The sequence below is a fragment of the Streptococcus sp. Marseille-P7375 genome, from assembly GCF_902460365.1.
GTDB classification, from domain to species: domain Bacteria; phylum Bacillota; class Bacilli; order Lactobacillales; family Streptococcaceae; genus Streptococcus; species Streptococcus cristatus_I.
The window spans coordinates 1-86,934 of the sequence record NZ_CABPTR010000006.1; the positions used below are offsets into that span (position 1 = coordinate 1).

The window sequence follows — 86,934 nt, forward strand, 5'->3', positions numbered from 1 at the left end:
AACGATCGTACCGGTTCGATTCCGGTCCTCGGCATAGCGGATATGCGACAGGGCACCCTTAGCTCAACTGGATAGAGTACCTGACTACGAATCAGGCGGTTAGAGGTTCGACTCCTCTAGGGTGCATAAGAAAGCTTTGACTTTTTTATGTGTTTTTGTTATAATTGATTATCGTGATATAGAGCACCCTTAGCTCAACTGGATAGAGTACCTGACTACGAATCAGGCGGTTAGAGGTTCGACTCCTCTAGGGTGCATGAAGGGAAACGAGGTCCTATGACTCCGTTTTTACTTATGATCGGGAAGTAGCTCAGCTTGGTAGAGTACTTGGTTTGGGACCAAGGTGTCGCAGGTTCGAATCCTGTCTTCCCGATATCTGGCGGTGTAGCTCAGCTGGCTAGAGCGTCCGGTTCATACCCGGGAGGTCGGGGGTTCGATCCCCTTCGCCGCTATAACGATCTTGTTGGACCTTTAGCTCAGCTGGTTAGAGCTCTCGGCTCATAACCGAGTGGTCGTAGGTTCAAGTCCTACAAGGTCCATAATGAATATCTTGGAGGATTACCCAAGTCCGGCTGAAGGGAACGGTCTTGAAAACCGTCAGGCGTGTAAAAGCGTGCGTGGGTTCGAATCCCACATCCTCCTTAGATTAGAATATCGCGGGATGGAGCAGCTAGGTAGCTCGTCGGGCTCATAACCCGAAGGTCGTAGGTTCAAATCCTGCTCCCGCAATTTGGCTCGGTAGCTCAGTTGGTAGAGCAATGGATTGAAGCTCCATGTGTCGGCGGTTCGATTCCGTCTCGCGCCATACCATTATCTAATATGCGGGTGTAGTTTAGTGGTAAAACTACAGCCTTCCAAGCTGTTGTCGCGAGTTCGATTCTCGTCACCCGCTTTGAACAGAAGTTCATACCAAGTTTTTATAACTTGGGCGCGTAGCTCAGGTGGTTAGAGCGCACGCCTGATAAGCGTGAGGTCGGTGGTTCGAGTCCACTCGTGCCCATTAAATAATGGAGAATTACTCAAGAGGCTGAAGAGGACGGTTTGCTAAATCGTTAGGTCGGGTAACCGGCGCGGGGGTTCGAATCCCCCATTCTCCGTAAATAAGGGAGTTTAGCATCTGCTATCTCCTTTTCTTGTTTTATAATGTTTTTTAATGTTTGTTTAAACTTTTTTTGGTACGCTGTGCTGGTCTGATTAGATCAAGACTTATATAATCAGATTTTTTAGGGATTTACTGATTTCGGGGATTGGAATGAATAAATTAAAGATGTCTAAATTTTTGATTTCTATTTTGCTATTGGGAATTGTTATGATAAGCTTGATGCTTTCCCCACTTTCACCATGGATTGTTTCTGTGACTGGTGATTTTTTGTCCAGTGTTGATCGAGTAGTTGCTATTCCTTTTAACTATTTTGCTAAGGAAAAGAAAAAGGTTACTCAGTTAATAGAGACCTATCAAGAAAATGAGACACTAAAAGGAACAATTTACAATCTTGAAGAGAAGGCAAATAATTCTGATACCTTAAAATTGGAGAATGAGCAGTTGCGTTCTCTCTTAGAGTTAAGTAATAATGATCAAAGTGCTGTCAAGATTGCTGCAGAGGTTATTTCTCGCTCTCCATCTACTTGGAAGAATGAATTAACTCTTGATAAGGGGCAGTCAAGCGATGTGTCAACCTCTATGCTGGCTATTTCTAACGGTGGTTTGATCGGAGCGGTTAGCAGTGTTTCCGACTCTTCAAGTGTTGTTAGTCTGCTTACAAATGAAAAGAATGATAGTTCTATTGCAATTAAAATTCAGACACAAACTGGTTTTGCCTATGGCATCATTGTTGGTTTTGACACTGAAAAGTCAGCTTTTATCGTCAGCCAGCTAAATACGGTGGATGGCATTGAAGAAGGGGCAACTGTGACGACAAGTGGTCTCGGCTCTTATAATGCTGAGAATGTCTTGGTTGGTCAGGTTTTATCAATATCAGCTGGCAAGGACCAATTAAACAAAGAAGTTTTGGTGAAGCCTGCTGCGGATTTGTCTGATATTCAAGCGGTTCTGTTGGTGAGAAATTAGTATGAAAATTCTAAGAGGAACTTTTTTTACAGCTTTGTTTCTATTTCTGATCTTCTTCATTGATGGTCAATTATCAAGAAGTCTTGTAGATCTTTTTGCTGAGAAGTGGCATCCGGCAAGTCATATTTTATTGTTCTTTACGGTTTTCTTATTTTTAAACTTTTCAAAGGAATATATTTTTTTCCTCTTCTTTACTCTAGGTCTTTTTTACGATGTTTATTATCTACATGTGATTGGGCTTTTCACCTTCATCTTGCCTCTACTGACAGTTGTCATCTATCATTTTCTTTCTGTATTTTTGCTAAATCGTTGGACCCGCGTTTTGGCCATTATTACGATTGTTTTCTTTTTTGAAATGATCAGCTTTGTTTCTGCATCATTCTTGCACCTAGCGAGCTTTACATTCCCTGATTTTATTATCTATGCTTTGGTGCCAACTTTAGTATTTAATGCCTTTCTTTTTCTATTGTTACAGCCTTTGTTTGAAAAAGTCTATTTATGATGATTTAGAAATAGAAATGTAACGAATGCGTAATATATAGCCAGAATTTTTTTGATATACTATATAATGTCTTAGTAAGAAGGAGTGTTAATATTTTTATGAAGAAAAAGCTACTTACATCAGTTTTATTGAGTGCGGTGATCCTTTCTCAAGGTGCTGCGCTAGTAAATGTTAAAGCTGATAGTACAGATGATAAAATTGCAGCTCAAAATAGTAAAATTGATAGTTTAACCAATCAACAAAAAGCGGCACAAGCACAAGTTGATGAAATTCAAAAACAAGTTTCAGCTATTCAAAAGCAACAAGAAGTGCTTCAAGCAGAAAATGAAAAATTGAATGCTGAATCTGCGAAACTTACTGCTGAAATTGAAGAGTTATCAAAGAATATTGTTGCTCGTAATGAGTCTCTTGCAAACCAAGCGCGTAGTGCTCAAACCAGTGGTACAGCAACAAGCTATATCAACACAATCATCAACTCTGCTTCAATCACTGAAGCTATCTCTCGTGTAGCAGCAATGAGCGAAATCGTTTCAGCTAACAACAAAATGCTGGAACAACAAAAAGAAGATAAAGAAAAAATTGCTGAAAAACAAGTTGCTAACAATGAAGCTATCAATACAGTCATTGCAAACCAACAAAAACTTGCAGACGACGCTCAAACGTTGACAACTAAGCAGGCTGAACTCAAGGTTGCTCAACTGAACCTTGCAGCTGAAAAAGCAACTGCTGAAAATGAGAAAAATAGTCTCTTAGAGCAAAAAGCAGCAGCTGAAAAAGCGGCAGCTGAGGCAGCAGCGGCAGAAGCAGCATATAAGAACCAGCAACAAGCTCAACAACAAGCGATCCTTGCTTCAGGAAATACAAGCTTCGCAGCACAAGTTCAAGCTGTAAATAATACAGGTGGAACTCCTGTAGCAGAAGCAGCAGTTGCTACATCAGGAGTTGTTGCAACTCCATCATATAGCCTTTCAGCATCAACTTATCCTGTAGGTCAATGTACTTGGGGTGCTAAGACTTTGGCACCATGGGCTGGAGACTACTGGGGTAATGGTGGCCAATGGGCAGCTAGTGCAGCAGCAGCAGGCTTCCGTACAGGATCACAACCACAAGTTGGAGCAATCGCATGTTGGAACGATGGTGGCTACGGACACGTTGCAGTTGTAACAGCAGTTCAATCTGCTAACAACATTCAAGTATCAGAAGCAAACTATGCTGGTAACCAATCACTAGGTAATCACCGTGGATGGTTTGACCCAACAAATGCACAAGGATACGTAACATACATCTATCCAAACTAATGAAATATGAAGGAGGCTGGGACAAAAGTCCTAGCCTCTCAATTTTCTTTGGATTGTCGAGCAAAACGCAGTAGTTGAGTGGACTCTACTACACTGATTTCATCAGCTTTTACAGCCCTACTCAACTGTGCGGAGGTGGGACGACGAAATCGAATTCTAACGAATTACCGATTTCTGTCCCACTCTCCCTTTTATTTTTTATTGAAAAATTGCTGGAAAAGCGTTACAATGGTAGGTAGGAAAAATGTAATTGGTTACAATAAAAGACGATTTAGAATCTGGAGGGAATCATGTCTTTTTCTGATTTAAAGCTCTTTGCTCTTTCTTCTAATCAAGAATTAGCGCAGCGTGTTGCAAAGGAGATTGGGATGCCGCTTGGGAAGTCAACGGTTCGTCAATTTTCTGACGGGGAAATTCAAGTAAACATCGAAGAATCGATCCGTGGTAAGCACGTTTTTATCTTGCAGTCAACTAGCTCACCTGTCAATGACAATCTAATGGAAATTTTGATCATGGTGGATGCCTTGAAGCGGGCTAGTGCGGAGTCTATCAACGTAGTGATGCCTTACTATGGCTATGCTAGACAAGATCGAAAAGCTCGTGCTCGTGAGCCAATTACATCTAAATTAGTGGCTAACCTAATGGAGATTGCTGGGGTAGATCGCCTATTGACCATTGATTTGCATGCTGCTCAAATTCAAGGTTTCTTTGACATTCCTGTCGACCATTTGATGGGAGCTCCTTTGATTGCTGATTATTTTGAGCGTCGGGGCATGGTTGGTAGCGACTATGTGGTTGTCAGCCCAGACCACGGTGGTGTCAGCCGCGCTCGTAAGTTGGCTGAATTTCTCAAGACTTCAATTGCGATTATCGACAAACGTCGCAGCGTTGATAAGATGAATACCAGTGAAGTCATGAATATCATTGGTAAGGTGGAAGGTAAGACCTGTATTCTGATAGATGATATGATTGATACGGCGGGAACTATTTGTCATGCGGCAGACGCTTTGGCAGAGTCAGGTGCTGTGGAAGTCTATGCGAGCTGTACTCACCCAGTCTTGTCAGGACCAGCTATGGAAAATATCCAAAGATCCGCTATCAAAAAACTTGTGGTTTTAGATACCATCTATCTTTCAGAGGACAGATTAATCGATAAGATTGAGCAGATTTCTATCGCTCATCTCTTGGCAGAAGCCATCGTTCGGATCCATGAAAAACGTCCACTTTCCCCCCTTTTTGAAGTAGCAAAAAAGGCTTAAAAGTGCCTTGATCAAGATTTTTTTTAGGAAAAGACTTGACAATTTAAAGAATATTTCATATACTATACATAGTAACGATAGTTACCAAATAAAAAATGTTTTTTATATAAAAAAGGAGAAAACAAATGAAAAAAGTTGTACTTTCTAGCGTAGTAGCTCTTTCATTGTTCGCAGTAGCAGCACCAGTATTTGCACAAGGTGAAAATGCTGAGTCATCAAACCAATTGATCCAAAAGAAATATAGCTCATGGCGCGATTCAGCTGATGAAGCAAATACTCAAGTAGCTGCTCACGAAGCTGAAATCAATGCTGAAGCTGAAAAAGATGCAGCAGTTGTAGCTGCTAAGGCTGCTCTTGAACAATACGGTTCAGGTCATGAGTATGGCAAATATGCAGAAAAAGTTGAAGAAGCTCGTACAGAAGCTCGTAACACTGTTCGTAACAAATATGTTGCTCAACTTCAAGATAAATACACTGCAGCAGCTAAATCTCAAGGTAACTACTACAATGAAACTGGCGTAGAAGCTAACCGTACAAATGAACAACGTATCGCTGATGATAAAGCAGCTCAAGGTCAAGCAGGCCAAAACGGTCAAGCTGGTGAAAATGGAAAAGCTGGTGAAAACGGTCAAAAACCTGCATCAGTAGCAGAAGCTAAAGCTTCAGAAGCTAAAGCTGCTAAAGCTGCTAACGGTGCTAAAGCTGGTCAAAAAGCAGCTGGTAAAGCTCTTCCAAAAACATCTGCAGTTAAATAATTTGTTTTAAACAATTGTACTAACGCAATTTATATCACTGGACCTCTGGTTCAGTGATATTTTTTAGAAGGATTTTATAGGATTTTTATCTATGAGAAGAAGAAGACAAAAACGACAGCAGAAAAATTGGAAGATTTTTGGTGGTTTAGGAGCTTTATTTGTTGCTATTTTAGCAGGGATTTTTCTCCTCCAACAGGCAAACTCTTCAAATTCTGCTGCTAAATCATCCACTAGTCAGGTAGGTAAGGTAACTTATACACCAAGTAAGGAAGAAAAGGAATATCTGACTAATCGTTTTAATGGATTGAAAGCGATCAATCCTGAAACGGTGGCCTATGTCTATGCTCCTGGTACAGAATTAGACGAGCCAGTTGTACAGACCGGTGATAACTCAACTTACTTGGATAAGACCTTTGAAGGTGGAAATGAGCCTTATCTGGGTACTGTTTTCATGGACACTGAAAACAAAAAAGACTTTAGTGACCGTTTGACTTGGCTCTTTGGGCATGCTCGTGGAAGTCAGGTTGGTGATCACCGCATGTTTAATGATGTGAACTATTATGATAAACAGGAATACTTAGATAAGCATAAGTATGTTGTCATTGAAACACCAGAGCGTAAGCTTTACTATCAGGTAATGGGCTTGGTGATCGTTCCAGAAGAGACTGCTTTTTATCGGATTAAGTTTGATGATGATAAGGATTTTGAAACTCAGCTCAAGAATATCTATGAAGCTGCTCGTACCAAAGATTCAAAAATTAAGATTAAGGCTAGTGATAAGTACGTTGTGCTGTCAACTTGTCGTGAAGAGGATGAGACGATTCGTTCTAACCTCTATCTACGTCAAATCCCAGACTCTGAACTGCAAGATTTCCTAGCCAAGCATGGGAATGAGCTTACTTATAAAGCAACTCGTGAATAAAAATCAGGATTTTTCCTGATTTTTTTGTTGCTTAGTGGCTCATATGAGATTGAATTGGAGTAAATACTTGACAAACGCTATATGTATATATATACTAGAGTAGTATGGATTTTCCATAAAATTAATTCTAAATAAAGGAGATAAAACATGAAAAAAGTTTTATTGCTTAGTGTATTAGGCCTTTCTGCAGTTGCTAGTGTAGCTTATGCAGCAACTGGTACGCCTGCTATTCCAGGAGTTACAGCACCTGCTACATCAGCTGTGACAAAAGTGAATGAAAACGGGAACCACAATAACCGCTTTGGTTACGGAGTTTCACCAAAGAATAAGACGTACGGATATAGCTTCTCAGGTGCAGCGACTTACCCAGTAGCTCCAGCAGCAGGAACAGCAGATGGTAAGCCTTTGAATGACGGAACTCGTAAGTTTGGTCATAACAGTCGTTTTGGAGCAGCATTTGAAGCTCGTTATACTACTAGCTCAGCTACACCAGCAGCTCCATCAACACCTGCTACTCCAGCTACACCAGCGGCTCCATCAACGCCTGCTACTCCATCAACACCAGCAGCTCCATCAACACCAGCAGCTTCAGCGGCTCTACCTGCTATTACAGTTAAAAAGCCAGTTGGAGCTCCAGCAGCAGCAGACCTTCCTTCACAAGCGAACGTTACAGGAACTACAAATGCACGTTTTGGTGCTGCAGCCCAAGAAGATCGTGATAATAATAAAGTAGCTTATGATGCAGTTTACCAAGCAGGAACATATCCAGTAGCTCCAGCAGCAGGAACAAAAGATGGTAAGCCTTTGAATGATGCAGAACGTGAGTTTGGTCATAATACTCGTTTTGGTGCTGCAGGACAAGGTAGCGATATTAAAGCAGCTACAACATTTGAAAACACAAACTATTCAGCTGTAGTAAATGGTAACTAATTTAGTTTTAGTAACATTTATATTAAAAAATCAGGAATTTTCCTGATTTTTTGTTTTTCTTTCTATAAATCAGATGGATTTTTGCGCAGGTGCTGCATTTATAGTATAATAGTTCTATTAGATTATCGGAGGCGGCTATGGATTTGACTAAGAAGTTTAACAAGAATTTAGATAAAATTGAAGTGTCTCTGATTCGTCAGTTTGACCAGTCTATTTCTACGATTCCAGGTGTTTTGCGGCTGACCTTGGGGGAGCCGGACTTTCCGACACCGGATCATATCAAGGAGGCGGCCAAGGCAGCTATTGATGCCAACCAAAGCCACTATACAGGAATGAGCGGGCTTTTGGAGCTGCGGCAGGCTGCGGCTGATTTTGTCAAGGAGAAGTACCATCTGAACTATCGTCCAGAAGATGAAGTCTTAGTCACTATTGGGGCAACTGAGGCCCTGTCTGCGACTCTGACGGCTATTTTGGAAGAGGGAGACAAAGTCTTGCTACCAGCACCAGCCTATCCAGGTTATGAGCCGATTGTGAATTTGGTCGGGGCGGAGATTGTCGAGATTGATACGACAGAAAACGACTTCGTTTTGACTCCTGAAATGCTTGAGCAGGCTATCTTGGCGCAAGGAGACAAGCTCAAGGCAGTTATTCTCAACTATCCGGCCAATCCGACTGGTGTGACTTATTCGCGAGAGCAGATCGAGGCTTTGGCAGCAGTATTGAGCAAGTATGAAGTTTTTGTCGTCTGCGATGAGGTTTATTCTGAGTTAACTTATACAGAGCAGGGGCACGTTTCTCTGGCAGAATATTTGCCTGAGCAGACCATCGTCATCAATGGCTTATCCAAGTCTCATGCTATGACGGGCTGGCGACTAGGTTTTATCTTTGCTCCTGCTGTTTTTACCGCTCAATTGATCAAGAGCCATCAGTATCTGGTGACGGCAGCCAATACCATGGCTCAATATGCAGCTATTGAGGCTTTGACGGCTGGTAAGGATGATGCCCAACTCATGAAGGCGGAATACATCCAGCGGCGGGATTACATTATCGAACAGATGACGGAGCTGGGTTATCAGATTATCAAGCCAGACGGTGCTTTCTATATTTTTGCTAAGATTCCAGCAGGCTACAATCAAGATTCTTTTGCTTTTTTGCAGGATTTTGCTGAGAAGAAGGCTGTGGCCTTTATTCCAGGGGCGGCTTTCGGCCAGTATGGAGAAGGCTATATCCGCCTGTCTTATGCAGCTAGTATGGAAACCATCAAGGAAGCTCTGAAACGTCTCAAGGAGTACATGGAAGGCCATGCTTAGACCGTTAACGAGCAAGAGTTTGATTCTCTATAATCGGAATTTCCGGGAAGATGATAAGCTGGTCAAGATCTTTACGGAACAGGCTGGCAAGCGAATGTTTTTCGTGAAACATGCTGGAAAATCTAAGCTGGCACCAGTCATCCAGCCTCTGACGGCGGCAGAACTCTTGATGAAAATCAATGACGACGGACTCAGCTATATCGAAGATTACCAAGCTGTGGAAAGTTACGGGCAAATCAAGGGTGATCTCTTTGTCATGGCTTATGCCAGCTACGTGGCAGCCCTAGCAGATGCTAGTATTCAGGACAATCAGCCAGATCCGGCTCTCTTTGCCTTCCTGCAAAAGACACTGGATTTGATGAATCAAGGGCTGGATTATGAGGTTTTGACCAATATCTTTGAAATTCAGATTTTATCTCGCTTTGGCGTTTCTCTGAATTTCCATGACTGTGTTTTTTGCCATCGGACAGGTCTGCCTTTTGATTTTTCCTTTCAATATGGCGGGGTGCTCTGTCCAGAGCATTATCATAAGGATGCTCATCGCAGTCATCTTAATCCCAATATTCCTTTTTTGCTCAATCAGTTTCAGGCGGTTCAGTTTAGTGAGCTGGAGACGATTTCGCTCAAGCCGGAAATCAAGCGACAGATCAGGGACTTTATAGATCAAGTTTATGATGAATACGTGGGTATTCATCTCAAATCAAAGAAATTTATCGACTCTCTGGGCGACTGGGGCAGTATTTTACAAGACAAACATGAGGAAGAACAGCATGAAAAAAATAGCTATTGATGCCATGGGCGGAGACAATGCCCCTCAGGCTTTGGTCGAAGGTGCTAATCAGGCTCTGAGAGACTTCTCGGATATTGAGATTGTTCTCTATGGGGATGAAGCCAAGATTAAACCTCTGTTGACAGCGACAGAGCGTGTCAGCATCGTTCATACGGATGAAAAGATTGACTCGGATGATGAGCCGACCAAAGCTATTCGCAAGAAGAAGCAGGCCAGCATGGTTCTGGCAGCCAAGGCAGTCAAGAATGGAGAAGCAGATGCGGTTCTGTCTGCCGGTAATACAGGAGCGCTTTTGGCGGCGGGCTTCTTTATCGTCGGACGGATCAAAAATATTGACCGACCGGGTCTTTTATCCACTTTACCGACTGTGGATGGTCGCGGTTTTGATATGCTGGATCTGGGGGCAAATGCTGAAAATACCCCTCATCATCTGCATCAATATGCTATCCTAGGTTCTTTTTATGCGGAAAATGTTCGTGGCATTAAGCAGCCACGAGTTGGTTTGCTCAATAATGGCACTGAGGCCAGCAAGGGAGATCCTCTGCGTAAGGAAACCTATGCATTGCTGGCAGCGGATGACAAGCTGAACTTTATCGGCAATGTAGAGGCGCGTGACCTTATGGATGGAGTGGCAGATGTTGTCGTAGCAGATGGCTTTACGGGTAATGCAGTGCTCAAGTCTATCGAAGGAACTGCTATTAGCATCCTAGGCCAGCTTAAAAAGGCTGTGCTAGGCGGTGGTTTCAAGGCTAAGCTAGGGGCTTTATTGCTCAAAGACAGCCTACAGGAAATGCGCAAGAGTCTGGACTATTCCAGTGCCGGTGGGGCCGTTCTCTTTGGTCTTAAGGCGCCAGTGGTCAAGACGCATGGTTCAAGTGATGCCAAGGCTGTTTATAGCACCATTCGTCAGATCCGAACCATGCTGGAGACAGATGTTGTCGGAAAATCTGTGGTGGAATTTTCAAAAGAGGTGGAGACAGAATGAATCAAGAACAAATTTTTCAAAAAGTAACAGAAATTATCCAAGAACGTCAAGGAAAGGACTTTGTTGTCCAGCCAACTTTGGGCTTAAAAGATGATTTAGGCGCTGACTCTGTTGACTTAATGGAATTCATCCTGACTTTAGAGGATGAGTTTGCGATTGAAATTTCAGATGAGGATGTTGATCGCTTTGAAAATGTCGCAGATATTGTTGCCTATTTGGAAAAGAAACTAGCGAAGTAAGAAATCGACTTTGATTTGAATAGAGAAAAACCTTGGTTTACAAAACCAAGGTTTTTTTAGTGGATTTATTTTGGATAGATATAGCTAACAGCTCCTTGACCGGCGGCGTAAGGATTGAACCAGCCACGGAAGTTGCCAATGTATTGTTTGCCCGCATAGTTGGATTCTTTGATTTGGATGCGGGTATTGGATTCGACATGGGTGACAACACCGACATGCCCATAACCGCCATCGGTCCAGCAAATGATGGCTCCGACTTGTGGGGTGCTTCCTGTTCGGAAACCAGCTGCGCGTGCGCTAGCTGCCCATTGGCCACCGTTGCCCCAGTAAGGACCAGCCCAAGGAGCCAGTACTTTTGCTCCCCAAGTACACTGGCCATGAGGATAAGAGGAGGCTCCAGCATAATCAGGGGTGTAGAGGGTTGGCTCAGGCGTAGTTGGTTTATCAACCTGATAGCTGGTGCCTGTAAGTCCAGTCATCTGTCCATTGAGATTACGGTAAACATGGGTATGGAAGAGTCCATTTCCAGCATGCTGTTGCGTATTGATGGTAAATTTATACAGGCCATTGCCCACTTTGTTAGCAGTGTACCATTTGATGTCATCCTGGCCATTGGCCTCTGACCAAGTTGGTAGAGAAATGGTTCCTGGTCCGAAAGCATCGGAAACGGTCACTTCGTAATTGTAGGTAGAGATTTTATTGACAGAAACCTTGGCTTTGATATTTTCAGCGGAGAGGGTGACGCTGTCTGTCGCATAGTTATGCTCGCTACCATCTTTGTACTTAATGTAGATATGATTGGTGTAGCTTCCAGATAAGGCTTGGTGGTTACGGATATTGAATTGTGCAGTAAAAGTCCCATCTCCATTATTACTTGCCTCATACCACTTGATATTACTTTGATTCTGGGTACTCCAAATAGGGACACGGACGGATTGAATTGCCTTAGATGCGGCAGTTTCAGTGACTTTTACAGTGTAGGTTCCCTCTTCCTGATTGATGTTTTCAACAGAGAAAAGCGGTTTTTGGTCTTTTTGAGAAGGTATTTTTCCAGCATCTATTGTAGCAGTCGCTCCTGCTAAACATGTAAAGGCTGGATTGACATAGCTTTCGCCATAGAGATGGATATGGTAGGTTCCGGTATCGTAATTGTGCTTCTTCAGCTCGACTCTGACGCTATAACTGCCATCAGGATTTTTCCTTGCTTGATACCATTGTAAATCATCTTGTCCCTTATTTTCAGACCAGGTTGGGACAGTGATCTTATACATGGATTCAGGAAGATTTTTGATAAGGATTTCCATAATGCCAGGTTCAGGGAAGCTTGTCTGAATGGTCGGATTAGGTTTTTCTAGATGGAAAGTAGTGCCCGATTGGTAAATCATTTTGCCATTTTTATTTTCATAAGTATCTACGAAATATTTTCCATAACCTTTGTGTTTAGAAAAGTTAAATTCAGTACTCTCTTGCCCAGCTTCATACCAATTAAGATCATCGCCACCATTTTCATCAGACCAAACTGCATGGACAATTTTTGAGTTCCTTTGGTCTTTATTTCGCGTAAAATTGATGCGGCCGGTTTGTCCAGATGTTGTGACGCTTGTCTTGCTAGCAGGCTTATTAACAGTGAAGGTAGTGCCATTCAAGCCAATCATTTTTCCATTTATCTTGATATAAGTATGAACATGGAAGGTGCCATAGCCAGCGTGCTGCCGGAGGTCAATGGCTGTGCTGGATGTCTGAGGCGTGGTGTACCATTTCAAATCATCCTGCCCGTTTTCGTCGGACCAGACTGCGTGGGAAATGGTATAGGGAACCTGAGCCTTGGAGCGGGCATAATGAATCTGCGCCGTATCTCCAGTGACATTGACGGTTACATTGCTGGCACGATCAGTGGGGCCTAGGACTTTATTTCCAGCTTCAGTCGATGTAACAGCTTGAGCTGTGGAATGACTGGCAAATAGCCCAAGGACTGCTCCGGATAATAAAAACAGCTTCTGATATTTTTTCATAAATCTCCTTTGAATAAGTAATTTGGATGATTCCATTTAGATTATTCGGGAAAAAATATAAAAAAAAGAAAAATTTTAAAAGATGTTGAAACTTGAATTTCTAATTTATTTTAGTTTTATGAAATTTTTGATATTTGAAATAAAAGTAATGAAATAGTCAAAATACAAAAAATAATATAGGTAGATTTTATTTGTCAGAGATGGATATCCCTAACAAAAATAGATTATTTCTCTTCTTTTCCTACTTAGAATAGAATAAAACGAACGATTATGATATAATTTAGATGAATGATTCGTAAAAATGGCAATGGTTTTTACGTGATGTGTTGGCTTGGTGCGTAAGCACCTATGATGATGGATGTTGAGGTATCTTAGCTATGAAGCTTTTAGTTGTTGGTTCGGGCGGTCGTGAGCATGCGATTTCCAAGAAGTTGTTGGAGTCTCAGGGTGTGGAGCAGGTCTTTGTCGCACCTGGAAATGATGGCATGACCTTGGATGGGCTAGACTTGGTGAATATTGGAATTTCCGAACATTCTAAACTAATTGAATTTGCCAAGGAGAATGATGTTGCTTGGTCTTTTATTGGCCCGGATGATGCCCTGGCAGCTGGAATTGTGGATGATTTTAACCAAGCTGGACTCAAGGCTTTCGGCCCATCTCGTTTAGCTGCGGAGCTGGAATGGTCCAAGGATTTTGCTAAGGAAATCATGGTTAAATACGGCGTTCCGACAGCAGCCTATGGCACATTTTCCGACTTTGAGGAAGCCAAATCCTACATAGAAAAGCAAGGGGCGCCTATCGTAGTAAAGGCGGACGGCCTAGCTCTAGGCAAGGGCGTGGTCGTAGCAGAGACCGTAGAGCAGGCAGTCGAGGCAGCTCATGAGATGCTCTTGGACAATAAATTTGGTGATTCAGGTGCGCGCGTGGTTATCGAGGAGTTTCTGGACGGCGAGGAGTTCTCCCTCTTTGCCTTTGTCAATGGCGACAAGTTTTACATCATGCCGACGGCTCAGGATCACAAGCGTGCCTATGATGGTGACAAGGGTCCCAATACAGGTGGGATGGGTGCTTATGCGCCAGTTCCACACTTGCCACAGAGCGTGGTTGACACAGCGGTTGACACGATTGTCAAGCCAGTCCTTGAGGGGATGATTAAAGAAGGTCGCCCTTATTTGGGCGTGCTCTACGCGGGCTTGATTCTGACAGCAGACGGGCCTAAGGTCATCGAGTTCAACGCTCGCTTTGGCGACCCAGAGACCCAGATTATCCTGCCTCGCCTAACGTCTGATTTTGCGCAAAATATCACGGACATCCTTGATGGCAAGGAGCCGAGCATTACTTGGACAGACAAGGGTGTGACTCTGGGCGTGGTTGTCGCATCTAATGGCTATCCGCTAGATTATGACAAGGGTGTCGAGTTGCCAGCCAAGACAGAAGGCGATATCATCACCTACTATGCCGGGGCTAAGTTTGCGGAAAATAGCAGAGCACTGCTGTCAAATGGCGGACGTGTCTATATGCTCGTCACCACAGCAGATACCGTCAAAGAAGCCCAAAACACTATCTACCAAGAACTTGCCCAACAAAAAACAGAAGATCTCTTTTACCGAACCGATATCGGAAGCAAGGCTATTCGATAAAGGTATAAGAAAAAGCGACGAAGTCGCCAAGTACGATAATGGTCGTTTGATTTGCGAGCGTTAGCGAGCTAATATAGAATAATCACCGCCGTTGTGAAAGAACGATTGGATGATAAGCTAATCGTTCAGGGAAATCGGAAGACCCTGGGCTTCCGATTTAGGCATGAGACACCTTTGGTGGCTGCTGTCGTCCCTCACAACCTAAGGTGATTGTTGAAAGGAAAGAAAAGAAAAATCATGACTAAACCAATTATTTCCATCATCATGGGATCCAAATCCGACTGGGCCACCATGCAAAAAACAGTCCAAGTCTTAGACCGCTTTGGTGTAGCCTATGAAAAGAAAGTCGTCTCTGCCCACCGTACACCTGATCTCATGTTCAAGCATGCCGAAGAAGCCCGCAGTCGCGGCATCAAGGTCATCATTGCAGGTGCAGGTGGTGCCGCCCATTTGCCAGGAATGGTAGCGGCTAAAACCACCCTGCCTGTCATCGGCGTACCGGTCAAATCACGTGCTCTCAGCGGTCTGGACTCCCTTTACTCTATCGTGCAGATGCCGGGTGGCGTGCCTGTGGCAACTATGGCCATTGGTGAAGCGGGAGCGACCAACGCTGCTCTGACTGCCCTTCGGATTTTGGCCATTGAAGACCAAGACCTAGCAGCAGCGCTAGCGGATTTTGCTGAAGAACAAGGAAAAATCGCTGAGGAGTCTAGCAATGAGCTCATCTAAAACAATCGGAATCATCGGTGGCGGCCAGCTGGGGCAGATGATGGCCATTTCTGCTATCTACATGGGGCACAAGGTCATCGCGCTTGATCCTGCTGCGGATTGCCCAGCCTCTCGCGTAGCGGAAATCATTGTGGCACCTTATAACGATGTGGACGCCCTCCGTCAGTTGGCAGACCGTTGCGATGTCCTCACCTATGAGTTTGAGAATGTCGATGCTGACGGTTTGGATGCTGTTATCAAAGAAGGTCAGCTTCCTCAAGGAACCGACCTGCTCCGCATTTCTCAAAATCGGATCTTTGAAAAGGACTTTCTCGCAAACAAGGCCCAAGTCACCGTGGCACCCTACAAGGTCGTGACTTCTAGCCAAGACTTGGCAGATATCGACCTATCGAAAAACTATGTTCTCAAGACTGCGACAGGTGGATACGATGGCCATGGACAAAAGGTCATTCTCTCGGAAGCAGACTTGGAAGAAGCCTGTGCACTAGCCAACTCAGCAGCCTGTGTTTTGGAAGAATTCGTCAACTTTGACCTTGAGATTTCTGTCATCGTATCAGGAAATGGCAAGGACGTGACGGTTTTCCCAGTTCAGGAAAATATCCACCGCAACAACATTCTTTCGAAAACCATTGTGCCTGCTCGCATTTCAGAAAGTATAGCAGATAAGGCAAAAGCCATGGCAGTGCGAATTGCTGAACAACTTAACCTGTCTGGAACGCTGTGTGTGGAAATGTTTGCGACGGCTGATGATATCATCGTCAATGAGATTGCCCCACGGCCACACAACTCTGGCCACTACTCTATCGAAGCCTGCGACTTCTCGCAGTTTGATACCCATATTCTGGGTGTTCTCGGAGCACCATTGCCAGCTATCCACCTGCATACGCCAGCCATCATGCTCAATGTTCTCGGCCAGCATGTCGAAGCAGCTGAGAAATATGTGACAGAAAATCCAAGCGCCCACCTCCACATGTATGGTAAAATAGAAGCGAAGCACAACCGCAAGATGGGGCATGTGACTTTGTTTAGTGATGTGCCGGATAGTGTGGTTGAGTTTGGGGAGGGGATTGATTTTTGAAATGACAGAAGAATTTGATGAATTGCTAGATGATGAAATAACGACCGTAACACTGACTTATACGGACGATTTGATTGTTCCAGAGATTGCGGATAGAGAGGGGATTCATATTTTAGAGAGAGCTGGCAATCAGCTAGTCTTAGAATATTCTTGTTCCGTGGAGGAAGTTAAGGATTATCTGAGTAGTTACGGCCTGCCTAGACATCCTGAGAGAATTTCATTTGAATTTTCTATACATGAAGACTTAGAAAATGATAATCTTTAAAGCTAAATGGAGACCAGTTTATGATTCAAATCATCGTTAATGCTTTTGTTGAAAAGGATAAGACTGGAGCTGTTGTAGAAGTCTTGTTTGCTAGTAGCAATCACGAAAAAGTGAAAGCCAAATATCAGGAATTAAAGATTCAATATCCAGACAATTATCTGGCTATCTATGATTTGCCATTGGATACAGATCTGAGTAGCTTGCCGCACTATCCGTCGGTGGCGATAAGCAAGGAGGAGTTTGATTAGCCTATGAAAACTATCGGTCTGATTGGTGGTATGAGTTGGGAGAGTACCACATCTTACTACCAAATCATCAACGAAACCATCAAAAAAGAGATGGGTGGTCTGCATTCTGCTAAAATTCTGCTTTACAGTGTTGATTTTGCAGAGATTGAGCATTATCAAGCAGTCGGGGACTGGGAGAAAAGCGGTCAACTGTTGGCAGATGTTGCTCAGCGCTTAGAGCAAGCTGGTGCGGCTTTCATCGTTATTTGTACCAACACCATGCACAAGGTTGCTCCGCAGATACAAGAGCAGATTACGATTCCAATCTTGCATATTGCACAAGCAACTGCGCAGGCCTTGTTGACTGACGGCATTCAAAAAGTCGGCCTCCTGGGGACCAAGTACACCATGACTCAAGATTTTTACAAGGAGAAATTAATAGAGTCTGGTTTAGAAGTGCTGATTCCAGACCAAGCTGGCATTACAGAGGTCAATCGGATCATTTATGACGAACTCTGTCTAGGAGATATCAAAGAAAGCTCAAAGCAGGCTTATCTTACTGTTATAGATGATTTGAAAGAAGCTGGCGCTGAAGCTGTTATCTTGGGTTGTACCGAGATTGGTCTCCTCGTCAAGCAATCCGACACTGACTTGCCTCTCTACGACACAACGGTAATCCATGCAGAGAAAGCCGCGGAGTGGGCGGTGAATAAATGATTACAGAAGACAAGCACAACCGTAAGGTAGGTCATGTAACTTTGTTTAGTGATGTGCCGGATGAGGTTGAGGAGTTTGGGAATTGAAACAGTTCTTATTTGGATGTTATTATATCTCATCTTAATAGTCCTGTTTTCTTTAGTAAAGAGATTGACCTAAAAGTTGAGTAATTACTATTATAAGGAATAGATTTTGAATGGAAAATAATTCTTTAGATTTTAGATTGATAAATAATTTGTTGTTACCATCGATTAACTATGTATCTAAAAAAGATTTGAAAAAAAAAGATTTTTTAAGCATTTTATACGGAATTCTTTTTTTAATATTTACATGCATACTTGTAGTTGTAGTTTATCAGCAGTTAAAACCGTTTATTTTACAGACGGCAGTATCATTTGCTAATTTATACTTTATAACAGATGCAATATTTTCAGGGAAGAAAGAGTTTCTACAATATGTACCATCAACTCAGAATGTACATTTTGTCATATTATCTTCTGAAATAATTTTTGATAAGTTATCTTTACTTTTTAAAATGTTATTTCCTATGATATTATCGTTGGTTACAATGTTAATTTTTAAGAAACAAAATTTTTTGTCGAGAGTAATTATTATAATCTTAACAATTCTAATTTATACCCTAATCTTTGAAGTTTATTTTCAAGCAACGTTAATTATTATTTTATTTGGTATTTTAATTATTTTTCATCCTATTGGAGATGGTAAATATTATACTGTTGTGCAATATTTTAATTATCTTGAAGAAATTCTTTATAATTGGCGGAGGAATCGTAAAAAAAATAAAAAGAGTGGAAAGAAAATCATATTTTTAATTATTCTTTCCATAACTATGAGCTATTGTCTGTTTAAATTATTTCCAGTTTTAGGGGTAGGTTTTCCTTTACTTCTAACTTTATTAGTAGTATTTATTATATGGGTCTATACTGGAAGTGCTGGCAAAGAAAGTAAATTATTAAAAAAAATATTTATTTATATTATATTTTTTGGATTTACTTTAATTGGGAATTTAGAAATTGGTTCTGATGTTTTAAAAGTACCAGTATTATTTATTACTTTATTCTTTGCATTAGATCGGATTATTGCATTGTCAAAAGAAATGAAGGAAATAATTATTGAAAAAAGTATATTGTATTACTATGAATATGAAAATATAGAAAAATTACTTTTAATAAAAGAACTAATAAATATTGAGATTCTGCATGAAGTAGATGTGTCTGAATTGGAGTTGGCAAAACAAATAGCTATTAGAATTAAATTGGGTATCTACCAAGAAGTGCTAAAGTTATCAGATATTTATATAAAAAGAGAGTTTAAAAACTATCGTCACTTTGTAGAAGGAAATATTTTTTTACTAACTTTTGATGAAACAACTTTAGATGATGCGGTATCTTTGGAATCTTTAAAAGAAAGCCTTTTCGATATACTTAAATTAGAAGAACAAAATATTCTTTTGCCAGAGTTATATGAAATATACGCAAAAGTATTATTTAAATTAGAGCAATTTGATGATGCTATAGTTTACTTTGAGGAAAATATAATGTATATAAGCGAAGAATCGAGATTAATGTATATTAAAGCATGTGAACAAGTTGGAAATATAAAACAAGCTGAATATATACGTCGAAATTATTAATGATAGAATCAAGGAGAAAAATCATGATCAACCGTTACTCTCGCCCTGAGATGGCGAACATTTGGACTGAGGAAAATAAGTACAAGGCTTGGCTGGAGGTAGAGATTCTAGCTGATGAGGCCTGGGCTGAGCTGGGTGAGATTCCCAAGGAAGATGTGGCCTTGATTCGCGAAAAGGCTGGCTTTGACATTGATCGCATCTTGGAGATTGAGCAGGAGACGCGCCACGATGTGGTGGCTTTCACGCGGGCGGTTTCTGAGACGCTGGGCGAGGAGCGCAAGTGGGTGCACTATGGCCTGACCTCGACCGACGTGGTGGATACGGCCTACGGCTACCTCTACAAGCAGGCCAATGACATCATCCGTGAGGATCTGCGTCGCTTCACTGACATCATTGCGGAGCGGGCGCGGGAGCACAAGTTCACCATCATGATGGGACGGACCCACGGGGTGCATGCGGAGCCTACGACTTTCGGCCTTAAGCTCGCGACTTGGTACAGCGAAATGAAGCGCAATATTGAACGTTTCGAGATTGCGGCGGCGGGTGTGGAAGCTGGGAAAATTTCTGGTGCGGTTGGGAACTTTGCCAACATTCCGCCATTTGTGGAAAGTTATGTCTGTGAGAAATTAGGTATCCGTCCGCAGGAAATTTCGACTCAAGTATTGCCACGTGATCTCCATGCTGAATACTTCTCTGCTTTGGCCTTGATTGCGACATCTATAGAGCGCATGGCGACCGAGATTCGTGGTCTGCAAAAGTCTGAGCAGCGTGAGGTGGAAGAATTCTTTGCCAAGGGGCAAAAAGGATCTTCAGCTATGCCTCACAAGCGCAATCCAATCGGCTCTGAAAATATGACTGGTCTGGCGCGGGTCATTCGCGGTCACATGGTGACAGCCTTTGAGAATGTCTCTCTCTGGCATGAGCGCGACATTTCCCACTCATCAGCTGAGCGGATTATCGCACCGGACACGACCATTCTTATCGACTATATGCTCAACCGCTTTGGCAATATCGTCAAGAACTTGACTGTCTTCCCAGAAAATATGAAGCGCAACATGAACTCCACCTTTGGTCTTATCTTCAGCCAGCGGGCTATGTTGACCTTGATTGAAAAAGGCATGACGCGGGAGCAGGCTTATGACTTGGTGCAGCCAAAGACCGCCCAGTCCTGGGACAATCAAGTAGACTTCAAGCCTCTGCTCGAAGCAGATCCAGAAGTCACTTCCCGTCTGACTCAGGAAGAGATTGATGAAATCTTCAACCCAGTTTACTACACCAAGCGCGTGGATGAAATCTTCAAGCGCGTGGGCTTAGATTAAATATAGAAATAGGCGCTTCTTACGAAGTGCCTATTTGCTTGTTCTTAAATTTGACTGGCCAGCTGTCCGATTTTCTTGAGCATTTCTTGGCGTTGTTGGTCTGTTTTGCGTTCTACTCCGTTGAGCTCTGTCAGTTTGACGGGAGAAATACCGCAAAGTTTCAAGATTTGGTTTTTAAGTACCTTGCCGTAGTCTTGGACAAAAGGCAGGGCAAAACCTGGTGTATTATGGCTGACGATAATCCAGCCGGATTTCCCTTGCAGGTGGCCTTGGAGTCCAATTTTCTTATAAGAGTAGGCAAAGTCAGCCGCAAAGACGCGGTCGATAAAGCCTTTGAGAATAGCCGGCATACCGCTCCACCAGATAGGGAAAATGAAAATCAGGTGGTCTGCCCAAGTAATCAAATCCCGATATTTTGCCATTTCAGGGTCTTTATGCAGGTCACGGCGTCTATGCTCTTGGTCAAAGCGCAAGATTGGATCAAAATTTTCAGCATACAAGTCCAAGGTTTTCACTTCGTGCTTTTTAGAAAGATTGCTTTGAACTTCTTTGAGAATAGCAGCATTGAAGCCAGTTGGACTGGGGTAGGTGTAAATAATCAAGGTTTTCATGATCGTTCTCCTTTGATATAAATGTCAAGCATGTGCTCGATCGTGCTTTGGATGGCTTGAGGATCCAGGTCTTGTCCGATAGGACTGTTGGTCAGAACGGCCAGACCTGTGATAAAGCTCCAAAAGTGAAAAAGGCTTTCTGCTTCGCTATTGCTAAAATTTTCCTCCTTGCGAAGCTTTAAAACAAGCTCCTTAAATTTATCAAATCCAGGCAGGTCAGACTCCAAGAGAATGGTGTCCTGCGTCACTTTCATATATTTAAAAGGAAATTTGATAAAGAGAGCTTCGAAAAAATGAGGATAGGTCTTGGCAAAAATAATGAAATTAAGACCAAGCTGGGTCAGCTGCTCACGCGCAGAAGCTGTCGTATCAATCTTTTCATTGATTTCCTGATTGAGAAACAGCGAAAGCTGGGTCAAAACCACCTTGAGGTAGCCTTCCTTACTCTCAAAATGGCGGTAAGGGCTGCCGTGAGTTACACCGCAGGCCTTGGCAACGGTCCTAAGCGAAAGCTGTTCAATTCCGTGTTTTCCGATTTCTTCAATCCCCGTTTGAATGAGCTGTTCTTTCAGCTGGGCTGTATTGCGTTTCATTCATTTTCTCCTAAATTATACACTGTCTACTTTTTCTTGCCAACTAATTTGATGCTTTCTTCTATTCTAGGATGTGGCAGAATTTGCTTTCGGTAAGATAAAATGTTAAAATAATATTGAAATGATAGCGCTTTCTTTTAGGGCGAATTGCTCATCGTAAAGAAACGCTGAGAAACGGAGGACACCTATGAAGAAAATTATCAACGATCCAACAGCGGTTGTGGACGAGATGCTGGACGGCTTGGCCTATATTCACAGCGATTTGGTTTATCGGGTGGAGGGCTTCGATATCATTGCCCGCAAGAGTGAGAAGACAGGCAAGGTCGGCTTGATTTCTGGCGGTGGCAGTGGTCATGAGCCTTCCCATGCTGGCTTTGTCGGTGAGGGCATGCTGTCGGCCGCTATCTGCGGAGCGGTCTTTACTTCACCAACACCTGACCAGGTCTTGCAGGCTATCAAGGAAGCAGATGAGGGTGCTGGGGTCTTCATGGTGATTAAGAATTATTCCGGTGACATCATGAACTTTGAAATGGCTCAGGAAATGGCTGAGATGGAAGGGATTGAGGTGGCTAGTGTCGTCGTAGATGACGATATCGCAGTGGAAGACAGCCTCTATACGCAAGGTCGCCGCGGAGTGGCTGGTACGATTCTTGTCCATAAGATTCTAGGGGATGCGGCGCGTGCAGGCAAATCTCTGACTGAAATCAAGGTGCTAGCTGATGAGCTGGTCAAAAATATCCACACAGTCGGCTTGGCTCTGAGCGGGGCAACCGTACCGGAAGTCGGCAAGCCTGGTTTTGTTTTGGCTGATGATGAAATAGAGTTCGGCATTGGCATCCATGGTGAGCCTGGCTATCGCAAGGAAAAGATGCAGCCGTCTAAGGACTTAGCTAAGGAATTGGTCGAGAAGCTCAGTCAGTCTGTTGAGCTCAAATCTGGTAAGAAGATCGGTATTCTCATCAATGGTATGGGTGCAACACCGCTCATGGAGCAGTATGTCTTTGCGGCCGATGTAGCAAATCTCCTGGCAGATGCTGGAGTCGAAGTTGTCTATAAAAAGCTGGGTAATTACATGACTTCTATTGATATGGCGGGGATTTCTCTGACCTTTATCCAGCTAGACCGGCCAGACTGGCTGACAGCTCTCAACAGTCTTGTCACGACAGCCGCTTGGTAAGGAGGTGCTTATGGACGCAGCAAGAGCAAAAAAATGGATGCAGTTGTTCAACGAAAAGATCCAGAGTCAGAAAGACTATCTGTCTGACCTTGATACCCCCATCGGCGATGGTGATCATGGCGCCAATATGGCTAGGGGAATGGCAGCAGCAGTAGAGAATCTAGCTGCTAAGGACTTTGCTAGTGCGGCTGAGGTTTTTCAGGCTGTTTCTATGCAGCTGATTAGCAAGGTCGGCGGTGCTTCAGGCCCTCTATATGGCTCAGCTTTCATGGGCATGGCCAAAGCTGAAAAAGACGGCAAAGACTTGCTAGAAGTCATCCAAGCTGGGCTGGACATGATTCAGAAGCGGGGCAAGGCTGTGCCTGGTGAGAAAACCATGGTGGATGTCTGGTCGGGGATTCCTGTTTCTCTGCAGTCTGGAGACTTGACGCGTGAAAAGATTGGTTCTCTAGTGGAAGCGACCAAAGATCTGAAAGCGACCAAGGGGCGGGCTTCCTATGTCGGTGAGCGCTCTATCGGCCATATCGATCCTGGTTCGGCTTCATCTGGTCTCCTCTTTGAGGCTCTTCTAGAAACGGAGGCAGGCTGATGGCAGATACTGGCATTCTTATCGTTTCCCATTCCAAAAATCTGGCCCAAGGCTTGTTTGATCTCATCTCGCAGGTGGCGGCAGATGTGGCCATCAGCTATGTGGGCGGGTTGGACGACGGTAGTATCGGGACGAGCTTTGAAGGTATTCAGGCGGCTTTAGATGCCACTGACAAGGACACTATTTTGTCCTTTTTCGATCTGGGCTCAGCTCGCATGAATCTCGAAATGGTCGCAGACTTTTCTGACAAGGAAATCATTATCAATAATGTTCCTTTGGTAGAGGGAGCCTATACGGCTGCTGCTCTTCTTCAGGCCGGGGCAGATTTGTCTAATGTTTTGCTTCAGGTTCGTGAATTAGAAATAAAGAAATAGCAGGTTTTCTAAAGACTTGATAAACGATTTCATTTGAAAAATAAAGAACATTTTATATCAAAAAACTGGGATTGAATCCCAGCTTTTTTGCTTTATCATTATACCAATTTCAGGGGAATAGCCAGTGTTTCTTATTTTTTCTTCCTTAGGATAATTGAAAAACAGGACAAATTAATAGGCCCTGTTTACTTTTTGACACAATTCACTTTTTAATGAACAAAAGTTCTTAGAATGTCTTGCAAATTGGTATAGATAGGTTTATAATAAAGATAGGTTAGTTGGTCAGGAAATGAAAAACGACAGCTCATGAGAACCATCGTTTTTCAGATTAATGATCGCGACTAGAAGAAATAAATTTGATTTTGAAGAAATCGCCACGCTTGTAGGTTTCGCTGTACTCTAGGATTTGTCCGGTATTTTCCAGTTTTGTGATCTTGACTTGATGCACAGTTGGGAAGTTTGGATCGATTTCTAAGGTCTTGGCAATGTCTTTTGGCGTTGGAAAGACGATTTCGTTGATTTCTTCGAAATACTCATCATTCATGTGGATGTGATAATCCGTCTTGAAGCGATTGTAGATCGAGCTGTAGTAGTCTAGATCTGGATAGTTTGGATTGATGTACTGTTCAGGAATGTAGGTTTGGTGATAAATATAGACTTTATCGCCGGTCCTTCTGATACGGTCAATCTTGTAGTAGAACTGGGACGGTGTTAGTTCTAGTTTTTCCAAGATTCTCAATTCATTTCCACGTTCGATGGACAGAACAGTCACCTTATCCTTTTGGATAGGGAAAGTTTCGATATCAGAGAATTCCACACGCTTGTGTTTTCTTGCGCGTGAAACAAAGGTTCCCTTTCCTTGCTGACGGATGATGTAGCCATCATTCGCAAGTTCGTTCAAAGCGCGGACAACGGTGATGGAACTGACGTTAAACATCTTGATTAACTCAGCTTCTGTGTAGAATCTATCACCGTTTTCAAAGTTACCAGAAATGATTTGTTGTTTCAAGTCATCTTTGATTTGTTGATATTTAGGAATAGCCATTGTGCTCACCTCTCTTTTTTTATCCCTCTCTATATTGATTTTAACATATTTTTTAAAAAAATGTTGACATTTATGCAAAAGTTTATTATATTAATATTATCAAGAAATGAAAGCGTTTTAAATCTAGGAGGAATAGGGAGATGAAGAGATTTGAAATAGGCTCTTCTTTCTACTTGGATGGTCAGGAGTTTAAGATTTTATCAGGAGCGATTCACTATTTTCGGATTCAGCCGGAAGACTGGTATCACTCGCTCTATAATCTTAAAGCTCTCGGCTTCAATACAGTTGAGACCTATGTTCCTTGGAACATGCACGAGCCAAAGAAGGGCCAGTTTGACTTTCAAGGGATTTTAGATATTGAGAAGTTTCTTCAGATTGCTCAAGATTTAGGTTTATATGCCATCGTTCGTCCTTCGCCCTTTATCTGTGCGGAGTGGGAATTTGGCGGCATGCCAGCCTGGCTCTTGACTGAGGATATGAGAATCCGTTCTTCTGATGTTCCTTATCTTCAGGCTGTTGCAGACTACTATGATGAGTTGCTTCCTCGCTTGGTTCCAAGGCTCTTGGACAATGGTGGGAATATCCTCATGATGCAAGTGGAAAATGAATATGGCTCTTACGGGGAGGATAAAGACTACCTGAGAGCGATTCGGCAGATGATGTTGGATCGAGGTGTTGATTGCCCGCTCTTTACATCGGATGGTCCTTGGCGGGCGACGCTGAGAGCCGGCACGCTGATTGAGGAAGATTTATTTGTTACAGGAAATTTCGGCTCTAAAGCAGACTATAATTTTGCCCAGATGCAGGAATTCTTTGATGAGTATGGCAAAAAATGGCCGCTCATGTGTATGGAGTTTTGGGATGGTTGGTTCAATCGTTGGAAAGAGCCAATTATCAAAAGGGATCCTGAGGAATTGGCTCAAGCTGTCCATGAGGTTCTGAAACAAGGCTCTATCAACCTCTATATGTTTCATGGCGGCACAAACTTTGGCTTCATGAATGGCTGCTCGGCCAGAGGTGTGACGGATTTACCACAGGTGACCTCGTATGATTATGATGCCCTACTCGATGAACAGGGAAATCCAACTCCGAAATATTTTGAAGTGCAAAAAATGATGGAGACCTACTATCCTGAGTACCCACAAATGAAACCGCTTACAAAAGAATCTTTTGAACTGAGAGATATTGCTCTGAGTGAGAAGGTGAGTTTGTTTGAGACATTAGCTGATTTGGCTCAACCAGTGGAGAGTCTCTATCCTATCAAAATGGAGGATTTGGGGCAGAGCTATGGTTACTTGCTTTATCGTACCAAAGCCAGCTGGGATGCGGATGAGGAAAAAATTCGGGTGATTGATGGGCGAGACCGAATGCAGCTTTTTGTGGACGGCAAGCTTATGGCAACCCAGTATCAAGCAGAGATTGGTCAAGATATCTTTGTTGCTGGGGAAAAGAAAGCCACCCACCGTATTGACATCCTGATGGAAAACATGGGGCGGGTCAATTATGGGCATAAGTTCTTGGCAGATACCCAGCGAAAAGGGATTCACACTGGTGTTTGCAAGGATTTGCACTTCTTGCTGAATTGGCAGCAGTATCCACTTTCTTTTGAAAACACAGAAAACATTAATTTTTCAAAAGGATGGCAGCCAGAGCAACCAGCTTTCTACGCTTTTGACTTTGAAATGAAAGCGCTTAAAGATACTTATTTAGACTTGTCCGGTTTTGGAAAGGGTCTTGCCTTCGTAAATGGCGTCAACATCGGCCGTTTCTGGAATGTCGGACCAACCTTATCGCTTTATATTCCGCATAGCCTTCTGAAAGAAGGACATAACCGAATCATCATTTTTGAAACGGAAGGGGAATATGAAGAATCCATTAACTTAGTTAACCAACCTACATTTAAAACAATAAAGGGGGAAAATTTATGACAATAGTAGGTGCACGTATCGATGGACGTTTGATCCATGGACAGGTAGCCAATCTCTGGACTACCAAGCTCAACATTTCACGCATTATGGTGATTGACGATGAGGTGGCTGAAAATGCTATCGAAAAGAGCGGACTTAAACTGGCAACGCCGCCAGGAGTGAAGCTCAGCATTTTGCCAATCGCTAAAGCAGCAGAAAACATCTTGGCTGGTAAGTATGACTCACAACGACTCTTTATCGTCGCTCGCAAACCAGACCGTTTCCTTCGTTTGGTAGAGGCTGGTGTTCCACTGGAAACACTGAACGTCGGAAATATGTCTCAGTCAGACGAAACTCGTCCCATCACTCGCTCTATCAATGTGGTTGATGCGGATGTGGAAGCTTTCCACAAGCTGCATGAAAAAGGGGTGAAGCTGACAGCTCAGATGGTTCCAAATGATCCGGTCGCGGATTTTATGAATTTGTTAAAATAAGGAAAAATTTTTAGGAGGTCATTGTCATGATACAATGGTGGCAAATTTTACTACTCACTCTGTACTCAGCTTATCAAATCTGTGATGAGTTGACGATCGTTTCTTCAGCAGGTTCACCTGTATTTGCTGGATTTATCACAGGTCTCATCATGGGAGATTTACCTACAGGTTTATTGATTGGTGCCAACCTTCAATTGGTGGTACTCGGTGTTGGTACCTTCGGTGGTGCTTCTCGTATTGACGCTACTTCTGGTGCGGTTCTTGCGACTGCTTTCTCAGTAGCTCAAGGGATCAAACCTGAACTTGCGATTTCTACAATTGCCGTTCCAGTAGCTGCTCTCTTGACTTACTTCGATATTCTTGGTCGTATGACTACAACTTACTTCGCTCACCGTGTAGATGCTGCGATTGAACGCTTTGACTACAAAGGCATCGAACGCAACTATCTCCTTGGTGCTCTTCCTTGGATGGCATCTCGTGCCCTCCCAGTCTTCTTTGCCCTTGCCTTTGGTGGAGCTTTCGTAGAAACTGTTGTTACAGGTATCTCTAATGTACAATGGTTGGCAAACGGTCTGAAACTTGCAGGTCAAATGCTTCCAGGTCTTGGATTTGCAATCTTGCTTCGTTATCTTCCAGTTAAACGCAACCTTCACTACTTGGCACTTGGATTTGGCTTGACAGCTATGTTGACAGTGCTTTACAGTAATGTTCAAAGCCTTGGTGCTGCAGTGTCTAGCATTGTTGGTTCTGAAGTGTTCTCTAAACTTCCAAAAGAACAAGCTATTACTTTTGTTAACAACTTCAAGAGTGTATCTATGATTGGTATCGCCATCATTGGTGTCTTCCTTGCAGTACAACACTTCAAAAACAGCCAACGTACAGTCGTAGCTGCTCCAGTAACTGAATCAGAAAGCGGGGAAATTGAAGATGACGAATTCTAATTACAAACTAACAAAAGAAGATTTTAAACAGATTAACAAACGTAGCTTGTTTACCTTCCAATTGGGTTGGAACTATGAGCGTATGCAGGCTTCTGGTTACCTTTACATGATTTTGCCACAATTGCGCAAAATGTATGGAGACGGTACACCTGAACTGAAAGAAATGATGAAATTGCATACGCAATTCTTCAATACTTCACCATTCTTCCACACTATTATCACTGGTTTTGACCTTGCTTTGGAAGAAAAAGATGGTGTGAAATCAAAAGATGCGGTCAATGGTATCAAGACGGGTCTCATGGGGCCATTCGCTCCTCTTGGAGACTCAATCTTTGGATCATTGGTACCAGCTATTATGGGTTCAATCGCAGCAACTTTGGCTGTTGCAGGAAACCCAGCCGGTATCTTCCTATGGATCGCTGTTGCAGTTGCTTACGATATTTTCCGTTGGAAACAATTGGAATTTGCCTACAAAGAAGGGGTTAACCTCATCAACAATATGCAAAGTACTTTGACAGCTTTGATTGATGCTGCATCTGTACTTGGTGTCTTCATGGTTGGTGCCTTGATTGCCAGCATGATTGGTGTTGAAGTTTCTTGGGCTCCACACATCGGGGACAAAGCAATTGAAATTCAAGATATGCTTAACCTCATCTTCCCACGCTTGGTACCAGCTATCATCACAGGTGTAATCTTCTGGTTGCTTGGACGTAAGGGTATGAACTCTACAAAAGCTATCTTGCTCATCATTCTTGCAGCGATTGCGTTCTCAGCGTTTGGTCACTTCTTCTTTGGAATGGCATAATGGTGTAAATGATGAGCAAACAATTAATTTTGATTAGTCATGGTCGCTTTTGTGAAGAGTTGAAAACAACCACTGAGATGATTATGGGACCTCAAGCGGATATTCATGCCGTTGCCTTGTTACCAGAGGAGGGACCAGATGATTTTACAGCCAAGTTCTTAGACACAGTCAAGGATTTTGATGACTATATTGTCTTTGCAGATCTTTTGGGAGGCACACCATGTAATGTAGTCAGCCGCCTTATTTTAGAAGGTAAGGATATTGACTTGTACGCCGGTATGAATCTGCCGATGGTAATTGAGTTTCTCAATGCTTCTCTGACAGGAGCTGATGTTGACTATCCGAAAAATGCAGTCGAAAATATCGTTAAAGTCAATGATATTTTAGCAGGCTTATCAGATGATGAGGATGAGTAGGACTGTTTTGTAAGGAAAAAAGAAATGAAGGGGAGTGGGGAATTTTCCCATTCCCTCTTTTAAAGGCAAATAACTAATATATCGATGTTTATTTTTGAAAGGACTACCATGCTAGATTATTCAAAAGAGAAACTGGTTGAATTGGGCGCGGAAATCACCACGCGTGAAATCTACCAACAGCCAAATGTTTGGCAGACAGCTTTTAATCATTACAAGGCTCAAGCTGACCAAATCGCTGCTTTTCTAAAGGGTATTGAAGAAAAGCATGATTATATAAAAGTTATCTTTACAGGTGCGGGAACTTCGGCTTATGTGGGCGATACGCTATTGCCATATTTCAGAAAGCTTTATAATGAGCGCCAATGGAATTTTAATTCGGTTGCGACGACTGATATTGTGGCGGGTCCTGAGGTGCATCTGCATAAGGAAATTCCAACGGTTCTCGTTTCTTTTGCCCGCAGTGGTAATTCGCCAGAAAGTGTTGCGACAGTGGACTTGGCCAAGCAGTTGGTTGATGAGCTTTATCAAGTGACTATCACCTGCGCTGCAGAGGGGAAATTGGCTCAGCAGGCTCATGGCGATGAGCGGAATCTCCTCTTATTGCAACCAGCTCCATCAAATGATGCTGGCTTTGCCATGACTTCTAGCTTCACCTCTATGATGTTGACAGCTCTCTTGGTTTTTGACCCAGCAGATTTGGCTCAAAAAGAAGCAAGAGTAGCTGAGTTGATTGCCTTGAGTCAAAAGGTTTTGGCAGATGTAGCTGACGTTCAGGCTTTGACAGAATTAGACTTTAACCGGGTCATTTATCTCGGAGCAGGGCCATTCTTTGGTCTAGCGCACGAAGCACAGCTGAAAATTTTGGAGTTGACCGCTGGGAAAGTTGCGACCATGTATGAAAGCCCAGTTGGCTTCCGCCATGGACCAAAATCTCTGATTAACGAAGAGACGCTTGTGCTGGTATTTGGCTCAAGGGATGCATACATCAAACGTTACGACTTGGATTTGGTGCGTGAAGTGGCAGGAGATCAGATTGCTCGCAAGGTGGTTTTCTTTACAGAGCGCAGAGAAGACTTGGAAAATGTTGAGCAAGTGGTTCTTGAAAGTGATATCTTGGAAGATAGCTATCGAGCCTTCCCTTACATCGTCTATGCTCAGCTCTTCTCTCTCTTGACTTCTTTGAAAGTGAAAAATCGACCAGATACACCGTCTCCGACAGGTACGGTCAATCGAGTCGTTCAAGGGGTTATTATCCACCCTTTCCAGCAGTAGAAAGCTAAATATGGAAAAGTCAAACATTAGTCATGGGAACGCTAGTTATTAAAAAGACTTTCAGATCAAAAGGATGGCCTTCCATCCTTGTCCCCTGACTAAGTCAAGAAAGAGAGTGGGACAGAAATCGGTCATTCGTTAGAATTCGATTTCATCGTCCCACCTCCGCACAGTTGAGTAGGGCTGTAAAAGCTGATGAAGTCAGCATAGTAGAGCCCACTCAACCACTGCGTCTTGCTCGACAATCCAAAGACAATTGAGAGACTAGGACTTTTGTCCCAGACTCGAGATAGAGGGAGATTGTATGAAATCTTATCAAGAATCTATTTTTGCTACTTTTAAAGGACAGGATGTCTTAACCTATACCTTTGAAAATGGGCTAGGTTATCGCTTCAAGGTCATGAACTATGGCGCAACGATTTTAGAATATCGGACGCCAGATAAAAATGGTGATTTTGCCAATATCATTCTAGGCTTTGAGCGTTTTGAGGATTATGTTGGCAATAGTCCCAAGTATGGAGCCAGCGTGGGACCAGTTGCGGGGCGGATTGCGAATGCTAGCTTTGAGCTGAATGGGCAGTCCTACCAGCTGGAAGTCAATAATGGTCAGAATTGTAACCACAGTGGTTCTACTGGCTGGGACAGTGTGATTTTTCAGACAGAGGAAGTCACAAACGAGGGCGTCACATTTTACACAGAGCGACCAGATGGGACGGGCGGTTTTCCTGGAAATTTGAAAATCTGGATTTCCTATTCCTTATCGGAAAAAGGGGAGATTGAGATTTCCTATCAAGTCCAGACAGATCAGGATAGTCTGGTTAATCCGACCAACCACAGCTATTTCAATCTGTCAGGTAATTTTAGTCAGCCGATTGATCAGCATGTCCTCCAGCTGCATACCAAAGGGGTGTATCCGATTGCTCCTGACGGTGTGCCAGAAAAAGAAGTGGATGCAGATCGTGGCTTTGTCAAAGGCCTACAAACAGGTCTGGCGCTGAAAGAAATTTTTGCTGATCCAGATGAGCAGATTCGGCTCGTGTCAGGGCTGGATCATCCATTTGCTCTGGATAAAGAGCAGGAAGAGGCAAGTTGCCTTTATGATGCGGCATCAGGTCGCTACCTGACTTTCCGTACAGATGCTCCTTGTGTCGTGACTTATTCGGCAAATTTTGTAGATGAGTCAGTTATCATCAATGGACAGCCAATGATTCAGCATAATGGTATAGCGATGGAAGCACAGGCCTTGCCTGATGCGATTCATAGTGACTTGAAAGATCAGGTCATTCTCAAGGCAGGAAGCCTCTTTACCAGCACCACCGTTTATTTTGCAGGTGTGAAATAAATACTAAACTTGCTTCATTTGAAGTGTATCTTACATGGCGATACTAGCCTCAGATACAAGAAAACGGCAGAATCCCCCTCTGCCGTTTTTACTATTTATTTTATTGGTTGTCTAAGTCTTGTGGTTGGAAGAATTGATTGTAACGTTCTTCGTCTTCTTGGTTATCACGGATAACTTTTGCAAGAGTGAATGAAGAAGAAATCAGTCCGACAGAACCCATGAGATAGTATCCTTTAACCATCAAAGGCTCTTTCAAGGTATAGAGGCCGACGAGAACAAGTGTCACAAAGAAGGCGAATGAGCCCCAAGCCATAAACATAAAGGCTGGTGTATTCCGATAAGTTTTCTTTTTAAGGTTGTTCATATCTAAAATCTCCTTTTCGATTTTTTTCATTGTATCATGAGTTCCTGAGGCAGTCAATGAAATAGCGGCTATTTTAATCAGACTGAACAATTCATATTAGTTTGTATCATCTTACTAAGATATCTAAAAGTATTTTATTTTTAAAAAATATTTTTTCTTTAAGCAAATTTTAAGATAAGGACGTTATACTAATACCATCAAATGAAGACCTCCTAACTTTATTTGATAGAAATCCTAAAACTTTTTCATAATAATCTCCCATAAGAGCCACCAAATTCGGTGGCTTTTTTTGTATTCAGAAGCGGGTCGGATTGCTTCCTCTGCCCTATTTTTTGCTATAATAGTCCTATGAGTAGAATTTTAGATAATGAATTAATGGGGGATGAGGAACTGGTAGAACGTACCCTCCGTCCTCAGTATTTACGAGAATATATCGGTCAGGACAAGGTCAAGGATCAGCTGAAGATTTTTATCAAAGCGGCTAAATTGCGGGATGAGGCATTGGACCATACTTTGCTTTTTGGTCCTCCAGGTCTGGGAAAGACGACCATGGCCTTTGTCATCGCCAACGAACTCGGTGTGAATATCAAGCAGACTTCTGGTCCGGTCATTGAAAAGGCTGGTGATTTGGTGGCCATTCTCAATGATTTGGAACCAGGTGATGTCCTCTTTATCGATGAGATTCACCGTTTGCCTATGGCAGTGGAGGAAGTGCTGTATAGCGCCATGGAGGACTTTTACATTGACATTATGATTGGGACTGGTGAAACCAGTCGCAGCGTCCATCTGGAATTGCCACCTTTCACGTTAATTGGGGCGACTACTCGGGCGGGCATGCTGTCCAATCCTCTGCGGGCTCGCTTTGGGATTACTGGTCACATGGAGTATTATGAAGCCAGCGATCTGACCGAAATCGTCGAGCGGACGGCAGAGATTTTTGAGATGGATATTACCCACGAGGCTGCTCGGGAGCTGGCTCTGCGTAGCCGAGGAACGCCGCGAATTGCCAATCGTCTGCTCAAGCGGGTGCGGGACTACGCGCAGATTATGGGCAATGGCTTGATTGATGATAAGATAACCGACCAGGCTCTCTCCATGCTGGATGTGGACCAGGAAGGGCTGGACTATGTGGATCAGAAAATCCTACGAACCATGATTGAAGTTTATGGTGGTGGTCCAGTCGGACTGGGGACACTTTCAGTCAATATTGCTGAGGAGCGCGAAACAGTAGAGGACATGTATGAGCCTTACCTGATTCAGAAAGGTTTTGTCATGCGGACACGGACTGGGCGCGTGGCTACAAGGAAAGCCTATGAGCATCTAGGATATGAGTATATGAAGGAATGATGACCGATCAAGAGATTTTAGAGAGGCTGAGTCAGGATCAGGATATCCGAGCGATTTTGGAGATGATCCGCAGTCTAGAATTGAAAGATTCTTGGCTGGCTGCGGGTAGTGTCAGAAATTTTATCTGGAATATCTTGGCTGGCAAGCCGGGCTTTGATGCCGAAACGGATGTGGATGTTATATTCTTTGATCAAACTGTGTCTTATGAGGAAACTTTGCAGATGGAGATGGAGTTGAGAAAAGCTTTTCCCGCTTATTCTTGGGAGCTGAAAAATCAAGTTTATATGCACATTCATAGTCCCAACACCCAGCCCTATACTAGCTCGAAAGATGCCATGAGCAAGTATCCTGAGTGCTGCACGGCTATCGGTCTGCGATTGCTGGAAGATGATCAGCTAGAGCTCTTTGCTCCCTATGGTTTGGCAGATATTCGGGCATTTCAGGTTCGACCAACACCACATTTTTTGGCGGATGCGGAGCGGAAGAAGCTTTATATGGAAAGAATCCGCAAGAAAAATTGGCAGACTAAATGGCCACAATTAAGTTTTGAAACTCTTTCTGAAGAAAAGTAAAGTTTAATCTGGTGCAAGCTAGATTGAGTGGGCCACCGCCTCAATGATCTGCACTTTTATGTAAGTCGGTATAATTAGCGGTTTTTCAGAGCCCGCTTCCGCTGTCACAGAATAATCAAGAAAGCTCCGCAGTTTTCTTTTTATTCTGGTATAATAGATCTATGAAGAAAATTGTATTTGTTTGTTTAGGAAATATCTGCCGCAGTCCGATGGCAGAGTTTGTTATGAAAAGTCTGACCGATGACCTACATATTGAGAGTCGTGCGACGTCTAGCTGGGAGCATGGAAACCCTATACATCAGGGGACTCAGGCTATTTTTAAGAAACATGCGATTTCTTATGACAAAGGAAAGACTTCTCAGCAGATTTCAGCGCAAGATTTTGCAGAATTTGATTATATCATCGGCATGGATGAAGCCAATATTCGAGATTTGAAGAAAATGGCGCCAGCGGATTTTCAGAATAAAATCTACCAGTTTGCTGATCTTGGCGTGCCAGATCCTTGGTACACGGGCGATTTCGATGAAACTTATGACCTGATTTTGGCTGGTTGCCACAAGTGGCTAGAACGCTTAAATGGATGAAAAATGGATAAAATAAAAGAATTTTACGATAAATATAAAATCTATCTGACCCGTCAGAATCTAGAAATTTTAGCTGTGACTGTGATTGCCTTGTCAGCAATTTTAGTGTTTACCTCTAATATCCCTAGTAAGGGTGCGCTAACGCTGGATCAAGGTAAGATAAAATATGAAGGCAGTCTAGTTCATGGAAAAATGAACGGCGAAGGTACCCTGACTTTTAAAAATGGGGATAGCTATAAAGGGCATTTCAAAAATGGTACTTTTGATGGTAAGGGTACTTTTACATCGAAGGATGGTTGGAAATATGAAGGTGAATTTGCCAACGGTCAAGCCAATGGTAAAGGAAAACTGACGACAGAAAGTAATGTCGTCTATGAAGGAACGTTCAAGCAAGGAATTTATCAAAATGCGCATTAGATGGTTTTCACTGGTTCGGATTACTGGACTGGTCTTGGTGTTACTCTATCATTACTTTCAGGGAGTTTTTCCTGGAGGTTTTATTGGAGTGGACATCTTTTTCACTTTTTCAGGATTTTTGATTACTTCATTATTGATTGATGAGTTTACAAGAAGTCGGACGATTGATATTATGGGCTTTCTGAAACGGCGCTTTTATCGTATCGTTCCTCCGCTCGTTTTTATGATTTTGGTCATCATGCCCTTTACTTTATTGATCCGTCGGGACTTTGTAGCAGGTATCGGGACGCAGATTGCAGCTGCGCTTGGTTTTGTGACTAATTTTTATGAAATGATGTCGGGCGGTAGTTATGAAAGCCAGTTTGTGCCGCATTTGCTGATTCACACTTGGAGTTTGGCACTGGAAGTGCATTACTATATCCTCTGGGGCTTGGCTGCTTGGGGCATCAGTAAGATTAGCAAGTCAGTTGCTCAGTATCGGGGCCTGATTTCTCTGACTTCAATTGCTCTGTTTCTGTTCAGTTTCTTGGCTATGTTTATCGGAGCCTTTTTCAGCAAGAATTACTCCAATATTTATTTCTCAAGTTTGACCCATGTCTTTCCTTTCTTTGCTGGGACAGTGCTAGCGACTTTTTCTGGAGTCGGAAATGTAGGCGTTCAGATGAAGAAACTGGAAGAAAAGGTAGAAATCAAGCAAGTCTTGATCGCTCTAGCTGGCAGTTTTGTTCTTCTTCTTTTGCTCAGCTTTATTTTGAAATTTGACAGCTTGTGGACTTATTTATTTGGTTTCTTGATTTCAACACTTCTGGCTTGTGTCATGATAGCAGCAACCCGCATCTTGCACGATAAATTGCCAAATATTAAGGAGCCTAGTCCTCTCAACTTTATTGCAGATACTAGCTATGGTGTTTACCTCTTCCATTGGCCTTTCTATATTATTTTTACTCAGTTGATGAGCAATGGTTGGGCTGTGCTTTTGACTACAATCTTGAGTTTTGGTTTCGCAGCTCTTTCCTTCTATATTTTAGAGCCGACTTTAGCTGGACGGAAGCCTCGGATTTTTGGCAAGGAGTTGAATGTGAGTTCCATCACCAAGCCGATTTTCTACAGTTTCATTCCGCTGACATTTATCTTGCTTATTATCACCATCACAGCTCCGTCTGTTGGTGCCTTTGAGGAAAGCCTGATTGTCAATTCTTTGAACCAAGCCGATACGAAAATGCAGACAACCCGTAAGCACGCAGACCAAAAAACTGCGACAAATTATAACGTGGCAGAGGGAACGACTGTTATTGGTGATTCGGTCACTTTGCGCTCCGCTGAATGGATCCAAGAGGCTATACCTGACGCTCAAGTCGATGCAGTGGTTAGTCGTAATTTAGTGTCTGGTCTGGAATTTTTCAAGAACGATATTGCTAATCAAACACTGCTTCAAAACGTCGTCTTGGCATTGGGAACCAATCCAGTTGACAATTATGAAGAATTGTTGGATCAGTATATAGAGCTCTTGCCAAAAGGCCATCGCTTGATTTTAGTCACGCCATATGATGGCCGGACAGCCAATGATCCAAGTAGTATTCCTGTTAAGATGCGACAATACGAACTTGAACTTGCTAAGAAATACGATTTTGTATATGTAGCAGACTGGTATCAGGTAGCGATTAATAATCCGCAGATTTGGATTGGAACAGACTATGTCCATTATGGGGCAGATTCAGAGTCTATGGCAGAGGGAGGTAAACTCTACTCTAACATGATAAAAGAGGCTTTAGCTGCCGCTTCAAGTGGCAGTGTTAAGCCATAAAACTAGCTCGGTTATTTAGCCGAGCTAGTTTTATAACAAAAAAGAAAGCGCTAACACATTTTTAAAGAAAAGTATGTGAAATTTTTGAGAATAAATAGAGACTTTAGTAAAAAAGCTTGAAGTATCAGTGCTTAAAAAATAATCCATAAAAAGTTTGTGAACTTTTGTTGAAAGTGTTTACAAATTTGTAGGAATAGAGTATAATTATATTGTGAAATAATTAACAAAGGTTAAAATCTTCATTTGACCTTTTGGCAGAAACCATTGGAGGACTATAATGGCTGATAAGAAGAAAACTGTTGAACAAGAAGATAAAGTGCTAGCGGCAGAAAAACATGTTGATGAGCTTGTGCAAAAAGGTCTCCTAGCTCTTGAAGAAATGAGAAAACTAAATCAAGAGCAAGTAGATTACATCGTAGCAAAAGCTTCAGTTGCAGCTCTTGATGCACACGGGATCCTTGCTCAACATGCGGTTGAAGAAACTGGCCGTGGTGTATTTGAAGACAAGGCAACGAAAAACCTCTTTGCCTGTGAACACGTTGTCAACAACATGCGTGGTGTGAAGACTGTTGGTGTTATCGAAGATGATCCTGTTACTGGATTGACAAAGATTGCTGAGCCTGTCGGGGTTATCTGTGGTATCACTCCAACAACTAACCCAACATCAACAGCAATTTTCAAAGCATTGATTGCCTTGAAGACACGTAACCCAATCGTTTTTGCCTTCCACCCATCTGCTCAAGAATCATCTGCTCACGCAGCGCAAATTGTTCGTGACGCAGCAATCGCAGCTGGCGCACCTGAAAACTGTGTGCAATGGATCACTCAGCCATCTATGGAAGCAACAGCAGCTTTGATGAACCATGATGGTATTGCAACAATCCTTGCAACTGGTGGTAATGCCATGGTTAAGGCTGCCTACTCTTGCGGAAAACCAGCTCTTGGGGTTGGTGCCGGAAACGTACCAGCTTACATCGAAAAATCTGCTGACCTTCGCCAAGCAGCTCATGATATCGTGATGTCTAAATCATTTGACAATGGTATGGTCTGCGCATCTGAGCAAGCAGTGATCATTGACAAGGAGGTCTATGACGAATTTGTAGAAGAATTCAAGTCATACCACACTTATTTTGTAAACAAAAAAGAAAAAGCCCTTCTTGAAGAATTCTGCTTTGGTGTGAAAGCCAACAGCAAGAACTGTGCTGGTGCTAAACTGAATGCAAACATCGTTGGAAAACCAGCTGCATGGATTGCAGAACAAGCAGGCTTTAAAGTACCAGAAGGTACAAACATCTTGGCTGCAGAATGTGCTGAAGTAGGTCCAAATGAGCCATTGACTCGTGAAAAATTGTCACCAGTTATCGCTGTCTTGAAAGCTGAAGATAGAGAAGACGGTCTTAAAAAAGCTCGTCAAATGGTTGAATTTAACGGGCTTGGTCACTCAGCAGCTATCCATACAAAAGATGAAGAATTGGCTAAACGCTTTGGTACTGAAATCAAAGCGATGCGGATCATCTGGAACTCTCCATCTACTTTCGGTGGTATCGGGGACGTATATAATGCCTTCATTCCATCCTTGACACTTGGATGTGGTTCATACGGACGTAACTCAGTTGGTGATAACGTGAGCGCTATTAACCTTCTAAACATCAAGAAAGTAGGGAAACGTAGAAATAATATGCAATGGTTTAAAGTTCCTTCAAAAATTTACTTCGAGCGCAACTCTATCCAATACCTTCAAACATGTGAAGATATTGAACGCGTTATGATCGTTACGGACAAATCTATCGAAAAACTTGGCTTTGTTCAACGTGTGATCGATCAATTGAACGCACGTAGCAACCGTGTAACGATCCAAGTCTTTTCAGATGTTGAACCAGATCCAGACATCACAACTGTAGAACGTGGTGCTGAAGTGATGAAAGCATTTGAACCAGATACAATCATTGCTCTTGGTGGTGGTTCTCCAATGGACGCGGCGAAAGTAATGTGGCTCTTCTACGAGCAACCAGAAATCGACTTCCGTGACTTGGTTCAAAAATTCATGGATATCCGTAAACGTGCCTTCCGCTTCCCATCACTTGGTAAGAAAGCGAAATACATCGGTATTCCAACGACTTCAGGTACAGGTTCAGAAGTAACACCATTTGCCGTTATCTCTGATAAGAAAAACAACCGCAAATACCCATTGGCTGACTACTCATTGACACCAACTATTGCGATTGTTGACCCTGCTTTGGTTGAGTCAGTGCCAGACTTCATCGCTGCTGATACAGGTATGGACGTCTTGACTCACGCGACTGAAGCCTATACTTCAAACTTTGCTAACGACTACACAGACGGTATTGCGCTTCAAACCATCAAGCTTGTCTTTGAATGGTTGGAAAAATCTGTTAAGACAGCTGACCCAGAAGCACGTGAAAAAATGCATAATGCGTCTACAATGGCTGGTATGGCCTTCGCCAATGCCTTCCTTGGTATGAGCCACTCAATGGCCCACAAGATCGGTGGTGTTCACCATACTGTTCACGGACGTACAAACGCAATCTTACTACCATACGTTATCCGTTACAACGGTACTCGTCCATCTAAGACCACTACATGGCCGAAGTACAACTACTGGAAAGCTGATGAGAAATTCCAAGACATCGCGAAAATGCTTGGCTTGCCTCACTCAACTCCAGAAGAAGCAGTTGAAGCATACGCTAAAGCTGTTTATGAACTTGGTGTTGCAGTAGGTATCAAGATGAACTTCAAAGACCAAGGAATCGATGAAAAAGCTTGGAAAGATAGCTTGCATGAAATTGCATTGCTTGCTTATGAAGACCAATGTTCACCTGCAAACCCACGCTTACCAATGGTAGCTGACATGGAAGAAATCATGGCAGATGCATACTATGGTTATGCAGAACGTCCAGGACGTCGTAAATAATGTAGAATCAATCCCTCATTAAGTGGGGGATTTTTCTTTCTTTAAAATGTATGAAATAGACGACTTTTTAAAAAACTAGGGAAAAGATAGACCAGAAAGCTTTTTTGAAACTAGTTTCAAAAAGAAAAAGAATCACAGCAAAAACAGAAATTAAATTCTTAATATTGCAAAGGATTGAAAAAGGAAAGGTGCTGTGCTATTATTTTGTAAGGGTTTACAAAAAAACAATATTGTTGGAGGATAAGATGCGCAATCCAGATTTATTAGCAGAAGCAAAAGATTATAGAGGCAGAGATGAAGTTCCAGCAGATTTTGATGCTTTTTGGGATCGTCAGATTAGCAGTTTGAGTGGCTTGCCGGACTATCAGCTGATTGAAAAAGACTTTCAAATCGCTGGGGTGACCTGCTATGAGCTAGTTTTTGAGGGGACGAATCAAGGGCGAACCTATGCTCGTATAGTCCTTCCCAAATCGAGTAAAAAAGTTCCGATTATCTTTCATTTCCACGGTTATATGGGGCGTGGCTGGGATTGGTCCGATATGCTAGCGTATACGGTTGCTGGCTATGGTGTTGTATCTATGGATGTACGCGGCCAGTCAGGCTATTCCTTGGATGGAGGGGCGCCTGTAAGGGGCAATACGGTCAAGGGTCAGATTATCCGTGGGGCAGTGGATGGACCAGAGCGTCTCTTTTATAAAGATGTCTATCTAGATATTTACAGCTTGGTTGAGATTGTGGCGAGTTTGGACCTTGTGGACGAGGATCATCTATCCAGTTACGGTGCTTCTCAGGGCGGAGCCTTGGCTTTGGTGGCAGCGGCTCTCAATCCGCGCATTAAGCAGACAGTGGCTATCTATCCTTTCTTGTCAGATTTCCGGCGGGTGCTGGAGATTGGCAATACCAGCGAGGCCTATGATGAGCTCTTTCGTTATTTTAAGTTCCACGATCCTTTCCACGAAACGGAGGATGAGATTATCCAGACCTTGTCCTATATCGATGTGAAAAATATGGCTCACCGCATTCAAGGGAGCGTGCGGATGATAACCGGACTGGCTGACGATGTTTGCTATCCGATTACCCAGTTTGCGATTTACAACCGGCTGGAGTGTACTAAGGAGCACCATCTCATGCCAGAGTACGAGCATGAAGCCATGAATGTCTATGTCAATGATAAAGTTTTCAACTGGCTTTGCGGCTCAAAGATTAACCATCCTTCTTTGTTGGAAGCTTTTAAAGACTGGTAAAAATAGACAGTACTAAGAAAGAAACTAAGCCTGAGATTAGAATAATCTCAGGCTTTTTATGATAAATATTCAAAAATCTATAGTAACTTTTTTGTAGAAACACTTCTAATCCTGAAAGTAGTTTCAGCTTTTAAGAAAGGAAGTCGGTTTTTAGAAACTAAAATCTAAATCTCAAAATATATTGAAAGCGCTTTATTTTTTGTATATAATGACATTATAAAAAGAACGGAGAAAACATAGAAAAAGGAGAGATTATTTATGTCACAGATTAGCAAAGATCAATTAATTGCAAAAATCAAAGATGGCATTATCGTTTCCTGTCAAGCTCTGCCTCATGAGCCCCTCTATACGGAGGCTGGCGGTGTCATTCCTCTCTTGGTCAAGGCGGCTGAAGAGGGCGGGGCAGTTGGTATTCGAGCCAACAGCGTGCGAGACATCAAGGAGATTAAGGAAGTAACCAAGCTCCCGATTATCGGGATTATCAAACGGGACTATCCACCACAGGAGCCTTTTATCACTGCGACCATGCGGGAAGTGGATGAGCTGGCTGCCCTTGATATCGAGGTCATCGCTCTGGACTGCACCCAGCGGGAACGCTATGATGGTTTGAAGGTTGAGGACTTTATCCGCCAAGTCAAGGAGAAATATCCGCAGCAACTGCTGATGGCTGACATCAGTACCTTTGAGGAAGGCGTGGCAGCTGTAGCAGCTGGCGTTGACTTTGTCGGTACGACCTTATCAGGCTACACTTCCTACAGTCCTAAGGTAGACGGACCAGATTTTGAACTGGTCAAGAAGCTCTGTGATGCGGGGGTAGATGTGATTGCTGAGGGCAAGATTCATTATCCAGATCAGGCTAAGCAAATCCATGATTTGGGTGTCCGCGGTATTGTAGTAGGCGGAGCTATTACTCGACCAAAGGAAATCACCGAGCGTTTCGTTGCAGCAGTAAAATAAAGTGAGGTAAAGCAATGACGACCTTAAAGTTAAATAAGCTCTACAAAAAATATCCTAATAGTGATTTCTACTCTGTAGAAAATTTCGACTTGCAAATCAAAGACAAAGAATTTATCGTCTTTGTTGGCCCTTCTGGATGTGGGAAATCCACAACGCTTCGTATGATTGCGGGACTGGAGGACATCACTGAGGGCGAGCTCTATATCGATGAGACACTAGTCAATGATATTGCTCCCAAGGATCGTGATATTGCCATGGTTTTCCAGAACTATGCCCTCTATCCACACATGACAGTCTATGACAACATGGCGTTTGGATTGAAACTGCGCAAGTACAGCAAGGAAGATATTGACAAACGGGTGCAAGAAGCAGCTGAAATCCTTGGTTTGAAAGAGTTTCTAGACCGCAAACCAGCGGACTTGTCTGGTGGTCAACGTCAACGGGTAGCTATGGGACGGGCCATCGTCCGAGATGCCAAGGTTTTCCTGATGGATGAACCTTTGTCAAACTTGGATGCGAAACTGCGGGTGTCCATGCGTGCTGAGATTGCCAAAATCCACCGCCGTATCGGAGCAACAACCATCTACGTTACCCACGACCAAACCGAGGCAATGACCTTGGCCGACCGCATTGTTATCATGTCAGCGACGAAAAATGAAGCGGGCACGGGAACTATCGGTCGTATCGAGCAAGTCGGAACTCCGCAAGAGCTTTACAATGAACCAGCGAATAAGTTTGTTGCAGGCTTTATCGGCAGTCCAGCTATGAACTTCTTTGAAGTGATGGTATCTGGTCATCAACTGACTGATGGTGATCAACTCAATCTTACCCTGACAGGTGGTCAAGAGAAGCTTTTGACAGAAAAAGGCTACCAAGGTAAGAAAGTTATTTTGGGTATCCGGCCAGAGGATATCTCAGCCGACTTGATTGTAGAGGATACTTTCCCTGGCGATGTGGTTGAGGCAGAAGTTGTCGTGTCAGAGTTGCTGGGTAGTGACTCAGTGCTCTACTGTAAGGTGGGCAGTCAAGAGTTTTCAGCCAAGGTAGATGCTTCTAATTATCTGGAGCCAGGTTCGAAGCTTCGCTTCACCTTCAAACTACCTAAGAGTCATCTGTTTGATAGTGAGACTCAAAAACGAATTACTTTGTAAAACAACCTAAAATGAACTGACTGACTTTATTTTAGGATAAAAGAAAAGTCACAGATAAGGAGTGATTGTACTTTTAAAAGTTTAGGATTTTAATCAAATATAGGTGGACGCTTGTCCAGAGGAATAACACAGGAAAAACGAGGCTGGGGCGCCTAATGAAAGAGGTCCGTCCCACTCTCCAATAGGCAGGTAAAAGCTGTTTAGGTCAGCTTGGAATCTTAATTTTAAAGGAGAAAAACAAATGAAAATGAAGAAATTGCTTTGTTCATTGGTAGCGGGAGCCGCAGTTCTTACGTTAGCAGCTTGTAGCGGTGGTGGTAGCTCAAATAAAGCAGCTAGCTCTGGTGATAAATCTGGTAAGACAGAGATTACTTGGTGGGCATTCCCTGTCTTCACTCAAGAAAATGCCAATGACGGTGTGGGAACTTATGAAAAATCCATCATTGAAGCATTTGAAAAAGCAAATCCAGACATTCATGTCAACTTGGAAACAATCGACTTCAAGTCAGGTCCAGAAAAAATTACGACAGCTATCGAAGCTGGAACAGCGCCAGACGTGCTCTTCGATGCACCAGGCCGGATTATTCAATACGGTAAAAACGGTAAGTTGGCAGACTTGAACGACCTCTTCACAGATGATTTCGTCAAAGATGTTAACAACGATAACATTATCCAAGCCAGCAAGGCTGGAGACAAAGCTTATATGTATCCAATCAGCTCTGCTCCATTCTACATGGCAATGAATAAGAAAATGTTGGAAGATGCTGGTGTCCTCAACCTAGTTAAAGAAGGCTGGACAACAGATGACTTTGAAAAAGTTTTGAAAGCGCTTAAAGATAAAGGTTATACACCTGGCTCTCTCTTCAGTAACGGTCAAGGCGGAGACCAAGGAACTCGTGCCTTCATCGCTAACCTCTACGGTGGATCTGTTACAGACGAAAAAGTAACTAAATATACAACTGATGATCCGAAATTTGTCAAAGGTCTTGAAAAAGCAGTGAGCTGGATCAACAATGGCCTCATGATGAACGGTTCTCAATACGATGGCGGAGCAGATATCCAAAACTTCGCTAACGGTCAAACTTCTTATACTGTTCTTTGGGCACCAGCACAAAATGGTATCCAAGCTAAATTGTTGGAAGCAAGTAAAGTAGAAGTAGTTGAAGTACCATTCCCATCAGACTCAGGTAAACCAGCCCTTGAATACCTTGTAAATGGTTTTGCAGTCTTTAACAACAAAGACGACAAGAAAGTAGAAGCAGCTAAGAAATTTGTGAAATTCATCGCTGATGACAAAGAATGGGGACCTAAGAACGTTGTTCGTACAGGTGCTTTCCCAGTTCGTACATCATTTGGTAAACTCTATGATGACAAGCGTATGGAAACAATCAGTGGCTGGACTAAATACTACTCACCATACTACAACACCATTGATGGATTTGCAGAAATGAGAACACTCTGGTTCCCAATGTTGCAATCTGTATCTAATGGAGATGAAAAAGTTGAACCTGCTTTGAAGACATTTACTGAAAAAGCAAACGAAACGATTACTAAAAAATAAGCAAGTTTAAAATCCGCCCCTTTTTCTGTTGTCAGTCTCTAAAAATAGAAAAAGGGGTATTTTGTTAGAAAATCTTGAAAGAGGGGTACCTCATTGTGAAAGTCAATAAAATCAGAATGAAAGAAACCCTAATATCATATGCGTTTTTAGCTCCAATTCTTATATTCTTTACAGTATTTGTTTTGGCGCCTATGATAATGGGATTTATCACTAGTTTCTTTAATTATACAATGACCTCATTTACATTCGTTGGGTTTGATAACTACATTCGGATGTTCAATGATCCAGTTTTTGTCAAGTCACTCATTAATACAGTCATTATTGTAATCGGCTCTGTGCCGGTAGTTGTGCTCTTCTCTTTGTTTGTAGCTTCACAAACCTATGAGATGAATGCTGTTTCTCGCTCTTTCTACCGTTTCGTCTTCTTCCTACCGGTTGTTACAGGTAGTGTTGCCGTGACAGTCGTGTGGAAGTGGATCTACGATCCCTTGTCTGGTATTTTGAACTTTGTTTTGAAATCTGGACATATCATCAACCAAAACATTTCTTGGTTGGGAGACAAACAGTGGGCCTTGGCTGCTATCATTGTTATTTTGCTGACAACATCTGTCGGTCAGCCGATCATTCTCTATATCGCAGCTATGGGAAATATCGATAATTCTCTAGTGGAGGCTGCACGTGTGGATGGGGCAACAGAGATGCAAGTCTTTTGGAAAATCAAATGGCCGAGTCTTTTACCAACGACACTTTATATCGCTATTATCACCACTATTAACTCATTCCAATGTTTCGCCTTGATTCAGCTGTTGACATCAGGTGGACCAAACTACTCAACTAGTACGCTTATGTACTATCTATATGAAAAAGCCTTCAAGCTATCTGAATATGGCTATGCAAACACCATGGGAGTCTTTCTGGCGATTATGATTGCGATTATCAGTTTCGCTCAGTTCAAGATTCTCGGTAACGATGTGGAATATTAAAGAAAGGAGCAGGAATATGAAACCAAAAAAATTTAATTCATTTAAAGTGTTCTCATCTGTTATTTTAGCACTTTTGACCGTGCTCTTTGTCTTTCCATTCTACTGGATTCTGACTGGAGCTTTTAAATCTCAGCCGGATACAATTATGATTCCGCCTCAATGGTGGCCACAAAACCCGACAACAGAGAACTTCCAGCAATTAGCCGTTCAAAACCCAGCTTTACAATGGATGTGGAACAGTGTCTTTATTTCGCTAGCGACCATGTTCTTGGTTTGTGCGACGTCATCTTTAGCTGGTTACGTTTTGGCTAAGAAACGCTTTTATGGGCAACGGATTCTCTTTGCTATCTTTATCGCGGCTATGGCCTTGCCTAAGCAGGTTGTCCTAGTACCTCTAGTGCGGATTGTCAATTTCATGGGAATCCACGATACCCTTTGGGCGGTCATTTTACCTTTAGTTGGCTGGCCTTTTGAGGTCTTCCTCATGAAGCAGTTTAGTGAAAATATCCCGACAGAGCTTCTGGAATCAGCTAAGATTGACGGTTGTGGTGAAATTCGAACCTTCTGGAGTGTAGCTTTTCCTATCGTCAAACCCGGCTTTGCTGCACTGGCTATCTTCACCTTTATCAATACTTGGAATGACTATTTCATGCAGCTCGTAATGTTGACCTCGCGGAACAATCTGACGATTTCGTTAGGTGTTGCGACCATGCAGGCTGAGATGGCAACCAACTACGGTCTGATTATGGCCGGTGCTGCTTTGGCGGCGGTGCCAATCGTAGCAGTCTTCCTTATCTTCCAAAAATCCTTTACCCAAGGGATTACTATGGGAGCTGTCAAAGGATAAGGCGCTCAATAGAGGAAATAAAACTATGATTTTTGATGATTTAAAAAATGTGACTCGTTACAAGGGCCTTCATCCGAACCTGGATAAAGCGATTGATTATCTCTATGAGCACCGCAAAGACAGCTTTGACTTGGGACGCTATGAAGTGGATGGAGATAAGGTCTTTCTCTTGGTTCAGGATAATGCGCTCAATCAAGAGGCCAATGATCAATTTGAATATCATAAAAAATATGCAGATTTTCATCTGCTAGTAGCAGGGCATGAGTATTCTGCCTATGGTAGCCAGATAGTCGATGAGGCAGTGGCTTTTGATGAAGAGGCGGATATCGGCTTTGTTCATTGTCAAAATCGTTATCCTCTCTTGTTGGGTTACCATAATTTTGCAATTTTCTTTCCAGGAGAAGCTCATCAGCCGAATGGCTATGCGGGTCTGGAAGAAAATGTCAGAAAGTATCTTTTTAAAGTTTTAATAGACTAGCCCTAGGTGAGCGAGATTTTTGAGTGCGCCAGGCTAGCAGAGAAAGGAGAGACTTATGTCAGATAAGGGAACAGGACTCATCAGAGCTATATTTGATACGGATAATTTTTTCATGCAAATCTGTGAGAAAATCCTAGATTTGATGACGGTCAATCTTCTCTTTCTCTTGTCTTGCCTGCCTTTGGTGACCATTGGGATTGCCAAGATCAGCCTCTATCAAACACTTTTTGAAATCAAGGGAAACCGTCGGGTAAAAGTAATCAGAACTTACACTCGAATCTTTCGAGAAAATTGGAAGCAAGGACTCAAACTGGGCTTGCTGGAATTGGCTTTAGTCGGTATCAGTCTCTTTGACCTCCTGCTTTTTCGGACGCAGGAAGCTCTGCCTTTCCAAGTTTTAAAGGCGGTTTGTTTTGGAATTATTATTTTTACAATCCTGCTTTCTCTTTGCGTTTATCCCTTGGCTGGTAAGTTTCTCATGTCTTTTAGAGACCTTTTACAGACTAGCCTAGTGATTGTAAGTCTGAATTTTCCTTGGTTCTTTGTTATGATGGCGGTTATAGCCGCGTTCCTTGTCATTATCTATAGTTCAGGCTTTGTGTTGCTGTTAGGATTTTCCCTCTTTGCCTTTATCGGCTTTGCAGGTCTGGCTTTTTTGCAGCTTCCTATTTTGGAAAAAATCTTCGCTAAATATAGCAGTCTATAATCTACAATTAGTACATTTGGAGAAAATTTGAAAATGAAAGATTTAAAGAAATATCACGGTGTCATCCCAGCTTTTTATGCTTGTTATGACGAGGAGGGTGAAATCAGCCCGGAGCGAACTCGCGCTTTGGTGGAGTATTTCATCGACAAGGGCGTGCAAGGTCTCTATGTCAACGGCTCGTCAGGCGAATGTATCTACCAGAGCGTGGCCGACAGAAAAGTAATTTTGGAAGAAGTAATGAAAGTTGCTAAGGGCAAACTGACCATCATTGCTCACGTAGCCTGCAACAATACTAAGGACAGTATCGAGTTGGCAAAACATGCGGAAGCTCTAGGAGTTGATGCCATTGCGGCTATTCCGCCGATTTATTTCCGTCTGCCAGAATATTCTGTCGCTCAGTACTGGAATGATATCAGTGCGGCTGCCCCACATACTGATTTTGTGATTTATAATATTCCGCAATTGGCTGGCGCAGCCCTGACTCCGAGTCTTTATAAGGAAATGCTGAAGAATGAGCGCGTGATTGGGGTGAAAAATTCCTCCATGCCAGTTCAGGACATCCAGACATTTGCAGCACTTGGTGGCAGTAACCATTTGGTCTTTAACGGTCCAGATGAGCAATTCTTAGGTGGCCGTCTTATGGGTGCTGCAGCCGGTATCGGTGGTACATACGGAGCTATGCCAGAGCTCTTCCTCAAACTCAATCAACTGATTGCTGACAAGGAATTGGAAAGAGCCAAAGAGCTGCAGTTTGCCATTAACGACATTATCGGTAAGCTAACTAGTGCTCACGGCAATATGTATGCTGTTATCAAAGAAGTGCTCAAGCTCAACGAAGGGTTGACTATCGGCTCTGTCCGTGCTCCTCTGACACCAGTCGTAGAAGCAGACCGTCCAGTCGTAGAAGCAGCAGCGGCCTTGATCTGTGAGACCAAGGAGCGCTTCCTCTAAAAAGAAAGAAGGATGCTTATGGGAAATTATGTTACGATTGACATTGGCGGTACCAATATCAAATACGGCCTGATAGACGACCAAGAAACGCTAGTAGAAGCCCATGAAATACCTACGGAAGCCCATAAGGGTGGTCCAGAGATTATGCGTAAGGTTCAAAAGATAGTTGCTGATTATGTGCAGGCTGGTTCGATTGAGGGGATTTGTATCTCCTCAGCTGGCATGGTCGATCCAGACAAGGGAGAAATATTTTACGCTGGTCCTCAGATTCCTAACTATGCTGGGACGCAATTTAAGAAGGTCTTGGAGGAGGAATTTTCCATTCCTTGCGAGATTGAGAATGACGTCAACTGTGCCGGTCTGGCTGAGGTCATGTCTGGCCACGGTAAGGGAGCAAAAATTGCTGTCTGTCTAACGATTGGGACAGGGATTGGTGGCTGTCTAGTAGCAGATGGGCAAGTTTTTCACGGCTTTAGCAACTCAGCCTGCGAAGTAGGCTATTTACACCTGCCGGACGGGGCTTTTCAGGATGTAGCTTCTACCACAGCCTTGGTCCAATATGTCGCTGACTTGCACGGAGAAGATTCCTCTCTCTGGAATGGTCGAAGAATTTTCAAAGAAGCGACCGAGGGCAATACCATCTGTATCAAAGGAATTGACCGCATGGTAGGCTATCTGGGGCAGGGCATTGCCAATATTTGCTATGTTGTCAATCCGGAAATCGTCATCTTGGGCGGTGGTATTATGGGACAAGAGGCTATCCTCCGACCACGTATCCAAGCAGCTCTCAAGGATGCTCTGGTGCCCAGCATAGCTGAGAAGACTAAACTAGCCTTTGCCTATCACCAAAATACGGCAGGCATGTTCGGAGCCTACTACCACTTTAAAAATAAACATCAGTAATCCAAGCAAACCTGGGGAGTGACCTCAGGTTTCTTGCTTTTAGACAAACTGCTTCTGTAGACGGCTAGACGATATTTTAGAAGGAATTGAAATGACAGGAAAAATTCGGTGGATAGAGCTAAATTTTCAAAAAATTTAACTTTGCTCACTTGTCTTTAGGAGTAGATTTAAAAGTTTTTCAAAACTTTTAAGAAGTAGCAGTCCCTCGAGGTTGAGCAATTAGTAAGCTCATCAAGAGGTTAAAAATAAGGCCAGGATTTGTGTCCTAGCCTTTTATTGATGTCTACGGTAATAGCCGTTAAGTTTGTGATTTTCCCAGTAACTATTGAAGATTTTTTCCTTTCTCTCTCGGTCGATTTCTAGGAAAAAGGCATAAAGTATGTCAATCATCAGCAGCATTGGGAACTGAGCTGAGATTCGTTGGATGAACTGAGGTTTACTTTGCATTGCAACTGGGATGATTTCTGAAAAGTCTTCTTTAATCAAATCAGGCTGGCCAGTGATTAACACGGTCTTGGCTCCCATGCCCTTAGCATCAATCAGGCTGTCAATAATGGACGGGGTTTGACCTGAAAGAGAAAAGCCGATAACTAGGCAGTTTTTGTCTAAAATGCTCGTTGTCCAAGCAAAGCCATCCGCATCTGTCAGAGCTTCACAAATGACCCCTAAGCGCATGAAGCGCAGTTTCATATCGCGAGCGACGAGCCCCGAGCTTCCCGTGCCAAAAAAATAGACACGATCCGCTTTTTCAATCAGCTGGGCTACACGCTCCAATCTTTTTTCGTCAATCAAGTCCTCGGTTTGTTGCCGAATTTGAATATAGTTGCGTAGCACCTGGCGGGACGAATCATTTTTCAGATTTGTATGCTCCGTTTTGCTGATTTTCAGCTGTTGGAGATATTGGAAGTTGAACTCCCGATAGCCCTTAAAGCCACATTTTTTTGCAAAACGGGTCAAGGCCGCCTGTGAGATGTGTAAAGTTTGGGCTACTTCGAGGGAGGACAGATCCCCTTCTATATCGGTCGGATTCAAAAAATAGTCGGCAATCCGCTTTTCGACATCGGTCATAATGTCGTAACAGCTTTCGATGATGGCCAAGATATTTTGTTGGTGTCTCATGATGGGTCACTTTCTTTGGTCAAAATAATAAAACATAATTTCATTATAACATAGTTTAGAGGGAATAAAGCGTTTACAAAATCAATAATTGTCATATCTGGCTTTCCATTAAAGTATGAGTAGACTGTAATCTCAACATTTACAGATATTATGACCGCCTTTTTCTGAAGAGGTATTTCCTAAAGTTTGCGTCGAATGAAAGAAAAAGTGATATAATTTACACAAGTAATGTTCCAAGTTTGGATCTGAAGCAAGGGAGATAGGAGTTATTGCTACTTACAGCTTCCAATTCTTATTTTGGAGATCAGTAAAGCTAGATTGTGAGGTTTTTTATGCGAATCAATGAACTAGGCCAGCCTATTGGAGAGGCTCTGTCGGACTTTAAACCGGGGGATCTGCCCAAGATGGAGCGAATAGAAGGTCAGTATGTTGTCATTGAGCGGTTGTCCAAAGACAAGCATGGAGCAGATTTATACGACGTATATGGTCCGGATTCACCCGCTGACATGTGGACCTATCTCTTTCAAAATGCTGCTCAGAGTCAGGAGGAGTGGGATAGTTTGCTAGATCGGATGCTGGCAGCACAGGACCGTTTTCACTATGCCATTGTGGACAAGGAGAGCAACAAGGCGCTGGGGACTTTCGCATTAATGAGAATTGACCGAGGCAATCGTGTGATTGAAGTAGGCGCTGTGACCTATTCGCCCAAACTGAAGCGCAGCAGACTAGCTACTGAAGCCCAGTACTTACTGGCACGCTATGTCTTTGAAGAGCTGGAGTATCGCCGCTATGAATGGAAATGTGACTCCCTCAATCAGCCTTCAAGACGGGCAGCAGAGAGACTTGGTTTCATCTATGAAGGCAGGTTTCGTCAGGCGGTCGTCTATAAGGGGCGTAACCGAGACACGGACTGGCTCTCCATGATTGACAGCGATTGGCCTGCCGTTAAGGGTCGTCTAGAAAAATGGCTAAGCCCAGACAATTTCGACGAAAAGGGCCAGCAAATAAAAGCCTTGTCTAAGTTTTAACATTTGATTGAGTTGAAATCATAGGATTTCGACTCTTTTTACTTTTTAATTTTGATGAAAATGGAGAATTTTCTGATAAATTTTGATATAATAAAACGAACTACAGATAAAGGATGAGAGAGAATGACCTTAGTTTATCAATCAACACGCGACGAAAAGAATAGAGTAACAGCCAGCCAGGCGATTCTGCAAGGTTTGGCGACAGACGGCGGGCTCTTTACGCCCATTACCTATCCGCAGGTCGATTTGGACTTTGCCAAGCTCAAAGACGCTTCTTATCAGGAAGTAGCCAAGCTTGTTTTGTCTGCATTTTTGGATGATTTTTCTGAAGCAGAGCTGGACCACTGTATCAACCATGCCTACGACAGCAAGTTTGATGATGCAGCGATTGCTCCCTTGGTCAAACTGGATGGTCAGTACAATCTAGAGCTTTTCCACGGAGCGACCATTGCCTTCAAGGATATGGCTTTGTCTATCCTGCCTCACTTGATGACAACCGCAGCTAAAAAGCACGGCTTGGAAAACAAAATTGTCATTTTGACGGCGACTTCTGGCGACACAGGCAAGGCGGCTATGGCAGGTTTTGCGGACGTTCCGGGGACTGAGATTATCGTCTTTTATCCCAAAGACGGTGTCAGCAAGATCCAAGAGCTGCAAATGACGACGCAGACAGGTGCCAATACGCATGTGGTTGCTATTGATGGCAACTTTGACGATGCCCAGACTAATGTTAAGCACATGTTCAATGACACAGACCTACGAGCTCGTCTCTTGGAGCATAAACTGCAATTTTCATCCGCCAACTCCATGAATATCGGCCGTTTGGTGCCACAGATTGTTTATTATGTCTATGCTTACGCTCAGTTGGTGAAGACTGGGGAAATCGCAGCAGGCGACAAGGCCAATTTTACCGTTCCGACAGGTAATTTTGGGAATATCTTGGCGGCCTACTATGCCAAGCAAATCGGTCTGCCAGTTGGCAAGCTGATCTGCGCATCAAATGAGAACAATGTCCTGACTGACTTTTTCAAGACCCAGGTGTATGACAAGAAGCGGAGCTTTAAGGTGACGACTAGCCCGTCCATGGATATTTTGGTTTCATCTAACTTGGAGCGTTTGATTTTCCATCTGTCTGGTAACAGCGCTGAGAAAACGGCTGCCCTGATGGCGGCTCTGAATGAGCATGGACAGTATGAACTGACGGACTTTGACGCTGAGATTTTAGAGCTCTTTGCGGCTGACTATGCGACGGAAGAAGAAACAGCAGCTGAAATCAAGCGGGTCTATCAGTCCTCTGACTATATCGAAGACCCTCATACAGCCGTTGCATCTGCTGTCTATCAAAAATATCTGGCAGAGACAGGGGATCAGCGCAAGACTGTTATCGCGTCTACCGCTAGTCCTTATAAATTCCCAGTCGTGGCCGTTGAGGCTGTGACTGGTCAGACAGGACTTAGTGACTTTGAGGCTTTGGACCAACTGCACGAACTTTCTGGTGTAGCCCTGCCACCAGCTGTGGACGGCTTAGAAACAGCACCAGTTCGCCACAAAACGACGGTCGCTGCCGACCAAATGCAGGCAGCAGTCGAAGATTATTTGGGTTTGTAAAAATTGCTTAAAAGACTTAAAATCAGCTGGATATCCGGCTGATTTTTTAATATCGTGGAGCTTTCAATCTTTTTACAGTCCAAGAACTTGGAAATCTCTAAGATAGTTCTCTTATTTACAAAAGAAGTTCTCATTTTATTTATGCTATACTAGAGTCATAAAGTTAGGAAACTTCGCTTGTAGTAAGCGGGTGGTTTTAACTGCATAGCTATTTAATTTGAAGATGAAATTGATTGACATTGGAATCAATTCATTGATTCTGCCTATTATAATGGCCTGTATGAGCTTTATTAAGCAAGCTCGATTCCTTGTGGATATTGCAAAGGAATCGATCGGTATTTCTAGAAAGGATTTGTTATGAACGAAATTATCGTCAATGAAAGCATTGAAATGGTCGATAAATTTTTAAGTTTGGTCACGATTGATTTGGCCGACGATCTTGACAGACAGTTGGCAGCAGCCTATATTTTTGGGATGTTAAATGGAAAGGCACAAAAGGATTCCATTAGTCCAGAAAATGTCCAAGCCCTGATGATTCGAATCGGTATTGAAAAGCTTCAGTATACTCCCGAGCTAGCCTTTGAAATGACACAGTTTGTCATCAATGCGACGGATAAGGAATTTCACCCAACGGTTAATGCGATTATCCACAGAGGTCTAGAAGGCTACTTCCTATATTCCGACAGTCAATTTGGCGCTCTTTCAGATGATTTTAAGGACATTGTTCAAGTAGTGAAAAGTTAATGTTATAGGGTAGGGCATTCGATTTTATAATCGGACTTATTTCGTCAGTTTTCAAACCGGAGGATAACATGGTGGTCTATTGTGGTTTGGCAAACGCTTATCCATAGATTTTATGGTATACTGGGATTGTAGAGCCAGCAAATTTGGTGAAAACTTGGCATAAATATCACCAAGCTATCATGCTTTTCGTGAGAGTTTCCGAAATGGTCTATCGAATCTGGGCGATAACTTTGCCTATGCTAATGCTCACTTTAGTGACGATTTCAGCCGAAGCGGTGCCCGTGTCTACAACATGGCTGCTGATACAGGTAGAGGAGCTCGTAAGGTAATGACAGAGTTCGGAAAAGAAACAAGCGAACATTTGGCCAAGCATAGCGATGATGTAGCTCGAGGTGTTAAGGAAACGGCAGAACAAGCTGGCAATAAAGCTCGTCAAGAGTTCAGCAAGGAAGCTAGTGAGCAGTTAGCTAAACATAGCGATGATGTGGCGAGAGGTTTGGAAGCAGTTAGTGGTGACGCAGGACGAGAAATAAAACCACGAAAACTTACAAGAAAAGAGAAGAAACTTTATAAACGTCCCTCTGGTTATCGAAAGGGTATGCGAGATCAGGTCTGGGAAATTGCTAAAAATGATGATGGTGTTGTTTTGGATCCACTTACAAACAAAGTTATAGATAAAAGTGAAGCTTGGGATATGGGATATAAACCAGGATATGAGTTTTGGAAGCATCAACAAAGTGTTGCTGAGAGAGGGATTTCAAGAAAACAATTTTTAGATGAATATCATAATGTAGATCATTTTAGGCCAGAGTTACCAATTTCTAACCGTTCTCATAAAGGCGAAATTGGTTCTAATCTATATTATGGACAGTAATAAAATAGTTTTTATTGTAGTAAATTTAAGGAGGAGAATCAAATGAAATACGATAAAGTTAAAATTGCACAGGAAATTGCAAGGGCTGTAGGGGGAGTTCCTCAAGCCTATACATTTAGAAATCACGATAACAAATTAGATTTATTCATTGGAGAGAATCGTCCGGATGATTATTTAACAACTGCAGCAACAATTGGCTTATCAGAATATACAATTTATCGTCGAATAAATGATAAGCCTTTAAGAGTTGAAATCATTGGAGCAGCTGATGCGGAGTTGGAATATTTTCCAAATATTATAGCAGACTGTGGCTTTAATATTGTGAGGGGAGAGTACAGCATCTCTCCAGGTGCAGTCTATCCAAATATTATTAGAAATTACTATCCTAATGCGAAAGTAAATCATATATTTTTCACTCAGCCTTTCTTGTGGGATTTAGAATCTTTTGATTTTGATGAAGAGTATGTTACGTGGTTACAAGCGATCCCTATTACAGAAGCTGAGTTTCAGTTTTTAGAAAAGCATGGCGCCGAATTAGGACCACAGAAGTTAGAGGAATTATTTGAAGAGCACCAGATAGATGTTTATGATTTTATGAGGCCTTCTGTAGTGTAATAAATTTTTTATCTTCGTTCAGGAGCAGAGACCTTCCTGTTTTTAAACTCATAAACATCAGTTGTGAGTTCGACCTCGCTCTCGGTTGACATGCGACCATGGAAATTGGATAAAAGACTGCCTCAATGGTGGTCTTTTTGATTTTCCAAACGTTGGTACATATGGTTTGTGGTATACTAGGATTATAATGAAACATGCTAGAATCTAAACTGGAGGATAAAATGGAAAAACAAATGAATGAGAAAATGATTGAAATTGTGCATCAAGCCAGTGATATGATTTCGGTTGAGTGGGATGATCTTTATATCCATTTTGAAGTGGATAGAACTTTGAGTGGAGAAATTTATTTCTTCTTTAAATACAAAGGAAAGTACCATTATTTCTTTTATATTCCTCAAGAATTTGGTGTATCTAAATCAGAATTTTTTGATGAATATCGTTTACTATTTAAAAAAGCTCAGGAATTAAAAAAAGTATTTATGGATCATGAATTGAGCGATTGGTCAGCGGGGTTGATTCATTTGGATGAAAATAACAAGTTATCAGTAGATTTTGATTATGCCCCATGGCTTGAAAGCGACTTTGGGCCAAGTGCTAGAACTTCTTTTTTCCAATATAAATACTTGGGCAAGCAACCTGACAACGAAAAAGAACTTGAGCAGTTCAAGGCTATGGAAGCCTTCCAGCAGGAACATAATGAAAAATAGTTATATCTAAGACGTTGGAAACGATCTAGTCCAGTAGTAGGCGAGGTAAGTGATTGTGATGTTAAATAATTTGAAATGTTTTGGTAGACTTTCTAATTTTGAGGTAAGTGAACTGGAACAAAGGTTAGACTTGAAGTTTCCATCAGATTATAAAGAATTTTTATCTCTTTCAAATGGTGGTCATGTAGAGAATGAATATATGGTTATTCAGGCACCTAGCTTGACAGATGAGCTAGTCATTAATTTCTTTCTGGGAAAAAATGAGGATAAGAATGTTGATTTAGTTTCCTGGAATCATGACTTTAATGGTGAACTTCCATCGTCTACTTATATTTTTGCAGTTGAATATGGTGGAGGTATGTTTATTCATATTTTGGAAGGAGCGGATAGAGGTATTTATTTTTGGGACAGTAATTTTGGTCTTCCAGAAACATCTGATGAAGAGAATGTATTTTTCTTGGCAAATACCTTCTCAGATTTTTTAGCAATGATAAAAGTTGAAAAGAAATAAGTTCAGCGCCACCCTCGAGGTGGCCTTCTTATTAGCAGAGGAAGTTCTCATTTTATTTATGTTATACTAGAATCATATAATTAGTAAAGGTCATTTTAAGTTTTGAAGAAGTGAGCTTGAAAGGTGCCCTCGGGCTCTCAGCGAATATCAATATAAAAGTAAGCAGACCAGATTAGTGAGGAAATTCAATGGTTACATTTTCAAAGATAGATAAACAATTAAAAAAAGAACTAGAACAGTTCAGGGAAATGGAAGCCTTCCAGAAGGAACATAATAGACAGTAGTTTGATTGGATTAGGAATTTTTGTGGATGACGAGTTATAAAAAAATCATGAACATTGCTCTGCCAGCTATGACGGAGAACTTTTTGCAGATGCTCATGGGCATGGTCGACAGCTATCTGGTGGCCAGTCTGGGGCTGATTGCGATCTCTGGTGTCTCGGTGGCCGGCAATATCATTACGATTTATCAGGCAATTTTTATCGCGCTGGGGGCTGCTGTTTCCAGTCTCATCTCCAAGACTCTGGCTCAGGGAGACAAGGAGCGTCTAGCCTATCACACAGCTGAAGCTATCAAGCTGACGCTGCTTCTGAGCCTTCTATTGGGGCTGATTTCTCTGATCTTTGGCAGGCAGATGCTGGATCTGCTGGGGACGGAAAAAGCGGTGGCTGAAGCAGGCGGTCTGTATCTGGCTCTGGTTGGTGGGACTATTGTCCTGCTAGGCTTGATGACTTCCTTTGGAGCTCTGGTGCGGGTCACGCGCAATCCTAGATTCCCCATGTATGTCAGTCTTCTGACTAATGTCCTCAATGCCCTCTTTTCCGGTCTGGGGATTTACGTCTTTCGGCTTGGTATTGTCGGTGTAGCGTTGGGGACGGTGCTGGCTCGTTTGGTCGGTGTGCTGATTCTCTGGCGGGAGCTGGATTTGTCCACGATTCGCTGGAGCTGGGGCCTAGATGGCGAGCTCTTGCGCCTGTCTCTGCCGGCTGCTGGAGAGCGGCTCATGATGCGGGCGGGCGATGTAGTGATCATCGCCATTGTGGTCGTCTTTGGGACGGATGCAGTAGCGGGGAATGCCATCGGTGAAGTCCTGACTCAGTTTAACTACATGCCGGCCTTTGGGGTCGCGACAGCAACAGTCATGCTAGTAGCCCATGCGGTTGGCGAGGGAGATATGCAAGCGGTCGGTCTGATTCGTCAGCGGGCCTTCTGGCTGTCTTTTGCTTGCATGCTGCCCTTGGCTCTAGGGATTTTCGCTCTTGGTCGACCGCTGACCTTACTCTATACGGACAATAGCGGAGCGATCACAGCCAGTCTTTCGGTCATCCTCTTCTCCCTGCTGGGAACTCCCATGGCAGTGGGAACCGTGATTTACACAGCGGTTTGGCAAGGGCTGGGCAATGCCAGACTGCCCTTTTATGCTACGACTATTGGCATGTGGCTGATTCGCATCGTCTCAGGATATTTACTAGGTGTGACCTTTGGCTTGGGTCTGCCGGGAGTCTGGGCTGGGACTCTCTTGGACAATGGCTTCCGCTGGCTATTTTTAAAGGTTTTATACGACAGAAAAATGAGGGAAATCACATGACAACAGCGTTTATTTGGGATTTGGATGGCACCTTGTTGGACTCCTACGATGCTATTTTGGCAGGAATTGAGGAAACCTATGCTCACTATGATCTGGACTTTGACAGGGCAAGTATTCACAGCTATATCCTAAAGCACTCTGTCCAGAAGCTCTTGGAAAAAGTAGCGTCTGAGAAAGGCCTAGACGCTGCCGAGATGAATGCCTTCCGTGGAGCAAGCCTAAAGGAGAAAAATGCTCAGATCCATCTGATGGAGGGAGCAGCGGAGATACTGGCTTGGGCTGAGGAGCAGGGCATTGCCCAGTTTGTCTATACCCACAAGGGACTCAATGCCCATCAAATCTTGCAAGACTTGGGCATTCATGCCTATTTTACAGAAATCATCACAACGGCCAATGGCTTTGAGCGCAAGCCCAACCCAGAAGGTGTCGACTATCTGCTCGCGAAATATGGCCTGGATAAGCAGAAAACCTTCTATATCGGCGACCGGACGCTGGATGTGGATGTCGCCGTCAACAGTGGCATCCAGAGCATTAACTTCTGTGACTACCGACCAGAAATCAATCAGAAAATAGAGAAGTTGGTGGGTATAAAGCAATTATTTACAAGATAAAAAGCAGACCAGAACTGATCTACTGTCAGTCTAGCCTGCTTTTTCTTTTACATATGCTCAATGTGAAGTTCTAGCAAGAACTCAAGAGCCTCGGGAGTACAGTTCTTTTTTTCAATAGGGAAACCGACAATTGGTCCCAACATGATATAAAAATCTTCCTTAGTATGAAAAACTTTGACGATGTCATCATAGCTATAAAGAAACTCTCCTCGTTTGCTTTTCACAGAGAATTTATCTTTCTCAAATATAAGAGTTTGCTCCATATCCTTCCAGTAAGGAGTTTTTTGATAGGCTTTCTTTATCTGAAAGTCCATGCCAAAGTATATTGCTGAGAATGTAATCAAAGATGCAAATAGCACGGTAAACACAGAAAATCGCTTCAGGTTGTCAGGTAGGAAGATAAGATAGAGAGATAGAATTCCTATCAAAATGAACATATTCAGCAAAAATCTTTTCCCGCGTAAGAAAACAGACCAAGCAAATCGTTGATACACTTCCTCAGTCACAAGGGTTGGAATGGTTATTGGGAACATGCTTCACCTCCTAGTTTTTATTATTATACCATAGAAGAGAGATAAGATATAGCTGGCTCTTACTAGGCGATACGAGGCAAGGCAAGTTTCTTTTATAGGAGGCGGGTGATTTTTTCGTTTTTATCTAAAACCAGCACATCTGGCATGCTTAGGCTGCGCCAGAAGTTATAATCAATTCTGGAGTCAAATGCGCTCAGCAAGATGCAAATCAGATTGCCGTGGGAACTGATGATAATTTCTTCGTTTTGATGTTTGCTTTCTAGCTCGTGAAGAAGAGCTAAGCCACGCTGTTGAGCTTGCTGATTGGATTCACCATCAACAAGTGAAAATGTTGGCTGTGACCAAAGTTGCATGAGACATTTTTCAAAGTCTTGGTCGGCAATCGCTTGGCTGCTTAACTTTCGCTCTATTAGTCGTTTGTCGGTTTGAATAGCGAGTTTTAGACTTTGAGCTAAAGTCTCAACCGTTTGGATGGCTCTTCGATAGGGGCTGGAATAAATGGCGGTAATAGGTTTGTCTGCTAAAAATTCAAGCTGTGCCAAGGATTCTTGTCCCTCGTCTGATAATGGTCGGTTGATTTCATCAGGTGTATAGTTAGAATGCGCATGACGGATAAAATAGTAGGTATTGTTCATAAGACGATTATAGCAAAATTTAAATCTCAATTCATTTTCTACCTATTTTCCACGCCACCTTTTCTGTCTTTGTCCGCCTTTCGTGTTATAATAAATCTATGGAAAAAAAGAACAAGTTATTATTAATCGACGGTTCGTCCGTTGCTTTTCGCGCTTTTTTTGCGCTTTATAATCAAATCGACCGTTTCAAGAGTCCATCGGGTTTGCACACCAATGCCATTTATGGCTTCCACCTCATGCTCAATCATCTCTTGGAGCGCGTGCAGCCGACTCATGTCCTAGTCGCTTTTGATGCTGGAAAGACGACCTTCCGGACCGAGATGTATGCTGACTATAAGGCAGGTCGGGCCAAGACGCCGGATGAATTTCGTGAGCAGCTGCCCTTTATCCGAGAAATGCTGGACTACTTAGGTATCCGCTACTATGACTTGGCTCAGTACGAGGCAGATGACATCATCGGGACTTTGGACAAGATGGCTGAAAAAACAGCAGTGCCTTACGATGTGACCATTGTCAGCGGCGATAAAGACTTGATTCAGCTGACGGATGAAAATACCGTGGTGGAGATCTCCAAGAAAGGCGTGGCTGAGTTTGAGGAATTTACCCCAGCCTACCTCATGGAAAAGATGGGCATCACGCCAGAGCAGTTCATTGACCTCAAGGCACTGATGGGCGATCAGTCGGACAATATCCCCGGCGTGACAAAGATCGGTGAGAAGACGGGCCTCAAGCTCCTCTTGGAGTACGGCTCTTTGGAAAATCTCTATGAAAATATTGACCAGCTCAAGGCTTCCAAGATGAAGGAAAATCTGATCAATGACAAGGACAAGGCCTTCTTATCAAAGACCCTAGCTACCATTAATACTCAGGCGCCGATTGAAATCGGGCTGGATGATTTGGTTTACAAGGGTCCGCAGATAGAGGCTCTGAGTAAGTTCTATGACGAGATGGGCTTCAAGCAGCTCAAGGCTCAGCTAGGAGCGGCTCAGGAGCCGGTAGAAGTCAAACCAATTGAATTTACCAAAGTGACTGAGGTGACAGTGGATATGCTGGCACCCGAGCAGTTCTTCTATTTTGAAATCTTGGGTGACAACTACCACAAGGAAGAGATTGTCGGTCTTGCCTGGGGCGATAGCCGTCAGATTTACGTCGGCACTAGCGATTTACTACAGCAACCTCTCTTTCAGAAGTTTTTGACAAAAACAGCTCTGAAAACCTACGACCTCAAGCGGACCAAGGTACTGCTCAGTCATTACGGCATTGAACTGCCAGCAGCATCCTTTGATGCGCGCTTAGCCAAGTATCTACTTTCGACGGTCGAGGATAATGAGCTGGCGACCATTGCTCGCCTTTACGGCCAAACAATTCTGTTGACTGATGATGAGGTTTATGGCAAGGGGGCCAAGCGTGCTCTGCCGGAGCAAGAGCAGCTCTTTGAGCATCTAGCTCGTAAAATCCAAGTGTTGCTGGAAACAGAAGAGCCAATGCAAGAACAGCTTCGCGCCCACGATCAGCTGGATTTGTTGCTTGAAATGGAGCAACCGCTGGCCTTTGTCCTAGCCAAGATGGAGATTGCGGGGATCAAGGTTGAGCGGGAAACCCTGCAGGGCATGCAGGCAGAAAATGAAAAGACGCTGGAAAGTCTGACTCAGGAGATTTATGACCTGGCTGGTCAGGAGTTTAATATTAACTCACCGAAACAGCTGGGAACCATTCTCTTTGAGGATATGGGGTTGCCGCTGGAGTACACCAAAAAGACCAAGACAGGCTACTCGACAGCGGTTGACGTGCTGGAGCGTTTAGCACCGATTGCACCGATTGTGTCTAAGATTCTGGAATACCGTCAAATCAGCAAGCTCCAGTCCACTTATATCATCGGACTGCAGGAGGCGATTGCGGCTGACGGCAAGATTCACACTCGCTATGTTCAGGATTTGACTCAGACGGGCCGCTTGTCTTCGGTTGACCCGAACTTACAGAATATCCCCGTTCGTTTGGAGCAGGGGCGCCTCATTCGCAAGGCTTTTGTACCGGAGTGGGCAGACAGCGTGCTACTCAGCTCGGATTATTCCCAGATTGAGCTGAGGGTGCTGGCTCACATTTCGCAGGATGAGCATTTGATTACTGCTTTTCAGCATGGAGAAGATATTCACACGGCCACAGCCATGCGGGTCTTTGGTATTGAAAAGGCAGAGGATGTGACGCCTAATGACCGCCGCAATGCCAAGGCTGTCAACTTCGGAGTAGTCTATGGCATTTCCGACTTCGGACTGGCCAATAATTTGGGTATTTCCCGCAAGGCTGCCAAGGACTACATTGAGACTTATTTTGAGCGTTTCCCAGGTATCAAGAATTATATGGAAACCATTGTCCGCGAAGCGCGTGATAAGGGCTATGTAGAGACTATTTACCATCGTCGTCGCTCCTTGCCAGACATCAATTCCCGCAACTTTAACATCCGAAATTTTGCGGAGCGCACAGCCATTAACAGCCCGATCCAAGGATCGGCCGCAGACATTCTCAAAGTCGCTATGATTAATCTGGATCGAGCTCTGACAGAGAAGAATTTCAAGTCTCGCATGCTCTTGCAGGTGCACGATGAAATCGTGCTGGAAGTGCCAAATGACGAGCTAACAGCCGTCCGCCAGTTAGTCAAAGAAACCATGGAAGCTGCGATTGAGCTGGCCGTTCCACTAGTGGCTGATGAAAATGCTGGCCAAACTTGGTACGAGGCGAAATAAAACAAGATACAAAGAGCGTCAAAACCGACTGAAAATTAGGATCCGGACGAAGGAGCCATGCTCCTAGAACGGATTATCTATTTTCCAAGGTTTTAGCTCGTGTTCAATTTAAGATATCAAGGGCGTAAAACACAAAGTGAAAATAGAAAGCTGACACAGCATTCAAGGAATGCGAGGGAAATCACCTTTTTTGTACCGCATTTAGCTGATATATCATTGTAAAAAAGTTAAAAATTATTTATAAAACAGGAGGAGCATTATGACTTACCATTTTCAAAATCCCAGTGACGGCGTTGTCAAGCGCTATCTAGAAACCAGCAAGGTGATTGCCGTTGTCGGTCTATCAGACCGTGAGGAAACGACCAGTAACCGTGTGTCCAAGGAAATGCAAGCGCGGGGCTATCGGATTATCCCAGTCAATCCGCGAGCAGCGGGCAGTCAGATTTTTGGTGAAACAGTTTATGCCAGTCTCAAAGACATTCCTTTCCCAGTGGATATTGTCGATGTTTACCGTCGTAGCGAGTTTTTGCCAGATGTGGCGCGTGATTTTCTGGAAGCAGATGCCAAGATTTTCTGGGCTCAGTTGGGCTTGGAAAATGAAGAAGCTGAGCAGATTTTGCGGGCAGCTGGTCGCGAAGATATCGTTATGGATCGCTGCATCAAACGCGAGCATACCCGCTTGATTCTAGGCGAATAAGATGACCAAGTTAGTTATCATTCGTGGTAATTCTGGCTCTGGCAAGTCGAGTTTGGCTAAGAAACTGCAGGCATACTATGGTCGAGGGACTCTTTTGATTGCGCAGGACACAGTTAGACGGGACATGCTCAAGGAAAAAGTCGAGCCGGGAAATTTGTCTATTGACCTGACAGAGACATTGGCACGCTTCGGCTACGAACATGATTTGCTGGTCTTGGTAGAAGGTTTCTATGAGACAGATATTTATGGGCACATGCTAGAGCGTTTGCGGAATTTATTTGGTTCTCAGACTCTAGCCTATTACTATGATTTGACTTTTGAAGAAACCGTTCGCCGTCATCAGACCAGAGCAAAGCAGGAGGAATTTGCCCCAGCTGATATGAGACGCTGGTGGAAATATCGAGATTTCTTAGGCTGGGAAGAGGAATCATTCTTTAGAGACGAAGATTCCTTGGAGGCAGCCTTTGAGCGGATCGTTCAGGATTTAGAGAAAATTTGAAACGAAGCACAGGAGGAGGAACTCCTGTGCTTTTGCATTAAAAAAGTATTTCATAAATTGCAGATAAATTTTGAGAAAAATATCACACAAAATGTTGACAAAATTATTTCATAGGATTACAATTAGATTACAAAATATTTCTTTTGTTACAAAGTAAAAGCTTTAAAGAATATATTTTGGTGGGGTAAGATGTCCCCTATGCAAGCCAACATCCCTACTATCGTGTAGCAAATTAATGATAAACCGACAAGGAGATTCCATTATGAAACGTAGTAAATTTATTCTATTGACAGCCACTGCCTTGTGCTCTGCTTTCCTGCTCGCCGCCTGTAGCTCTAAGCCTTCTACGGAGCCTAGTAGTTCTACCTCCCAGAGCTCTAAGATTAGCAGTTCTAGTAAGTCTTCTACCAAACCATCAGCTAAGCAAAGTTCTGCTTCTAACTCCGTGACATCCTCTTCAACTCCTCAGACTTCTAGCGACCAGGGTATTTCCAGTCAAGCTGAGAAGCCCGTGGAAAACAAGACTTCAGCAGATTCGAACACTCCAACAACTCCGGCTAATCCAGTGGCCCCTGTAGCTTCAGGAATAGATGCCAATGCTCTAGCAAATGGTGATTTCTCTAGCATTGCTGGTACTTGGCAAGACGATTTGGGCAACCAATTAGTCTTTGATGCAAATGGTTTGGTGTCCCATACTTACAGAGGAAATGAGTCAAGCGACTGCACTTTGACAAATAGTCAAGTGCATGAAGGTAGGTTCGGAGCGTTTTTGGGTTATAAATCAGGGAATGACGGGGCTTCCTTTACAGCAATCCCTAAAGGAGCTCCGCTTCCTGATACAGGAAATGAAAATCCCAAAGAACGTATTTTAGTGGGGCAAGATCTCACTTACGCATCTCAACATCCCTACTATCGTGTAGCGAATTGATGTGTTGAATGATGAGAATCGTGGTGCAAGTGGCTTTCCGAGGTGCTCGCCATGCTGACAATATAAAAACAAGGAACAGAATTAATTGCTGTTCCTTTTTCTCTGTTTTATAGGGAAGTTTCCTCGCAGGGCTCTTTTGGATTATTTTTTATAAAATGGCTCTATCTTCTCAAAAAATTGGTACAATAAAAGAAAGCGTTTTAATCGAATGATGAGGTAGTAACGATGAAAATATCTTTAGAAGAAATTCAAAGAGTTGCCAACCAAGGCCCTTTCTATCCAGACTGGGACTCTCTTGCGACCTATCAAGTTCCCCACTGGTTCAAAAGGGCTAAGTTTGGGATTTTTATCCACTGGGGACTTTACAGCCTTCCTGCCTTTGGGAGCGAGTGGTATTCTCGAAATATGTATATCCAGGGTACGGCAGAATTTGACCACCATATCAAAACTTACGGGCCTCACAAAGATTTCGGCTACAAGGATTTTATCCCACTCTTTACTGCCGAAAATTTTCATGCAGATGAATGGCTACGCCTCTTTAAAGAAGCGGGAGCCCAATATATTTTTCCAGTGGCAGAGCATCACGACGGCTTCCAGCTTTATGCCAGTCAGCTCTCTCCTTTTAATAGTGTGGAAATGGGGCCAAAACGTGATATCTTGGGGGAATTGAGTCAGGCAGCTCAAAGAGAGCAAGTTCATTTTTGTACTTCCTCCCATCGGGCAGAGCATCACTTTTTCTTTTCGCATGGGAAGGAGTTTGCCAGTGACATTGCCAGCGAAGTCAGTCGCGAGGAACTCTACTGGCCGGCTATGCCAGAGCCAGACCACCATGATTTGTTTGGTCAGCCTTATCCGAGTCAGGAGTTTCTAGATGATTGGCTCCTGCGTACCTGTGAGCTGGTTCGACATTACCAGCCTGAGATTTTGTATTTTGACTGGTGGATTCAGCATGCAGCTTTTAAAGAGCACATAAAGCTTTTTGCGGCCTATTATTATAATTTAGGAGCAGCCTCTGGGAAGCCGACTAGCATCTGCTACAAGCATGATGCGCTGGCTTTTGGTGCGGGGATTGTGGAAGTGGAACGCGGTGGTTTTGCAGAGATCCAGCCTTTCACTTGGCAGACAGATACGGCTATCGCTCGAAATTCTTGGGGCTACACAGAGAACCTTGACTATAAGTCAGCTAAGGAAATCATCCAGACCTTGATTGATGTCGTGTCCAAAAATGGGAATTTGCTGCTGAATATTGGTCCCAAAGGAGATGGAGCGATTCCAGAAAAAGATCAAGAAATCTTGAGAGAAATCGGAGCTTGGCTCCAAGTGAACGGTCAAGCGATCTATGATTCACGCGCTTGGAGGCAATTTGGGGAAGGTCCGACACAAGTAGATAGTGGGCCATTTTCGGATGGGAAAAACATCCCTTATACAAACCAGGATTTCCGTTTCACGGCTAAGGGCGGAGCAGTGTATGCCTTTCTGATGGAGCCTGCAGCAAATCAGTGGCTGACGATTCAGGCCTTGGCTGACGAAAGAGAAAATCCCGCGTCTCGCTTTCATGGTATCATAGAAGAGGTGTCCTTACTGGGATATGAGGAAGCGCTCGAATGGGAACAAACACCCCAAGGTTTGCGTCTCTTCATGCCGAGTGTAGCAGCCGACTTACCCTTGGTAGTGAAAGTCCAACTGCGTTAAATCTAGACGAAAAAATGAGGCTGGGACAAAAGTCCTAGCCTCTCAATTGTCTTTGGATTGTCAAGCAAGACGCAGTGGTTGAGTGGGCTCTACTACGCTGATTTCATCAGCTTTTACAGCCCTACTTAACTGTGCGGAGGTGGGACGACGAAATCGAATTCTAACGATTATCGATTTCTGTCCCACTCTCATTTTACTTACCTAGTGATTTTAAATTTTCATAAAAGAGCACCCGAGCTGTTGTGATGTAAGGATAGGCCACAACCCCAGCGATTCCCAGTGTAATACCAATCAGGATATACCAGCCGATAAAGCTCAGATCCAGCAAGAAACGTTTCCACTTATAGCCTTTCATCATGCGTCTACTTTGCACAAGAACTTGCCAAGGACCTTGGTAGGTGCCTGTACTCAGCTGATCATAAAGGATGAAGTCGGTCTGAGAGTAAGCATAGTTGGCCATCAGGAAGACTGCCGTACCAGCCAAGACAATGAGAGTGCCGAGAAACATCATGGGCGCATAGCTGACGATTTGCTCCACTTCAGGACTAGCAGCTGTCAATTGGGATACATCGGATATTTTCCTATAAATAGCTAGCACCTTGTAACTGCTGAAAATAAGGAAAAATGAACCGACAAGGCTGATAGAATTCCACAACAAGAGGAGAATGCTTTTGGTCAGTTGTGTGATAAAAATCGGCGAAAAAAGCTCGGCAGAAAAGATTCGGCCAATATCTGTAAAGCCAACCGTATCGCGTTTTTTCCGGACGACATCTATCATGCTGAAGCTAGCAGATAAAAAGAGCAGAGCGATGATAAATTCTACGATTTGTGGAAAAATTTGACGACCAAAAATCAAAACAAAGGCCTGATTGACCTCCAACTGGGGAATAATCTCCTCCAGATGACGGTTGGGAGACAGATAGGTAGATAAAATGGTTACCAGAGTTGGAATGGCAAAGAGCGAGAAAATGCCGTTGGTTTGATTTCGAATGGTTCGTGCTTGTGCACGGATTTCGCTTAAATTCATACAGACCTCCATTTCATGATTTTTATTATACCACATATCGTGACAGACAAGACTTTTTTTGGTAAAATCATACGGTATCTTATGAGCGCTTGTCGCTTATTTTATAGAAGAAAATAGCTGGGACTGTCTTTCCCAGCAGGAGGAAACATGTCAGATTCACCGATTCAGTATCGTTTGATCAAAAAAGAAAAGCACACAGGTGCTCGTTTGGGGGAGATTATCACTCCCCACGGAACCTTCCCAACGCCTATGTTTATGCCGGTCGGCACTCAGGCTACGGTCAAGACCCAGTCGCCAGAAGAGCTCAAGCAAATGGGTTCTGGTATCATCTTGGCCAATACCTACCACCTCTGGTTGCGGCCGGGTGATGAGCTGATTGCCCGTGCAGGTGGCCTGCACAAGTTCATGAACTGGGACCAGCCTATTCTGACAGATAGTGGTGGTTTTCAGGTTTATTCTCTAGCTGATAGCCGCAACATCACAGAAGAAGGGGTGACTTTTAAAAACCATCTTAACGGTTCCAAGATGTTCCTGTCGCCAGAAAAGGCCATTTCTATCCAGAACAACCTAGGTAGCGACATCATGATGTCCTTTGATGAATGCCCGCAGTTCTACCAGCCTTATGATTATGTTAAGAAGTCGATTGAGCGGACTAGCCGTTGGGCGGAGCGTGGCCTCAAGGCTCACACTCGTCCGCATGACCAAGGTCTCTTTGGGATTGTACAGGGAGCTGGCTTTGAAGATTTGCGCCGCCAGTCTGCTCAAGATTTGGTCAGCATGGATTTCCCAGGCTACTCTATTGGAGGATTGGCTGTTGGTGAGTCTCATGAGGAAATGAATGCGGTACTGGACTTCACAACGCCTTTGCTGCCTGAAAACAAGCCTCGCTATCTCATGGGAGTGGGAGCGCCAGATAGCTTGATTGACGGTGTTATCCGTGGAGTCGATATGTTTGACTGCGTCCTGCCGACTCGGATTGCCCGAAACGGCACCTGCATGACCAGCGAGGGACGTCTGGTTGTTAAAAATGCCCAATTTGAGGAAGATTTCACGCCACTGGATCACGACTGTGATTGCTACACTTGTACCAATTACACGAGGGCTTATATCCGTCACTTGCTCAAGGCTGATGAAACCTTTGGCCTCCGCTTGACCAGTTACCACAATCTTTACTTCTTGGTAAACCTTATGAAGAAAGTTCGCCAAGCTATTATGGATGATAACTTGTTAGAATTCCGTGAAGATTTTATGGAACGCTACGGCTATAATCGATCCAATCGAAATTTCTAAAAGCTCCATTTGAAAGGAGAGTCCATGTCTGATGAAGGAAAATTGTTGGAAAGCTTGGTAGACTACCTGTCGGATGGTCAAAAGCACACTCTGAGGATTTTTGGTCACGGAGCTTCAGGTAAGTCAACTTTTGCTCGAAAACTTCAGCTAACCTTGGGTGAGGAAGGAGCTAATCTTCTGGAAACAGATCCTTATGTAATTACTGGAGAGTATCGCGATTTGCTCAGTTCTAAGGATTTTCCTCATCAAAAAGTAACGGCTTGTATCCCAGCTGTTCATGAACTCAGTAGTCTGGAGCGCGATATTTGTGCTTTGCAGTCTGGTCTGGATATTCTGAGCATTGGAAAAGCTTGGTCACCGAGTTTGCGTTTGTCAGCTCAAAAGCCGATTCTAATAGTAGAAGGCATGTCGGCAGCTTTTTTGTCTAAAAGCTTGTTTGATTTATCGATTTGCTTTTACACGGATGATCAAACTGAGTTAGAACGCCGCTTGGCGCGGGATGTGGCTGTGCGAGAACGTAGACCGGAGTGGATAGAGCAGACGCATTTAGCTCGGCGAGAGCAATATAGGCACTTTTATCAACCCTATCTAGCGGCTGCCGACCTTGTCATCTGCCAGTCAGGAAACGACTTTCGTATTGAAAGGGACAGCCCTTTGTTATAAAACAAAGTAGCTAAAAGCAAATTTTTCATTTTTAATCTCACTGACATGCGTCAGTGAGCATTTTTATTTTTTGAGCAAAAACTCAAACGAATAGGTAGAATAATCTAAATTTTCTTCTATATAAATGATTACAAGATTTATAAGTCACTTAGAAAACACTTTCATAAAAAATTATCCTAAAAATCTTTAAAAAAATACTCAAATCCCTTGCAATGCTTGGTTCTTTGTGTTAAGATACTATGGTGCTGTAAAAAACAGCGTGTAGCTTTGATGCAAGAGGTTGCGACACGCTCGGTTGCATTGCCACGCAATCGCTTGTCGGTTTTCTTGTGGAGCTAGCCTATTATCTTAAATAGACGAAAAAAGGAGAAAAAGATGGCAAACAAAAAAATCCGCATCCGTTTGAAAGCTTACGAACATCGTACACTTGACACAGCGGCTGCAAAAATCGTAGAAACTGCTGCACGTACAGGTGCTGAAGTTGCGGGTCCAATCCCACTTCCAACTGAACGTAGCCTCTACACAATCATTCGTGCGACTCACAAATACAAAGATTCTCGCGAACAATTTGAAATGCGTACTCACAAACGCTTGATCGACATCATCAACCCAACTCAAAAAACAGTTGACGCTTTGATGAAGTTGGACCTTCCAAGCGGTGTGAACGTAGAAATCAAACTTTAATTTAAAGCTTGGTATCTTGAGCATAAAAAACGCTCGTTAAAAACTTTTTAGATAAAAAAATAGAAAAGGAAACATTTTCTCATGACAAAAGGAATCTTAGGGAAAAAAGTGGGAATGACTCAAATCTTCACTGAAGCTGGCGAATTAATCCCTGTAACTGTTGTTGAAGCAACTCCAAACGTTGTTCTTCAAGTGAAAACAGTTGAAACAGACGGTTACAACGCAGTTCAAGTTGGTTTTGATGACCTTCGTGATGTATTGAGCAACAAACCTGCTAAAGGACATGTAGCGAAAGCTAACACGGCTCCTAAGCGCTTCATTCGTGAATTCAAAAACATTGAAGGCTTGGAAGTTGGTGCGGAAATCACAGTTGACACTTTCGAAGCTGGTGATGTTGTTGATGTAACAGGAACTTCAAAAGGTAAAGGTTTCCAAGGTGTAATCAAACGCCACGGCCAATCTCGTGGTCCAATGGCTCACGGTTCACGTTACCATCGTCGTCCTGGTTCAATGGGACCAGTTGCGCCAAACCGTGTTTTCAAAAACAAACACTTGGCTGGACGTATGGGTGGCAACCGTGTAACGATTCAAAATCTTGAAATCGTACAAGTTGTTCCAGAGAAAAACGGTATCTTGATCAAAGGAAACGTACCTGGTGCTAAGAAATCTCTTATCACTATCAAATCAGCAGTTAAAGCTGGTAAATAATAAAGAAAGGGGAAATCAGTCACAATGGCAAACGTAAAATTATTTGACCAAACTGGTAAAGAAGCTGGTGAAGTAGTTCTTAACGACGCAATCTTTGGTATCGAACCAAACGAATCAGTTGTCTTCGACGTGATCATCAGCCAACGCGCTAGCCTCCGTCAAGGAACTCACGCTGTTAAAAACCGTTCTGCAGTATCAGGCGGCGGACGCAAACCATGGCGTCAAAAAGGAACTGGACGTGCTCGTCAAGGTTCTATCCGCTCTCCACAATGGCGTGGTGGTGGTATCGTCTTCGGTCCAACTCCTCGCTCATATGCCTACAAACTTCCACAAAAAGTTCGTAGATTGGCATTGAAATCAGTTTACTCTGAAAAAGTTGCTGAAAACAAATTCGTAGCTGTAGACAGCCTTTCATTTACAGCTCCAAAAACTGCTGAGTTTGCAAAAGTGCTTGCAGCATTAAGCATTGACACAAAAGTACTTGTTATTCTTGAAGAAGGAAATGAATTTGCTGCACTTTCAGCACGTAACCTTCCAAATGTTAAAGTTGCAACAGCAACAACAGCAAGTGTTCTTGATATCGCAAACAGCGACAAACTTCTTGTTACTCAAGCAGCTATCTCTAAAATTGAGGAGGTTCTTGCATAATGAATTTGTATGACGTTATCAAAAAGCCTGTCATCACTGAAAGCTCAATGGCTCAGCTTGAAGCAGGCAAATACGTATTTGAAGTAGACACTCGCGCTCACAAACTTTTGATCAAGCAAGCTGTTGAAGCTGCTTTTGAAGGAGTTAAAGTTGCTAATGTCAACACTATCAACGTAAAACCTAAAGCAAAACGCGTTGGACGTTACACTGGTTTTACTAACAAAACTAAAAAAGCTATCATCACTCTGACAGCAGATTCAAAAGCAATCGAGTTGTTCGGAGCTGCTGAAGCAGAATAATCTAAGGAGGAAATATCGTGGGAATTCGTGTTTATAAACCAACAACAAACGGTCGCCGTAATATGACTTCTTTGGATTTCGCTGAAATCACTACTAGCACTCCAGAAAAATCTTTGCTCGTTTCTCTTAAGAGCAAAGCTGGTCGTAACAACAACGGACGCATCACTGTTCGTCACCAAGGTGGCGGTCACAAACGTCACTACCGTTTGATTGACTTCAAACGTAACAAAGATGCTGTTGAAGCAGTAGTTAAAACTATCGAGTACGATCCAAACCGTTCAGCAAACATCGCTTTGGTTCACTATACTGACGGTGTGAAGGCATACATCATCGCTCCTAAAGGTCTTGAAGTAGGTCAACGTATCGTTTCAGGTCCTGAAGCAGATATCAAAGTCGGTAACGCACTTCCACTTGCTAACATCCCAGTTGGTACTTTGGTTCACAACATTGAGTTGAAGCCAGGTCGTGGTGGTGAATTGGTTCGTGCTGCTGGAGCTTCTGCTCAAGTATTGGGTCAAGAAGGTAAATACACTCTTGTTCGTCTTCAATCAGGCGAAGTTCGTATGATCCTTGGTACTTGCCGTGCTACAGTTGGTGTTGTCGGAAACGAACAACATGGCTTGGTTAACCTTGGTAAAGCAGGTCGTAGCCGTTGGAAAGGTATCCGTCCAACAGTTCGCGGTTCTGTAATGAACCCTAACGATCACCCACACGGTGGTGGTGAAGGTAAAGCACCAGTTGGTCGTAAAGCGCCATCTACTCCATGGGGCAAACCTGCTCTTGGTCTTAAAACTCGTAACAAGAAAGCGAAATCTGACAAACTTATCGTTCGTCGTCGCAACGAGAAATAATCTAAAACAATCTATCCGCCAGCTCGGTAGCGCTGCCTAGCAGCGCAGGCCGCTGTGGTACTTATTTTAAAGGAGAAAATATAAAAATGGGACGCAGTCTTAAAAAAGGACCTTTCGTCGATGAGCATTTGATGAAAAAAGTTGAAGCTCAAGCTAACGACGAAAAGAAAAAAGTTATCAAAACTTGGTCACGTCGTTCAACGATTTTCCCAAGTTTCATCGGTTACACAATCGCAGTCTATGACGGACGTAAACACGTGCCTGTTTACATCCAAGAAGACATGGTAGGTCACAAGCTTGGTGAATTTGCACCAACTCGTACTTACAAAGGTCACGCTGCAGACGACAAGAAAACACGTAGAAAATAAGGAGAACATAAATGGCAGAAATTACTTCAGCTAAAGCAATGGCTCGTACAGTGCGTGTTTCACCTCGTAAAACTCGTCTAGTTCTTGACAATATCCGTGGTAAAAACGTCGCTGACGCAATCGCAATCTTGAAATTCACTCCAAACAAAGCTGCTGGCATTATCGAAAAAGTACTGATCTCTGCAATCGCTAATGCTGAAAACAACTTTGGTTTGGAAAAAGCTAACTTGGTAGTATCTGAAGCTTTCGCAAACGAAGGACCAACTATGAAACGTTTCCGTCCACGCGCTAAAGGTTCAGCTTCACCAATCAACAAACGCACAAGCCACATCACTGTGGTAGTTGCAGAAAAATAAGGAGGTAACATCGTGGGTCAAAAAGTACATCCAATTGGTATGCGTGTCGGCATCATCCGTGATTGGGATGCCAAATGGTATGCTGAAAAAGAATACGCGGATTACCTTCATGAAGATCTTGCAATCCGTAAATTCGTTCAAAAAGAATTGGCTGACGCAGCTGTTTCAACTATTGAAATCGAACGCGCAGTAAACAAAGTTAACGTTTCACTTCACACTGCTAAACCAGGTATGGTTATCGGTAAAGGTGGAGCTAACGTTGATGCACTTCGTGCAAAACTTAACAAATTGACTGGAAAACAAGTACACATCAACATCATCGAGATCAAATCTCCAGATTTGGATGCTCACCTTGTTGGTGAAGGAATTGCTCGTCAATTGGAGCAACGTGTTGCTTTCCGTCGTGCTCAAAAACAAGCAATCCAACGTGCAATGCGTGCAGGAGCTAAAGGAATCAAAACTCAAGTATCAGGTCGCTTAAACGGTGCAGATATCGCTCGTAGCGAAGGATACTCTGAAGGAACTGTTCCACTTCACACCCTTCGTGCGGATATCGATTACGCTTGGGAAGAAGCTGATACTACTTACGGTAAACTTGGTGTTAAAGTATGGATCTACCGTGGTGAAGTTCTTCCAGCTCGTAAAAACACTAAAGGAGGTAAATAACCAATGTTAGTACCTAAACGTGTTAAACACCGTCGCGAATTCCGCGGAAAAATGCGTGGTGAAGCTAAAGGTGGTAAAGAAGTAACTTTTGGAGAATATGGTCTTCAAGCAACTACTAGCCACTGGATCACTAACCGTCAAATCGAAGCTGCCCGTATCGCTATGACTCGTTACATGAAACGTGGTGGTAAAGTTTGGATCAAAATCTTCCCACACAAATCATACACTGCAAAAGCAATCGGTGTACGGATGGGATCTGGTAAAGGGGCTCCAGAAGGTTGGGTAGCACCAGTTAAACGTGGTAAAGTGATGTTTGAAATCGCTGGCGTATCAGAAGAAATCGCTCGTGAAGCTCTTCGTCTTGCAAGCCACAAATTGCCAGTTAAATGTAAATTCGTAAAGCGTGAAGCAGAATAAGGAGAAAGCATGAAACTTAAAGAAATTCAAGATTTTGTCAAAGAACTTCGTGGTCTTTCTCAAGAAGAACTCGCGAAGCGTGAAAATGAATTGAAGAAAGAATTGTTTGATCTTCGTTTCCAAGCCGCTACTGGTCAATTGGAGCAGACAACGCGTTTGAAAGAAGTGAAAAAACAAATCGCACGTATCAAAACTGTTCAATCAGAAGTTAAATAATAGACTTGGGAAAGGAGAAATTCTAAAATGGAACGTAATCAACGTAAAACCCTCGTCGGACGCGTCGTTTCTGACAAGATGGATAAGACAATCACAGTTGTAGTTGAAACAAAACGTAACCACCCAGTCTATGGTAAACGTATTAACTACTCTAAGAAGTATAAAGCACATGACGAAAACAATGTTGCCAAAGAAGGCGATATCGTTCGTATCATGGAAACTCGTCCGCTTTCAGCTACAAAACGCTTCCGTCTTGTAGAAGTTGTTGAAGAAGCGGTTATCATCTAATCAAACCAGAAAGGAGAAAACTTAAATGATTCAAACAGAAACTCGTTTGAAAGTTGCTGACAACAGCGGTGCTCGCGAAATCCTGACAATCAAAGTTCTTGGTGGTTCAGGACGTAAGTTCGCCAACATCGGTGATGTCATCGTTGCATCTGTAAAACAAGCTACTCCTGGTGGTGCGGTTAAAAAAGGTGACGTTGTAAAAGCGGTTATCGTTCGTACTAAATCAGGTGCTCGTCGTAAAGATGGTTCATACATCAAATTCGACGAAAACGCTGCAGTCATCATCCGTGAAGACAAAACTCCTCGCGGAACTCGTATCTTCGGCCCAGTTGCTCGCGAATTGCGTGACGGCGGCTTCATGAAGATCGTATCATTGGCTCCAGAAGTACTTTAATCTAAAAATCAAACAAGTCCCCTGGAAGTTTTCCAGGGTGCCCTCATGGGCGTAAGAAATTAAAGGAGAAACCTAATAATGTTTGTAAAAAAAGGCGACAAAGTTCGCGTAATTGCTGGTAAGGACAAGGGTGTTGAAGCACTTGTTGTTGCAGCTCTTCCAAAAGTAAACAAAGTAGTTGTTGAAGGTGTTAACTTTGTTAAGAAGCACCAAAAACCAAATAGCGAAAACCCTCAAGGTGCTATCGTAGAAAAAGAAGCACCAATCCATGCGTCAAACGTTCAAGTTCTTGACAAAAATGGTGTTGCAGGACGCGTTGGTTATAAGTTTGTAGACGGCAAAAAAGTTCGTTACAACAAAAAATCAGGCGAAGTGCTTGACTAATCACGAAGGAAAGGAGAAGTATAATGGCAAATCGTTTAAAAGAAAAATATCTTAATGAAGTAGTACCTGCTTTAACTGAAAAGTTCAACTACTCATCTGTTATGGCTGTGCCAAAAGTGGATAAAATCGTTTTGAACATGGGTGTCGGTGACGCTGTATCAAACGCTAAAAACCTTGAAAAAGCTGCTGAAGAATTGGCTCTTATCTCAGGTCAAAAACCACTTATCACTAAAGCTAAAAAATCAATCGCCGGCTTCCGTCTTCGTGAAGGTGTAGCGATCGGTGCTAAAGTAACCCTTCGTGGCGAACGTATGTATGAGTTCTTGGATAAATTGGTTACTGTATCACTTCCACGTGTGCGTGACTTCCATGGTGTTCCAACAAAATCATTTGATGGACGTGGAAACTACACACTTGGTGTGAAAGAACAATTGATCTTCCCAGAAATCAACTTTGATGACGTTGATAAGACTCGCGGTCTTGATATCGTTATCGTAACAACTGCTAACACTGACGAAGAATCACGTGCATTGCTTACAGGCCTTGGAATGCCTTTTGCAAAATAATATAGGAGGTAAAACAAATGGCTAAAAAATCAATGATTGCTAAGAACAAACGCCCAGCGAAGTTCTCTACGCAAGCTTACACTCGTTGTGAAAAATGTGGCCGTCCACATTCAGTTTACCGCAAGTTTAAACTTTGCCGTGTTTGCTTCCGTGAATTAGCATACAAAGGACAAATCCCAGGCGTTACCAAAGCATCTTGGTAATTCTAGCTTCCAATTCCGTCATGATTCTTCGTTATCGGCTTTTGCCTAACTTTAGTTACGCCTACAAGCCGATGCCTAGACTCACTTAGGACTTGAAGCCTAGAAACTTATTCTGAGCCCAGCTCAATCATTAACTAGCAAGTGCAACTTGCAAACTACTAGTAAGAGGAGAAATATAAAATGGTTATGACTGACCCAATTGCAGACTTTTTGACTCGTATTCGTAACGCTAACCAAGCAAACCACGAAGTGCTTGAAGTGCCTGCATCAAATATCAAAAAAGGGATTGCTGAAATCCTGAAGCGTGAAGGTTTTGTAAAAAACGTTGAAATCATCGAAGATGACAAACAAGGCATCATCCGTGTATTCCTTAAGTACGGACAAAATGGTGAAAAAGTTATCACTGGTTTGAAACGTGTTTCAAAACCAGGTCTACGTGTTTACAAGAAACGCGAAGATCTTCCAAAAGTCTTGAACGGACTTGGAATTGCTATCCTTTCAACATCTGAAGGTTTGCTGACTGATAAAGAAGCGCGCCAAAAGAACGTTGGTGGAGAAGTTATCGCTTACGTTTGGTAAAATCAAGATACAAAGAGCGTCATGGGCAATGTGAAAATAGGAAATCTGACAAAGAGTGTTAACACTCTAGGAAGATTTGTCTTTTTCACACAGACCATAGCTCGTGTTCAATTTAGCTGATTTACTGATCAGCTAAATAGAGAGTAAATTAGTTTAGGAGAAAAAGATGAAAGCTACTGAATTGAATGAAAAACTTATTGTTGCAGAAGACGCTTTGGCTGAATTGTCAAAAGATGACCTTGTATCTCTTTTATGTGAAATTGGTTATAGTCCTGCGGCTATTGATGTATTGACAGAATATCAGGAGTTTGTCAAAGCTTTTCGAAAGAAACTAGGTTTGCTCTAATCCGAATGCCCCCCGTGAAAACTGGTCGCTTGCGGCCTGACAATTTAACAGGAGAAAATAAACATGTCACGTATTGGTAATAAAGTTATCGTGTTGCCTGCTGGTGTTGAAATCACTAACAATGACAACGTTGTAACTGTAAAAGGACCTAAAGGAGAACTGACTCGTGAGTTCTCAAAAGATATTGAAATCCGTGTGGAAGGAACTGAAGTAACTCTTCACCGTCCAAACGATTCAAAAGAAATGAAAACAATCCACGGAACTACTCGTGCCCTTTTGAACAACATGGTTGTTGGAGTATCAGAAGGATTCAAGAAAGAACTTGAAATGCGTGGGGTCGGTTACCGTGCACAACTTCAAGGCTCAAAACTTGTCTTGGCTGTAGGTAAATCTCACCCAGACGAAGTTGAAGCTCCAGAAGGAATTACTTTTGAACTTCCAAACCCAACAACAATCGTTGTTAGCGGAATTTCAAAAGAAGCAGTTGGACAAACAGCTGCTTATGTACGTAGCCTTCGTGCACCAGAACCATATAAAGGTAAAGGTATCCGTTACGTTGGTGAATTCGTTCGCCGCAAAGAAGGTAAGACTGGTAAATAATATTGATTGGCTGATCTTTTCAGCCAGCCAATTTATTTTCCGATTTTGTGCTAAGGCACGTCAATAAAAATAAGAGGTGAAAATTGTGATTACGAAACCAGATAAAAATAAAATCCGCCAAAAACGCCACCGTCGCGTTCGCGGAAAACTCTCTGGAACTGCTGATCGCCCACGTTTGAACGTATTCCGTTCTAATACAGGCATCTACGCTCAAGTGATTGATGACGTAGCGGGTGTAACGCTCGCAAGCGCTTCAACTCTTGACAAAGAAGTTTCAAAAGGAACTAAAACTGAACAAGCCGTTGTTGTAGGTAAACTCGTTGCAGAACGTGCAGTTGCTAAAGGTATTTCTGAAGTGGTGTTTGACCGCGGTGGATATCTCTATCACGGACGTGTAAAAGCTTTGGCTGATGCAGCTCGTGAAAACGGATTGAAATTCTAATAGGGAGGACACTAGAAAATGGCATTTAAAGACAATGCAGTTGAACTTGAAGAACGCTTAGTTGCAGTCAACCGTGTTACTAAAGTTGTTAAAGGTGGACGTCGTCTTCGTTTTGCAGCTCTTGTAGTAGTTGGTGACCGCAACGGTCGTGTTGGTTTCGGTACTGGTAAAGCTCAAGAAGTACCAGAAGCTATCCGTAAAGCAGTTGAAGATGCGAAGAAAAACTTGATCGAAGTTCCAATGGTTGGTACAACTATTCCTCACGAAGTTCTTTCAGAATTTGGTGGAGCGAAAGTGTTGCTTAAGCCAGCTGTTGAAGGTTCTGGAGTTGCTGCTGGTGGTGCTGTTCGTGCCGTCATCGAATTGGCAGGTGTGGCAGATGTTACATCTAAATCACTTGGTTCAAACACTCCAATCAACATCGTTCGCGCAACTGTTGAAGGCTTGAAACAATTGAAACGCGCTGAAGAAGTTGCTGCCCTTCGTGGTATTTCAGTTTCTGACTTGGCTTAAGAAAGGGGAACTCATGGCTCAAATTAAAATTACTTTGACTAAGTCTCCAATCGGACGCATCCCGTCACAACGTAAAACTGTTGTAGCACTTGGACTTGGCAAATTGAATAGCTCAGTTATCAAAGAAGACAATCCAGCGGTACGTGGTATGATCACTGCTGTATCTCACTTGGTAACTGTTGAAGAAGTTAAGTAAGCCTTAGCTGAAAAACTTTTATTAAGATACATTAGGGGATTTGAGAATTTTCTCAGCCCCTAAAACTAAATATATGTATAGGCGAGTTTGTATCAGAGACACCTTTTCTCTGGTACGAGCGCTAGCATTTTACAAAAGAGGAGAAAAAATAATGAAACTTCATGAATTACAACCTGCTGCAGGTTCACGTAAAGTTCGCAACCGTGTTGGTCGCGGTACTTCATCAGGTAACGGTAAAACTTCTGGTCGCGGTCAAAAAGGTCAAAAAGCACGTAGCGGTGGCGGTGTTCGTCTTGGTTTTGAAGGTGGACAAACTCCATTGTTCCGTCGTGTACCAAAACGTGGTTTCTTGAATGTAAACCGTAAAGAATACGCGATTGTTAACCTTGACCAATTAAATGTCTTTGAAGATGGTGCAGAAGTAACTCCAGTGGTTTTCATCGAAGCAGGTATTGTAAAAGCTGAAAAATCTGGTGTTAAGATTCTTGGTAACGGAGAATTGACTAAGAAGTTGACTGTTAAAGCAGCTAAGTTCTCTAAATCAGCTGAAGAAGCTATCACTGCTAAAGGTGGTTCAGTCGAAGTCATCTAAGAGAGGTGACCTATGTTTTTCAAGCTATTAAAAGACGCACTTAAAATAAAACAAGTACGGTCTAAGATTTTGTTCACACTGTTCATCATCTTAGTTTTCCGTATTGGTACAACTATAACCGTTCCAGGAATTAATGCGAAAGCATTGAATAGTTTAAGCGATTTACCTTTCTTAAACATGCTTAGTTTGGTTTCTGGGAATGCCATGCGTAACTTCTCTGTTTTTGCCCTTGGGGTTAGTCCCTATATCACGGCTTCAATCGTGGTTCAGCTCTTACAAATGGACTTGCTTCCAAAATTTGTAGAGTGGGGCAAGCAAGGGGAAGTCGGACGGAGAAAGCTTAATCAAGCAACTCGCTATATTTCCCTGGTATTGGCCTTTGTCCAATCCATCGGGATTACAGCTGGATTTGCGACTTTGTCAAGAACTAAACTAGTAGCGAATCCAAATTGGCAAACCTATCTTTTGATTGGTGCCCTCCTCACGACAGGTTCAGTTATTGTGACTTGGTTAGGAGAGCAAATCACAGATAAGGGTTATGGTAATGGTGTATCCATGATTATCTTTGCAGGGATTGTATCTGGTATTCCTGGTATGATCAAAGGGATCTATGAAGATTACTTTGTTAATATCCCGAGCGATCGACTCAATTCGTCTCTGATTTTCGTTGGGATTTTAATTGTTGCAGTTTTGGTGATTATCTATTTCACAACCTTTGTGCAACAAGCTGAGTACAAAATTCCAATTCAATATACGAAGATTGCTCAAGGTGCCCCTTCAAGTTCCTACCTACCGTTAAAAGTGAATCCTGCTGGTGTTATCCCAGTTATCTTTGCAAGTTCGATCACAGCTGCTCCAGCAGCTATCTTCCAATTTGTAAGTGCTATGGGCTATAACGCATCATGGGTTCGGACGGCGCAGGCGCTTCTGGCGACTACAACCATCAGTGGTATGTTTACCTATGCTCTCTTGATTATTCTCTTTACTTTCTTTTATACATTTGTACAAATTAATCCTGAAAAGACAGCAGAGAATTTACAAAAGAGTGGAGCCTACATCCCGGGTGTCCGTCCAGGTAAGGGAACGGAAGAATATATGTCTAAATTGCTTCGCCGTTTGGCGACAGTTGGCTCACTATTCCTAGGGATTATCACAATCATTCCGATCCTAGCCAAAGATCTTTTTGGTCTGACCGATGCAGTCGCTCTTGGAGGAACTAGTCTTCTTATCATCATTTCGACAGGTATTGAAGGAATGAAACAGTTGGAAGGCTACCTTCTGAAGCGTAAGTATGTCGGATTTATGGATACTACAACAGAATAGAAATAGGTTGACTTAGTCAACCTTCTATTTTGTTTTTAAAAAAGTTTATTAAGTGTTTTAATAGATTGCTTTAAAAACAAAAAAGGAGACAAAACATGAATCTTTTGATTATGGGCTTGCCAGGCGCAGGCAAGGGAACACAAGCAGCCAAAATTGTGGAACAATTCCACGTGGCACATATTTCAACTGGGGATATGTTCCGTGCTGCTATGGCCAATGAAACAGAAATGGGTGTTTTAGCGAAATCCTACATTTCTAAAGGCGAGTTGGTGCCAGATGAAGTGACGAACGGAATCGTGAAAGAGCGCTTGGCACAGGATGATATTAAAGAAACTGGTTTCTTGTTGGATGGTTATCCACGGACAATTGATCAAGCCCATGCTTTGGATCAAATCCTTGCGGATCTGGACATCCAACTTGACGCAGTTATCAATATCGAAGTAAATCCAGATAGTTTGTTAGAACGTTTGAGTGGACGGATTATCCACCGCGAAACAGGGGAAACCTTCCACAAAGTTTTCAATCCACCAGTGGATTACAAAGAAGAAGATTACTATCAACGTGAAGACGACAAACCTGAAACAGTAAAGCGTCGCTTGGATGTTAATATCGCTCAAGGCCAACCAATTATTGATCATTACCGTGCTCAAGGACTCGTTCACGACATTCAGGGCAATCAAGAGATTGAAGCAGTCTTCTCAGATATCGAAAAAGTCTTGTCAAATTTAAAATAAAAGCGTTTTTCCCGCTTGCAATATTTGACAAGTAGTGATACAATGAGTTAGTCTGACTTATAATTGTTACCTCTGTGCTCAGAGGAATCTATCGAAATTTAGGGAGGTGCTTTTGCGTGGCAAAAGACGATGTGATTGAAGTCGAAGGCAAAGTAGTTGATACGATGCCGAACGCAATGTTTACGGTTGAACTTGAAAATGGACATCAGATTTTAGCAACAGTTTCTGGTAAAATTCGTAAAAACTATATTCGTATTTTAGCGGGAGATCGTGTTACTGTCGAGATGAGTCCTTATGATTTGACACGTGGACGGATCACTTACCGCTTTAAATAATCGAAAAACTTGGAGGGATAAGAAATGAAAGTAAGACCATCGGTCAAACCAATTTGCGAATACTGTAAAGTTATTCGTCGTAATGGCCGTGTTATGGTAATTTGCCCAGCAAATCCAAAACACAAACAACGTCAAGGATAAGATAGAAAGGAGAAAACATGGCTCGTATTGCTGGAGTTGACATTCCAAATGACAAACGTGTAGTCGTTTCACTTACTTACGTGTATGGTATCGGACTTCCAACTTCTAAGAAAATTTTGGCTGCGGCTGGAATCTCAGAAGACATCCGTGTCAAAGATTTGACATCAGATCAAGAAGACGCTATCCGTCGCGAAGTAGATGCAATCAAGGTTGAAGGTGACCTTCGTCGTGAAGTAAACCTTAACATCAAACGTTTGATGGAAATCGGTTCATACCGTGGTATCCGTCATCGTCGTGGACTTCCTGTCCGTGGACAAAACACTAAAAACAATGCTCGTACTCGTAAAGGTAAAGCCGTTGCGATTGCAGGTAAGAAAAAATAATATAGGAGGTAAAAGTCTTGGCTAAACCAACACGTAAACGTCGTGTGAAGAAAAATATCGAATCTGGTATTGCACATATTCACGCTACATTTAATAACACTATTGTTATGATTACTGATGTGCATGGTAATGCGATTGCTTGGTCATCTGCTGGTGCTCTTGGTTTCAAAGGTTCTCGTAAATCTACACCATTTGCTGCCCAAATGGCATCTGAAGCAGCTGCTAAGTCTGCACAAGAACACGGTCTTAAATCAGTTGAAGTTACAGTTAAAGGTCCAGGTTCTGGTCGTGAGTCAGCTATTCGTGCACTTGCTGCAGCTGGTCTGGAAGTAACTGCTATTCGTGATGTGACTCCTGTGCCACACAATGGTGCTCGTCCTCCAAAACGTCGCCGTGTATAATCATAAACAATTACACTGCTTTTCGTTTAAGAGGGAGTTAACTAAATGATTGAGTTTGAAAAACCAAATATAACAAAAATTGATGAAAATAAAAATTATGGCAAGTTTGTAGTTGAGCCGCTAGAACGCGGTTACGGTACAACACTTGGAAATTCGCTTCGTCGTGTACTTCTCGCCTCACTTCCAGGTGCAGCAGTGACTTCTATCAACATTGAAGGAGTATTGCACGAATTTGATACGATTTCTGGGGTCCGTGAAGATGTTATGCAGATCATTCTGAACATCAAGGGGATTGCTGTAAAATCTTACGTCCAAGACGAAAAGATGATTGAACTGGATGTTGAAGGTCCTGCAGAAGTAACTGCTGGAGATATTTTGACAGACAGTGATATCGAAATTGTAAACCCTGATCATTATCTCTTTACAATCAGTGAAGGTGCTCGCTTTAAAGCGAAAATGGCTGTGAACAGCGGTCGTGGATATGTACCAGCTGATGAAAATAAAAAAGATGATGCACCAGTAGGCACACTTGCGGTAGATTCTATCTATACGCCTGTGACAAAAGTAAATTACCAGGTTGAACCAGCTCGTGTTGGTAGCAACGATGGTTTTGATAAACTTACCCTTGAAATTTTAACGAATGGAACAATTATTCCCGAAGACGCTTTGGGACTATCAGCTCGTATCCTGACAGAGCATCTGAACCTCTTTACAGATTTAACAGAAGTTGCTATTTCAACTGATGTGATGAAGGAAGCAGAAAAATCTTCAGATGATCGCATTTTGGAACGTACAATTGAAGAATTGGATCTATCAGTTCGTTCATACAACTGTCTGAAACGTGCAGGAATTAATACTGTCTTTGATTTGACAGAAAAATCTGAGCCTGAAATGATGAAAGTTCGTAACTTGGGCCGCAAGAGTCTTGAAGAAGTTAAAGTTAAACTTGCTGACCTTGGTCTTGGGTTAAGAAATGATAAATAAAGGAGGAATACATGGCTTACCGTAAACTAGGACGCACTAGCTCACAACGTAAAGCAATGCTTCGCGATTTGACTACTGACTTGATTATCAATGAATCAATCGTAACAACTGAAGCTCGTGCTAAAGAAATCCGTAAAACAGTTGAAAAAATGATTACTCTTGGTAAACGTGGTGATTTGCATGCTCGTCGTCAAGCAGCAGCTTTTGTACGTAACGAAATTGCATCAGAAAACTACAATGAAGAGACTAACAAGTACACTACAACTACAGCTCTTCAAAAATTATTCTCTGAATTGGCACCTCGCTATGCTGAGCGCAATGGTGGATACACTCGTATTCTTAAGACTGAACCACGCCGTGGGGATGCTGCGCCAATGGCAATTATTGAATTAGTATAATTTTTATCAATTTTGTTGAGTGTTATGATGATGGAGTTCTTATACTCTTAGTCTAGCTCTGGTCTACCGCTAGGAATTTTCCTAGCGGGAACACTCATCATCATGATGAAAGGGTAGACGCTTGTTTACGAAATTGCTTTTAGTGAAAAACAATTTCGTAAGCAGGCGTTTTTGAGTTTTAAGTGGAAAAAGAAAAGGACTTAGAGAGGGAAGGAGAAGAGATGCAAGATTCAATTGCTATTTTGAAAGAACGTTATTTAGCCAATATAAAAGAGAATCCAGACTTATACATTGGGATTGAGTTAGAATTTCCAATTGTGAATCTTCAGGGAGGAGCGACAGATACTCGTGTAACAAAGGAACTGTTAGTAAGGCTGAATTCAGACTATGGCTTTATCGTAGAAAGAAGGGATTCAGAGGGCAATCCTATCCAGTTAAAAGCTTCAGATAGCGAAGATCGGATACTTTTTGAAGTGTCTTATAATATTTTAGAATTTGCATTTGAAAAAGCGAAAACGATTCAGGAAGTCGAAAGACGCTTTAATCATTACCTAGGCACCATTCAAAAGATTTTGCGCAAAAGTCATCATGAGCTTCAGGGACATGGTTTACATCCATTCTGGAAGGAGAATGATAATGGTCCTGTTAAATATCCCCGCTATCAAATGTTAATGCAATATCTAGCTTTGAGTGAGAAAATTGGAGGAGATTTCTTCCATCGCCATCCTGATTATGGTAGCTATATTTGTGGGAGCCAGGTACAGTTAGATGTTTCACGGGAGAATTTTATCCAGGTAATCAATGCCTTCAATCAAATCGAGGCTGCCAAAGCTTATCTTTTTGCCAATTCAGAGTTGATGACAGAGGATTTCTTTACTAAAATATCTAGAGATCGTTTTTGGGAAGAATCGATGCATGGCCTGTTAGTAGAAAATGTCGGTGTTAATCCCCATGATTTCAAAGATGAGGAAGATTTTTTCAATTATTTAAATCATACAGCCATTTTCAATGTTGAGCGAGAGGGTGACACTTATTATTTTCCTCCTATCGTAGCCGGAGAGTATCTAAAACAGGAGCAAATCAAGGGATACAATTTAAGTGGCAAGGAAAGTCTAGTAATCCCCCATGCAGATGATTTTTGTAATCACAGAAGCTACCAGTACCAAGATTTGACAACACGGGGAACGATCGAATTTAGGAGCACTTGTGCTCAGCCTCTCGATAGGACCTTTGCACCAGCAGCTTTTCATTTGGGATTGTTGGCTAATCTTGAGGAAGTGACCGCTTATCTTAAAGATTGTGATTTCTTCAAATTAGAGGGGCGTAACTATAAAAGGCTGCGCAGAAAGTATTCGCAAATCGAGTTAACACAAGCGGATCAAGACTCTATTCAATCATTTGCAGCTGATCTCCTTCAATTAGCTGTTAAAGGTCTGGAGAAACGAAAAGAAGGGGAAGAGTGCTACTTGTTACCGCTTATGAATGAGAGATAAAGTAATTTCTTTTTAACTTCTAATAGAAAGCTGAAGTAAATTTCTTTATGTGATTGATTGGACTATGTATTATAATAGTTTGAGTATATTTGAATGAATTTAATTGTAGCTAGAGCATTAAGCGACTTTAGCAGCACGGTGATATAGAGAATAAGGGAGAGGTAAGAGGGAGAGGATACCTTTCCCTTTTAGTTATTGATTTATCAGTGATATTGTAGGCATTAGGAAATAAATTTGTAAAAAAAAGATA

The 86,934-nt window shown here is 42.8% G+C and carries 102 protein-coding genes and 11 tRNA genes; 104 read left to right on the forward strand and 9 right to left on the reverse strand.

The annotated features are described in order from the left end of the window. Window positions 1-52 precede the first annotated feature (52 nt). From FZ954_RS10560 to FZ954_RS10670, 22 genes are all read left to right on the forward strand, one after another. Window positions 53-126: transfer RNA gene (locus FZ954_RS10560), tRNA-Arg, on the forward strand. 57 nt (window positions 127-183) lie between these two features. Next, window positions 184-257 (forward strand) — tRNA-Arg (locus tag FZ954_RS10565). Between the two features lie 42 nt (window positions 258-299). Beyond that, a tRNA-Pro gene (locus FZ954_RS10570) sits at window positions 300-373 on the forward strand. 5 nt (window positions 374-378) lie between these two features. Next, window positions 379-452: transfer RNA gene (locus FZ954_RS10575), tRNA-Met, on the forward strand. A 13-nt stretch (window positions 453-465) separates the two neighbouring features. Continuing rightward, window positions 466-539: transfer RNA gene (locus FZ954_RS10580), tRNA-Ile, on the forward strand. A gap of 13 nt (window positions 540-552) precedes the next feature. Next, window positions 553-642 (forward strand) — tRNA-Ser (locus tag FZ954_RS10585). Window positions 643-655: 13 nt separating this feature from the next. After that, window positions 656-729: transfer RNA gene (locus tag FZ954_RS10590), tRNA-Met, on the forward strand. A 3-nt stretch (window positions 730-732) separates the two neighbouring features. Then, window positions 733-805, forward strand: a tRNA-Phe gene (locus FZ954_RS10595). Window positions 806-821: 16 nt separating this feature from the next. Continuing rightward, window positions 822-892: transfer RNA gene (locus FZ954_RS10600), tRNA-Gly, on the forward strand. Between the two features lie 34 nt (window positions 893-926). Then, window positions 927-1,000: transfer RNA gene (locus FZ954_RS10605), tRNA-Ile, on the forward strand. Between the two features lie 9 nt (window positions 1,001-1,009). Then, window positions 1,010-1,097 (forward strand) — tRNA-Ser (locus tag FZ954_RS10610). Between the two features lie 155 nt (window positions 1,098-1,252). After that, on the forward strand, window positions 1,253-2,068 hold the full coding sequence (gene mreC / locus FZ954_RS10615) for a rod shape-determining protein MreC (RefSeq protein WP_148878341.1): 816 nt from the start codon (window positions 1,253-1,255) through the stop codon (window positions 2,066-2,068). A gap of 1 nt (window position 2,069) precedes the next feature. Next, the gene (gene mreD / locus FZ954_RS10620) at window positions 2,070-2,570 is read left to right on the forward strand and encodes a rod shape-determining protein MreD (protein WP_148878342.1); all 501 of its coding nucleotides are present in this window, start codon (window positions 2,070-2,072) and stop codon (window positions 2,568-2,570) included. 98 nt (window positions 2,571-2,668) lie between these two features. Beyond that, entirely contained in the window at window positions 2,669-3,868 is a 1,200-nt protein-coding gene (gene pcsB, locus FZ954_RS10625; RefSeq protein ID WP_125390521.1) for a peptidoglycan hydrolase PcsB, read from the forward strand. A gap of 290 nt (window positions 3,869-4,158) precedes the next feature. Then, complete coding sequence (locus FZ954_RS10635) at window positions 4,159-5,127, forward strand: ribose-phosphate diphosphokinase (protein ID WP_148878343.1); 969 nt, start codon at window positions 4,159-4,161, stop codon at window positions 5,125-5,127. A gap of 125 nt (window positions 5,128-5,252) precedes the next feature. After that, window positions 5,253-5,882, forward strand: a complete 630-nt coding sequence (gene abpA, locus FZ954_RS10640) for an amylase-binding adhesin AbpA (RefSeq protein ID WP_148878344.1) — start codon at window positions 5,253-5,255, stop codon at window positions 5,880-5,882. Between the two features lie 91 nt (window positions 5,883-5,973). Next, complete coding sequence (gene srtB, locus FZ954_RS10645; RefSeq protein WP_148878345.1) at window positions 5,974-6,804, forward strand: class B sortase, LPKTxAVK-specific; 831 nt, start codon at window positions 5,974-5,976, stop codon at window positions 6,802-6,804. A 147-nt stretch (window positions 6,805-6,951) separates the two neighbouring features. Next, window positions 6,952-7,734 carry a hypothetical protein gene (locus FZ954_RS10650; RefSeq protein WP_187423370.1) on the forward strand — a complete coding sequence of 261 codons (783 nt, stop codon included), beginning with the start codon at window positions 6,952-6,954 and terminating at the stop codon, window positions 7,732-7,734. A gap of 137 nt (window positions 7,735-7,871) precedes the next feature. Further along, entirely contained in the window at window positions 7,872-9,044 is a 1,173-nt protein-coding gene (locus FZ954_RS10655) for a pyridoxal phosphate-dependent aminotransferase (RefSeq protein WP_148878346.1), read from the forward strand. Next, window positions 9,037-9,834 (forward strand): DNA repair protein RecO, encoded by a 798-nt coding sequence (gene recO / locus FZ954_RS10660; protein WP_148878347.1) that lies wholly within the window; start codon window positions 9,037-9,039, stop codon window positions 9,832-9,834. The genes FZ954_RS10655 and recO overlap by 8 nt, the downstream gene beginning before the upstream one ends. Further along, window positions 9,815-10,819 carry a phosphate acyltransferase PlsX gene (gene plsX / locus FZ954_RS10665; protein WP_148878348.1) on the forward strand — a complete coding sequence of 335 codons (1,005 nt, stop codon included), beginning with the start codon at window positions 9,815-9,817 and terminating at the stop codon, window positions 10,817-10,819. The genes recO and plsX overlap by 20 nt, the downstream gene beginning before the upstream one ends. After that, window positions 10,816-11,058 (forward strand): acyl carrier protein, encoded by a 243-nt coding sequence (locus FZ954_RS10670; protein ID WP_005591354.1) that lies wholly within the window; start codon window positions 10,816-10,818, stop codon window positions 11,056-11,058. The genes plsX and FZ954_RS10670 overlap by 4 nt, the downstream gene beginning before the upstream one ends. Before the next feature lie 65 nt (window positions 11,059-11,123). Here the strand turns inward: FZ954_RS10670 and FZ954_RS10675 are convergent, their stop codons facing one another. After that, window positions 11,124-13,070, reverse strand: coding sequence for a GBS Bsp-like repeat-containing protein (locus FZ954_RS10675; RefSeq protein ID WP_148878349.1), 1,947 nt, complete (start codon window positions 13,068-13,070; stop codon window positions 11,124-11,126). 377 nt (window positions 13,071-13,447) lie between these two features. On the opposite strand from FZ954_RS10675, the gene purD reads away from it, so the two are divergent. The 9 genes from purD to purB all read left to right on the forward strand — a co-directional run bounded on the left by purD (window position 13,448) and on the right by purB (window position 20,699). Then, window positions 13,448-14,710 (forward strand): phosphoribosylamine--glycine ligase, encoded by a 1,263-nt coding sequence (purD, locus tag FZ954_RS10680; RefSeq protein ID WP_148878350.1) that lies wholly within the window; start codon window positions 13,448-13,450, stop codon window positions 14,708-14,710. A 93-nt stretch (window positions 14,711-14,803) separates the two neighbouring features. Beyond that, window positions 14,804-14,920, forward strand: coding sequence for a phosphoribosylaminoimidazole carboxylase (locus FZ954_RS12115; RefSeq protein WP_081104308.1), 117 nt, complete (start codon window positions 14,804-14,806; stop codon window positions 14,918-14,920). 27 nt (window positions 14,921-14,947) lie between these two features. Next, window positions 14,948-15,439, forward strand: a complete 492-nt coding sequence (purE, locus tag FZ954_RS10690; protein ID WP_148878351.1) for a 5-(carboxyamino)imidazole ribonucleotide mutase — start codon at window positions 14,948-14,950, stop codon at window positions 15,437-15,439. Continuing rightward, the gene (purK, locus tag FZ954_RS10695) at window positions 15,426-16,517 is read left to right on the forward strand and encodes a 5-(carboxyamino)imidazole ribonucleotide synthase (protein ID WP_148878352.1); all 1,092 of its coding nucleotides are present in this window, start codon (window positions 15,426-15,428) and stop codon (window positions 16,515-16,517) included. Before purE ends, purK begins: the two co-directional genes overlap by 14 nt. 1 nt (window position 16,518) lies before the next feature. Next, complete coding sequence (locus FZ954_RS10700) at window positions 16,519-16,782, forward strand: hypothetical protein (protein WP_148878353.1); 264 nt, start codon at window positions 16,519-16,521, stop codon at window positions 16,780-16,782. A gap of 20 nt (window positions 16,783-16,802) precedes the next feature. Beyond that, complete coding sequence (locus FZ954_RS10705; RefSeq protein WP_148878354.1) at window positions 16,803-17,030, forward strand: phosphoribosylaminoimidazole carboxylase; 228 nt, start codon at window positions 16,803-16,805, stop codon at window positions 17,028-17,030. A 3-nt stretch (window positions 17,031-17,033) separates the two neighbouring features. After that, window positions 17,034-17,726 carry an aspartate/glutamate racemase family protein gene (locus FZ954_RS10710; RefSeq protein WP_148878355.1) on the forward strand — a complete coding sequence of 231 codons (693 nt, stop codon included), beginning with the start codon at window positions 17,034-17,036 and terminating at the stop codon, window positions 17,724-17,726. A gap of 196 nt (window positions 17,727-17,922) precedes the next feature. Continuing rightward, complete coding sequence (locus FZ954_RS10715) at window positions 17,923-19,380, forward strand: hypothetical protein (RefSeq protein ID WP_148878356.1); 1,458 nt, start codon at window positions 17,923-17,925, stop codon at window positions 19,378-19,380. A gap of 23 nt (window positions 19,381-19,403) precedes the next feature. Then, a complete protein-coding gene (purB, locus tag FZ954_RS10720) occupies window positions 19,404-20,699 on the forward strand; it encodes an adenylosuccinate lyase (protein ID WP_002907678.1) in 1,296 nt (431 codons plus the stop codon). A gap of 44 nt (window positions 20,700-20,743) precedes the next feature. Here purB and FZ954_RS10725 read toward each other — a convergent pair whose 3' ends face one another. Both FZ954_RS10725 and FZ954_RS10730 read right to left on the reverse strand, forming a co-directional pair. Further along, window positions 20,744-21,310, reverse strand: coding sequence for an NAD(P)H-dependent oxidoreductase (locus FZ954_RS10725; RefSeq protein ID WP_148878357.1), 567 nt, complete (start codon window positions 21,308-21,310; stop codon window positions 20,744-20,746). Further along, window positions 21,307-21,903 carry a TetR/AcrR family transcriptional regulator gene (locus FZ954_RS10730; protein WP_148878358.1) on the reverse strand — a complete coding sequence of 199 codons (597 nt, stop codon included), beginning with the start codon at window positions 21,901-21,903 and terminating at the stop codon, window positions 21,307-21,309. The genes FZ954_RS10725 and FZ954_RS10730 overlap by 4 nt, the downstream gene beginning before the upstream one ends. Before the next feature lie 187 nt (window positions 21,904-22,090). Here FZ954_RS10730 and dhaK point away from each other — a divergent pair, with 187 nt between their 5' ends. Genes dhaK through dhaM form a run of 3 tightly spaced genes read left to right on the forward strand, consistent with a single transcriptional unit; the run spans window position 22,091 to window position 24,043 of the window. Beyond that, on the forward strand, window positions 22,091-23,080 hold the full coding sequence (gene dhaK, locus FZ954_RS10735; RefSeq protein ID WP_148878359.1) for a dihydroxyacetone kinase subunit DhaK: 990 nt from the start codon (window positions 22,091-22,093) through the stop codon (window positions 23,078-23,080). A 10-nt stretch (window positions 23,081-23,090) separates the two neighbouring features. Continuing rightward, window positions 23,091-23,669: a dihydroxyacetone kinase subunit DhaL gene (dhaL, locus tag FZ954_RS10740; RefSeq protein WP_125380068.1), complete on the forward strand. Its 579-nt coding sequence runs from the start codon at window positions 23,091-23,093 to the stop codon at window positions 23,667-23,669. Then, entirely contained in the window at window positions 23,669-24,043 is a 375-nt protein-coding gene (dhaM, locus tag FZ954_RS10745; RefSeq protein WP_148878360.1) for a dihydroxyacetone kinase phosphoryl donor subunit DhaM, read from the forward strand. The genes dhaL and dhaM overlap by 1 nt, the downstream gene beginning before the upstream one ends. A gap of 328 nt (window positions 24,044-24,371) precedes the next feature. Here the strand turns inward: dhaM and FZ954_RS10750 are convergent, their stop codons facing one another. Then, on the reverse strand, window positions 24,372-25,088 hold the full coding sequence (locus FZ954_RS10750) for a GntR family transcriptional regulator (protein WP_015604190.1): 717 nt from the start codon (window positions 25,086-25,088) through the stop codon (window positions 24,372-24,374). A gap of 140 nt (window positions 25,089-25,228) precedes the next feature. Here FZ954_RS10750 and FZ954_RS10755 point away from each other — a divergent pair, with 140 nt between their 5' ends. The 7 genes from FZ954_RS10755 to FZ954_RS10790 all read left to right on the forward strand — a co-directional run bounded on the left by FZ954_RS10755 (window position 25,229) and on the right by FZ954_RS10790 (window position 32,265). Beyond that, window positions 25,229-27,016 (forward strand): beta-galactosidase family protein, encoded by a 1,788-nt coding sequence (locus FZ954_RS10755; RefSeq protein ID WP_148878361.1) that lies wholly within the window; start codon window positions 25,229-25,231, stop codon window positions 27,014-27,016. Beyond that, window positions 27,013-27,489 (forward strand): PTS system mannose/fructose/N-acetylgalactosamine-transporter subunit IIB, encoded by a 477-nt coding sequence (locus FZ954_RS10760; RefSeq protein WP_045498334.1) that lies wholly within the window; start codon window positions 27,013-27,015, stop codon window positions 27,487-27,489. Before FZ954_RS10755 ends, FZ954_RS10760 begins: the two co-directional genes overlap by 4 nt. Before the next feature lie 26 nt (window positions 27,490-27,515). Then, window positions 27,516-28,430, forward strand: coding sequence for a PTS mannose/fructose/sorbose/N-acetylgalactosamine transporter subunit IIC (locus FZ954_RS10765; protein WP_062005959.1), 915 nt, complete (start codon window positions 27,516-27,518; stop codon window positions 28,428-28,430). Further along, window positions 28,417-29,235: a PTS system mannose/fructose/sorbose family transporter subunit IID gene (locus FZ954_RS10770; RefSeq protein ID WP_005591340.1), complete on the forward strand. Its 819-nt coding sequence runs from the start codon at window positions 28,417-28,419 to the stop codon at window positions 29,233-29,235. Before FZ954_RS10765 ends, FZ954_RS10770 begins: the two co-directional genes overlap by 14 nt. Window positions 29,236-29,246: 11 nt before the next feature. Beyond that, window positions 29,247-29,651: a PTS sugar transporter subunit IIA gene (locus FZ954_RS10775; protein WP_015604195.1), complete on the forward strand. Its 405-nt coding sequence runs from the start codon at window positions 29,247-29,249 to the stop codon at window positions 29,649-29,651. A 108-nt stretch (window positions 29,652-29,759) separates the two neighbouring features. Then, window positions 29,760-30,923, forward strand: coding sequence for an SIS domain-containing protein (locus FZ954_RS10780; RefSeq protein WP_148878362.1), 1,164 nt, complete (start codon window positions 29,760-29,762; stop codon window positions 30,921-30,923). A 304-nt stretch (window positions 30,924-31,227) separates the two neighbouring features. After that, on the forward strand, window positions 31,228-32,265 hold the full coding sequence (locus FZ954_RS10790; RefSeq protein ID WP_148878363.1) for an aldose epimerase family protein: 1,038 nt from the start codon (window positions 31,228-31,230) through the stop codon (window positions 32,263-32,265). Between the two features lie 100 nt (window positions 32,266-32,365). Here the strand turns inward: FZ954_RS10790 and FZ954_RS10795 are convergent, their stop codons facing one another. Next, complete coding sequence (locus FZ954_RS10795; protein ID WP_179856134.1) at window positions 32,366-32,629, reverse strand: YiaA/YiaB family inner membrane protein; 264 nt, start codon at window positions 32,627-32,629, stop codon at window positions 32,366-32,368. A gap of 348 nt (window positions 32,630-32,977) precedes the next feature. Between FZ954_RS10795 and ruvB the strand changes: the two genes are divergently transcribed. The 16 genes from ruvB to FZ954_RS10875 all read left to right on the forward strand — a co-directional run bounded on the left by ruvB (window position 32,978) and on the right by FZ954_RS10875 (window position 50,066). Continuing rightward, entirely contained in the window at window positions 32,978-33,976 is a 999-nt protein-coding gene (gene ruvB / locus FZ954_RS10800) for a Holliday junction branch migration DNA helicase RuvB (RefSeq protein ID WP_148878364.1), read from the forward strand. Further along, complete coding sequence (locus tag FZ954_RS10805) at window positions 33,973-34,548, forward strand: nucleotidyltransferase family protein (protein ID WP_148878365.1); 576 nt, start codon at window positions 33,973-33,975, stop codon at window positions 34,546-34,548. The genes ruvB and FZ954_RS10805 overlap by 4 nt, the downstream gene beginning before the upstream one ends. A 161-nt stretch (window positions 34,549-34,709) precedes the next feature. Next, window positions 34,710-35,132, forward strand: coding sequence for a low molecular weight protein-tyrosine-phosphatase (locus FZ954_RS10810; RefSeq protein WP_148878366.1), 423 nt, complete (start codon window positions 34,710-34,712; stop codon window positions 35,130-35,132). Window positions 35,133-35,135: 3 nt separating this feature from the next. Then, a complete protein-coding gene (locus tag FZ954_RS10815; protein ID WP_045498310.1) occupies window positions 35,136-35,549 on the forward strand; it encodes an MORN repeat-containing protein in 414 nt (137 codons plus the stop codon). Continuing rightward, the gene (locus FZ954_RS10820; RefSeq protein ID WP_148878396.1) at window positions 35,539-37,353 is read left to right on the forward strand and encodes an acyltransferase family protein; all 1,815 of its coding nucleotides are present in this window, start codon (window positions 35,539-35,541) and stop codon (window positions 37,351-37,353) included. The genes FZ954_RS10815 and FZ954_RS10820 overlap by 11 nt, the downstream gene beginning before the upstream one ends. Before the next feature lie 277 nt (window positions 37,354-37,630). Beyond that, window positions 37,631-40,285: a bifunctional acetaldehyde-CoA/alcohol dehydrogenase gene (gene adhE, locus FZ954_RS10825; protein ID WP_148878367.1), complete on the forward strand. Its 2,655-nt coding sequence runs from the start codon at window positions 37,631-37,633 to the stop codon at window positions 40,283-40,285. A 245-nt stretch (window positions 40,286-40,530) separates the two neighbouring features. Continuing rightward, window positions 40,531-41,529 (forward strand): acetylxylan esterase, encoded by a 999-nt coding sequence (locus FZ954_RS10830; protein WP_148878368.1) that lies wholly within the window; start codon window positions 40,531-40,533, stop codon window positions 41,527-41,529. A 258-nt stretch (window positions 41,530-41,787) separates the two neighbouring features. Beyond that, window positions 41,788-42,486, forward strand: a complete 699-nt coding sequence (locus FZ954_RS10835; protein ID WP_045498297.1) for an N-acetylmannosamine-6-phosphate 2-epimerase — start codon at window positions 41,788-41,790, stop codon at window positions 42,484-42,486. 14 nt (window positions 42,487-42,500) lie between these two features. Beyond that, a complete protein-coding gene (locus FZ954_RS10840; protein WP_148878369.1) occupies window positions 42,501-43,637 on the forward strand; it encodes an ABC transporter ATP-binding protein in 1,137 nt (378 codons plus the stop codon). Window positions 43,638-43,878: 241 nt separating this feature from the next. Next, on the forward strand, window positions 43,879-45,198 hold the full coding sequence (locus FZ954_RS10845; RefSeq protein WP_125388371.1) for an ABC transporter substrate-binding protein: 1,320 nt from the start codon (window positions 43,879-43,881) through the stop codon (window positions 45,196-45,198). Window positions 45,199-45,293: 95 nt separating this feature from the next. Then, window positions 45,294-46,181: a carbohydrate ABC transporter permease gene (locus FZ954_RS10850; RefSeq protein WP_045498290.1), complete on the forward strand. Its 888-nt coding sequence runs from the start codon at window positions 45,294-45,296 to the stop codon at window positions 46,179-46,181. Window positions 46,182-46,197: 16 nt separating this feature from the next. Next, complete coding sequence (locus FZ954_RS10855) at window positions 46,198-47,028, forward strand: carbohydrate ABC transporter permease (protein ID WP_148878370.1); 831 nt, start codon at window positions 46,198-46,200, stop codon at window positions 47,026-47,028. 25 nt (window positions 47,029-47,053) lie between these two features. Beyond that, window positions 47,054-47,506: a YhcH/YjgK/YiaL family protein gene (locus FZ954_RS10860; protein ID WP_148878371.1), complete on the forward strand. Its 453-nt coding sequence runs from the start codon at window positions 47,054-47,056 to the stop codon at window positions 47,504-47,506. Window positions 47,507-47,561: 55 nt separating this feature from the next. Further along, window positions 47,562-48,212 carry a DUF624 domain-containing protein gene (locus tag FZ954_RS10865; RefSeq protein ID WP_148878372.1) on the forward strand — a complete coding sequence of 217 codons (651 nt, stop codon included), beginning with the start codon at window positions 47,562-47,564 and terminating at the stop codon, window positions 48,210-48,212. Window positions 48,213-48,245: 33 nt separating this feature from the next. Continuing rightward, on the forward strand, window positions 48,246-49,163 hold the full coding sequence (locus FZ954_RS10870) for a dihydrodipicolinate synthase family protein (RefSeq protein WP_148878373.1): 918 nt from the start codon (window positions 48,246-48,248) through the stop codon (window positions 49,161-49,163). A gap of 18 nt (window positions 49,164-49,181) precedes the next feature. Continuing rightward, window positions 49,182-50,066 carry an ROK family protein gene (locus tag FZ954_RS10875; RefSeq protein WP_148878374.1) on the forward strand — a complete coding sequence of 295 codons (885 nt, stop codon included), beginning with the start codon at window positions 49,182-49,184 and terminating at the stop codon, window positions 50,064-50,066. A 273-nt stretch (window positions 50,067-50,339) separates the two neighbouring features. Here the strand turns inward: FZ954_RS10875 and FZ954_RS10880 are convergent, their stop codons facing one another. After that, window positions 50,340-51,185 (reverse strand): MurR/RpiR family transcriptional regulator, encoded by an 846-nt coding sequence (locus FZ954_RS10880; RefSeq protein ID WP_148878375.1) that lies wholly within the window; start codon window positions 51,183-51,185, stop codon window positions 50,340-50,342. 332 nt (window positions 51,186-51,517) lie between these two features. On the opposite strand from FZ954_RS10880, the gene FZ954_RS10885 reads away from it, so the two are divergent. The 9 genes from FZ954_RS10885 to FZ954_RS10925 all read left to right on the forward strand — a co-directional run bounded on the left by FZ954_RS10885 (window position 51,518) and on the right by FZ954_RS10925 (window position 59,471). Beyond that, on the forward strand, window positions 51,518-52,213 hold the full coding sequence (locus FZ954_RS10885) for a GNAT family N-acetyltransferase (RefSeq protein ID WP_148878376.1): 696 nt from the start codon (window positions 51,518-51,520) through the stop codon (window positions 52,211-52,213). Between the two features lie 123 nt (window positions 52,214-52,336). Then, window positions 52,337-53,821: a threonine synthase gene (gene thrC / locus FZ954_RS10890; protein ID WP_148878377.1), complete on the forward strand. Its 1,485-nt coding sequence runs from the start codon at window positions 52,337-52,339 to the stop codon at window positions 53,819-53,821. 357 nt (window positions 53,822-54,178) lie between these two features. Next, window positions 54,179-54,565: an Imm48 family immunity protein gene (imm48, locus tag FZ954_RS10895; protein ID WP_148878378.1), complete on the forward strand. Its 387-nt coding sequence runs from the start codon at window positions 54,179-54,181 to the stop codon at window positions 54,563-54,565. A 328-nt stretch (window positions 54,566-54,893) separates the two neighbouring features. Further along, complete coding sequence (locus FZ954_RS12120; RefSeq protein ID WP_316246117.1) at window positions 54,894-55,439, forward strand: HNH/ENDO VII family nuclease; 546 nt, start codon at window positions 54,894-54,896, stop codon at window positions 55,437-55,439. Between the two features lie 42 nt (window positions 55,440-55,481). After that, a complete protein-coding gene (locus FZ954_RS10905; RefSeq protein WP_148878380.1) occupies window positions 55,482-56,054 on the forward strand; it encodes a suppressor of fused domain protein in 573 nt (190 codons plus the stop codon). Between the two features lie 221 nt (window positions 56,055-56,275). Next, window positions 56,276-56,761 carry a TIGR01741 family protein gene (locus FZ954_RS10910; RefSeq protein WP_148878381.1) on the forward strand — a complete coding sequence of 162 codons (486 nt, stop codon included), beginning with the start codon at window positions 56,276-56,278 and terminating at the stop codon, window positions 56,759-56,761. A 58-nt stretch (window positions 56,762-56,819) separates the two neighbouring features. Continuing rightward, window positions 56,820-57,272, forward strand: coding sequence for an SMI1/KNR4 family protein (locus FZ954_RS10915; protein ID WP_262366254.1), 453 nt, complete (start codon window positions 56,820-56,822; stop codon window positions 57,270-57,272). Window positions 57,273-57,582: 310 nt separating this feature from the next. Continuing rightward, complete coding sequence (locus FZ954_RS10920; RefSeq protein WP_148878383.1) at window positions 57,583-58,860, forward strand: MATE family efflux transporter; 1,278 nt, start codon at window positions 57,583-57,585, stop codon at window positions 58,858-58,860. Continuing rightward, entirely contained in the window at window positions 58,857-59,471 is a 615-nt protein-coding gene (locus FZ954_RS10925; protein ID WP_148878384.1) for an HAD-IA family hydrolase, read from the forward strand. Before FZ954_RS10920 ends, FZ954_RS10925 begins: the two co-directional genes overlap by 4 nt. Before the next feature lie 47 nt (window positions 59,472-59,518). Here the strand turns inward: FZ954_RS10925 and FZ954_RS10930 are convergent, their stop codons facing one another. Together FZ954_RS10930 and FZ954_RS10935 are read right to left on the reverse strand one after the other, a co-directional pair. Next, entirely contained in the window at window positions 59,519-60,004 is a 486-nt protein-coding gene (locus tag FZ954_RS10930; protein WP_148878385.1) for a YcxB family protein, read from the reverse strand. Between the two features lie 92 nt (window positions 60,005-60,096). After that, entirely contained in the window at window positions 60,097-60,639 is a 543-nt protein-coding gene (locus FZ954_RS10935) for a histidine phosphatase family protein (protein ID WP_148878386.1), read from the reverse strand. Window positions 60,640-60,737: 98 nt separating this feature from the next. Here FZ954_RS10935 and polA point away from each other — a divergent pair, with 98 nt between their 5' ends. The 5 genes from polA to FZ954_RS10960 all read left to right on the forward strand — a co-directional run bounded on the left by polA (window position 60,738) and on the right by FZ954_RS10960 (window position 67,196). Continuing rightward, the gene (gene polA / locus FZ954_RS10940; protein ID WP_148878387.1) at window positions 60,738-63,380 is read left to right on the forward strand and encodes a DNA polymerase I; all 2,643 of its coding nucleotides are present in this window, start codon (window positions 60,738-60,740) and stop codon (window positions 63,378-63,380) included. A gap of 259 nt (window positions 63,381-63,639) precedes the next feature. Then, the gene (locus FZ954_RS10945) at window positions 63,640-64,077 is read left to right on the forward strand and encodes a CoA-binding protein (RefSeq protein WP_125383618.1); all 438 of its coding nucleotides are present in this window, start codon (window positions 63,640-63,642) and stop codon (window positions 64,075-64,077) included. Window position 64,078: 1 nt separating this feature from the next. Continuing rightward, the gene (locus FZ954_RS10950) at window positions 64,079-64,576 is read left to right on the forward strand and encodes a kinase (RefSeq protein ID WP_125383619.1); all 498 of its coding nucleotides are present in this window, start codon (window positions 64,079-64,081) and stop codon (window positions 64,574-64,576) included. Window positions 64,577-64,838: 262 nt separating this feature from the next. After that, window positions 64,839-65,504 (forward strand): DUF6287 domain-containing protein, encoded by a 666-nt coding sequence (locus FZ954_RS10955; RefSeq protein WP_125383620.1) that lies wholly within the window; start codon window positions 64,839-64,841, stop codon window positions 65,502-65,504. A gap of 225 nt (window positions 65,505-65,729) precedes the next feature. Beyond that, window positions 65,730-67,196 (forward strand): alpha-L-fucosidase, encoded by a 1,467-nt coding sequence (locus FZ954_RS10960; protein ID WP_125383621.1) that lies wholly within the window; start codon window positions 65,730-65,732, stop codon window positions 67,194-67,196. 193 nt (window positions 67,197-67,389) lie between these two features. Here the strand turns inward: FZ954_RS10960 and FZ954_RS10965 are convergent, their stop codons facing one another. Then, on the reverse strand, window positions 67,390-68,223 hold the full coding sequence (locus FZ954_RS10965) for a DUF975 family protein (RefSeq protein WP_125383622.1): 834 nt from the start codon (window positions 68,221-68,223) through the stop codon (window positions 67,390-67,392). Between the two features lie 147 nt (window positions 68,224-68,370). Here FZ954_RS10965 and tgt point away from each other — a divergent pair, with 147 nt between their 5' ends. The 33 genes from tgt (at window position 68,371) to FZ954_RS11130 (ending at window position 86,684) form a co-directional block, all read left to right on the forward strand. Further along, a complete protein-coding gene (gene tgt, locus FZ954_RS10970) occupies window positions 68,371-69,513 on the forward strand; it encodes a tRNA guanosine(34) transglycosylase Tgt (RefSeq protein WP_148878388.1) in 1,143 nt (380 codons plus the stop codon). A 24-nt stretch (window positions 69,514-69,537) separates the two neighbouring features. After that, on the forward strand, window positions 69,538-70,176 hold the full coding sequence (locus FZ954_RS10975; RefSeq protein WP_148878389.1) for a uridine kinase: 639 nt from the start codon (window positions 69,538-69,540) through the stop codon (window positions 70,174-70,176). 375 nt (window positions 70,177-70,551) lie between these two features. Continuing rightward, window positions 70,552-70,860, forward strand: coding sequence for a 30S ribosomal protein S10 (rpsJ, locus tag FZ954_RS10980; RefSeq protein WP_005591304.1), 309 nt, complete (start codon window positions 70,552-70,554; stop codon window positions 70,858-70,860). 81 nt (window positions 70,861-70,941) lie between these two features. Beyond that, a complete protein-coding gene (gene rplC / locus FZ954_RS10985; protein WP_148878390.1) occupies window positions 70,942-71,568 on the forward strand; it encodes a 50S ribosomal protein L3 in 627 nt (208 codons plus the stop codon). 24 nt (window positions 71,569-71,592) lie between these two features. After that, a complete protein-coding gene (rplD, locus tag FZ954_RS10990; protein ID WP_005591302.1) occupies window positions 71,593-72,216 on the forward strand; it encodes a 50S ribosomal protein L4 in 624 nt (207 codons plus the stop codon). Continuing rightward, entirely contained in the window at window positions 72,216-72,515 is a 300-nt protein-coding gene (locus tag FZ954_RS10995) for a 50S ribosomal protein L23 (RefSeq protein ID WP_005591301.1), read from the forward strand. The genes rplD and FZ954_RS10995 overlap by 1 nt, the downstream gene beginning before the upstream one ends. 17 nt (window positions 72,516-72,532) lie before the next feature. After that, the gene (gene rplB, locus FZ954_RS11000) at window positions 72,533-73,366 is read left to right on the forward strand and encodes a 50S ribosomal protein L2 (RefSeq protein WP_002894482.1); all 834 of its coding nucleotides are present in this window, start codon (window positions 72,533-72,535) and stop codon (window positions 73,364-73,366) included. Window positions 73,367-73,452: 86 nt separating this feature from the next. After that, on the forward strand, window positions 73,453-73,734 hold the full coding sequence (gene rpsS / locus FZ954_RS11005; RefSeq protein WP_000533766.1) for a 30S ribosomal protein S19: 282 nt from the start codon (window positions 73,453-73,455) through the stop codon (window positions 73,732-73,734). A gap of 11 nt (window positions 73,735-73,745) precedes the next feature. After that, a complete protein-coding gene (gene rplV, locus FZ954_RS11010) occupies window positions 73,746-74,090 on the forward strand; it encodes a 50S ribosomal protein L22 (RefSeq protein ID WP_005591300.1) in 345 nt (114 codons plus the stop codon). Between the two features lie 12 nt (window positions 74,091-74,102). Further along, window positions 74,103-74,756, forward strand: coding sequence for a 30S ribosomal protein S3 (gene rpsC, locus FZ954_RS11015; RefSeq protein WP_005591299.1), 654 nt, complete (start codon window positions 74,103-74,105; stop codon window positions 74,754-74,756). Window positions 74,757-74,759: 3 nt separating this feature from the next. Continuing rightward, complete coding sequence (gene rplP / locus FZ954_RS11020) at window positions 74,760-75,173, forward strand: 50S ribosomal protein L16 (RefSeq protein WP_005591298.1); 414 nt, start codon at window positions 74,760-74,762, stop codon at window positions 75,171-75,173. A 9-nt stretch (window positions 75,174-75,182) separates the two neighbouring features. Beyond that, window positions 75,183-75,389, forward strand: coding sequence for a 50S ribosomal protein L29 (gene rpmC / locus FZ954_RS11025; protein WP_148878391.1), 207 nt, complete (start codon window positions 75,183-75,185; stop codon window positions 75,387-75,389). A gap of 27 nt (window positions 75,390-75,416) precedes the next feature. Then, on the forward strand, window positions 75,417-75,677 hold the full coding sequence (rpsQ, locus tag FZ954_RS11030; RefSeq protein WP_002885836.1) for a 30S ribosomal protein S17: 261 nt from the start codon (window positions 75,417-75,419) through the stop codon (window positions 75,675-75,677). Window positions 75,678-75,702: 25 nt separating this feature from the next. Continuing rightward, on the forward strand, window positions 75,703-76,071 hold the full coding sequence (gene rplN, locus FZ954_RS11035) for a 50S ribosomal protein L14 (protein WP_002894494.1): 369 nt from the start codon (window positions 75,703-75,705) through the stop codon (window positions 76,069-76,071). 78 nt (window positions 76,072-76,149) lie between these two features. Next, window positions 76,150-76,455: a 50S ribosomal protein L24 gene (gene rplX / locus FZ954_RS11040; protein ID WP_148878392.1), complete on the forward strand. Its 306-nt coding sequence runs from the start codon at window positions 76,150-76,152 to the stop codon at window positions 76,453-76,455. Between the two features lie 23 nt (window positions 76,456-76,478). Continuing rightward, window positions 76,479-77,021 (forward strand): 50S ribosomal protein L5, encoded by a 543-nt coding sequence (rplE, locus tag FZ954_RS11045; protein WP_005591294.1) that lies wholly within the window; start codon window positions 76,479-76,481, stop codon window positions 77,019-77,021. A gap of 17 nt (window positions 77,022-77,038) precedes the next feature. After that, a complete protein-coding gene (locus tag FZ954_RS11050) occupies window positions 77,039-77,224 on the forward strand; it encodes a type Z 30S ribosomal protein S14 (protein ID WP_001085697.1) in 186 nt (61 codons plus the stop codon). A gap of 180 nt (window positions 77,225-77,404) precedes the next feature. Continuing rightward, window positions 77,405-77,803, forward strand: coding sequence for a 30S ribosomal protein S8 (rpsH, locus tag FZ954_RS11055; protein ID WP_002899666.1), 399 nt, complete (start codon window positions 77,405-77,407; stop codon window positions 77,801-77,803). A gap of 166 nt (window positions 77,804-77,969) precedes the next feature. After that, window positions 77,970-78,149, forward strand: coding sequence for a hypothetical protein (locus FZ954_RS11060; protein WP_000648250.1), 180 nt, complete (start codon window positions 77,970-77,972; stop codon window positions 78,147-78,149). 63 nt (window positions 78,150-78,212) lie between these two features. Continuing rightward, a complete protein-coding gene (rplF, locus tag FZ954_RS11065; protein WP_005591293.1) occupies window positions 78,213-78,749 on the forward strand; it encodes a 50S ribosomal protein L6 in 537 nt (178 codons plus the stop codon). An 85-nt stretch (window positions 78,750-78,834) separates the two neighbouring features. Further along, window positions 78,835-79,191 (forward strand): 50S ribosomal protein L18, encoded by a 357-nt coding sequence (rplR, locus tag FZ954_RS11070; protein WP_009659213.1) that lies wholly within the window; start codon window positions 78,835-78,837, stop codon window positions 79,189-79,191. A gap of 18 nt (window positions 79,192-79,209) precedes the next feature. Then, complete coding sequence (gene rpsE / locus FZ954_RS11075) at window positions 79,210-79,704, forward strand: 30S ribosomal protein S5 (protein ID WP_005591292.1); 495 nt, start codon at window positions 79,210-79,212, stop codon at window positions 79,702-79,704. Window positions 79,705-79,717: 13 nt separating this feature from the next. Further along, complete coding sequence (rpmD, locus tag FZ954_RS11080; protein ID WP_002894509.1) at window positions 79,718-79,900, forward strand: 50S ribosomal protein L30; 183 nt, start codon at window positions 79,718-79,720, stop codon at window positions 79,898-79,900. Window positions 79,901-80,051: 151 nt separating this feature from the next. Further along, window positions 80,052-80,492 (forward strand): 50S ribosomal protein L15, encoded by a 441-nt coding sequence (gene rplO, locus FZ954_RS11085; RefSeq protein WP_148878393.1) that lies wholly within the window; start codon window positions 80,052-80,054, stop codon window positions 80,490-80,492. Between the two features lie 12 nt (window positions 80,493-80,504). Further along, window positions 80,505-81,815 (forward strand): preprotein translocase subunit SecY, encoded by a 1,311-nt coding sequence (secY, locus tag FZ954_RS11090; protein ID WP_005591290.1) that lies wholly within the window; start codon window positions 80,505-80,507, stop codon window positions 81,813-81,815. Window positions 81,816-81,910: 95 nt separating this feature from the next. Further along, window positions 81,911-82,549, forward strand: a complete 639-nt coding sequence (locus FZ954_RS11095) for an adenylate kinase (RefSeq protein ID WP_148878394.1) — start codon at window positions 81,911-81,913, stop codon at window positions 82,547-82,549. Between the two features lie 116 nt (window positions 82,550-82,665). Next, the gene (gene infA / locus FZ954_RS11100) at window positions 82,666-82,884 is read left to right on the forward strand and encodes a translation initiation factor IF-1 (RefSeq protein WP_001029883.1); all 219 of its coding nucleotides are present in this window, start codon (window positions 82,666-82,668) and stop codon (window positions 82,882-82,884) included. 24 nt (window positions 82,885-82,908) lie between these two features. After that, a complete protein-coding gene (gene rpmJ / locus FZ954_RS11105) occupies window positions 82,909-83,025 on the forward strand; it encodes a 50S ribosomal protein L36 (protein ID WP_001808836.1) in 117 nt (38 codons plus the stop codon). A gap of 17 nt (window positions 83,026-83,042) precedes the next feature. Next, the gene (rpsM, locus tag FZ954_RS11110; protein ID WP_005591288.1) at window positions 83,043-83,408 is read left to right on the forward strand and encodes a 30S ribosomal protein S13; all 366 of its coding nucleotides are present in this window, start codon (window positions 83,043-83,045) and stop codon (window positions 83,406-83,408) included. 17 nt (window positions 83,409-83,425) lie between these two features. Then, window positions 83,426-83,809 carry a 30S ribosomal protein S11 gene (gene rpsK, locus FZ954_RS11115; protein WP_001118385.1) on the forward strand — a complete coding sequence of 128 codons (384 nt, stop codon included), beginning with the start codon at window positions 83,426-83,428 and terminating at the stop codon, window positions 83,807-83,809. A gap of 45 nt (window positions 83,810-83,854) precedes the next feature. Further along, complete coding sequence (locus tag FZ954_RS11120; protein WP_005591287.1) at window positions 83,855-84,793, forward strand: DNA-directed RNA polymerase subunit alpha; 939 nt, start codon at window positions 83,855-83,857, stop codon at window positions 84,791-84,793. 11 nt (window positions 84,794-84,804) lie between these two features. Next, the gene (gene rplQ / locus FZ954_RS11125; RefSeq protein WP_005591286.1) at window positions 84,805-85,191 is read left to right on the forward strand and encodes a 50S ribosomal protein L17; all 387 of its coding nucleotides are present in this window, start codon (window positions 84,805-84,807) and stop codon (window positions 85,189-85,191) included. A gap of 221 nt (window positions 85,192-85,412) precedes the next feature. After that, window positions 85,413-86,684, forward strand: coding sequence for a glutamate-cysteine ligase family protein (locus FZ954_RS11130; RefSeq protein ID WP_148878395.1), 1,272 nt, complete (start codon window positions 85,413-85,415; stop codon window positions 86,682-86,684). Window positions 86,685-86,934: the final 250 nt, after the last annotated feature.

Coding starts and splice junctions, on each gene's coding strand:
- mreC (WP_148878341.1), top strand. CDS start 1,253: ATGAATAAATTAAAGATGTCTAAATTTTTGATTTCTATTTTGCTATTG.
- mreD (WP_148878342.1), top strand. CDS start 2,070: ATGAAAATTCTAAGAGGAACTTTTTTTACAGCTTTGTTTCTATTTCTG.
- pcsB (WP_125390521.1), top strand. CDS start 2,669: ATGAAGAAAAAGCTACTTACATCAGTTTTATTGAGTGCGGTGATCCTT.
- FZ954_RS10635 (WP_148878343.1), top strand. CDS start 4,159: ATGTCTTTTTCTGATTTAAAGCTCTTTGCTCTTTCTTCTAATCAAGAA.
- abpA (WP_148878344.1), top strand. CDS start 5,253: ATGAAAAAAGTTGTACTTTCTAGCGTAGTAGCTCTTTCATTGTTCGCA.
- srtB (WP_148878345.1), top strand. CDS start 5,974: ATGAGAAGAAGAAGACAAAAACGACAGCAGAAAAATTGGAAGATTTTT.
- FZ954_RS10650 (WP_187423370.1), top strand. CDS start 6,952: ATGAAAAAAGTTTTATTGCTTAGTGTATTAGGCCTTTCTGCAGTTGCT.
- FZ954_RS10655 (WP_148878346.1), top strand. CDS start 7,872: ATGGATTTGACTAAGAAGTTTAACAAGAATTTAGATAAAATTGAAGTG.
- recO (WP_148878347.1), top strand. CDS start 9,037: ATGCTTAGACCGTTAACGAGCAAGAGTTTGATTCTCTATAATCGGAAT.
- plsX (WP_148878348.1), top strand. CDS start 9,815: ATGAAAAAAATAGCTATTGATGCCATGGGCGGAGACAATGCCCCTCAG.
- FZ954_RS10670 (WP_005591354.1), top strand. CDS start 10,816: ATGAATCAAGAACAAATTTTTCAAAAAGTAACAGAAATTATCCAAGAA.
- FZ954_RS10675 (WP_148878349.1), bottom strand. CDS start 13,070: ATGAAAAAATATCAGAAGCTGTTTTTATTATCCGGAGCAGTCCTTGGG.
- purD (WP_148878350.1), top strand. CDS start 13,448: ATGAAGCTTTTAGTTGTTGGTTCGGGCGGTCGTGAGCATGCGATTTCC.
- purE (WP_148878351.1), top strand. CDS start 14,948: ATGACTAAACCAATTATTTCCATCATCATGGGATCCAAATCCGACTGG.
- purK (WP_148878352.1), top strand. CDS start 15,426: ATGAGCTCATCTAAAACAATCGGAATCATCGGTGGCGGCCAGCTGGGG.
- FZ954_RS10700 (WP_148878353.1), top strand. CDS start 16,519: ATGACAGAAGAATTTGATGAATTGCTAGATGATGAAATAACGACCGTA.
- FZ954_RS10705 (WP_148878354.1), top strand. CDS start 16,803: ATGATTCAAATCATCGTTAATGCTTTTGTTGAAAAGGATAAGACTGGA.
- FZ954_RS10710 (WP_148878355.1), top strand. CDS start 17,034: ATGAAAACTATCGGTCTGATTGGTGGTATGAGTTGGGAGAGTACCACA.
- FZ954_RS10715 (WP_148878356.1), top strand. CDS start 17,923: ATGGAAAATAATTCTTTAGATTTTAGATTGATAAATAATTTGTTGTTA.
- purB (WP_002907678.1), top strand. CDS start 19,404: ATGATCAACCGTTACTCTCGCCCTGAGATGGCGAACATTTGGACTGAG.
- FZ954_RS10725 (WP_148878357.1), bottom strand. CDS start 21,310: ATGAAAACCTTGATTATTTACACCTACCCCAGTCCAACTGGCTTCAAT.
- FZ954_RS10730 (WP_148878358.1), bottom strand. CDS start 21,903: ATGAAACGCAATACAGCCCAGCTGAAAGAACAGCTCATTCAAACGGGG.
- dhaK (WP_148878359.1), top strand. CDS start 22,091: ATGAAGAAAATTATCAACGATCCAACAGCGGTTGTGGACGAGATGCTG.
- dhaL (WP_125380068.1), top strand. CDS start 23,091: ATGGACGCAGCAAGAGCAAAAAAATGGATGCAGTTGTTCAACGAAAAG.
- dhaM (WP_148878360.1), top strand. CDS start 23,669: ATGGCAGATACTGGCATTCTTATCGTTTCCCATTCCAAAAATCTGGCC.
- FZ954_RS10750 (WP_015604190.1), bottom strand. CDS start 25,088: ATGGCTATTCCTAAATATCAACAAATCAAAGATGACTTGAAACAACAA.
- FZ954_RS10755 (WP_148878361.1), top strand. CDS start 25,229: ATGAAGAGATTTGAAATAGGCTCTTCTTTCTACTTGGATGGTCAGGAG.
- FZ954_RS10760 (WP_045498334.1), top strand. CDS start 27,013: ATGACAATAGTAGGTGCACGTATCGATGGACGTTTGATCCATGGACAG.
- FZ954_RS10765 (WP_062005959.1), top strand. CDS start 27,516: ATGATACAATGGTGGCAAATTTTACTACTCACTCTGTACTCAGCTTAT.
- FZ954_RS10770 (WP_005591340.1), top strand. CDS start 28,417: ATGACGAATTCTAATTACAAACTAACAAAAGAAGATTTTAAACAGATT.
- FZ954_RS10775 (WP_015604195.1), top strand. CDS start 29,247: ATGAGCAAACAATTAATTTTGATTAGTCATGGTCGCTTTTGTGAAGAG.
- FZ954_RS10780 (WP_148878362.1), top strand. CDS start 29,760: ATGCTAGATTATTCAAAAGAGAAACTGGTTGAATTGGGCGCGGAAATC.
- FZ954_RS10790 (WP_148878363.1), top strand. CDS start 31,228: ATGAAATCTTATCAAGAATCTATTTTTGCTACTTTTAAAGGACAGGAT.
- FZ954_RS10795 (WP_179856134.1), bottom strand. CDS start 32,629: ATGAACAACCTTAAAAAGAAAACTTATCGGAATACACCAGCCTTTATG.
- ruvB (WP_148878364.1), top strand. CDS start 32,978: ATGAGTAGAATTTTAGATAATGAATTAATGGGGGATGAGGAACTGGTA.
- FZ954_RS10805 (WP_148878365.1), top strand. CDS start 33,973: ATGATGACCGATCAAGAGATTTTAGAGAGGCTGAGTCAGGATCAGGAT.
- FZ954_RS10810 (WP_148878366.1), top strand. CDS start 34,710: ATGAAGAAAATTGTATTTGTTTGTTTAGGAAATATCTGCCGCAGTCCG.
- FZ954_RS10815 (WP_045498310.1), top strand. CDS start 35,136: ATGGATAAAATAAAAGAATTTTACGATAAATATAAAATCTATCTGACC.
- FZ954_RS10820 (WP_148878396.1), top strand. CDS start 35,539: ATGCGCATTAGATGGTTTTCACTGGTTCGGATTACTGGACTGGTCTTG.
- adhE (WP_148878367.1), top strand. CDS start 37,631: ATGGCTGATAAGAAGAAAACTGTTGAACAAGAAGATAAAGTGCTAGCG.
- FZ954_RS10830 (WP_148878368.1), top strand. CDS start 40,531: ATGCGCAATCCAGATTTATTAGCAGAAGCAAAAGATTATAGAGGCAGA.
- FZ954_RS10835 (WP_045498297.1), top strand. CDS start 41,788: ATGTCACAGATTAGCAAAGATCAATTAATTGCAAAAATCAAAGATGGC.
- FZ954_RS10840 (WP_148878369.1), top strand. CDS start 42,501: ATGACGACCTTAAAGTTAAATAAGCTCTACAAAAAATATCCTAATAGT.
- FZ954_RS10845 (WP_125388371.1), top strand. CDS start 43,879: ATGAAAATGAAGAAATTGCTTTGTTCATTGGTAGCGGGAGCCGCAGTT.
- FZ954_RS10855 (WP_148878370.1), top strand. CDS start 46,198: ATGAAACCAAAAAAATTTAATTCATTTAAAGTGTTCTCATCTGTTATT.
- FZ954_RS10860 (WP_148878371.1), top strand. CDS start 47,054: ATGATTTTTGATGATTTAAAAAATGTGACTCGTTACAAGGGCCTTCAT.
- FZ954_RS10865 (WP_148878372.1), top strand. CDS start 47,562: ATGTCAGATAAGGGAACAGGACTCATCAGAGCTATATTTGATACGGAT.
- FZ954_RS10870 (WP_148878373.1), top strand. CDS start 48,246: ATGAAAGATTTAAAGAAATATCACGGTGTCATCCCAGCTTTTTATGCT.
- FZ954_RS10875 (WP_148878374.1), top strand. CDS start 49,182: ATGGGAAATTATGTTACGATTGACATTGGCGGTACCAATATCAAATAC.
- FZ954_RS10880 (WP_148878375.1), bottom strand. CDS start 51,185: ATGAGACACCAACAAAATATCTTGGCCATCATCGAAAGCTGTTACGAC.
- FZ954_RS10885 (WP_148878376.1), top strand. CDS start 51,518: ATGCGAATCAATGAACTAGGCCAGCCTATTGGAGAGGCTCTGTCGGAC.
- thrC (WP_148878377.1), top strand. CDS start 52,337: ATGACCTTAGTTTATCAATCAACACGCGACGAAAAGAATAGAGTAACA.
- imm48 (WP_148878378.1), top strand. CDS start 54,179: ATGAACGAAATTATCGTCAATGAAAGCATTGAAATGGTCGATAAATTT.
- FZ954_RS12120 (WP_316246117.1), top strand. CDS start 54,894: ATGACAGAGTTCGGAAAAGAAACAAGCGAACATTTGGCCAAGCATAGC.
- FZ954_RS10905 (WP_148878380.1), top strand. CDS start 55,482: ATGAAATACGATAAAGTTAAAATTGCACAGGAAATTGCAAGGGCTGTA.
- FZ954_RS10910 (WP_148878381.1), top strand. CDS start 56,276: ATGGAAAAACAAATGAATGAGAAAATGATTGAAATTGTGCATCAAGCC.
- FZ954_RS10915 (WP_262366254.1), top strand. CDS start 56,820: ATGTTAAATAATTTGAAATGTTTTGGTAGACTTTCTAATTTTGAGGTA.
- FZ954_RS10920 (WP_148878383.1), top strand. CDS start 57,583: ATGACGAGTTATAAAAAAATCATGAACATTGCTCTGCCAGCTATGACG.
- FZ954_RS10925 (WP_148878384.1), top strand. CDS start 58,857: ATGACAACAGCGTTTATTTGGGATTTGGATGGCACCTTGTTGGACTCC.
- FZ954_RS10930 (WP_148878385.1), bottom strand. CDS start 60,004: ATGTTCCCAATAACCATTCCAACCCTTGTGACTGAGGAAGTGTATCAA.
- FZ954_RS10935 (WP_148878386.1), bottom strand. CDS start 60,639: ATGAACAATACCTACTATTTTATCCGTCATGCGCATTCTAACTATACA.
- polA (WP_148878387.1), top strand. CDS start 60,738: ATGGAAAAAAAGAACAAGTTATTATTAATCGACGGTTCGTCCGTTGCT.
- FZ954_RS10945 (WP_125383618.1), top strand. CDS start 63,640: ATGACTTACCATTTTCAAAATCCCAGTGACGGCGTTGTCAAGCGCTAT.
- FZ954_RS10950 (WP_125383619.1), top strand. CDS start 64,079: ATGACCAAGTTAGTTATCATTCGTGGTAATTCTGGCTCTGGCAAGTCG.
- FZ954_RS10955 (WP_125383620.1), top strand. CDS start 64,839: ATGAAACGTAGTAAATTTATTCTATTGACAGCCACTGCCTTGTGCTCT.
- FZ954_RS10960 (WP_125383621.1), top strand. CDS start 65,730: ATGAAAATATCTTTAGAAGAAATTCAAAGAGTTGCCAACCAAGGCCCT.
- FZ954_RS10965 (WP_125383622.1), bottom strand. CDS start 68,223: ATGAATTTAAGCGAAATCCGTGCACAAGCACGAACCATTCGAAATCAA.
- tgt (WP_148878388.1), top strand. CDS start 68,371: ATGTCAGATTCACCGATTCAGTATCGTTTGATCAAAAAAGAAAAGCAC.
- FZ954_RS10975 (WP_148878389.1), top strand. CDS start 69,538: ATGTCTGATGAAGGAAAATTGTTGGAAAGCTTGGTAGACTACCTGTCG.
- rpsJ (WP_005591304.1), top strand. CDS start 70,552: ATGGCAAACAAAAAAATCCGCATCCGTTTGAAAGCTTACGAACATCGT.
- rplC (WP_148878390.1), top strand. CDS start 70,942: ATGACAAAAGGAATCTTAGGGAAAAAAGTGGGAATGACTCAAATCTTC.
- rplD (WP_005591302.1), top strand. CDS start 71,593: ATGGCAAACGTAAAATTATTTGACCAAACTGGTAAAGAAGCTGGTGAA.
- FZ954_RS10995 (WP_005591301.1), top strand. CDS start 72,216: ATGAATTTGTATGACGTTATCAAAAAGCCTGTCATCACTGAAAGCTCA.
- rpsS (WP_000533766.1), top strand. CDS start 73,453: ATGGGACGCAGTCTTAAAAAAGGACCTTTCGTCGATGAGCATTTGATG.
- rplV (WP_005591300.1), top strand. CDS start 73,746: ATGGCAGAAATTACTTCAGCTAAAGCAATGGCTCGTACAGTGCGTGTT.
- rplP (WP_005591298.1), top strand. CDS start 74,760: ATGTTAGTACCTAAACGTGTTAAACACCGTCGCGAATTCCGCGGAAAA.
- rpmC (WP_148878391.1), top strand. CDS start 75,183: ATGAAACTTAAAGAAATTCAAGATTTTGTCAAAGAACTTCGTGGTCTT.
- rpsQ (WP_002885836.1), top strand. CDS start 75,417: ATGGAACGTAATCAACGTAAAACCCTCGTCGGACGCGTCGTTTCTGAC.
- rplN (WP_002894494.1), top strand. CDS start 75,703: ATGATTCAAACAGAAACTCGTTTGAAAGTTGCTGACAACAGCGGTGCT.
- rplX (WP_148878392.1), top strand. CDS start 76,150: ATGTTTGTAAAAAAAGGCGACAAAGTTCGCGTAATTGCTGGTAAGGAC.
- rplE (WP_005591294.1), top strand. CDS start 76,479: ATGGCAAATCGTTTAAAAGAAAAATATCTTAATGAAGTAGTACCTGCT.
- FZ954_RS11050 (WP_001085697.1), top strand. CDS start 77,039: ATGGCTAAAAAATCAATGATTGCTAAGAACAAACGCCCAGCGAAGTTC.
- rpsH (WP_002899666.1), top strand. CDS start 77,405: ATGGTTATGACTGACCCAATTGCAGACTTTTTGACTCGTATTCGTAAC.
- FZ954_RS11060 (WP_000648250.1), top strand. CDS start 77,970: ATGAAAGCTACTGAATTGAATGAAAAACTTATTGTTGCAGAAGACGCT.
- rplF (WP_005591293.1), top strand. CDS start 78,213: ATGTCACGTATTGGTAATAAAGTTATCGTGTTGCCTGCTGGTGTTGAA.
- rpsE (WP_005591292.1), top strand. CDS start 79,210: ATGGCATTTAAAGACAATGCAGTTGAACTTGAAGAACGCTTAGTTGCA.
- rpmD (WP_002894509.1), top strand. CDS start 79,718: ATGGCTCAAATTAAAATTACTTTGACTAAGTCTCCAATCGGACGCATC.
- rplO (WP_148878393.1), top strand. CDS start 80,052: ATGAAACTTCATGAATTACAACCTGCTGCAGGTTCACGTAAAGTTCGC.
- secY (WP_005591290.1), top strand. CDS start 80,505: ATGTTTTTCAAGCTATTAAAAGACGCACTTAAAATAAAACAAGTACGG.
- FZ954_RS11095 (WP_148878394.1), top strand. CDS start 81,911: ATGAATCTTTTGATTATGGGCTTGCCAGGCGCAGGCAAGGGAACACAA.
- rpmJ (WP_001808836.1), top strand. CDS start 82,909: ATGAAAGTAAGACCATCGGTCAAACCAATTTGCGAATACTGTAAAGTT.
- rpsM (WP_005591288.1), top strand. CDS start 83,043: ATGGCTCGTATTGCTGGAGTTGACATTCCAAATGACAAACGTGTAGTC.
- FZ954_RS11120 (WP_005591287.1), top strand. CDS start 83,855: ATGATTGAGTTTGAAAAACCAAATATAACAAAAATTGATGAAAATAAA.
- rplQ (WP_005591286.1), top strand. CDS start 84,805: ATGGCTTACCGTAAACTAGGACGCACTAGCTCACAACGTAAAGCAATG.
- FZ954_RS11130 (WP_148878395.1), top strand. CDS start 85,413: ATGCAAGATTCAATTGCTATTTTGAAAGAACGTTATTTAGCCAATATA.